Origin of the sequence: Natrinema pellirubrum DSM 15624 (assembly GCF_000230735.2) — an archaeon.
GTDB lineage: Archaea > Halobacteriota > Halobacteria > Halobacteriales > Natrialbaceae > Natrinema > Natrinema pellirubrum.
Genome location: NC_019962.1, coordinates 225477 through 336507, shown reverse-complemented (window position 1 = coordinate 336507; position 111031 = coordinate 225477). Strand labels below are relative to the sequence as shown.

The following is a 111031-nucleotide window of genomic DNA, read 5'->3' as shown; positions in this document are numbered from 1 at the left end:
GACGCGCTCGTTCATCCGCGACAGGAGGAGATCGTAGTAGACGCCGTACTGCCCCACGTACTGTTTCAGGGGCATATCGAGCATCTCGTGGAGCTTGCCGATCCGGGTCCGGTTCTCGAAGTACGACTGATCGTAGTCGCCGGTCGCCAGCGAGACGAGATACGCCTGCTGGGTCCGTTTGAGCGCGTCGATCCCCTTCGGCGAGCGGTCGACGATCGCCCGGGTCTGCTCGTACTCGAGGACGTTGTCGTAGAAGTCGTCGGCGATCGTCTCCGAATTGGCCCGCAAGAGCGGCTCGAGGTCGGCCAGCCGGCGCTCGTCGGCCTCGTCGAACCCGATAAACTCCTTGCGCCACGCGATTTCGTCTTCGTCGAGCCCGATCCGATCGATGAGGTCCTCGACGTCGAGAAAGCCGTTGAGTCCACCCTGGCCGAACGTCTCCTGCGGTTGCATGGGGGAAACGTGTTCGGTCGACTCATTAAGTTCCGTGAGTGTTCCCGCGGAATAGGAATTGACGCGAGTTCCGAAGACGGCATGGGGGACGGGACCGAACGGCACGGAGCCGCTGTGAACACCCTTATAGGCGTACGTCGACCAGTTTACGTATGAACGTCGTGCCGGATACGAGCGTGGTCATCGACGGCCGCGTCTCGGCGACAATCGAAGACGGGCAGTTCGAGGGAGCGACGATCTGCGTGCCCGAAGCAGTCGTCGCGGAACTCGAGGCGCAGGCAAACGACGGGATCGACAGCGGCTGGGACGGTCTCGAGGAACTCCAGCGGCTGGCCGAGTTGGCCGACGACGGCGTCGTCGACCTCGAGTACGTCGGCGAGCGGCCCAACGCCATCGAGCGGGGCCACGCCTCCGAGGGCGAGATCGACGCCCTCATCCGGGACCTCGCGGAGGAACTGGAGGCGACCTTCGTCACTAGCGACGTCGTCCAGGCCGAGGTCGCACAGGCCAAAGGGCTCGACGTCGAACACGTCTCCCCCGAGGTACGGGAGGTCGGAACGCTCGCCGTCGAGGAGTTCTTCGACGAGCAGACGATGAGCGTCCACCTCAAGACCGACACCGTCCCCAAAGCAAAGCGGGGCGAACTCGGCGCGATGGTCTACGAGCCGATCGCCGACGAACCCACCGACGAGGCGACGATGGACGAGTACGCCCGCGAGGTCGTCGACGGTGCCAAGGAGTCCCCGGACGGCTTCATCGAACTCTCCGAACCGGGCATGAAGATCGTCCAGTTCCGCGACTACCGGATCGCGATCGGCCGACCGCCGTTCTCGGACGGCATCGAGATCACCGCCGTCCGACCGATCGCCCAGACCGACATCGAGGACTACGAACACGCCGACGAACTCAAAGAACGACTGCTCGAGCGCCAGCGCGGCGTCCTGATCTCGGGGGCACCCGGGGCGGGCAAATCGACGTTCGCGCAGGCGGTCGCCCGCTACATCGCGGATCACGACTACTCCGTCAAGACGATGGAGAAACCCCGCGACCTGCAGGTCGGCCCCGACATCACCCAGTACACGGAACTGGGCGGCGAGATGGCAAAGACCGCCGACGCCCTGCTGATGGTCCGGCCCGATTACACGATCTACGACGAGGTCCGCAAGACCGACGACTTCGAGGTCTTTGCGGACATGCGCCTGGCCGGCGTCGGCATGCTCGGCGTCGTCCACGCGACGCGACCGATCGACGCCCTCCAGCGCCTGGTCGGCCGGGTCGAACTCGGGATGATTCCACAGGTCGTCGACACCGTCGTCTACATCGAAGCGGGCGAGGTCAACACCGTCTACGACGTGAAGACTGAAGTCAAGGTCCCCGCCGGCCTCACGGAAGAGGACCTCGCTCGCCCCGTGATTCAGGTCACGAACTTCCAGACGGGCGAGCCCGAGTACGAGATCTACACGTTCAACCGGCAGGTCGTCACCGTCCCGCTGAACGACGAGGACGGCGGCCCCGGCACCGAGTCCGGCGTCGACCGGATCGCCAAACAGGAGATCGAACGGGAGATCCGCTCGATCGCGCGGGGCTACGTCGACGTCGAACTCAAGAGCCAGGACAAGGCCGTCGTCTACGTCGAGGAAGACGACATCTCGAGCGTCATCGGCAAGGGCGGCGGTCGGATCACCGACGTCGAGAACCGACTGGGCATCGACATCGACGTCCGGACCCACGACGAGAACCCCAACTACGGCGCGGGCGGCGGGAGCGGCGGTGCCAGCGCCAACGGCGGCGGTGGCGGCTCCCAGGCCGGCCAGATGGTCCAGCCCGAGATCACCTCCCGGCACATCGTCATCCCGGTCGACGGCAACCACGGCGAGACCGTCGAGATTCAGGCCGGCGGCGAGTACCTCTTTACGGCGACGGTGAGCCGCGGCGGCGAGATTCAGGTCTCGAGAGGGAGCGGGATCGCCGAGGAACTCGAGCGAGCGATCGACCGGAAGGATCCGATTACGGTCGTGCCGTCGTAGGGAACCGACCGTGAACGAGCGGAGCGAGTGAGCGGCTTTTTGGTCCAGATTTTTCCTCGAGGGTGAGCAACGCGAACCCGAGTGGAAAAAGGTGGATTGTGAAGGATCCGATTACGGTCGTTCCCTCGTAAGCAGCTGTACCGCGAGCAGTGCGCGGTTCGGAGCGAACGCGGTGAGTGAGAACCGCGAGAACGCGAACGGGCATCAGCCCGTGAGCGGCGTTTTGGTCCAGATGTTTTCGCGAGCGACCGGCGTCTCGACTCAGGGCGACCAGATCCCCGCTTCCCGATCGAGCAGCGCGACCACGACGACGTGGGGAAGCGTCAGCACGGCGATCGCGACCAGATAGACCGCGAGGACGTCGGGGACGGTCGCGGGCGTCCGGGGGACGGCGAACCAGATACCGACGAGGACGCCCAGCGCGGCGACGGTCAGCGGCGCCGCGTCCCTGGCGAAGCGCCGGAAGGCGGTCCGGGTCGCTCCGCGCTCGAGGGCCGCGCTGGCGACGGGATCGACGAGCATCGTTCTGAGGACGTGCCGGAGCGAGTGCCAGACACAGAAATAGAGCCCGATAGCGAGGATCGGCGGGACGGTGGCGAAGAAGCCGACGAGGCCGATCGTCTCCGCGGCGTCGACGAGCCACGGCCGCCGCCCGCCGGGGCTCGTTCGGCCGAGTCCGAGGGCGAGCGAGAGTGCGATCAGAGATCCGAACCCGACCGCCACGGCCGCCCGAACCGGCGGTTCGAAGAGGGGCTCGAGCGCGGTCGCCGCGCCGGGGTCGAACAGCCCGACGATCGTCTCGGCGACGAACGCGTACTGTGCCGGAAAGGCGACCAGCGGGACGAGCATCGGCAGACCGCCCCTGACGAGGAGAGCGAGCAGTCGACTGGCCCGCGTCTCGAGGTAGTCGGCACCGAGGAACTCGAGAAGCACATAGACGTCACCCTGCCCCCAGTGGACGAGCGTGACGAGGAGAAACAGGACGAACGCGGCGACGGGCGCGAGAACCCAGACGAGGGCGTAGGCGGAGCCGAAGAGCAGGTAGAGGGCGCCGATGGACGCGAGCGATCGCGGCGTTACCGGGTTGTCTCGAGCCCGCGGTAACACGAGGTGGTCGACGGCACCGTGGGGGAGTCCGAGAACGAGGACGCTGAGTGCCAGCGGCACGTACTGATAGACGAGCGGTGGCGGCCCGAACGCGACCGTCGCGACGGCAGCGACGGCAAGCGACGAACCGAAACCGAGGGTCAGCCGAGCGGCTCGCGATCGGCTTTCGGCGCTCGCTCGCAGGTCGGTGCGCCGATCGGTCGCGTCACCGGTCATCGGAACCCGTCGGAAGCCGCGGTGATGCGCTCGGCCACGCCGAACCGGCGCCGATTCGATCGAGGAGCCAGACGTACATGGTGATCCCCTGGACGACGAAGAGGTTGGTCACGAGGAAGAACAGTGCCTCCTCGATGGGAAGTCCGAAGAGCGCATACCCGGTGGTGTACGCGTCGGAGATGACCCAGACGCCGAGTTCGATCGCGATCCGATCGACGAGCCAGAGGTACAGCGTCGGGACGGCGATCGCGACCAGCAGCGGCCGGCGGACGGTCCACAGGTACGTCGATCCGAACCCCCACTGAAGAGCGAGAACCGGCCCGACCCAGAGAAGCAGCCAGCCCAGGTAGTACGTCGCGGTGGTGTCGAGAAGTGCCCAGCCGATAACGGCGATCGCCAGCCCGCCAGCAACGCCGAGCAGCCGGTGTATGCGAGGAATCGCCAGCGACCGATCGGCGGTCGGTCCCACCTGAAACAGCCAGAGCGCGGTCAGTATCGGCTGGAGGACGAAGAAGATGTACTCCTCGATCGGCGTGTACCAGACGGTCGCGAGGACGGCACCGTCTCCGTACCACCAGACGCCGACGGGGATGAGGCGGTTGGTAAAGGGCGTCGTGTAGACGACCGCGAGGGCGATCATGATGCCGAGTCCCGAGAGGGGTCGAACCCCCCACCAGGCACGGTCGCGCCGGATCGCGAGCCACCCCAGAATCAGGATTGGGGGCAGCAGGAACGCGAGGTGGATTCCGAAGTACGTGAACTGGATAGCCATGGGTCAGTCGATGATCGTCGGCGCGACGGCGGGGCCCGGAACCGCCGTGCGGGGGTACGAAGGGGAACCCAATAGTGCCGTGTCCATACTGGTTAGGGACGGCAAAGATCGGCTCGATGCGGAGATTGACGAGCAGCGATCAAGAACGCCGAGGTAGCGCTATCGTATCGTTCCGGGTGCCATCGGTCGAGTACCCGCGTTCGAACCGGCAAGGGAACCGGTCGCGGGTCGGTTGCGAGACGAGCGTCACGAAGCCGACCGTCGGAAGTCGATGCTGCGTCCTCAAGCCGGTGCAGCCGTCGGCGTCGTGACCCGGTCCAGAACGGAGCGACTCCGGAGCAGGACCACCCCGAATCCGACCTTTGCCGAGAGGTCGAGTACCATGAACGCGGCGGTTTCCCAGTACAGCGGGAGGATGCCGAACGTCCCCTCCGTGCCGAGGATCCAGACCACCGGGTAGAGGAACCACAGCACGATGACCAGGTTACGGAGTCGCCCGAAGAGCGATGCGACTTCGGGGGACTGACTGCGCGCGTTCTCGGAGAGCGTCCCGACGAGGACGTACAGCAGGGCGAGCAGGGCGCCGGTGCTGATCGCCCACCAGGCGATCCGGGTGCCCGGGGTGGACGCGAACGCCGCGATCATGCCGGTTCCGATCATGAAGACGTCGAGTCCGATCAGCGTCGCGATCGTGTTTCGGTTCGCTCCGGCGAGCAGCGAGAGGTCAAGCAGCAACAGCGGCGTCGTAAACAGCCAGTCGGCATAGCGCGCCCAATAGATCGTGAGCGCCTCGTCGCCGACCATGACTTCGGTGACGCCGAAGCCGGTCGCCATCGCGAAGTACATCGCAGCGGCGATGGTCGTAATGAAGGTCGTAATGATGTAGAACTCCTGCATCTTCCGGTCGCGAACGCCACGTCCGCGCCCGATGAAGTACAGGGTTCCGAGGGTCATTCCGATCGTGCCGATCCACAGCCAAATGGATTCTGGGCCAACTGTTGCGGCCATGGTGGTTGCTATGAAGGGACAATACATACCGCTTGAGCCTAACGAAAATAACACCCATCGTAGCGTGTATGTCAAGAAATTCGACGTGGGGAGTGAAACCGCAGCGTATTTTGGGGTGTTCTGTGTCCGATCGAATACCCCGATCCCGAAACACCCGCCACAACTGATGACTTCGACTGATCCGAACGATCCGATCGCGGACGCACTCCTCGGTGAATCAACGTACGAACGACTCAGAGTCGAGCGATACGCGCTGATCAAGCGCCGAATTCCGCAAAAGCTCGTCTATCAGAGCGGCCTGCTGTTTGCGATCGCACTCGTCGTTCCGATCGTCGCCACCTATCCGTCGTCAGTGCAAGCGACGTTTCCGGGCGGCGACCCATTATGGTCGTCGCCGCTGGTCCTCTGGGTCGGTGTCTACGCCGGCGGCATCGAATTGGGGACTGCAGCCTGTCTCGTCGCGGTCGCGATCGCACGTCGGCGGTACGAACCCTCACTCTCGGAGTCGCAGGTACACGCGCTGCTAAACGTCGAGGACGTGGCCTCGATGTTCGGACTGGCAACTGGCGGCTTCGCGATCCTGATCACGGTTGGGTTCTTCCTGCTCGGCCACGCCGGCGTCGAGACCGTCAGCGCGGTCGTCGAATCCGCGCCGCGAAACCCCTACGAACAGACCGGCATCTCGGTCCCCGTGATCGTCGTCGGTGCCGCGGCGGCGATCAGTTCCTGTGTCGTCTACGCCGTCGGTCGATATCTCTCCTCGTAGGAAGCGACGACCCTCCCGACCGGTGACCATCGGTCCGGCCAAGTGGGAGACGACGATCGGACGAAACGGAGATGTCTGCGTGGAGAAAGTGGACACATGATCAGCCGATCCCCCAGACACCAGACCATGTGAATCGACGACACAGGAATTATAACTAGGTGTTTAAGGATCAGATTCATATAGAGGACAATCGTCTGCATTCAGTGTGAACAACGGAGTGATTCCAACGGATGAGTGCAGATAGGACAACGTTCGTCTATTCGGGAATCGAGCGATCGAACGGGCCGTTTCTGACGGATCACCGGTCCCTCGAGGCGATGCACGAGCTGATCGTCGCGGACATCGAGACGAGAGTCGACGACGCGGATGCAAGCGGCGTCGTCGTGGCGATGAGCGGCGGGATCGATTCGACGGTAACGACGGCACTAGCGGTCGAAGCCGTCGGGGCCGAGAACGTTCTCGGGCTGGGACTGCCCTGTCACAAGACCGAGGCGACACACGTCAGCGATGCCCGTACCCTCGCGGAGGGGATGGGCATCGAGTTCGAGGAGATCCAGTTACGGCCGCTGCTCGAGGCCTTCGAGGAAACGGTCGCGGGCGGGCTCGGGACCGCCAACGAGGCGGACGACGATCGGCCCCACGATATTGGCAACGCCGTCGCGCGGCTGCGGATGGTCACCGCCTACTACGCCGCGAACTGCCAGTCGCGGCTCGTAATCGGGACCGCGAACCGCTCGGAGCGGCTGCTGGGCTATTTCACCAAGTACGGCGACGGCGCCGCCGACAGCTATCCGCTCGGCGACTGCTACAAGACGGAGGTTCGCGCGCTCGCGAAACACCTCGGCCTTCCCCGCCGGATCGTCAGCAAGGAGCCGACGGCGGGCTTTTGGGCCACCCAGACCGACGCCGGCGAACTCGGAGCAGGCTACGACGTCATCGATCCCCTGCTCGTCCGGCTGGTCGACGAGGGTCGTCCGCTCGAGGAGGCAATGAAGGGATTACGGATCGACCGTGAGACCGCGGCCGACATCGCGTCGCTGTACGTCGCCACCGATCACAAGCGGGCGACGCCGCCGACACCGGGACTCGCCGGTCGCGGTGACGACCGCTCGGCCGGCTGATCGCGCTCGGCGAGGACACAGTCCGCTGCGGCTCAGCGCTCGTCGTCGCTGCTGTACAGTTCCGGATTCCGCCACCAGAACAGCCCCCACGAGAGCAGGAACCCGGCACCCATCGCGAGGACGTCGAGCAGGAACGGCGGCAGCCCCCGATCGACCAGCGCCACGAGGACGATCGCCGACCCGATCGCGGCCCCCGCGACGACGTAGAGGACATCGCCGACGATCCGCGCCCGCGAGTGTCGCCAGTAGCCTTGCCGATCCTCGTCGTACCAGACGCCGACGTAGATCAACACCGGCGACATGGTCGTGATGACCGTGATCGATCGGTACGCCTCGGGGAAGACGGTCGGCACTAACACGACGAGATTGAGTAGGTTGGCGACCAGCGCCGCGAGAAACAGGCCGATCAACAGCCAGCCCCAGCGTGGGAGCCGCTCTTTGTCCATATCGGGGACGGTCACGGCTGGAAAATAAGACTGCCGTTTGACCGATTACTCCGCGCAGCAGGCGTCCTTTTTCGGGGACTCCTCGACGCCGTTACCGTCGGCGGCGACCGGTTCCTCGAGCCGATAGAGGCTCTGACGGGCGTCAGCGAAGTAGATGTCCTCGTCGACGATCCCGATCTCCTCGAGGCGCTCGAGCGCGTACCGTACCGTCCGGGCCGAGAGCATCGATTCCTCGACGATCTGTTTCTGCGTCAGCGGCCCGTCGTACTCGAGAACCTTGAAGACGAGTTTCGCGCTCGGTGGCAAGTCTTCGATTTCCTCCCCGTCGGTCTCTGCCATATTACGATTCGAAAGGCCCCAGCAGTATAAAAGTTGAGCCTTACCCCGGATCGAACTACGATAGGATTCTATATATATCGTCGAGTAAAGTGCCCCGTGAGTCGCTACAGCGGCTGATATGCGTGTCGTCACCGATCGATCGAAACGCGTCAAAAAAGACGGGAATCAACGGGACGAGACGTTACCCCTCGCCGATCATTCGGTCTTCGTCGGCCCACTCCTGCTGGCGGAGTTCGTACTTTTGGGTCTTGCCGGTCGCAGTCTTGGGAAGTTCCTTGACGTACTCGACCCGGCGAACGACCTTGTAGCCCGCGAGTTGCTCGCGGGTGAAGTCAGTCAGTTCTTCAGCCGACACGGGCGGATCGGTCGGGTCGCCGTTCGACGGCACGACGAAGGCCTTCGGCGTCTCACCCCACTCGTCGCTGGGCGCCGGAATGACGGCCGCATCCGCGACCGCCTCGTGATCGAACAGCGTGTCCTCGAGTTCGATGCTCGAGATGTTCTCCCCGCCCGAGATGATGATGTCTTTCTTCCGATCGCGGAGCGCGATCATGCCGTTCTCGTCGATCGTCGCGAGGTCGCCGGTGTGGTAGTAGCCCTCGACGCGATCGTTGAAGGCTTCCTCTGTCGCCTCGGGCTTGTTCCAGTAGCGGTCCATGATCTGGTTGCCCCGGACGACGACTTCGCCCAGCGTCTGATCGTCGCGGGGGACGTCGTTGCCGTCCTCGTCGACGACGCGGACGTCGGTCCCGAGGACGCCCATGCCCTGCCGTTTCTTGATCTCGAAGCGGTTCCCATCGTCGATCAGCCGCTTCGCGTCGGAGATAGTGATCAGCGGTCCCGTCTCGGTCGCCCCGTAGAGGTGCTTGAGATACCAGCCGAAGCGGTCCTCGACGGCACGGATCGTCGCTTCCGGCGGCGCCGACCCCGCGGTCGTGACCCGGACCGGATTCGCCCCCGTCATCTCGGGTTCGCCCTCGGTCTCGTAGTAATCGATCAACTGATTGAGTACCGCCGGAGCCGCACAGAGCAGAGAGACGTCCTCATCACGGATCGACGACACGACGTCGTCGGCGTTGACCCCGCGCGTACAGACGTGGGTCGCGCCCATTCCGGTCACCGCGTAGATGTGGCCCCACCCGTTGACGTGGAACATCGGCAGCGTCCACAGGTAGGTATCGTCGTCGGTGATCTCGTGATAGATCGACATCAGGTAGGCGTGGATCGTCTCCGTCCGATGGGTGCGACAGACCCCCTTCGGATCCCCCGTCGTCCCCGAGGTGTAGTTGATCGTGATGACCTCGTCTTCGGCCATCTCGGGGCGGTCATACTCCGGATCCGTATCCTCGAGGACGGCATCGAAGCTCTCCCAGTCGCCCTCGACGGCATCGGCGTCGTTCGTAATGAACGTCTCGGTCGGCACGTCGTCGCGGATCGCCTCGATCTTCTCGGCGTACTCGTAGTCGGCATAAATGGCGTCGACGCCCGCGTCCGAGAGGATGTACTCGTAGTCGTCGGGCTCGAGCCGGTAGTTCAGCGGCGTATGCACGGCTCCGATCCCCATCGCGCCGTGGGCCGCCTCGAGGTGGTAGTGGGTATTCGGATCCAGCACGGCCACGCGATCGCCCTTCTCGATCCCCCGTGCCTGCAGCGCCGCCGCGAAGCGATCGACTCGGTCGCCGAACTCGGCGTAGGTAAACCGTTCGCCGTCCGCCCCGACGATCGCCTCCTCGTCCCCGTAATGGGAACGGGCCTGCTCGAGAAAGTCCGTGACAATGAGTGGCGTTTCCATACGGATCAAATTTTGCAGAACGGTCATATATGGATTTCGTTTATGATCAATCGGGAGGGATTCGGTTCAGATACAGAATCGGTGTCGGACCGAAACGTTCGGTCGTATGCAAACGGTAGCCGGCTCGATGTGACGGCCCGATAAGAACAGCGACACCGTCACGACGAAACCGCGGGATCCTCAGAGCTGTTCCCAGACCTCTTCGTCGTCCTCGAACCCGTCTGGGTCGTCGGGCGCGGCGAACTCGTTGCTCGTGTCGAGTTCCGACAGATCCTGCGTGGGAAGGTCGCCGTCGCCGTCGATGACGGCCGGACTCGCCTCCAGGTCCATCTCCGGCCACGCGGTCTCCTCCCAGAGCCCGCGGTCGCTGTAGTAGTAGACCACGCCGTCGTTGACCACCGCGAACAGTCCGCGCTGGGTGTCGTGAACGACGCGCTCGTTCGTGTCGATCGCGACGTCGACGACGTCCTCGAGCGTATCGAGCGAGACGTGGTAGTCGCCGATCCACATCGGGATCGATCCCCGCGAGATCCACTCGGCGTAGCGCCGTTCGTGAAGCGCCCGGCGGGCGGCCTCGATGTCGCCCGGCGAGCGGCGCACGACCAGTGCCGCGCCGGCGAGCGACAGGGTCCCCAGCAGCGACAGGCCGCCGATCATCGCCGGACTGCGGGACGTGGTCGTCCGCTCGGTCCCGCTGCGGTAGCGATGTGGCGTCGACTCCGACAGTTCGCCCTCGAGCCAGTAGGCTTCGTCGGTGATCGTCATCGGGGCGGTAGTCGTGAGCGTCCCCTGATGGGTTCCGGTATCGTACTCGGTGCGAAGCACTACGGCCAGTTCGACCGATCCGATCCCGCCGAGTTCGCGCTCGAGTTGGCGCTGTTGTCGGCGGTAGGATTCGACGTCGATCGTCGCGTTCGACGTAGCGACGCCGTTCTCGACCGACGGCGACTCGCGCAACACCGTCGTCGTCTCGTTCCAGAACGGCGAGCCGTCACGGGTCGCCTGGAAGCGCAGTCCCAGTTCGTGTGTCACGTCCCCCGACTCGACGGGGGCCCCGCCGGTCTCGTTTCGTAGTCGGGTTTCGGCCTCGATCGTCAGCTCCGGCGTCGCGTTCAGCAAGTAGACCGAGCTGTCCGAGAGTCGCTGCCCCTCCGTCCACAGCGTCCCGCTCTCGGTGACGACGGCGCTGGTACTCCCGTCGGTCGTCACGCGTTCCTCGGTGTACTGTGGGGCGGTCGTCGTTTCCGGATTGGCGACGGCCCACCCCGTCGCGGCGATCGACAGCACGCCGACCGCGATCAGTGCGATCACGATGGTCCGACCGTGCTTGGCCAACAGCAACTCGAGACGCGGGTTATCGGTCATCCCTGTGTCCCCCGGTGTCCCGGCCGGCCAGTCGACCACTCGGCTCCGTACGAGCCGATCGGGGCCGAACTGGTCGGCCTTCGGGACAATACATGACTAAGTGAAAGAAACAGACCACTATAAGGATAGTGGCCTTTCCGTGGTATTTGCAACAACGAAACGTTATTTCCAATCACGGAACCAGCGGCGAGCGCGACGCTTGAGACGGGTCGACAGCGGGACGTGACTCCCCGCAGACCGAACGCGGATATCGTCGCTGCCGAACAGCAGCAGTACGATCGCGACCGCGATCCCGACGATGACGACGTTGACCGCCGCGATGGCGGCGAGCGGATGGAGGCCGTGGAGCCAGAGCAGTACCGATGGTGGCAACACGGCAAGATACCGGTACTCGCCGAGATGACGCGTGTACTCGCCCGTCTGCTCGGGTGCCGACAGCGTTACCGTCGCCTCCCCGCTGTCACGGATCCCGATCGTCTGCGACCGCGGCTCGACGCCGATTCCGCCGCTTTCGGCCTCGTGAGCGACTACGATCGGCAGGTAGCCGGCGTTGTCAACCGTCCGGGTCAGTTCCGACGTTTCGCCGGGCGCGACGATCTGTGGATCGTCGGTGGGCGACTCGGAACTAATGAGACCGTACTCGGTAGTGCCCGACGGGACGACCATCGCCGCGGTCGCGAAGGTCACGAACACGAGCAAGACGAGGCCCAGCGCCGTCCAGAACGCGATCACGTTCTCCCGCGAGCGGGACCTGCTCGTCTCACGGCGGCCCGGCCCGAGCCGCTCGAGGAGGGTTCCGAACCCGAGCATCGCGACCCCGACGCCGACCAGCAAGGCACCGAGCCCGTTCGAGGAGCCGGTCGTCACGCCGAACACCGACGTGACCGTCTCGACGCCACCCTGGGCAGCGCTCTGGAACCCCATGATCGCGGTACCCAAATGCGGGATCGTCACGACCTTCCCGTTGACTTGCCAGGCTTCGGCGACGATCTGTCCCTCCGTGACGTGGGGTTCGCCGCCGTCCTGATCGGTAAAGGGGTTGGCGTCCCCTTTCGTGACGTACCCCTCTTCGGTCTCGTCGACGACGCGGTGGGTCGTCAGCCCGCCGCCGTTGAGATCCCGTGCCTGAAACACGACCACGTCCCCCTCCTCGACCGAGCCGGCGGCGACGCTTGGCACGGCGACGAAGCCGTCGCCAGCGTCGATTTCCGGCTCCATACTGCCGGTCGCGACGTAGCCGAGCAGAATCGGCTGGCCCAGCAGCTGGCCGACTATCAGGAGGATGACGACCAGCGCGAGGAGGGCACCGAGCCCCCGCGTGACGAGCGTCGAGTTTGTCATCGGTGAGTGACGGTCATCGGTAGCAGACGCCTCGATCCAAGTATATGTCCGGTGAAGTATAAAACTCGCGAGAGTCGTCGAGTCGCGCTCGCGGCGGCTCGAGGTCGCGACCTACCGGACGAACGACCAGCGCCGGTTCGCAGCGATCGCCAGGAACAGCAATCCGGCCGTCGCCGGCGGCGCGAGCGCCGCCGTCGTCATCGGCGACAGTTCGCGGTTCCGGATGTCGAACCCGGCCCGCTCCTCGACCGTCACCGTCCCCGCGTCGACGCCGCTGACCGCGATCGCGTAGGTTCCCGGCTCGTCGAACGCTCGCTGAAACGTGACCGTCCGCTCGCCGTTGGCCGGGATCGAAACGGTGCGGGTATCGACGACGATCCCGTCGACCGATAGCTCGAGCGTACGCTCGATCCGCCTGTCGGACGGGTTTCGGACCGTCGCCCGGACATCCGCGGTCTCGCCGGCGGTGATCGTGGCGTCGTCGATAGTAGCGCTCGAGACCTCGACCTGCGGGCCCGCGACGGTCACGGACTGGTACCCGACTCCCTCGATCCCGACCTCGTAGGTGCCGGGCCACTCCATCCGGCGCTCGAAGCTGACGGTCCGTTCCTCGCCCGACGAGAGGGCGACCGTTCGCCGGTCGACGACGGTCCCATCGACCGTCAGCCGGGCCGTCTCGGTCCCCCACCCGTCGCCGTCGTTGCGGTAGGTCGCGTTGACCGTCACCGTCTCGCCCGCCTCGACGGTCGTCGACGAGACGGATAGGCTCGAGCCGTAAATGAAGGAGTCGCTGCCACGGTCATCATCGACTTCGTCACCCTCGTACTCGACCACGACCGTGAACGTCTCGGTCGTCGATTTGGCGACGTGGGTATCGACGGTAACATCCACGGTCTGAGAGTCGCCCGAGGACAGTTCGAGTCGCGATTCCGGAGTGATCTCGCTCCCGTCCGCGTAGAAGGCCACGCCCTCGACATCGTGTTCGATCCAGACTGACTCGATATCGTCGGCATCCTCACCGACCGCGATCGTGAACACGTCTCGAGTCACGAACGCCGTGTTCCCGTTGAACCCGTCGAAGTCGAGGAACAGTTCGTTCGACTCGTCGAGTTCCGCGTAACTGCTCGTCGGCTCGAGGACGACCTCGTCCGACGTCTCGTCTTCCCCGACCGTCAGTGCCGCCGTCGGAATCGCGAGCGTAAACAGAAAGCAGACGGCGGCCATGACGAGTAGCATTCGTGACGATAGCATTGCGGTCCGTTATGAGTGTATACGTAGAGCGAACAACCCGTCCGAATCATCCGATGGTCGAATACCGGTACGGTGTCGGGTTTCGGAGGCCTACATTCGGGGTTTGATCAGGAGTCCTGCTGCTGAGCAGTGATGGTTATATCGGCGGTACTATCCTCATTCAGTGTACCATCGAATCGATCATCACTGTTAGTTGAATTCGTGTTGATAGCAATACCAGCGGAAACGCTTGAACCGTCTGTAGCTGAGCCGGAGTCACTAGCGGAGATTGTTCCGAGTTCGGCATCCGTCACGTCGCCACGAGATCCATCAGTGGGGAAGCTATCCCTGTAGACTGCGACACTACCAGAATCAGTGGAGATACTGATATCGAAGGTCCCACTGACTTCGTTGCCACTTTCATCTTGGAGGCCAATCGTTAGAACGTCATCGAAAGCGAACACGGATTCGTCGTTGATACCGACGAAATTGATCTGCGTGATGCTGACGCTCCCATTGTCGCTTTCTGTCGTGGTATTGCTGTCGACTCCTTCGTAGTCACCGTCGTTAACAGTGGGCCGGAGTAACCCGCTCGAGTCGCCCTCAAGGGAAACGCTAACCGACCGCTGTGCTTCTGCCTGACTGAACGCGCCCGAACCGAGCGCAGCGCCACCGCCGGCGACGATCGTTCCGAGTCCGAGCAACACATTTCGTCTGTTCATTGACATTGTATGATCACCATGTAGTCTCTGCCGGTACCCGAAGGCATGGAGTACCGACCGACCTTCTACCTACCTCTCATTACTGTACCCACTTTGTATTGATCGAGCAGAACGGTCGAATAGTCGGCGATACCACCTTCAGGCCGTCATTGAACCCGAATATCGCGTGAGGTCGTGTGAGAAATACCCGCCCCAAGGCGGCGAAACGTATCTCTCGTCACCGTCGAGAGAACTGCGACGAACGGCTCGATGAATACAAGGGTCGCGTTCGATTCCCGAGTTCGTCACGCCGTCGTCGCTTCGATCAGAATCGTCGGCTCGAAATTGGCGCTGTCGATATCGCCGTTATCGTATGCAGCCACGGTGTCGTTGATTTGATCCGCGCGAAGTTCGATTTCGAGGCCGAATGAGACCGTCTCACCGGGCGCTAACACGGACGCATCACCGTTATCGGGGAAATCACCATCACCGAAACTCGTCGGGTTCGGCGTCAGGAGTTCGCCCTCGCCGTTGTCCCCCTGGATCGTGAGCGTGACACTATCGACGTCGTTCGTTCCCTGATTCGTGACCGTGACGAGTGCGTCAAACGACGTGAGGGAATTCTGGTTGACACCAGTTGCACCTTCCGAGTTACCGCTGATATCGATTACGATGGTGTCTCCTGTGTCGTCGACGTAATCGCTCGCACCACTCGCGGGAGTGAGTGCGAGAAATGCGTTCGCATCGCCGGCAGTTTCGACGGTAACTGTCCGCTCGGCTTCCACGCTACTGAACGCGCCCGTTCCGAGCGCGGCACCCCCACCTGCAACGATCGTCCCGAGGCTGACCAAAACACTACGTCTTTTCATTAGTATGTTCCTCAGTTCGCCGCTGTTTCTGCTTTGATCGTGAGAGTAATACCTGCACCATCGTCAATATTATTGATATTAGAATTAAGTAGATCAATCTCAAGGCCGAACATGATAGAGGTAGATGATTCAAGGCTGTTAGACGTACTGCCTTGGCTCAGAAGATCATCGCCCTCCCCGTTAATCGTTGCGTCACCGCTGACAATTCCAAGTGTACTTTTGACATCCGAAGCAGATTGACTTATATCCGTATCATCAACACTAAATTCGAATGTAAGCGTGTTAACCGTCTGTGTCCCTTGATTCGTTACTTGGACGAGTTCGTCCAGCGTGGTTTTCGCGTTCTGGTTGACACCGTCACCATCCGCAGAACTGGTCCCATCAAGATTAATTTGGACAGTACCATCACTTTCATTAACAAAAGCAGCATCGCTACGTGCAGAGCTGAGCGCGAGAAACGCAGACGAGTCATCCGCAGTCTCAACACTTACTGTTCGCTCGGCTTCAACGCTACTGAAAGCGCCCGTTCCCAGTGCAGCGCCACCGCCAGCGACAATCGTACCCAATCCGACTAACACGTTGCGTCGATTCATTCTCATGGTATGGTCTCCGTTCCGCGCCCCAGCACCGCCCCGCGAGGGGTGCCGGAACGCAGTTCCTACTCATGCCCACGAACCGTATCCACTTTGTATTGAGTATCCAGAGCGGGCACAAGACCGGCCATACGATCGTTCAAGACGCCCCTGAACGCAGTTCGCAGACACTCGAGGCCCACAAGTATCGCCTGAACGATCGCAATCAGCCCTAAATGTGACGTGGCTCGTCATCGATATTGGGACCGTATATTTACGCCAAGCAGTGTCTACTTTGCTCGAGATTACTGAGAGAAGCGCCCAAGCCGATTCACATCGGACTTCAACAGTCGGTTGGTGCCGTTCGACATCGCTCAAGATGTACTTGTAACTCTCTCCCAGGTTACGATATTTCAACGACGATGCGTATTTTTATAGTGAGAAAGTAGTAACTGAGTAAGAGATTCAGTAATGGTGGGAGAAAGAAACCGGGACGGTTCCCAACGGGAGGACTCAAAGGACCGCGGCGCGAGTCCGCTCGTTGGAATCGTCTTGCTGTTCGCACTCGTGATAATGGGTGCGATGCTCGTCTTCGTCGCCGGTTCGGCGATGCTCGATGCAATCAAATCGGAAGCGAACAGTGAACAGACCCAGCAGTTCGCAATGGAAATCGATCACAGGCTAACGACCGTCGCGACGACGGGATCGGACCAGCCACTGCCGATCGATGAGATGCAGGGGAACGAACCGACGATCACCGATGACGGGAATATCTCCGTCAGGTGGTATAATGCGTCGAGCGGGAGTCGTACTTGTGCCCCCGTCGAGGGAGAACTCCGCGCACTCGAGTTCGAACTCGATGATCGGACGATCGCCCACCAGGGTGGCGGCATCTGGGAGAAAACCGATCGCGGCGTCAGCACTGTCTCGGAGCCCAATATCGGATACGACAATGATTCGTTGCAGCTCCAGATCATGGAACTCGAGGAGGACGACTTCGGATCGAGCGGCACGGTTGCGAGAGCGGACCACAGCCGATCGACGGAACTGACCGAGACGATCAACAGTCGCGCCAGGGCCTGTAGCGACGCGGCCTCGATCGAGTTCAGCATCGAAAACAGTACGTACCACGAGGGATGGGCGACGTATCTCGAGGACGCAGTTGGGGCAGACGAATACAGCGAGGTGTCCGTAACCCACAAGCCGGCCACCGAAGCCGTCGTCGTCCAAATCGAGAACGTCAGGACGCCAGTCGAAAGTGCATCGCTGCTGATCGAGTCCGACAACGGAATTGAAGACACGAACGGAAACACGGAACCGGTCGAATTCGGGGACAATCTACGCTTCCAGGCGACGCTGAACAACACCGGAAGCGACAGAGTCACCCCACCGACGATGCGCGTCGCAATCGATGGTGGGTCAGTCGTCTCGAACAACGGTGCTAGCGGCGGCAGTGGGGCTGTTCCCGGTAACCAGGAAAAAGATCGGTCAGTCAAAATCGACTCGGACAACTACGAGGACCACCTCTCGCCCGGCCAGACGTACGAGTATACGCTCCAAACACTCGATGAGAACGGTGACATCGACGATACGCTCGAGGACCCCGGGGAGTTCTACCTCGGAGAATCAGGGTCGTACTTTACCGTCGACAACATCGAAACGACGTCAGCTGACGGCGACAACGCGACTATTAGCGCCGAGATCACGAACATCGGTGTCGAGGAGGGCGACCGTACCGTGACCATCGATTTCGATGAGTTCGATGTCACTGCGAGCGAGGAGTTGACCCTCGACTACGGAGCGACCGGGACGGTCACCTGGACGGTCAACAAAACTGCACTGCCATACGAGCCAAACGAGTTCGAAGTTGGGACCGGTGACGACACTGCAACGGAGACCATTGTCGGAGGGGCCACCGGAGAGGTAGAAAATGCGTTCACGGTCGTCGAGGACAACGGCGTCGGCGACGATCAGATCGTCACCGATGACGAGTCGTTCACCGTCGAAGCCGTCGTCGAGAATACGTATGCCACCGAACAGTCGCGAGATGTCACGTTGACGGTTCCGGACGCTGAAATCACCATACCCGAACCAACGACGCTCGAGAGCGGCGAGCGAGAGACGGTCTCGTTTACCGTCGATCCCGACGAACACGATCTCGAGGCCGGGACGGTCTACGAGTACAACGTCACGGCCGGTGACGAGGGCTTGAGCGAACCTGGATCGTTCTACGTCGGCAAGCCGGGAACGAACTTCGAACTATCGAACGCGAACGTCTCCGGTGTGGAGAACATCACCGTCACGGCCGATCTGGAAAACACCGGCGTCGAGTCCGGTTCACAGACCGTAACGCTCGATATCGAATATCTCGATGAGATGCCGGCCGACCTCGAGGACGAAAATCCGTACGGACGGATCTTCGAAGGTACCATCCGTTCTAGTTTAGCAGAGTGTACCGTCGTCTGATTAGATATCGTTGTAACTACCAGTCAGAGAAATCCGGTGGATAGTGTGACTTACTCCCCACCGGATTCAGTGATTGTTGATCGGATTCAAAGAGCGTTTCCCTCCGATGAGTTGCGCGAGCGCGCTCGCGCAACGAATCTCGTCGAGCGTGAACGGAAATTCGACGCTGTTGCGCTGTTCTACACGCTTTCACTTGGCTTCGCTGCTGGGTCAGACCGATCTGTACAGGCTTTTCTCGAACGATTCGTCGAAATGTCCGACTGCGATGAACTCTCCTATGCAACCTTCCACGGGTGGTTCTCTCCACCGTTCGTTGCACTCCTTCGAGAGATTCTCGATGATGCCATCGAGAATCTCGATACCAGAAATGCCGACCTTAGCGGACGTCTCGAACGCTTTCGAGACGTCCTCATTGCCGATGGGAGCATTGTTTCTCTCTATCAAGACGCCGCGGATGTGTACGCTGCGACCGGTGACGATCAGGCCGGTCTGAAACTTCACCTAACAGAATCACTCTCAACTGGCCTTCCAACACGGTACCGAACAACTGACGCTAAAACCCAAGAACGGAGCCAGCTACCCACCGGCGAGTGGGTAGCTGGCGCACTTGTCTTGCTCGATCTCGGTTTCTACGACTTCTGGTTGTTCGACCGCATCGACCAGAATAACGGCTGGTTCGTCTCCCGTGTGAAAGACGACGCAAACTTCGAGATCGTCGAAGAGCTCCGGACGTGGCGGGGGAACAGTATCCCGCTCGAAGGAGAGTCGCTGCAGGACGTCCTTGACGACCTGCAGCGACAGGAAATCGATGTTCGCATCACCCTCTCGTTCGAGCGAAAGCGAGGGTCGTGCACCAGCACGACCCGAACGTTCCGACTGGTCGGTGTTTGGAACGAGGATACTGAAGAGTACCATCTCTATTTGACAAATCTCTCGAAAGACGACTATAGTGCGCCCGATATCGCACAGCTCTATCGGGCGCGCTGGGAAATAGAATTATTGTTCAAAGAACTGAAATCACGCTTCGGACTTGACGAAATCAACACGACCGATCCGTACATCATCGAAGCTCTGGTCATCATGGCCGCAATCTCACTGCTGATGAGCCGTGTTATCGTCGATGAACTCCGGAAACTGGACGTGAAACAACGGGAAAGCGCCGACGACGCCACAGCGTCGTCGCCGCAACTTCCTCGTCGACGATGTTCTCACGCTGTCGAACGCCATTCACACCTGATTCAGTTGTACGTGATGCTCGATTTAGGGTACGAACTTCCGGATTTAGATGAGTTGTTGCTGTGGGCTTCACGTGATCCAAATCCGCATCGACCGCGGTTACGTGAGCAGGTTGAGTCAGGCGAGTTCTGGTAACGAACTCGCCTGACGACCGGGGAAGCACCTGTGTCGATAGCGGCAGCGCTGGAACGGCGACGCACTCACGGCTGTGAGTGCGCCGCCTCGAAGGTATCACACAACAAATCAGCGACTGCCTGCTCCAGCGAACCCAGTCTCCTGAGCTAATCCGCCTCAATTCGGTATAGTCTCCGCTGAGATCCTGCTTCACTCCGTCACTAAACTAGAACAGATGTCGAAGGTACAGTCAACCGGTCATTCGGCGAGTCGGACACCATCGAGATGAGGTTCAATGGGACCAAGCTGCTCGATGGAGAGTACCAGGCAACGATTCAAACTGAGGACGGAGTTAAAACGAGGAACTTCACCGTTGATGCTGGAATCGATCCCGGCCGGGTCGGTCTGGGCGAGGTCGACGACGCGAACGTGAGCGTCGATGTCATGGGATCACAGGTCTCGACAAACGAGGTCATCCTCGAGGAACCGTTCTTTATTCATCAACTTTACCCAATGAGCTTAGACGTGGTTGCAAATGGTGAGACAAAACACACCTTCGAAAATCCGAGCGGCGACGATAACATCAATACCGGGCCGACGTGGCAGGACAAGACTAATAGTAGTTACACCTATAATTTCACGATTGAGAACGAAACGGAACTCACCTTAGGAAATCGCATATATAGATACAATACGTGTGGCCAAAGCACTGATCCCGACGAACTGCCACACTACTCTGATCCTGAAGACCGAACATTAGTGTGGTGTGATAATATTCCATCACATCCGGCATTCAAGACGATTAACGCATCACAAGGTCAAAATCTACAGAACGTTCGTGTTCGAAGCGCGGAAAACAATACGATTCCGGTGCTTCCTACGGCTGCAGACCAACAGATGACTGCGACCGAGACTCTCGAAGAGCGAGGGCTGATGAAAGACGAAGACGAGCTTGATCTCGGACCTGGCGAGTTCGTGTTTCTCTTCGAAAATACTGCCAACTGTGGGTATGGCTGTGACGACAATGATATTGATGCACTCTGGGACCAAGCGATCTCGGCCCCTGAAGACGAACCCAATGATCCGGACTTCAACGATCTGATCGTATACGTCCAGGTCGAACGCGCGGGTGTCGATCCCGGAACGCCCAGTATTACGATCATGCCCGGTGGCGGCGACTCGACCGATGTCGATACCGGTGACGGGAGCAAGACAGGCGACGGGCCCGTCGAAGTCGATCCGAGCCTCGAGGGAGACGCCGACGAAGGCGCAGGGCCCGACATCGGAACCGGGACGTCCGACAACGACGTGACGGGCGGCATGACGGGTGACACCGGCGTCGATGTCGACGCTGACCACATCGTTATCGGCTGACGGCAACGTTGTGACCGCTCCTCATCTTCGATCGAGACGGGCCTATCGCTGTGACTCTCTGTGGTCTGAACTCGATTGTCGAAGTCCACTGTCGATGAAACCAAACCCGAATCCAAACACGACACACCATGCGATCACTTACAGCCCTTAGCCTCGGATTGATACTCATTGGTGGCATCGTACTCGCCGCACCGAGCGGTGCGTTCGATCTGACAAGTGCTGATCGAGGAGTGGGCGTTGAAACCGCATCCGATGAAGACGCGCTCGTTGGGATTGAAAAAGAACCGATTAGTTTAGTTAAAGAAGACGGGAGTCGGAAATGTATCTGGAATGATTGGAGCGTGGAGTGCGTGTATGAATATACCGATGTCGAACTTATCAGAATAATAGATAACACCCCCTCCTCGAAACTCGAGGTGACGGATACAGGACTCGATATTTCGGCGGAGGCCGCCGGCTATCCATCACTCGAAGAGTATGATATCCAGATGAACAATGGAAAATATATTGTCAAGGTTACACTTCGGTGCGACGCGGGATTTAATCTCTGGGATGGGCGTTACCAGGAAAGTAGTAGCACGGATCTCACGATGGACCTCGAGACCAGCGATGGAACAATTACTGTTGAACTCGAGCGGGAGATTCCCGTCCAATGTGAGTGACTCTGCTGTGGAGACCTGATTCTCGTTTCGGAGGACTGGAGTAGTCGTTCCGGAGTCGAGTCAGCCACGTACCAGAATCGGACGCTGAGCATTGTGAAAAGTGTCCAAATGGAACTTGGTCAGCAACAAGCGTTATGTATCAACAACACCAAGATTCACATATAGAGGGGGATGGCGACAACCAGCGAGAGCAAACCAGCGACAGGTCAGGACGACCAGTCGCGGGAGGGCGAAATTTTCGACCTGTTGAGCAACCAGCGACGCCGGTACGCGATTCACTACTGCAAACGAGAGGACGGCCCCGTCACGCTGGGTGACCTCGCCGAACACGTCGCCGCCTGGGAACTCGAGAAAGAAGTCGAGGAGATCACCTCCGCCGAGCGAAAGCGGGTCTACACCTCCTTACAGCAGACCCACCTCCCCACGCTCGAGCGGGCCGACGTCATCGAGTTCGACGATCGAACGATCGAACTCACTGACGAGGCCGCCGAGTTGGACGTCTATCTGGATATCGTCCCCGGTGATTCGGTTCCGTGGGGGGTCTACTATCTGGGGCTGTCGGCGGTCGGTGCGGTCGTGATGGCTGGGTTGTGGCTCGAGGTCGTTCCGACGGAGCCGATTCCGAAACTGGGATGGGCGACGTTGGTCTTTGCGCTGTTTGCCGTGTCATCCATCGCACATGTGATGCAGAACAGACGAATGCGACTCGGTGAGTTAGAGCGGCCACCATAAGCCATGAGCAGAATAGCAAAACTCGGTCTCCTGCTGGTCGTCACAGGAGTGATGACGATGTACGGTCCTGTTTTCGGATTCACTACGATAGCAGCCGATAGAACCACCGACATCTCCACGGCAGACAGCGATGCACTCGTTGGGATTGAGGTAACCGGTGAGGTACCCGATAAAGATACTGACGCCGTCGTCGTCGAAATCACGAACAACGCAAACGAGGCATACGATCCACTCGAGGCTCAAGCGACCATCGTTGAGGACAGCGGTGGATCGCTGGCGATCAGCAGTGGATTCGACTCTTCTCTTCCCCCAGGAGAGACCACAGGTGTAGAGTTGACTTGTGACGGCAACAACGGGGGGGAAGCGACGGTAGTAGTCGATGCTGATGCCTACGGATCGACGCTAGAAGTTCGCGATGTCAGTCACAGCATGACGTTCCAATACAGTTGTGCTGGTGGAACGAAGGGAGACTTCGAGACTTCCAATCCCACTACTCTCGGCGATGATTTCGACGAACTCGAGTTCGATCTCAAAAATATCGGTCAGAAGAAGGCACAAATAAAGTATATCAGCATCGAAACGACGGCAGCAGATGCGGCCGAGATCGAGAACGTCGAAATCGACGGAACGGAAGCAAGTAACGTGGCACTCGGCGATATATCAGAGTTGCGAAAGAAGGTTCAAATGAATTCGGGCGAGAAGGTAACGGTCGGAGTATATGGGTTTCAGGATACTATCGGAACTCCAGTTTCCATTGAGGGTAAAGACGTCTCCCTCTCACTGTACGGTTCCAACGGGAAGTTTATCGAGCAGGTTACTGTCACGGCTCCGGCATACCCAGCTAGTGGTGAGGACGTTGTGACTAATGGTGACGTGGTCGTTGAAGATGGTGCAGGAGATATCGATGCAGGAGGTGATGTGACTGCGAATGATGGCAGTAAGATTGACGGATCAATTAACGCCGATGGCGAGATCGATCTCGGTGCAAAATCCGAGGTTTCGCAATCGATAACTGCTGGTGATGAGATAACGGTCGGCTCTGAGCGGCAGATAAAGGGAGATATTATCTCTGAAACGGGGAGCGTGACGATGGAACCGGAGAGCGTGGCAAAAGGAAGGATAACTGCCGGAGATTCGGTCACGATCAACGATCAGGCGAAAGTGGACGAGTATATCGACGCCGACGGTGACGTAACTATCCGAGATGGGGCGGCGGTTGATGGTAATGAAGACCTAGGTGATGGTGTCGTTCTCCGTGCTGGTGGAGACGTAACGATTGAATCCGGGGCGAAAGTCGGCGGCGAAATCGAGGCAGACGGTACAATAGTTGACAATCGCTGAGCAGTATTCTGAGTTCTTCGTAGCTTCGTCTTCGGGACAGCCTGCCTCGACCCCACGTAATCATTTGCTGGACCTGCAGTGACCGGCCCTGGTAGATCGATCGCGACTCCTCGAGAAGCCCAACCCGAACGCCTTTTCAGCCCCGCCCGCGGACATCCTTCTATGTCGACCGAATCGATCAGCGACCGACGCGAACACATTCGCTCGGTCAGCGTCACCGCGATGTCGGCGTTGCTGGGCGTCGGCGCGGCGCTTGCGTCTACTACCTGGGTCGGGACCACCACCGAGGCCGCCCAGAACACGCAGGCGCTCGCGTTCGTCCTCGGCGCAATTTTGCTCCAGTACGTCGTCATCAACGCTGCGGGGATCTACGGCGACGACGAGTTCGGGGCGAAACACTACCTCTTCGTCGCGTTCATGACCTTCTCGCTGTGGTTCGTGACGTGGGGAATCCTGCTGACGGCGGAGGTCACGGGCTAACATGGCCGACGACAGCATCGCCGTCGTAGACCTCGATCGGTGCCAGCCCGATCGCTGTGGCTACGAGTGCAAGAACTACTGCCCGCCCAACCGGACCGGGAAGGAGTGTATTACCCTCCGCGGTGAGGAGGCCGCCGAGGGCCAGCCCGAGCAGATCCACATCTCCGAGGAGATCTGCCTGGGTGAGAGCTGTGGGATCTGCGTCGAGAAGTGTCCGTTCGACGCCATCGAGATCATCAACCTGCCCCAGGAACTGCAGGACGAGCCCGTTCACCGCTACGGCGAGAACGCCTTCTCGCTGTACGGCCTGCCCGCTCCACAGGAGGGACAGGTCACCGGCATCCTCGGCCCGAACGGGATCGGGAAGACCACCGCCGTCCGCATTCTGGCCGGCGAACTCGAGCCCAACCTCGGCCGTCACGAGGAGGAACCGGGCTGGGACGAAGTGCTGGAAGCCTACCGAGGGACCGAACTGCAGGACTACATCGCGGACGTCCGGGACGGCGACGTGACGATCTCCCGAAAACCCCAGTACGTCGACCAGATCCCCGAGAGCTTCGACGGTAACACCCGCGAGCTGCTCGAGCGGACCGACGAGCGCGGTGCCCTCGACTCGCTGGTCGAACGCCTCGAGATCGGGCCGGTCATGGACCAGTCGATCGACGACCTCTCGGGCGGGGAACTCCAGCGGGTAGCCATCGCGGCCACGCTGGCCCGGGACACTGACTTCTACTTCCTCGACGAGATCACGCCGTATCTCGACATCGGCCAGCGCGTGACCGCGGCGCGACTGATCCGGGAACTCGCCGAGGAGGAGGACAAGTCGATGCTGGTCATCGAACACGACCTCGCGATCTTGGACCTGCTGGCCGACACGCTCCATGTCGCCTACGGTGAACCCGGCGCGTACGGGGTCATCACCTCGCCGAAGTCCGTCCGCAACGGGATCAACGAGTACCTCTCGGGCTATCTCGACAACGAGAACATGCGGATCCGACCGAACCCGATCGAGTTCGAGGAACACGCACCCCGGAGCGTGAGCCGTGCCGATACGCTCGTCGAGTATCCCGACCTCACCAAGAGCTACGGCGACGGTGAGTTCACCCTCGAGGTCGAGGGCGGCACGATCCGGGAGAACGAAGTCCTGGGCGTCGTCGGTCCCAACGGGATCGGGAAGTCGACCTTCGCGAAGCTGCTAACAGGGAACCTCGAGCCCGATGTGGGCGACGCCGACCTCGATCTGGACATCTCGTACAAGCCCCAGTACGTCACCATCGACCAGCACATGCGGGTCGATGCGTTCCTCTCGTCGATCACCGACCAGTTCGGCTCCTCGTACTGGAACACGGAGATCGCCCAGCCCTTGCAGTTAGAGCGGATCATGGAGCAGAACCTCTCGGACCTCTCGGGCGGGGAGCGCCAGCGGGTCGCCATCGCGGCCTGTCTCTCCGATTCGGCCGATCTCTACCTGCTCGACGAACCCTCGGCCCACCTCGACGTTGAACAGCGGGTCCAGGCCACGAAGGCGATCCGGCGCTACGCCGAACAGCAGGACGCCACCGTGCTGGTCATCGACCACGACATCTACATGATGGACCTGCTCGCCGACCGGCTGATGGTCTTCGACGGCGAGCCCGCCGTTCAGGGCCGTGCCGGCCAACCCCAGTCCATGCGCGACGGCATGAACGAGTTCCTCGCGAACCTCGAGGTCACGTTCCGCCGCGACGAGCGCACCTCCCGACCGCGGATCAACAAACCCGAGTCCCAGCTGGACCGCCAGCAGAAAGACGAGGGCGAGTACTACTACGCGCCCTGAACGAGAACAAATAGCGTCTTCTAGAGGATCAGACGAGGAGAGATTTGATCAAGGAAGGAGGAAAGTTGATTCTTCGAGTTTTTTAATCCTTATTGTTAAATTATTTAGTGTACACCATTATATTACAATTAATGTCGAAAATTACGCCATATAGTAGTAATTTTCCATATGGCCATTTTCTCATAACACATCCTGTTCCTCAGTAAGTTTTACTACTCATAGAATATAAATTGCCATTGGAATGAGTGGAGAAGATAGCGGAGAACAAAAGTTGAGCAGGCGGAGATTACTCAAAACCACTAGCGTGGCAACCGTAACCGGAATCGGTGCTGGAGCGGTCACGAGTAGCGTCAGCGCGGTGGACAAGGCAAGAGAAAATCAAGTGATTGAAGTAAACGGACGAAAAGCAAACAGATATATCGAGAAGGCTATATTTGACATCGCCGAGAGAAACAATTACGCACCGCTCAGAGAACGTCTTTCCAAGCGAGGATACAAAGTAACAGCAGAAGATGCAATGGTGACCAACGAGGTCACAAATGGAAGAGAAAAGCCGTGACTGTCTTCCTACCTCTCCTTCAGAAGGAAAATAATAACCCTCTTGGCAAATACCAAAGTCGAAAAGCCTCAGTTCAGAAACTAATATCATTGAATTCGGTCACGTGGTATGGAAGAGCACTGAACCATTGAATGGGTTCGCAATCGTGACCGGTAGTGCTGAAAAGGTCACCAAGGGAATCAATGTAATTCCCGAACAGGATAATACCGGATCCATTCTCGGGACAGAAGTAATCGAAACCGAAAGCCACGCTATTGAATTGTCGTCTCAAATCGGAGGAAAATCGGAGCAGAGAGCAACAGTGGAATCCCAGACTGATTCAACGCCATTCGTAATGACAGTAGATATGGACACAGAAACAGTAAAGCGAATTAGCGGTTCGAGCGTTAGGGGAACTGATACAACCGACGGAGGTGTGACCACCGCCGCGACATCTTGTCCCGACAGCATTCCGGTCATTCTCGGTACAATCGCTGGTTGTGGAGCCTCATGTTCCAATTGTGGTAGCCTTTCAATAGGTAATCCGACGGCAATCTTCGGTTGTATCGGCTGTGCCTCATGTGGCTGTGGACTCGGTTGTTGTCTCGGTGAACGATCGTCAACGCTCTGCGCAGCGGCAAAATCATATCTATCACTTCCGGACTACATCGCCGCATCTGGCACTACAGAGGGCGCTATTTGCGTCAATGAGGGGTGTAATGATAATACGTGCTTCTGAGGCCGCCCCTTCTTCAAATCTTCTGAAATATATCATATTAATATTATAGTGCCCAAAGCTATTTCAAGACCGGAATTAAAGTGTGGGTATGGATAAGAAAAACCTATTCCATGGTTCTGGATTGATAGGTGGTGGCGCTCTTGCAGTAATTTCTCTCTTGAGTATAGCCAACAATGATTCGAATATAGTCACTACACTCATGCTCATCGGAGGTGTTGGCATGTTTCTCAGTTCCGGGTATCGATTAGTCGGGAAGCGTTCTGCCAATTTTGATCCAAACCCCATTTTAGTATGGCTGTCAGTACTGTTCGCTGCAATTGGTCTTGTGGGAGTTGTTCTATTAGTTCTTCGCTGAGAAAAATCAATATGGATTAGATATAATTTATGAATGTAGCAAACATTATGTGAATGAACGTTTCTGACCGCCTGTGAGAGTGTTTATTAGCTTGAGAGGCCAATTTCCGGAATAGTATAGCAGCAACGATGATTTACTGGTTCGATCAACCGTAGAGCTTGCTTATACAAATGGATGGGCAAATGGTGTAATATAACAGTCAACCAATCAGCCGCTGACAACTCCCACAGAGGTTCTCCTCTTTGATGTCGACCTCACGGACGGTCGGCGAGAAGTTCATCACACAGCGGTTGTTGTCGCAGTGTTCGAGGCCGTAGGTATGGCCGATCTCGTGGACGATCTCCTTGCGGACGCGGTCCTCGAAGATATCGGCCGCGCTCTGATTCGAGAAGCCGCCGTCGCTCGAGGTCTGGAGCCGGTAGGTCGAAACGACGCTCCCGCTGCCGTCGAGATAGGCGAGACCGAAGACGTAGTTTCGCCGCCGATAGAAGAGGTCGTGGGGGGTAATCGCGATGTTTTTCTCGCCGCGACCGACCCGTTCGGCGAGTTGGATGAAGGTCTCGGCGGAGTACTGGTTCCGGTCGGAGTCGTAGGCACCGTTGGGGACCGACTGCGAGTCGTTGATCGAGACGTCGCAGTCGTAGACCGATCGCAACGCGGCGGAGGCCGCCCGCTTGACCTCGGCGGGGACGCTGCCGACCGGCACGATATCGACGAGCATAGCAAGGGCTATGGCCGCGGGTGGCATAAACGTCCCGCCGTGGCCCACTCTCGCCGGAATCCCCACGCGTTGCTCGAGGTCCTCGCGGACTACGATCGCGTCGTCGAGATCGGAATCGGCCGCCGGACCGATCTAGCGCGAGCGCTGGCCGACCACGGGGTCGCCGTCACCGCGACGGACGTCCACGAGCGCGACGTGCCGGCGGGCGTGGCGTTCGTCCGCGACGACATCGTCAATCCCGAGCCGGCGGTCTACGCGGACGCGGACGCGATCTACGCGCGGAACCTGCCGCCCGAACTGCATCGCCCGGCCCTCGAGGTCGCCCGGACCGCCGACGCCGAGTTCCTGTTTACGACGCTGGGCGGCGACCCGTCTGCAGTGCCGGTCGAACGGAAAACGATCGAGACGGGGACGCTGTACGTCGCTCGAGCGCGCGGAGAGTAGACGGTCGGATCGCGATCGGCGCGACGACGACGACAGTTCGGTTCGAATGAGTTATCACCCGATGGACCGTTCCGGGAAGCGATGGCTATCGGAGTCGACCACGTCTTCGCGCTCGCGGTCGTGGTCGTCGTACTCGCGTGGATCGCCGGCGCCGGTCACCTGGTGTCGCTCCCGTTTCGACTCGCAGCCGCGCCCGGGACCGTCGTTCACGAGTTCGCTCACAAGCGGGCCTGCGATCTCGTCGGCGTGCCAGTCGTCGAGGTCGAATACTTCCGGCTCGGGTCTCCGGCGGGATACGTCCGCCACGGCCAGCCCGACCGGTATCGGGAGACGTTCGTCATCAGCGTCGCCCCGTTTCTCGTCAACACCGCCCTCTCGTTCGTCGCCTTTCTCGCCCTCGCCGCGGTCGCGACGACGGCGGCCGACAGTCGGTCGTCGCTAGAGGCGTTGCTCGAACTGGTCGAGGTCCTCGGCGGCGCCTCGACGCCGACGCTCGCGCTGGCGATCGGCCTCGGCTGGATCGGCCTCGCCGTCGGCGCGAAGGCCTTCCCGAGTTTCGGCGACGCGAACACGCTGTGGACCCGTTCGCGGGCGGAGTGGCGGCGGTCACCGATCGTCCTGCTCGGGGTCCCGGTCGTCGTCGCTATCTACGTCGTCAACGTCCTGTCGTGGCTGTGGGCCGATCTGCTCTACGCCGTCGGCATCGCGATCGTCGCGTTCGCCGTCTTCGGCGCAGTCGGCCTCTGAAATCGGTCCCCTTTATTTCCGCGGGCCCGTCGGGACGGGTATGAACGCAGACGCCGTCGTGCTTGACGTCGACGGAGTACTCGTCGACGTCGCCGACTCCTACCGCCGGGCGATCGTCGAGTCCGTCGAGGCGGTCTACGACCGGACGATCCGCAAGGCAGGCATCCAGCGGTTCAAGGACGCGGGCGGGTTCAACAACGACTGGGAACTAACGTACGCCGCCGCGCTGTACATCCTCGCGACCGAGGAGGGGTACGACGAGTCGCTCGAGATCTTCACCGACGGGATCGCTGCGAACGGCGGCGGCCTCGAGGCGGCCGAAAGCGTCGTTCGCGACGGGATCGGCGCGCGGGCGACCCAGCGCGTGACCGGCCGCTGGGACCGCGAGCGGCTGCGGGACGTCTTCCAACAGTTGTATCTCGGCGACGAACTCTACCGCGGGCTCGAGGGCGGCGAGCCCGATCTGGAGCGCGAGACGCCGGGCTTTATTCACGACGAGCCGGTGTTGCTCGAGCCCGAGACGCGCGATCGGCTGCTCGCGTCGTGGGACGTTGGCGTGCTGACGGGGCGCCCGGCGGCCGAGGCCGAGATCGCCCTCGAGCGGGTTGGCCTCGACGACGCGGTGCCGCTCGAGCATCGCTTCACGATGGACGACTGGGAGGAGGGCAAGCCGCATCCGCGGGCGTTGACGACGCTTGCCGGGCGGTTCGACGCCGATTCGGTCGCGTTCGTCGGCGACACGCTGGACGACGTGCGGACGGCGGTCAACGCGAGCGACGCCGACCCGGACCGCGAGTACCACGGCATCGGCGTCCTCACTGGCGGGCTGACCGGCGACGAGGGCCGTCGGAAGTACGAAGACGACGGTGCGGCGGCGGTCCTCGAGTCGGTCAACGACGTGCCGGACCTGCTCGAGTCGTAGGCGGGAGACACGCAGGCCGTCAGGGCGCGTCGCCGGGAAACCGGACGAACGTCAGCCAGAAGTCCTCGAACGAGCGGCCGCGTTCGATGAACGCCTCGGGCTCGACGGGTTTCTGAACGGAGGCGTTGGCGTGCGGGTCGGACGAGCGAGCGAGATCCTCCGCCGAGGGCGAACTCGTCAGCACGATCACGGGGATCGACCGCAGTTCGGGTTCGGACATCAGTTCCGAGGGGATATCGGGGGCTGGACTACGCGCGTGGCTCGTCGAGCCGCCGGCAGGAATCGAACCGGTCGTCGGTCAGATAGACGTTGCCGTCGCGGACGGCGACCGCGATTTCCTCGAGGGCGTCACCCCGGCAGGGACCGGCCGTACAGACGCCGTCGTCACAGTCGAAGCGAGCGGCGTGTTCGTGACACACCAGTTGGTCGTCCCTGACGATCGCGCCAGGGCCGGGATCGAGTCGGACCTCGGGCTTGTGGGGACAGGAGTTGCGCCACGCGAGGACGTCGTCACCGCGTCGTCGGAGGATCAGTTCGGTCCCGCAACGGTCCCGGCGGGCCTCACAGCGAAGCGTGCCGTCGGTCGGGACGGCCGACAGCGGTGCGACGTAGCGTGGCTCGCGGTCGGGATCGGTCCCCGCCGGTTCCGCGCCGGCGTTGTCGCCGCCGCTTCCGTCCCCGTCGACGCTGAACCGGAACGTCGCGCCGTCGGTCGAAACGTCGCCCTCGTCGTCGTAAACTCGGACCGAGGTCGCGTCGTCGTCGTCCTCGAGCGTCACCCGGACGGGATCGGTCATATCCCTCTTTTTCGGCCGGCCTAAAAATAGGTTCCGGACGGGCGACAGCGGGCGTGTTCGACTCCCGAAAACGCGCGATACCACTTTAGGGGTGCCCGGCGAAGCGGGCGTATGGACGACGAAGTCACCGTCGACGTCGAGGTCGAAGTCGAAGTGGATTCGAACGAACTCGAGATCGAGGTCGGCGACGAACGCGAGTTCGAGGGCGAACTCGAGGCCGACGGACTCTCGATCGAGGTCGAAGCGGAGATCGAAGTCGAGGGCGAAGACGGGGAAACGACGGCCGACGAGGAAGAAGCGTCCGAAACGGACGGGGAACCCGAGGCGAGCAACGACGAAGAAGAATCCGAGGCGGACGGGGAAAGCGAAGAAGACTGATTCGGCCCCGTGGTCGCCGGCCCGTCGACCACTTCTCATTTTCGCGCGTGTCGAAAGAGGCTATGTGCTGGCCTCGGTATCACGAGCCATGAGCTGGACGGTCATGCCGGCGTTCGAGTCGTACGAGCGGGCCCGCGAATCGTTCTCGTGGGACCTCCCCGACGAGTACAACCCCGCCGTCGACTTCCTCCGGAAACACGAGGACACGAGTCAAACGGCGCTGCGGTACGAGACCCCCGAAGGCGGCCTCGAGACCTACTCCTTCGATGAACTCGACGACCGGTCGGATCGGCTCGCCGCCGCACTCGCCGACCTCGGCGTCGGGGCGGGCGATCGGGTCGGCGTCGTGATCCCGCAGAAACCGGGGAACCCGATCACGCACCTCGCGAACTGGAAACTCGGTGCGGTGTCCGTGCCGCTGACGGTCCTGTTCGGCCGCGACGCCTTACAGTACCGGCTCGCGGACAGCGAGGCGAAAGCGGTCGTCGTCGATCCGAGCGTCCGCGAGACCGTCGACGAGATCCGCGAGGAGTGTCCCGCCCTCGAGGCCGTGATCGAACTCGACGACGGCGACGCGGTACGGGGCGACGCCCACTCGTTCGAGGAGTTGATCGCAGCACATGAGCCCGGGATCGACGTCTACGACGCGACGCCCGAGACACCGACGGCGATCATGTATACGAGCGGATCGACGGGGCCGCCGAAAGGCGTTCGACACAGCCACGCGCTCTGGCTCGGGCGGGCCGCCGCGGCCTACAATTACTTCGACGGCGGACTGGCCGACGGCGAGGCCACGCTCTGGACACCCGCCGACTGGGCGTGGGGCGCGGCACTGGGCGGCACGCTCTTCGCGGCCTGGCACCACGGCTGCTCGGTCGTCGGCTGGCCCCGCGACGAGTTCGATCCCGACGATGTCTACGACCTGCTCGAGCGCCACGACGTGACCGAGGCGTTCATGCCCCCGACGGCACTCCGGTTGCTGATGGGCGTCGACGACCCCGAAGATCGGTACGATCTCTCGATCAGGACGTTCGCGTCGGCCGGCGAACCGCTCACCTCGGAGGTCGTCGACTGGGTCGGGTCGACGTTCGACGATGTCGCGATCAACGAGTTCTACGGCCAAACCGAACTCAACCTCGTCGTCGGGAACGCGGCGCGGTGGTTCGATACCCGCCCCGGCAGCATGGGCAAGCCCCTGCCCGGCTACGAGATCGCGGTGGTAGACCCCGAGACGGGCGAGCGCCTCGAGCGCGGCGAGGTCGGCGAACTGGCTGTCAAACCCGGCGACCGGCGGGTCTTCTTCGACGAGTACCACGGCCTGCCGGAGAAGACGGCGAACAAGCGGACCGAAGACGTCCCCGCGAGCGGAGCGAGCGGGGAGTCGGAAGAGCAACGGTCTTCCGGAAGGTGGTTCCTGACCGACGATCTGGTCGAGCGCGACGAGGACGGCTACGTCTGGTTCCACTCGCGAGCCGACGACGTGATCCTTACCAGTGGCTACCGCGTCGGACCGACGGAGGTCGAGGACGCGGTCCTCGCCCACGAGGCCGTCGAACAGGCCGGTGTCGTCGGCGTCCCCGACGAGACACGTGGCGAGGCGATCAAGGCCTTCGTCAAGCCGGCCGTCGACGACTACGACCCCGAGGGACTCCGTGCGGAGATCCGTGACCTGGTCCGGGACCGCCTCGCCGAGTACGAGTATCCGAAACACATCGAGTTCGTCGAGCGGCTGCCGACGACGACGACCGGCAAGATCCGCCGCCGGTCCCTGCGCGAGGGCGACGGAACCGACGAGTAACCCGTCGGGCGTGGGGATCGTCCGAACCGCTCGAGCGCGGTCGAACCCCTCCGGCGCGGTGACAGTCACGGCCGGTTTTATTGTTGCCGAATGCCAACCACTGCGCATGTACCGCGTGTTGATGCCCGTCGATGCCAACGAGGACCGCGCAGTCGAACAGGCCGAGTACGTCGCGTCGCTGCCCGACGCGGCGGAGTCGGTCGAAGCGTACATCCTCTTCGTCTTCACCGAAAACAGCGAGAAGCTCCCGAAGGAATTCGAGAAGTTCAAGTCCGCCTCCCGGATCGGCTCGGTCCGGCGCGCGAAGGAGCGCCTCGAGGAGGCCGGCGTCGATGTGACCCTGATCGAGGACAGTGGCGATACGGAAGACGACATCCTCGAGGAGGCCGAGGGCTACGACGTCGATTCGATCGTTCTCGGCGGCCGGAAGCGCTCGCCCGTCGGCAAGGCGATCTTCGGCAGCACCACGCAGGGCGTGATCCTCAGGTCCGATCGGCCGGTCATCGTCACCGGCGGCGGCGGGGAGTAATATGACAGACCGTTCCCGCTCGTAACGTCGGCTGTTTCTGCCGGCAGCCATCTTATCCGGATCGGCGTCGACTACCCAGTATGGAGATACGGGAGCCGGAACCGGACGAGAGCGAGCGGATCCGGGACGTGGTAGAGAGTTCGATGACGACCTCGTTCAGGCTCAGCCCGGGCCAGATCGACGGGATCACCGACGAGGAGTTCGCCGACGACGCCGTCAGCGACCGACTCGAGGACGACGAGACCGTCCTCTACGTCGTCGAGACCGGCGCGGAGATCGAGGACCGAACCATCGCCGGCGTCGTCGAGGGCCGACTCGAGGACGGGTGGGGCGAGATCGACTGGCTGTTCGTCGATCCGGAACACCGCGGCAAGGGGATCGGGACGGAACTCTACGAGACGGTGACCGAGCGCCTCCGCGAACGCGGGGCCGACCACGTCCGCGTGACCGTCCTCGAGGAGAACACCGAGGGCCACGGGTTCGTCGAACGGTTCGGCCTCGAACACGACGGCGATCGGGAGGTCGAGATCGCCGGCGAATCGCTCGTCAAGTACGTCTATACTCAGTACATCACAAAGCCGCTTAGTTAGAACGTCTGCTGAGCGTGTCATAGAATCGATCACAGGGTTTTGAGCTTCGTTCGTCCGGGATTGTGTCCTCTTTCGTAGTTGGTAACTGCGACGATCACGCGGAGACTCAGTGCAAGGAACACCTGTGTTCGTGCATGTACGCGGCCTCGGGCGCGGACGTGCCCGAGGCCGCAGTCCTTGCAGGCTTCGTTTGTTCGTTCCACTTGCGTCCGATGATCATACGTCTCGGCGAGTACTGATTGTTTGAGACTGATGTCTTCGGCGTGTTCGTCAATGCGGTCCTCGACCCTGTATTCGATGTCAAGCGGATCGTCCGTATTGCGTGGGTTGTACGGCGCAATCGGCACGACTCCCTGCGACAGCAGGAAGTCGTGCCACTCCAGCACGTCGTAAGCGCTGTCTCCGAGCATCCAGATCGGTGTATCGACGGCGAGCGCGTCCTTCGTGACGCGCATCGCCGTCTCAGCATCGATCTGCTTTCGCTGTGTGAACTCTGCAGCAATCGGAATCTTTGGCCCGGCCGACACAATCACACAGCCGAATCCGTAGTAGTGTTCCTCAGCCGTTGAGTCGTAGTTCCACGTCGCTTCATCGTTGTACTGGATTGCAGTGACGTGAGTCGAATCGATGCGGTATGTGGAGTCGAGCAGGCCCCGGCAGGCGGCCTGCTCGACGAGGCGGTCGAAGACATCATCCACCACCAATTCAAGATCGGTGAGAAACCGATCAACAGTGTCTCGTGAGGGCGGCTTCTCGAAACCGCAGGAGAGCCAAGTGAGTGTATTGTGGAGTTCTCGTGTGACTGGTCGTGGGCCGTAGATGCCTTTGTAGTAGCAGTGCAGGAAGCCTTTGAAGAGTTCTGGGGGCTTGTGGACTCGTGTTCGCCCCCTCGAAGCGGGGGCGAACACGTCGTACTCCAGCAGAAACTCGAACTCTAAGTACTCGAATAGCGGTGCTGTCTCCGTAGCCGCGACATTCAAGAAGTCGTCAACCGAAGCTACGCCTTGCAGGGTTGTGGCGCTGCTGGACATAGTTTCCACACCCTGCTGCCTTCGTTGAGAACGTTTCTATGACACGCTCCACCAGCCAGTTATAGTAACAACGAGCGTGTCATAGAATAGTTCTCAGGAGGCGTTGTTCACGGTTTCGCCCTTGAGCAAAACCCATGACTGACGAAATTCATAGGATTACACGCGAATTGGAAGCTGTATAATCGCCAAGTTGAGGGTATGAGACGTATTCTATGACACGCTAACGTCTGCTTGCTGAAGGTGTGTCTACGACCCAGCAAGCAGACAGTGAGATTCACGAGGACCAGCTCCTTAACTTCCTCGTCAACTGCCTTGACGAGGAAGTTTCTCTCAACCTCGCCAACAACGCTGAAATCGGTGCAGAGGACATCTACGAGGTCCTCGTCGGCGCGACCGCCGACGGGACCTCGATCTCGACGCTGTGCAACTCCAGTGAAGACTCCCCATCGGCGAACACGATTCTCTATCATCTACGGACGAAGTTCGAGCCGGAACGGCTCGAACGCGTCGCTAACACGCTTCTTCGCCGAGACATCGTCGAACTGCTCCCCGAGCAGGTGGAGGTCTGCGCAGACCTCCACCTGCGGCCCTACTACGGTGATGAAGACGACACGGAGAACCTCTATCACTCGGAAGCCAAGCGTGGAACCACCGCATTCCACGCCTACGCCACACTCTACGCGCGTGTGAAGAACAAACGCTACACGCTGGCGGTGCGCCGTCTCGAAGACGGCGACACCGCCAGCAGCGTCCTCGCTGAGTTCCTCGGTGTCCTCGACGGCCTTGACACCGACGTCAAGGCCGTCTATCTTGATCGCGGATTCTACGACAGCAAGTGTCTCACGCTGTTACAGACGCACAACTACGCCTACGTTGTCCCGATCATCCGGTGGGGTGAAGCGATTCAGCAGGAACTCTCGGAAGGGTGGAGTCGCGTCATCCAACACGATCTGACGGGGAAACTCGACGGTCACAGCTGGACCGTCGAGTTTCCCGTCTACATCGACTGTACGTACCTGAACGGACGGTACGACGAGCACGGCGTGGCGCGTCACGGCTACGCCGCTGACGCGCCGTTCATCGAGAATCCACGCGACGCTCGATACCACTACTCGAAACGGTTCGGTATCGAGTCGAGCTATCGGTTGTCTGAGCAAGCGATAGCGACGACAACGACGCGAGACTCCACGGTGAGACTGCTGTACGTCGTGGTGAGTCTGCTGTTGCAGAACACGTGGCGGTATCTGCACTACGAATACGTGGCGACGCCGCGCCGAGGCGGGCGTCGCCTCTGGTGGTGGCCGTACAAGGAGTTCGTGAATATGGTTCGACGGGCAGCGTGGACGGCCCTCGCGGTGCGTCGGGCCGTCCCCGCGAACCGGCCACCAGACGACCGGTTCCACCGGTAGTCACCCACCGAGTACGGCGTCTCCGCAAGTGGCAACGCTGTCGCGTCGGCGGCTGAGCGCCGCCGACAGCGACAGCTCCGCCTTCGATCAGCGTTGCTCAACCGTGATCGACGACTCACCACAACAGAACAGATGGCTCAAGTCGGATTAGCCGGCGATGCTTTGTGAGGTACTGATACTGGGCCGGAGACGGACGTCGATCTGCCGACGGACTCGCGCGCCGACGAGGCTGACACCGCCGACACCGCCGACGAGGACCTCCCCGGGACGGAGACGACCGACGGCGATCTGACCGCGACCGACGACGGGACGACGGTCTACATCGACCGCGACGAGGCCGAATCCGGCACCGCGGCGCCGTTTTTCCACACCTACGAGGACGAGGACCGAAAACAGCAGTACGGCTATTACTGTGCGAACTGCGGCTCGCTCGCGGTCTCGATGGACAACATGGAGCGGCTCGCCTGTCCCGACTGCGGGAACGACCACGCCGAGCGGTCCAAGGAGTCGTACGACGACTCGCGGCTCTAACCGTTCTTCGCGAAGATGCTGTCGGCCGTCGCCGCACCGACGACGCTGAACACCGAGCCGACGCTGATGGCCTTGAACGTCGTCTGTGCGACTTCGCGGGTCGTCTCGGCGTCCTCGAGGAACGTGTCGGGGGCATCCAGTAAGAGCGCGAGTACGGTCACCGCGCCGAAGGAGACGATCATCAGCGAGATGAAGCGCAACGGAATCCCGGCGACCTCCTGCTCGTCGTCGACGTCGCGGGTCGTGTCGGCGGTATACAGCGCGCCGTAGCCGATCCCGAACACCACGATCACGGTCCCGATCGCCTGGAAGAGGTTCATGCTCGCCGCGAGCGTCCAGACCTCCTCGGTGACCACGAACGGGCCGGCGAGCAGGAACCCGCCGACGATCTGCTGGGCCGAGTCCGCGAGCCGGAAGTCCCGCGGCCGGCGCGGCCGTCGAAGTTTCATAGCGGTCGATTATAGCGGAGCGGTAAAACGCCCCCGTTTGTCGAGTGCCGGCACCCGGCAGCGGAACCGTTCAGACGAACAGCAACAGCGCAGCGTACCCCGCCGCTCCGATGGCGAACGCCGGGAACCGACTCTCGCGGTCGGACGGCAGCTCCTCCTTGATCACGTTGAGGACGATCCCGCCGGCCAGAAAGGGCACGAACACCGAGACGAGGAGATCGGTGTCCTCGAGGGCGTATCCGACAACGACGCCGACGAGAACCGCGGCCGACAGCACCCACCGGCCACGGTGCCGATAGGTCGGACCGTGGTGGTTCCGAAGGCCGTCGTCGGTGACGAGGAAATGCAGCGCCATCGCGACGAAGAAGGGGAAGAGCCCGCCGAGTTCGCGGTCCAGAAGCAGGGCCCCGACGATCGCGTTGTAGACGGCGAAAGAGCCCACGTGAATCCAGAACACCGCGGTCCCGGACCGGTCGCCGTCCGCGCCGGGATCGAGGGTCGACCGCCGGGCGAACTGCTCGAGACCGTAGAAGGCGACGAAGCCGAGCAGGGCGATCAGGTAGCCAGCCGATTCGCCGGTCGCCGCCCCGCGGGCCCCGAGCGTCGTCGCGGCCGCGCCGATCTCGGGCAGGAGGTGGACGAACACGTACGCGACCGAGACGCCGCCGGCGAGGGAGAGCCACCGGCTCCGCGGGATCCGCCCGCCGACGCCCAGTCGGCCGGCGAACAGATGCACCAGTGCGAGGGCGACTGCGAGCGCGGGAGCGAGCGCCGCATCGGCGGGAAGCGGGCCGATCGAGGACACGCTACGAGGGCGTCACCACCTCCGGCTCCGTATGTCTATGGCCGGCCGGTTCAGTCGTCAGCGCTGTGGGGCCGTTCATCGCCGGTCGATATCGCGTCCCCGACGGTTCCCGCGGTTCGGCGAACGAGGCGCCCGAGCGCCCGCCGACGGCGGACGAACAGCGCCGTCCCGAGAACGAGGTAAAGCCCGCTGTAGAGCAACAGGAGGTCGGTACTCGAGACGGGCAACGCGACGAACGCCCGGATGATGGCGAACTCGAGCAGTACCTGCGAGAGAAACAGCATCAACAGCGTGACCGCTTCTTTCACGGAGATCTCGAAGCGGATCAGCAGGGAGATCGCGAAGAACGATTGGGCGGCGGTCAGCCAGATCTCTGCGGACTGTTTGAAGTCGAACGCGAGGACGCCATAGCTGCCAAGCGCCAGCGAGTGAACGACCACGAGGGTCCCGATCAGCAGCGTCCACTGGTTGAGCTTCGACGAGATCAGGGCGTTGAAGCCCGCCGTCGAGCGGGCCTTGTTGACGAGGTAGACGACGACGATCAGTTCCGGCGCTTCGGAGGCCAGCGGCGCGATCCACTGGATCATGAAAAACGAGGGGATCCCGACGCTCTCGCCGAGGGACTCGAGGCCGTGGGCGAAGGGTTCGACGGCGGTGAAGATCATCACGCCGGAGTAGGCAAACAGCAGGAGGACGGTCGCGATCCGGGCAGGCTTCGGGAACGACTGGAGGTACGCCGGAACGCCGACGTGGTCCATGTCGGGTTCGACCTCGCCCCGGAGGATGACCGCGATATAACAGACGTAGAGCCCGACCAGAAACAGCATGTCGAAAACATCGATCCCGCCGTTGAGCGGGACGAGAAAGGCCCACAGCGTCGCGAGCAACAGGAAGACGATCTCGAGGCCGATCTCCCGGTCGAGGACGACGACGTCCGAGAGGAACCCGTCGCGTCGCTCGACGGCGGGGTCCGCCGACGACCCGCTACGGTAGATCGTAAAGAGGGCGACGCCGGCCCAGCCGATGCCGATGAGGATGCGGTTCGCGCCAGTCATGTTGGCGACGGCCAAGTTGCCGGCTTCCATCCCGCGTTCGGTCCCGGCGAACACGCCAGCGTTCCAGGCATAGAGCGCGTCGACGGCGTACTCGGGTGCGACGGCTAACACGGCGAGGACGGCGATCGCGAACGCCTGTGGAACGTCTTTCTCGGCGGTTTCGGCGGCCCACGCGAGCAGGAACGCAGCACCGAGGACGGCAAGCCCCGTGAGGATCACCGTCGCGAGCGTCGAGAGCGTTCGGAGCGCAGCCGGCGCTTCGTACCCGACCCCGACCGTCGTCGCAACCCAGGGGAGGAAGTCGGTTGCCCCCACGACGGCGACCCAGGGGAGAGTGAGTGCGACCGCGACCGAAATCGCGCCGAGCGCTCGTCGTTTCATGGAAGTCGTCTAGGAACGCGTACCGGTCCACCGGTGATACGTGGGACGGTGTGATGCCGGTGATGCCTGCTATTGCTGTGGCGTCCGCTCCTCGTAGGGCTGGACGACGACGAACCCCTCCGACCCCGTGAACTCGAGCTGGTAGGTCTCGCCGGAGGACTGCCCGATCATATTCGAGAACGCCTTGTCGACGTGACTGCCCGGCGTCGTCCCGCTCCAGGCGACGGTCGCACTGGGGTCGGTCCTGACCGGCGGTCGCAAGACCAGGGGCTCCCCGTGGGTCGTGATCGCGACGGTCCCCGGTCCCTCGAGAAAGACGTTGGTCAATCCACCGGCCGAGAAGCCGGCGATGCTCTCGACGGTCCTGATCTCGTAGTCGACGCTCGGCTCGAACGCGAGGACGTCGTTGCCGTTGACCGAGATCGACTGGCCGGCATCGAGTTCCAGCAGTTGGATCTTCTTCTCCTGATCGGCGAGATAGAGGTGGCCGGTGCCGGTCGCCTCCATGACCGGGGTCCCCTCCCCGGTCGCCTTCTCCTTGAGGAAGCCGGTGATGCCGCCCTCGGCCGAGGAGATCCCCTCGAAGGAGAGGTCCCCGTCGTAGGCGATCATCGAACCCGCCTTGGCGATCACGGAGCCGTCGACGGCGACGTCGAGCAGCTTGTCGCTCTCGAGTTGGAAGGCCTCGCCGCCGGCTTTCGGTTCGTTCTCGGTGACGAATTCGTCGACGTCCATAGTCACTCGAGGGTTCGAAGGGGACGATGAAATAGTTACTCATCCATCAATTCCGTGCCGCGAGACGACGGCGGTGGCGCTCGAGCGCACCGATCAGTTGTCGGTTCGAACGAGGTCGGCCGCCTTCTCCGCGATCATCGTCGTCGGCGCGTCCGTGTTGCCGCTCGTGATCGTCGGCATCACCGAGGCGTCGACGACGCGCAGACCCTCGACCCCCCGTACCCGGAGCCGGTCGTCGACGACCGCCAGCTCGTCGTCGCCCATCTTGCAGGTGCCGACGGGGTGATACAGCGTCTCGGCGGTCTCGCGGATGTACTCGATCAGTGCCTCGTCGCTTTGGACGTCCGATCCCGGCACCACCTCTTCGCCGCGGTACTCGTCGAACGGCTCGGTCTGCAGGATCTCCCGGACCAGCTTGATCCCCTCGAGCAACACCTCGAGGTCGTCTCCCTCGGTCAGGTACTGTGGATCGATGGCCGGCTCGTCGAAGGGGTCAGCCGACTGGAGCGTGATTCGGCCGCGGCTGTCGGGACGCAGGCGGAGGGCACCGAGCGAGAAGCCGTGGCCGTCGGGGTTGTCGAAGCCGTGTTCGACGAAATACGACGGGCCGAAGTGAAACTGGATCTCGGGGCGGTCGGCGTCGTCGGTAACGGTCGCGAAGCCGCCGGCCTCCGCGACGTTCGAGGTCAGCGGCCCCCGCTTCAGGAGGAAGAACGTCGCGAGGTTCAGCAAGGAGTCCGCGTCGGCGAGGCTGATCGGCTCCTCGCACTCGTAGTTGACCCCGACCTGCAGGTGGTCCTGCAAGTTCCGGCCCACGCCCGGGCGGTCCGCAACGACGTCGATGTCGTGGCGCTCGAGGTGGTCGGCCGGACCGACACCCGAGAGCATGAGCAATTGCGGCGAGTTGATCGCGCCGGCCGCACAGATCACCTCCTTGCTCGCATCAACCGTCGCGGGGCTGCCGTCGCCGTCGTCGCGGGCGTACTCGACGCCGACGGCCGTTTGGCCGTCGAACCGGATCCGCGTGACCCGTGCCTCCGTCACCGCGGTCAGGTTCGGCCGATCGAGGACGGGTTTCAGATAGGCGTCGGCGGCGCTGTGGCGGCGACCGTCCTCCTGGGTCACCTGATAGAAGCCGACCCCCGCCTGCTCGCCGGCGTTGAAGTCCGCGTTGTGGGACAGTCCGACCGCCTGCCCCGCTTTCACGAAGGCCTCGCTGAGTTCGTTCGGCGACCGAATATCGTCGACGTGTCGCGGCCCGCCGATCCCGTGGTACGCCGACGGGCCGCGGGCGTTGTCCTCGGCCCGCTTGAAGTAGGGCAACACGTCCTCGTACCCCCAGCCCTCGTTGCCCAGTTCCGCCCAGCGGTCGTAGTCTTCGGGCTGGCCCCGCACGTAGATCATCGCGTTGATCGAACTCGAGCCGCCGAGCGTCTTCCCGCGGGGCCAGTAGAGTTCCCGATCGTCGAGTGCCGACTGGGGCTCGGTGTGGTAGTTCCAGTCGACGTCGGACTGAAAGAGGTCCGAAAACGCCACCGGAATCGAAATTTCGCGTTGCTCGTCGGGCTCGCCCGCCTCGAGCAGCAGTACCTCGTCGCCGTCGGCCGACAGCCGGTTCGCGAGGACACAGCCCGCGGGCCCCGCACCGACGATCACGTAGTCGTAGCCGCCCCCGCTTCCCGTCATGCTACCACACACCATATAACGGGGACCTAATAGTAGTATCCCCGACGGCAGACCACGACGTGGGGCGGCGGGCACAGTCTCTCGAGCCGTTCCTGGTGGCCCTCGAGGACGGCCCCGACGCACTCGAGTGATCGACCCGAGTCGAACAGCGGGGTCGAGCTTTTTCAGTCTGCTCTCCGAAGCGGTTCCGTATGACCGAGTTCCGCGGCGCGTGGGACGAAGACGACGTCGAAGCGTTCCTCCAGGAGGCGACCATCCCGATCCGGCTCGCGACCCACAGGCCCGACGGGTCGCTGTGGCCGGTCGCTCTGTGGTATCGCTACCGCGACGGTGCCCTCGAGTGTGCGACCGGTGCGAACGCCGCAGTCGTTCGGTTCCTCCGCCGCGAGCCGGCGGTCGGCTTCGACATCTCGACGAACGACGTGCCCTACCGCGGGATCAGGGGGACCGGCACCGCCGAGATCGCACCCGACGAGGACAAGGCCATCCTCCGGGCGCTGATCGAACGCTACCTCGGCGACACGGACTCACCGCTGGCAACACGGCTGCTCGACGACGACCGCGAGGAGGTCCGCGTTCGGATCGAGCCCCGGGAGATCTACAGCTGGGACTACAGCAAGCGGATGGGACGGGAAGCGGGCGAAAAAACGGTGTAGCGCGGGCTCGAGGCTGCAATCACGACTCGCGCCCGTTCGCGGAAACGGCGGTGGCGATGCGAGCCGGGCCGGCCGACCGCCGCCGAGGGGATCGCGAACCAGTCAGTACGGCTGTCAGTTCGGTCAGCGATGACACAGCTATATTTCGATTGGTACCGTATCCCAAGCGGGCCAATGAGTTCCGACACAGCCACGCGAAAACAGCGAACGACCTGCGAGGAGTGTGGCCTGCCGTACTACGGCAGCGAGACGGATACCTGCCCGTATTGTGACCGTGCGGCCGGCGGAGTACGAGCCGACTCGTCATCGGCGGCGACCGCTCGAGACGACGACCCGTCGTCGGTTTTCGAACGGCTATCGAACAGGATCCGAGCGGTACTCGGCTAGCGGGCCAGACGGACTGTCGAAAGTCGTTTCCAGCGCGAGCGCGACGTGTGCGGTTTCACCGGGAACCCGTTCCGACGGACCGTCTCAGTCGTCCGCGCCGGGCGCGGCGACTTTCTTGCCGGCCGAATCGTCGCCACGGGGGAAGTTGTCGATCGTCTCCTCGCGGAACGCTTCCTCGTCGAACTCGTAGTCGCCCTCGAGGAAGTCAAGCAGCGTGTGCGTGTCCCGCATGGCGTTCTTGAGACAGGTCGAGGCGCCCGGCGACGGCGTGATGTTGAAGATGACGTCGTCGCCGACGATCTTGGCCTCGCCCATGTCCAAGGACTTGTTCTTCGTGTCGACGATCTGCGGTCGGACGCCGCCATAGCCTTTCGCGCGTTCGATGTCCTCGAGTTCGACGCTCGGGACGACCTTCTGGACGTGGGGCAGGAACTGCTTCCGGCCGACGTTCGGGAGGTCGTAGACGAGGTTCTGGAGGACATAGGGCAGCAGGACCCGATCCGAGAGGATGTTGGCGTAGCTGAGGAAGGCGGCCGCGTTCAGCCCGAAGACGTCGAGGAAGTCCTTGACCGTCGAGATGCGACCGCGCTCGAGGGCGGGGACGAGCTTGGCGGTCGGGCCGAACCGGGTGATCGAGTCGTCGTGGACGTCGGCGTCGCCGTGGACGGCCGCGAAGGGCAGCTTCTTCATCTGGAGCGTGTAGACCTTCCCGTTCAGGAGGTCGTCGGCGAGGAAGAAACTCCCCGCGATGGGCAGCAGGACCTTGTCCTGACCGTAGCCCAGTTCCTTGGCCATCTGGAGGCTGTGGGAACCGGCGGCGACGACCGTCGCGTCACAGTCGAACCGGCCCGCGTCGGTCTCAATCGTGTAGCCGTCCAGCGTGGGCGTGATGTCCGTGACCTCGGTCCCGGTGAAGACGTCGACGTTGGCCTCCTCCTCGGCCTCCTCGACGAAGGATTTGGTCGTCTGACCGTAGTCGACGACGTAGCCGTCCGGCGTCTGCAGCGCGAGCATCTCCGTCGAGGGGTCCCGTCCCTCGACGACCTTGGGTTCGATCTCGCCGATCTCCTCGCGGTCGATCGGGCGGAGCTTCGGGAAGAGGTCGCCGAAGCCCTCGTCGTGGTATCGCTCCTCGAGTTCGGCGACTTCGTCCTCGCCGACGCCGAGTACCATCTTGCTGCGCTTGTCGTGCATCTCCCGGTCGGGGTCGTAGTTCTCGAGGTAGCCGGCGAGCAGTTCCGCGCCCTCCTTGACCTCCTCGGCTTTCTCGAGCGTGTAGTTGGTCTCGATGTCCCCGAAGTGCAGCGTCTGGGAGTTGTTCGTGTGATGCGAGTTGATCGCCGCGACCTCCGACTCCTTCTCGATCAGGGCGATCGAGTCGATGTCAGTGAACTTCGCGGTCGTGTAGAGCAGCGATGCGCCACTGATACCCCCACCGACGATGACGAGATCGTATTTACCAGACATTATTGGATCGTGTGAGTCCGTAGTGCATCCCCTCGACTCCAGACGTATAACTCATATTTTTTCGATCCGTACCTCGACAGTCGTCGATATGTGTATCGACGTGGCTGGCGTTCGGTTCCATCGCTCGGACGCATCAGCGCAATATTCGACAACAGGCCCGCCATATCGGGTGTTTTTACCGTCTCCATCACCTGGACACCGGGCTGCTATGCCGGTACAAACCGTTCGTTTCGGCCCGATTCGACCGTAGATACCCCGCGCGTTCTATCGACAGTCGACGTATCGGTTCGATCGTGATGCTCGGGTGATAGCTACATCGAGTCGGCCACGATGGGCAGCCGTCGGAACGGATCGTCGGACCGGACGGAAACGACACCGGCGTTTCATCGCGATCTGACAGGGCCGCTGGGTCACTCGCTCGAGTCGACCTCCTGATAGATGACGTGACCGCAGGCCTTGCAGTGGGTGGCGTCCCGATCGTGCGACGACAGCCCGCAGCTCGGACAGGTGACATCGATCTTCTCCCGGCGACTCCACTCCCGGACGATCTTGCTCGCCTGCCACGGGAGGACGATGATCCCGGCCAGGATCGACGCCACCGTGATCCACCGCCCCGCGGCCGTGATCGGGACGATGTCGCCGAACCCGACCGTCGACAGCGCCACCACGACGTAGTAGAACGCATCTCCGAACGTGGCGACGTCGGGGTTGGCTGCGTGTTCCGCGCTGTAGAACAGTCCAGCCGAAACGAACAGGAGAACCAGCACCGTCAACAGCAACTTCGACGCGCGCAGGGCGTTGTCCGAAATCGTCCCGAAGAAGAACTCCGCGTCCTGCGTGAACCGATAGAATCGGAGGGCCCGAACCACCCGAACGACCCGAAGGAACCCGATCCCGGCGACCGTCCCGGTCCCCGGCAGGAGGACCACGAGCAGCGTCGGGAGGATCGCGAGCAGGTCGACCACGGTGTAGGGGTTCATCGCCTCCGCGAGGCGGTCTCTGGCACCGTACAGCCGCAGGACGTACTCGACCAGGAAGACGCCCGCGATCGCGACCTCCACTCCCCAAAGTCGTGTCCGTAGCTCCGCGGGGAGCGAATACGTCTCGGCGACGAAGACGGCGACGAAGACGAGGTTCAACACGAGCAGCGCAATGTCGATCGCTTTCCCCAGCAGTGTCCGGTGATCCAGCAGGTAGAACCGGACGGTCTCGCGGCGATCGCGGCTCCCGGGCGCGGCGTCAGTAGGCATCCGACAGTCGCATTCCACGAGCGAGACACGTAGGCCCTCGGATCCACGAGGACCGTCAGTTGCGATCGGTGGACCGATATTCACTCGAGGGCGTGTCGCCTCGAAGCGGGCCGGTCGCTCTCGTATCGGCCCGGAACGGGACTGCTCGAGCCTGCGTTTGCGGGGCCCACTGACAAACGACCGGTCGGTGAACGTCGCGACGGAACTAATGAGGCGATCCCTTCTTACACGAAACGAGAGGCCGTGTCCGGGCAGATCGGTGGACCGACGGCCGGCGACGGGGCGACGCCGCCAGCGCCGACGAACCAACCAGCGGATCCGTCCGGAGGTGAGCGACTCGTGGCGGCCGATCGCCAGGACGTAACGATCGCGGAGCCGCGGCTCCCGGAGTCGGGCCCGTCGCGGCGGTCACTGGGCCGGGGCGGCCGACTCGCCGCAGCGACCGCCGGCGGCACCCTGCTGGTGCTTGGGCTCAGGCGACGATCGCTCGGCGGCGTCACGGCGGCGGTCGCCGGCGGCTGGCTGCTCTACCGGGGACTCGTCGGTGGCCGAGCAGACAGCGATGCGGAAGGGACGCGTTCTGCAGGCGAGGCCGATCGAGAGGACGCGACGACCGCGGTGGAAACGACCCGCTCCGTCACGGTCGGCGCGCCGACGGACGAGGTCTATGAGCGCTGGCGCGACCCCGAGACGATGTCGCGTCTCTACGGCGGCCTGCTCGAGGTCACTGCGCGAAGCGAGAATCGCTGGCACTGGACCGCGAGCGGCCCCCTCGGCGCGAGCGTCTCGTGGGACACGCGGGTCATCGAGGACCGCCCCGGCGAGCGCCTGCGCTGGGAGTCGCTCGGGAACGCGCCCGTCGACAGCGAGGGCTCGGTCCGCTTCCGCGAGGCCCCGGCCGGCCGCGGGACGGAAGTGACCTTCCACTTTCGGTTCGAGCCCCCGGGTGGCCCCGTCGGCACCGCGGTGACCGACCGCCTCGGGATCGTCCCGGAGTCGCTCGCGGCGGTCGTCCTCGACCGGTTCAAGAGCCTCGTCGAGACGGGCGAGATACCCACGCTCGAGTCGAACCCCTCCGCCCGCGGCGCGGGTGATGCCCTATGAGGGCGCTGTGCTGGCACGGCGAGGGGGACATCCGGGTCGACGAGGTGCCCGCCCCCGAGATCGCCAACCCCCACGACGCGATCGTCGAGATCACCGCCACGGCGATCTGTGGCTCCGATCTGCACCTGTACGACGGCTACGTCCCCTCGATGCGGGAGGGCGACATCGTCGGCCACGAACCGATGGGCGAGGTCGTCGCGGTCGGCGAGGACGTCGAGACCCTAGAAGAGGGCGACCGGGTCGTCGTTCCCTTCACGATCAGCTGCGGCTCCTGTTGGTTCTGCGAGCAGGACATGTACTCGCTGTGTGACAATTCGAACCCCAACGCCGAGCTGGCCCGGAAGACGATGGGCCAGTCGCCGGCCGGGCTGTTCGGCTACTCGCACATGCTGGGGGGCTACGCCGGTGGACAGGCGGAGTACCTGCGGGTCCCCTTCGCCGACGTCGGCCCGATCACGGTCGACTCGGACCTCCCCGACGAGCAGGTACTGTTGCTCTCGGACGTGTTCCCGACGGGATACATGGCCGCCGAGAACGCCGAGATCGAAGAAGACGACACCGTCGCGGTCTGGGGCTGTGGCCCGGTCGGCCAGTTCGCCATCCAGAGCGCCTGGCTGTTCGACGCCGGCCGCGTCATCGCGATCGACCGCGTCCCCGAACGGCTCGCGATGGCCCGCGAACACGGGGACGCCGAGACGATCCACTTCGAGGAGGAGGACGTCTACGACCGGCTGATGGCCATGACCGGCGGCCGCGGCCCGGACCGCTGTATCGACGCGGTCGGCACCGAGGCCCACGGGACCGGTCTCATGGGCCTCACGGACAAGGCCAAACAGCAGGTGAACCTCGAGGCCGATCGGCCCCACGTCCTCCGACAGGCGATCAAGTGCTGCCGGAAGGGCGGGACGCTCTCGGTCCCCGGCGTCTACGTCGGCCACGCGGACAACGTTCCCGTCGGCCCGCTGATGAACAAGGCCCTGACCGTCAATACGGGGCAAACGCACGTCCAGCGGTATCTCGAGCCGCTGCTCGCGAAGATCGAGGACGGCGAGATCGATCCCTCGTTCGTCGTCACCCATCGGGAACCGCTCGAGAAGGGGCCCGAGATGTACGAGACGTTCCGCGACAAGGAGGACGGCTGTATCAAGGTCGTACTGGATCCCTGACTGGAGACGGAGTCGGCGACCGCTCGGGACGTGCGACGAGGCGGTGGGGCTGTTTCTCACCGATCGCGTCGCGCTCGGGCTCCCCCGCCGGATCGGCTCGTTCCTCGACGATGTCCGCCGGAAGGGCCACGGCCTGTTCAGCAACTGCACGGATGAGGAGTCTCGTCAGCGGCATCGCCGGCCGCCGCCGGCCGGTGATACTCCAGCGGCCAAGACGTATCAGCTCGGACCGAACGCAACTTATGATCCTGCTTACGGTATGACAGTCCCATGTCCGGGCCGACGAGACACGACAGCGGAGAGACTGGAGGGGACCCGTAGATGTGTACGCGACTGGTGTATCTCGGCCCCGAAGACATCGTCCTCACCGGCCGGTCGATGGACTGGCACGGCGAAATCGGGACCAACATCTGGGTCTTCCCGCGCGGCATGGAGCGAACGGGTGAAGTCGGTCCGTCATCGATGGAGTGGACCGCCGAGTACGGCAGTGTCGTCGCCTCCGCATACGATATCGCGACGACCGATGGGATGAACGAAGCCGGGCTGGTCGCGAACGTCCTGTGGCTCACCGAGTCCGACTACCCCGAGTGGGACGGCGAGACACCCGGACTGTCGATCTCGCTGTGGGCACAGTACGTCCTCGATAACTTCGCAACGGTCGCGGAGGCGGTCGAGAACCACCGGAACGAGGAGTTCACCGTCGTATCCGACGAGATCCCGGACGAGGGTCGGTTCGCGACCCTGCATCTGTCCATCTCGGACGCGACGGGTGACAGCGCCATCCTCGAGTACGTCGACGGCGAGCTAACGATCCATCACGATCGAGAATATCAGGTGCTGACGAATTCCCCGCCGTTCGACCAGCAACTCGCACTCGACGCGTACTGGTCGGCGATCGGTGGCACGGCCATGTTACCGGGGACGAATCGCCCGGCCGACCGGTTCGCTCGTGCGAGTTTCTACGTGGACGCGATCCCACAGACAGAGGACCGTCGAACCGCAACGGCGAGCGTCTTCGGCGCGATCCGCAACGTCTCCGTCCCCTACGGAATCAGTACGCCGAACGAACCGCATATCTCCTCGACGCGCTGGCGCACGGTGGCCGATCATCGGGACCGACGCTACTACTTCGAGTCGGCGCTCTCACCGAACGTCTTCTGGCTGGACCTCGACGAGGTCGAGTTCGAGACCGATGCCGGCGTTCGATCGCTGTCGCTCGGTGAGAACCAGACGACCGTCTTCGCTGGCGACGTCGCCGACGACCTCGTCGAGACCGACCCGTTCGATTTTCTCGGCGTCCCCGCATCCTCGAGCTAAGCCCGATTTCCAGCGCGTTGGAGGCGGGGCCGTCGACAGTCAGTCTCGAAGACGATCGACCTTCGCCAGTGGGAGACCCACTCGAGGGGACAGCAGTACCACGACGGTCGCGAAGAAGTCACTCGTACTCGACTGACCCAACGTTTTGGGTCGTCACGTCCTACGTACCAGGAGATGGACGCCGAGCGCTGGTGGCCACCCTTCGTCGAGATCGTGGCCCTCGCGTGGATCGCCCTGTTCGTCGTCGACGTCGCGATCAGCGTCGACGTACTCGTCGTCTCCGACTCGTTCGCGGTGACGGTCCGCGCTGTCCTCCAGTGGCTCCTCGTCGTTTTCCTTCTCGATCTCGCGCTCCTCTACCGGTGGTCGGACGAGGACCCACGGGCGTTCGTCCGCTCGAACTGGTTCCTGATCCTCACCGTCGTCCCCTGGTTCCGCCCGTTTCGGTTGCTTCGCATCGGGCGGTCGGTCCGCGCGCTCCGACTCCTCTCCGGGTCACGCCGGGTCGGCTCGTTGCTCAACAAGGTCCGCGGGAAGTGCCGCAACCTGTGGCGCCGGCTGCGCGACTGAGGGACTCGTCGAGGTCGGCAGCCACTCGTCGATGGGCCACCATGCGCTCCGCTCGTCGTCGCTGCCGACCGCCGCCGCGCGCTGATACTCGACGAACCGAACGTCGACGCTGACGGCTCGGCTCGTCCGAGCATCGATTTCGGTCTGCAAGTCGTCCGCCAGCCCCTCGTGTTCGAGGGCGCTCGAGCGTCCGACGGTCACCGTCACCGAGACCTCGTCGCTGAACACGCTCCCGTCGTTGTACTCGGTCTCGACGCCGGCGAGTTCCAGCGAGCCGTACTCGGGCTCCTCGAGGACGTCCTGCACTTCGCCGTTGACCCGCTGTTCGAAGACGAGGTGCTGGTAGGTCCCGACGGCGGTCAGCGCGACGACGACGAGGAAGACGAGGACGATGACGGCGTACGCGCCCGTACGCAGCGAAACGGTCGCGTTCTCGCGGACGTTGCGGATCACCGACGAGCGGTAGCCGAGCGCGATGAGCGTCAGATACGCGGTGAGATTGATGAACACGATGTTCATCAGGAGCAAGACGAGTCCGCCAGCGACGATGATCGGTTCGCCCCAGGCCGTCCCGATGCCAGCCGCAGCAGCGGCGGGGACGATAGCCGCCGCGACGGCGACGCCGGCCAGCGAGACGGGGAGATCGGTCGCGAGCGCGAGCGCGCCGGCGAACCCGGCCGCGATGGCGATGACCAGCGTCAGGAGGTTCGGCGTGGCGAAGGCACCGACCTGCCCGACGCGACCGACATCCAGCGTCGGCTGGAGGAACCCCGACCGTTGCAGGAATACGCTCATCGCGACCGCGCCGAGGTAGGCGACGACCAGCCCCGTCACCTGCGACGTGGCGCTGTCGACGACCATCTCGCGGTCGCTGATGACCGCGCCGGCGCTCGCGGAGAGCGTCGACCCCGCGAAGGGCGCGATCACCATCGCGCCGACGATGACGATGGCGGAGTCCAGCAGGAGGCCGCCGACTGCGACGATCGCGCTCGCGATCGCGAACGCGAGGTAGGTGGCGGTGTCGGGGGTCAGGTCCGCCGCGCGCTCCCGGATCTCGGCGTGGGACGCGCCCCGCTCCCCTTTCGGCCCCTCCACGTAGCGGTCCGTCAACTCGTCGGCGTTCGGAACGGTCGCCCGGTCGACCTCCGTGACGACGGTGTAGGTGTCCTCGTCGAGCCCGGCGTCGTACAGCCGCTCGAGGACCGCGTCCACGGCCCCCGCCGGAACCGGGACGTTCGCCAGGCTCCCGTCCCGGTGATCGGCCGCGTCGCTGAAGACGAATTCCACCTCCATCTCGGCGAGCGTCTCCCGCACCGCGGCACGGTCCTCGCTGGGAACGAAGACCTGCACGAGTCGCATACCGCTCGGTCGACGGACGCGCCATTTACTAACGGCCGACTACTGGCCGTCCCAGGAGCGTATGGGACCAGTACATGTTCTGTCAGTGACAGCGCCGACCGCGTGACAAGTCCGTGGCGCGTCGGTTCAGCGTCGCTGACTGTCCGCTCCGGACGAAGAGGGTTTACACCCCCTGACGCGGTAGCTAGTCGCGATGGCCGAACTCCTCCAACGCACCGCGGCGGGAATCGACAGCCTCTCCAGATCGGTCTGGGACGACTCGAGTACGCTCGAGAAGGCGATCGTCGCCGTCGTCCTCATCGCGACGGGGTTGGTGATCCCGGTCCTGCCGATCGTCGTCCTCGCCCGGTATATCGCCGACTAACGCGTGTACCGGTAGGAGAGAATACGTCTACGGAGATGTGGCCTCGGCACTCGAACTAGTAACTATTACCGACTCGCGAGACTACTTATGAAGCGAAATTCGATTCTCGCTCAAATCGATAGGCGGCGCGGCTGTCTACTCAGCATCCGTTCTAGTTTAGCAGAGTGTACCGTCGTCTGATTAGATATCGTTGTAACTACCAGTCAGAGAAATCCGGTGGATAGTGTGACTTACTCCCCACCGGATTCAGTGATTGTTGATCGGATTCAAAGAGCGTTTCCCTCCGATGAGTTGCGCGAGCGCGCTCGCGCAACGAATCTCGTCGAGCGTGAACGGAAATTCGACGCTGTTGCGCTGTTCTACACGCTTTCACTTGGCTTCGCTGCTGGGTCAGACCGATCTGTACAGGCTTTTCTCGAACGATTCGTCGAAATGTCCGACTGCGATGAACTCTCCTATGCAACCTTCCACGGGTGGTTCTCTCCACCGTTCGTTGCACTCCTTCGAGAGATTCTCGATGATGCCATCGAGAATCTCGATACCAGAAATGCCGACCTTAGCGGACGTCTCGAACGCTTTCGAGACGTCCTCATTGCCGATGGGAGCATTGTTTCTCTCTATCAAGACGCCGCGGATGTGTACGCTGCGACCGGTGACGATCAGGCCGGTCTGAAACTTCACCTAACAGAATCACTCTCAACTGGCCTTCCAACACGGTACCGAACAACTGACGCTAAAACCCAAGAACGGAGCCAGCTACCCACCGGCGAGTGGGTAGCTGGCGCACTTGTCTTGCTCGATCTCGGTTTCTACGACTTCTGGTTGTTCGACCGCATCGACCAGAATAACGGCTGGTTCGTCTCCCGTGTGAAAGACGACGCAAACTTCGAGATCGTCGAAGAGCTCCGGACGTGGCGGGGGAACAGTATCCCGCTCGAAGGAGAGTCGCTGCAGGACGTCCTTGACGACCTGCAGCGACAGGAAATCGATGTTCGCATCACCCTCTCGTTCGAGCGAAAGCGAGGGTCGTGCACCAGCACGACCCGAACGTTCCGACTGGTCGGTGTTTGGAACGAGGATACTGAAGAGTACCATCTCTATTTGACAAATCTCTCGAAAGACGACTATAGTGCGCCCGATATCGCACAGCTCTATCGGGCGCGCTGGGAAATAGAATTATTGTTCAAAGAACTGAAATCACGCTTCGGACTTGACGAAATCAACACGACCGATCCGTACATCATCGAAGCTCTGGTCATCATGGCCGCAATCTCACTGCTGATGAGCCGTGTTATCGTCGATGAACTCCGGAAACTGGACGTGAAACAACGGGAAAGCGCCGACGACGCCACAGCGTCGTCGCCGCAACTTCCTCGTCGACGATGTTCTCACGCTGTCGAACGCCATTCACACCTGATTCAGTTGTACGTGATGCTCGATTTAGGGTACGAACTTCCGGATTTAGATGAGTTGTTGCTGTGGGCTTCACGTGATCCAAATCCGCATCGACCGCGGTTACGTGAGCAGGTTGAGTCAGGCGAGTTCTGGTAACGAACTCGCCTGACGACCGGGGAAGCACCTGTGTCGATAGCGGCAGCGCTGGAACGGCGACGCACTCACGGCTGTGAGTGCGCCGCCTCGAAGGTATCACACAACAAATCAGCGACTGCCTGCTCCAGCGAACCCAGTCTCCTGAGCTAATCCGCCTCAATTCGGTATAGTCTCCGCTGAGATCCTGCTTCACTCCGTCACTAAACTAGAACAGATGGTCTACTCAGGGGAATCTTCTGTAGCAGAAGTGTCGATGGCATCACTAATCCTAATAATTGCTTCAGAAAGCTGTTCCATGATGTTGCAGTAGGCCTCGCGGTAGTTCGCCGTATCAGGAGAGATGCCGAATGAGTCCATTCCTCGCTCCCATTTACTTGACGCACTCCGATGGTCTGCTACGACCCTCAGGTCATAGATTCCGTTTATTGGTTCAAACACTTCTACCGCCTCCTCATTACCCAGATGGTCAGCTGCAAGTTCAAACAAGGCTGATTTTGACCCCCCGACATCCTCCTCCCGTTCCTCGGGAAGGATTTCTCGAATACTCCCAGTGTCAATTCTCTCAAAAAACACCTTATTTAGTGCATCCATGCTATCTAAAAGGGCATCTTGCTCGTTCCGTGGAGGCATAATTACGAGATGAGCCGGATCGGACTCCTCTAAAGTTTCAAAAATCGATTTGCTATATTCATCTTCAACTATCTCATTTAGTGATGTAATCGCATTCAGTACCTGGCCGCTGTACGACTCTGTGTCGACAAATTCGCCCAATACAAAATTCGTAATTCCTTCCTCTGGAATACCACCTGACGGGGCGATATTATGAGTCTTCCAGTGAGGAATCTCTTGGTCAGGAATGTGCGCTAAGTCGTCAAGTAGTAACGCGACTTCGAACTCGTCGTTCCGATAAACTCGTTCAGAGAAGATATCCTTCCAAGCAACGTCCCCTCCTTGCCGAGACCACCAATTCACATGTCCGTCATCAGCCTGGATGTATTTTTCCAGCACACTCATATCGAAGAAGACCCAATCGTAGAAGCTCATTGCCTCTTCTAAGCTCTGTGCTCCATGTGCTGGACGTTTTAATCCGGCATCCTTGAATCCCCGCTGATTTTCCACGTCATCCGGTGAATAGGAATCCCCACGAATTGTTCTAAAGGGAATTTCTCGATTCTGGCTAGCTTCTTCCTCTGCACTCCGGTTTGCTGAAGAAGGCAAAATTGCATAGAAACAATGTAATTCTATATGCGGGTATCGCTCATCTAGCCCATCAACGTACCGTGAGAGTTTCTTTGCAGGAAATTCATCTATTTCTAACTCAGTCCAGCCGTCATCGTCAATATCAACTTCTATAGTTGATTCGCGGAGACTCCGTGATTGGAAATATGCTAGAACGAGCGCTGCATTTCGAGCATCAAGATAGTCTAATAGATATCCGGTTTGGATATCCATTGACAGTAGATTGTCTGTAATGAATCCAGATTGTTCCGCCCGTTCCTCCCAAGCATCCTCATCAAACCGGATGACATGGTCGTCAGTTTCATGGGAGCGAAAATTCCTCAGACCATCTTCTACGAGTGTGTGGAAGCTCAGAATTCCGTGTTCAACTCGAGGTGCATCATGCCGAAGTTTCGTGAGAAAACGGCTTGCTTCTACTCCGTTGACAGACTTCGTAGATTCGTCGTCCCAGTGGTCCCCCTCTTCAGAACTCCAAGCAGGAGTCCCTCCTGAGAATATCAAGCGGGGAGCTTGCGATTTAGGGTCTCCATCAAGGAATTCATCAATATCATCTAAGTCGACTAGCACAGGTTGAACATTGTATGCTTGCCGAAGACTGCCGTAATCTGCCTCAAATATCTTGTCCCCTGACTGATATACTCGCGTCCAATTCCCCAAGATAGGTGAAAACGAACTTGCATCTTCGAATTCTAACCATCGGGAAATAACATCACGAGGCACGGGAGACGAACGAGTGGAAAACATTGCTATAGAGGACTACTTCCGTACGAGCCTATTAGTATCTTTTCTGGGAAACTAGGCGGTGTTCAGATAAGGATGAAGGGTGAGGCGGAACGATTTTTGAGTGGTCTATGCTCGAAACCGCCCGCCTCAACAGAGGTAGCGACTGCTTCGAGTTAGATTTTCTGGAGCGAGAGGCGACACCCGAGCCCGCGATGAAGCTCGGTATCCGGCTCCATCTGGCTGGACTATCACTTTCGGATACCATCTCTATTCTCGAGAGGTTGGGTGTCGAACGCTGTCGATCGACCGTTCACAACTGGGTGCAGAAGGCAGATTTACAGCCGCTTGATGGCGCAAATCCGGATCACGTCGCGGTTGACGAGACCGTGATCCAACTGAATGACGAACGATTCTGGCTGTACGCCGCCGTTGATCCCGCAACAAACCGCTTGCTACACGTCAAGCTCTCACCGACGAGAAATCAAGCAATTACCGAGATGTTCCTCGCGGAACTCCGCGACAAACATCTCGTCGATGACGCGCTCTTTCTCGTCGATTCTGCACCGTGGCTGCAAGCGGCACTCCACCGACATGGCCTCGATTACAGATACGAAAAACACGGTAATCGGAACAGTGTCGAACGTGTATTTCGAGAACTAAAACGCCGAACTAACCAGTTCTCAAACTGTTTTAGCCATGCTGAAGCAGACACCGTCGAAAATTGGCTCCAAGCGTTCGCCTTCGCATGGAATCAGCTTATCTGAACACTACCGGAAACTATAGGGAAGGAGCCTTGCCGCTGGCTACCTGCAACCAATATTCTTCATGGGATACGAGAAATGAAGGGACGGTAATAGTTCGGCCTCGGCACTCATAGGGCTCGTCACCACCGGGTGCCGAGTCCGGCTCGGAGCGAGTGGATCGTCATCGGCCGTGCGACGCTACACGCGTCGCTCCAAAGACGGTTTGGATTAGGGTTCGCTCGAGCGATTACGCCGCTTCGTCGCCGCCGGCGTTGGCAAAGGCCGAGTTCCACTCGTCGATCAGGTTCTCGAGTCGCCCCCCGTCGCGGTGGGAGAACGTCCGTGGGGCGCGGTCGGTCGCGGTCCGGGGGTCCTCGAGCGTACTCGAGGGTGTGGGTCGGGTGCGGTTGGGCGTCGGTTCGGCGTCGGGTTGGGTGAGGTGTTGGGTACTCATGTCGGTCGGGTTGTGGATGTCGTCGAAAATCGGTACTCGTCGGCAGCGACTGATTCAGGCGCGTACGTGTACGACCGACATTGCTTACCCCACCATACCAACCCCATGATTATAAAAGTTCGTGATAGACCTGTTCTCCGGGAGCCGAGGGGTGAAATCAACTCTCGCGAGGCGTGTTCCCACGGCACTCGCCAGGCGGTCGGACTCCGATAGCTTGAGAAGTCGCCCCAGAGAGGGCTCGAGTAGCACGATGACGGGCGCTGGAGACGACACGGTCGATGTCAGTTTCGTGGTACCGGCGCGAAACGAGGGAGACTACCTTCGGGGGGCCCTCGCGAGTCTGGCCGCGCTGGACACCGCCTACGAGTACGAGGTGTTGGTCGTCGACGGCGACTCGAGCGACGACACCCGCGAGATCGCCCGGGAGTACGAGGCAGCGGTGATCCAGGAGGGCGGCCACAGCATCGCCGCGGCCCGGAACCTCGGGGCCGAGCGCGCCGCCGGCGAGTGGCTAGCCTTTATCGACGCCGACACGCGTGTCCGGGCGACGTATCTGACCGAACTATTGGGGTTCACCGAACGCGAGGGATTGGCGGCGGCCAGTTCCTACTGCCGAATCACCGGGCCGCGGCGGGCGAAGCTCATGGAAGCGACGATCAACCACGGCTTCTCGCGGCTCGAGCGACCGATCCTGCCCGGGTTCAGCTGTCTGGTCCACCGGCGGGCGTTCGAGGACGTCGGCGGGTTTCCCGACGTCCCAAACGAGGACACGGCGTTCAGCCGGCTGCTGGCCGCCCGCTATCCGATCGGCTACCGGCGGACCGTGCTGGTCGAGAACTCCGGCCGCCGGATCGCCGACCTGGGGCTGACCGGGACGCTGGGCCACTACCTGCGACTCGACCTCGAGCGGCTCCGGGCGGCCCAGTGAACGCGAACGGCGACGACGCCGGCGTCTCACCTCGAGCCGGCAGGACGCGGCGTATCGACGCCGGTGATCTCGAACCGCGCACCCCCCGCGTCGCCCTCGGTCACCGCGAGGCCCCAGTCGTGGGCGTCGGCGACCCGCTTGACGATTCCCAGCCCGAACCCGGTCCCCTCCTCGGCGGTCGTAAAGCCGATGTCGAAGACCGACTCACGCTCCTCGACGGGGATGCCGCGTCCGGTGTCGGCGACGTAGAACCCGCCTTCGCGGTCGCCGACGGTCACCGTTAGGTCGGCGCTGGTGCCCTCGGCGGGCACCCCGTGATCGAGCGCGTTCCGAAACAGGTTCTCGAGCAGTTGCTGGAGCCGCTCGGGGTCGGCCCGGATCCGACCCGCACCGTCGAACGCCAGCGTGGCGTCGCCAGTATCGACCATCGACCACGCCTTCGTCGCGAGGTCGCGCAGCGCGACCGGCTCGAGGTCGGCCGTCGTCGCACCCTGTTCGGCCAGCGAGAGCAGTTCGTCGATCAACTGCTCCATCCGCTCGAGGGCCTCCTCGCAGGCCTCGAGCGCGGTGTCGTCACCCTCGAGCGCGAGATCTAGTGAGCCTTGGGCGACGTTCAGCGGGTTCCGCAGATCGTGGGAGACGACGCTGGTGAACTCCTGCAGTCGCTCGTTCTGACGCGCCAAGGTCTCGTGGGACTGTTGGCGTTCGGTCTCGTAGCTGACCCACTTGGCCATCAGCTTGACCAGCGTCCGCTCGGCCTCGGAGAAGCCGTCGCCCTCGCGGGGCTCGCTCGAGGCGAAACAGAGGGTGCCCCAGATGGAGCCGTCGACGGTCACCTTCGCGCCGACGTAGCTGCCGAGTTCGAACAGTTCGTACGCGGGGTCGCCGAGCCAACCCTCATCGGGTGCGTTCGCGACGGTTACCAGTTCGTGGGTCTTGATCGTTTTGCGGCAGTACGCTTCCGCGAGCGGGCAGGACTCGCCGGCCTGAAGCAGGGCGTGATCACCTCGGGACTGGACGACGGTCTGGGTCCGCTCGTCGAGGTCGATCCGGGTGAGGAACCCGTAGGACAGGCCCAACGATTCACAGCCCAACTCCAGCAGTTCGGGCACCTTCTCGTCTAACGACGCGTCGGCCCTGGTCGAGATATCGTATAGGGCCTGCAGCGCCGTGATGCTGGCCTCGAGTTCCTCCTCGGCCCGAACTCGGTCGGTCACGTCGGTAAAGAAAACCGAAAGGCCGTCCGCGGAGGGGTAGGCCCGGACCTCGAACCAGCGCTCGAGGGCGGCAAAGTACTGGGTGAAACTGACCGTCGTCTGTTCGGCGAAGGCGTGGTCGAGTTCGCGCTCGAACTCGGTCCCCGCGACGGCCTCGAACGCCGTTCCGAGCGATTGCCCGAGCAGTTCCTCGCGAGGGCGGCCCAACAGTTCGACCGCCTGGTCGTTGACGTAGGTAAACGCCCAGTCGGGGTCGATCGAGACGAAGGCGTCGCCGATCCGCTCGAGCGTGGCCTCGCGCTCCCGCTCGAGTCGCCTGCGATCGGAGAGGTCCCGGATGACGGCGGTAAAGAGGTGTTCGCCGGAGACGGCGGCCTCGCCGAAGGAGACCCCGACGGGTACTTCGTGACCGTCGGCGTGGAGCGCATCGAGTTCGGCCCAGTTCCAGTCGAGCGTCTGCTCGCCGGTCCGCAGGTAGTGGGCGATCGTATCGCGGTGGCTGTTCCGATACTTCGCCGGAACGAGCGTCGAGATACGGTCGCCGACGAGGTCGTCGGCCGCGTACCCGAACAGCGACTCGACTGCGTCGTTCGCGTACCGGATCGTCCCGTCATCGCCCGCCGTGATTACCGCGAAGGAAGCGTTCTCGGTGAGGGCGCGAAACCGGGCGGCCGCTGCCTCGAGGTCGCGACGTTCGGTCGCCGCGTCGACCGCGCGTTCGATCCGTATCGCGAGTCGCGTCCCGTGTTCCGCGGTCAAGACGGAGACACAGCCGGTCGCACCGGCCTCGAGCGCGGCACTGGCGTCGGCCTCGTCGAACGCATCGACGACGAGAAAGATCGGCAGCGTTGGCCACTCCGCACGGGCGCTGGCGAGCAAGGTGTCGTCGCCGATATCGTCGCCGGCCGCTCGGCACACGAGACAGTCGACGGCGGCCGACTCGAGGCGGGCCAGCGCCGCGTCCTCGGACGCGACGGATTCGACGACGAGGCGGTCGCTCGCCCGCTCGAGGGCGGTCGGGACTTCGGTGGCCGTCGGCTCCGGGTCGACGTAGCAGACGGTGATCTCGGCGGTCGCTGGCTCCGCCTCGGCCGCAGCGGCGGTCGGTCGGGTCATGACAGAGGCTCCTGAATACGTACCGTCAAGGAACGATGAGCTAATAAGCGGTGTGGCAGTCGAGGGCACGACCGGACCGCGCCCGGCACCGCCATGCGGACCCCTTATGTCGCTCTCGGTAGGCACTCCGGGCGTGTCTACCGTTTCACCGGCGGCCGAGCGACTGCTCGAGAGCGAGCCGCTGATGGCCCATCTGGGCACCTGCGTCGAGGGGCGACCGCACGTCGCGCCGGTCTGGTACCGGTACGATCCCGACGACGAGATCGTCGAGATCGTCACGACAGGGCGTAAGCTGGCAAATGTCCGAGAGAACCCGCGGGTATCGCTGTCGATCCAGCAGGACGAGGCCGGCCACGCACGATGGATGGTGTCGCTGCTGGGGACGGCGACGGTCGTCGACGACGCGGACGAAACCGACGCAGCCCGGCGACGTATCAACGAGAAATACGACGCAGCGCACGACGCCTACGACGACAACACGCTCGTTCGGATCGACGTCGGCTCGGCGACCTACCGGACCTACGACGACGACCTCGAGTGAGACGGTGCAGTCGGCGTGCCGGATAGTACCCCCGGCGTCCTGCGCTCAGTTCTCGAGCCGTTCCCGCGCGGCCGCGACTACCAGTGGCAGCGTGATCGTCGCGTCGGCGTAGACCGAGACGTTGTCGGCGTCTTTCTCGAGTTTGCCCCACGAGCGGGCCTCGTCTAACGTCGCGCCGGAGAGGCCGCCGGTCTGTTTGGGGTCCATCGTGAGTTGGACGGCGTAGTCGTAGGCGTCGGGCGAGACCAGCATCGTCTGGAGGGTGAAGTTCTTCGGGACGCCGCCGCCGACGACGAACGCGCCGGCCTCCTCGGCCTCGAAGGCGATGTCAGTAAGCGGCGTCATGTCGGCCAGTGCGTCCAGCGTGAACGCGCCGGTCTGAGAGTACATCCACGCCTGCAGGCCCAGCACGGAGTCCTGGACGGCCGGACAGTAGATCGGCACGTCGTTCTCGTAGGCCGCGGCGGCGATGCCGGCGTCTTCGTCGACGTCCTCTCGCTCGTTGATCTCGGCGTTGGCCCGACCGAGTTCCTCTGTGAGCCGCTGGATCGAGACGGCCCCCTCCTCCTCGCACTCGGCCTCGAGGACGGGGAAGACCTCCTCGCGCAGATGGGACTCGAAGTCGGCGAAGAACTCCTGTGGGAGATAGACGTTGTAGATACGGTCGACGCCCTCGTCGCGTAAGGTCTCGTCGTGTTCGCGCTCGGTTTTGCCCTCAGCGTGGACCGCGCCGTGGTGGTGTTTGCCGCCGATGGCCTCGATGGAATCGTGGGTGAGGTTCGCGCCGGTCGTCACGAGGACGTCGATGTAACCGTCCCGGATCAGGTCGGCGACGATCGCTCGCATCCCCGTCGGAACCATCGCGCCCGCGAGGCCGAAGAAGACGGTCACGTCGTCGTCGAACATCGACTCAGTGACGTCGACGGCCTCGTGGAGGTCGGCCGCGCCGACGCCCGCCTCGCCGTACTCGTCGGCGAGTTCGCCGACGGTCATCCCCGCCCGGACCTCGGCGTGGCCGACCGGGTCGTGCGAGAACGTCTCCCGCTCGGGCTCGTGGTGACCGTCTGCCTCGCCGTCGTGATCGTGGTCGTCGCTCATGTCCATGCGTCCGCGAGCCAGCGGTTTCAACGTCGCGATTCCGTCGGTCCGTCCCTCGAGGCGTCCGTGTCTCCCGTAGTGGGGTCCCGCTGCAACGTGCCCTCCGACCGACCCCAGCTCGCACATTACGACAGCAGCGAGCGCAGCGCCGTCGCGATCAGCGCGACGAGCAGGACGATCGCCGTGACCCGGAGTACGATCGCGGATCGCCGTCGGTTCTTCGGCAACAGTTCCGCGATACCGGACAGCGCCGTCGCGCCGCCGAGAACTAGCAACGGGAGCGAACCGCTGTTGTACAGGAGTTCGAAGCTCGCGTATATCCCGAAGAAAGCGAGCGAACTACCGATGGATATTCGCGCCTCGTCCCAGCCGCCCGGTTCGGAAAAGAACTCCGAAATGTAAATGTCCATAGACATGAATGCTGGCTGCTCGAACGAAAAGGTATGGCCGCGCATCCGCGTTCGCCACTGCTGGGTTGGGCTCGGCTCGTCGACTCACGCACCGATTCCTGCAGGGACGACGACCGTTCCCTGCCGACGAACGACTGTCAGAGCCCCGTCGGGACCTCGAGATAGGTCGTCTCGAGCCCCCACCCCTCAATCAGGCCCTGCAACGATCGCACGCCGAACGTCTCCGTCGCATAGTGGCCCGCGAGGAAGACATGGATCCCTGCCTCTCGGGCCTCGTGGTAGACCGCCTGTTTCCCCTCGCCAGTAACGAGCGCGTCCGCGCCCGCTTCGACGGCTTCGTCGAGCCAGTCGGTGCCGCTGCCGGTGACGATCGCCACCTCCTCGATCTCGTCGGGGCCGAAGTCGAGATGCTGGACCGACTGACCGCCGGTCTCGAGATCCGTCTCGAGCCGATCGCACAAGTCGTCTGGCGCGTAGGGGTCAGCGGCCGTCCCGCGCTGGCCGATGTACTCGGGGCCGTGTTCGCCGAAGGGAGCGAAGTCCTCGAGGTCGAGCAGGTCGGCGACGCCGGCGGCGTTGCCCAGTTCCGGGTGGCCGTCCAGCGGGAGATGGGAGACGTACAGCGCGAGGTCGTTCTCGATCAGCGGCGCGATCCGGTCGTAGGTCCGGCCGGTCACGCGGTCGAAGCCGCCCCACGAGAGTCCGTGGTGGACGACCAGCAGGTCGGCGTCGGCGTCGATCGCCCGGTCGATCGTCTCGCGGACGCCGTCGACTGCGAACGCGACCCGTTCGATCTCGGCTTCCTCGGGGCCGATCTGGAGTCCGTTCGCGCTCGCGTCGATGTCGGCGTAGTCGTCGGTTCGCAGTTCCTCGTCGAGTCGATCGACGACGCTCGAGAGTTGCATACCAGTGGGTTAGGGGGAGATCACCTTGTATCCGGCTGATCGCGCGAGGGGTCGACCGCTTCGATCACGGACCCATCGGCCCGTACGTACGGCGGTACGCTCATTACGCCAGCACAAGAAGTACGCAACATGCCCGTGAGTATCGACGATTTCGAGTCCGGGAACGTACCCCAAGAGACGACCGTTCCGGAACAGGTCGTCGGGTTTCTGGCGGATAACCGCGACAAGGCCTTTACGCGATCGGAGATCGCAACGGCAATCAATGAGGACACGAATACCGTTGGAACCGCTCTCTCGAGGCTGAAAGATCGTGATCTGGTTCGTCACAAGGGACGGTACTGGGCTCTCACCGCAGATCGCGAACGCGTGGCCGCCGCGTACGATCTCCATGCGGCCACAGAGCGTCTCGACGAATCCGACGGTGGCATCGATCCCGACGAGTGGCAGGCAGCTGCCCCCGATACGTCCCATCCGAGTGAACGGTCCGCCGACGAGGACAACTGATCGATGCGACCGGAGCGAGGCGATATCGTCCGGAGCCAGGACCCCTTCAAACTCGGGACGGAGAAACAACGGCCGTGGTTGATCGTCAGCAACGAACGACACCCGTTCAGCGGGGAGCAGTACCTCGCTGTCGCCGTCTCGACCAACCGATACGAGCGATCGATCGCGCTCGATTCCGAGGTCTGGGAGATCGGCAGTGTGCCGCGCGAGTCGTTCGTCTCCCCGTGGGCAGTTCACTCACCCCGTCGCGAGGACATGATCGCGTGGCAAGGCCGGGTGACCGACTCGTTCACGGATCGGGTTATCGACGAGTTGCACCGATATCTAGAGTGACGGCCCGCTCGCCGGCGAGCAGCCGGACGGGAACAGCGCGAAAATAGACGCCGAGCGGCGCTACATCAGGTAGAAGATGGGGAACAGGAACACCCAGACGATGTCGACGAAGTGCCAGTAGAGACCGAAGTACTCCACCGGCCGATGATCCGTGAGATAGGCGTCGACCGAGAGGGTCCGATAGATCATGAACGCGGCGATGAGCAGCCCGAGGATGACGTGGAAGGCGTGGAGCCCGGTCGTTACGAAATACAGCGAGTACTCGAGGTCGGTAAACCAGTAGACCCCGTGGGAGAACTCGTAGTTCCACTCATAGCCCTTGATGCCGAGAAACAGGAGCCCGAGCGCGAGCGTGGCCCCCATCGATGCCAGCAGGCCGCGCTTGTTCTCGCGTTCGGCCATCACAAGCGCCAGCACGACCGTGAAACTCGAGGTCAGCAGGACGTAGGTGTTGACCAGGCCGACGGTCGCCGACGGCGGGACGGTCTCGAAGCTCCCCCAGCCGTTGTGGATCCGCATGAAAATATACGCCCCGATGACGGCACCGAAGACGACCACGTCCGAGGCGAGGAAGAACCAGACGCCGGTCTTGGTCGTCCCGACGCCCTCGAACGGCCAGCGTTCGGCGATCGCCATCCCGGGTGCGTTGAACCGCTCGCGGCCGTACTCGAAGAGCGAATAACCGAGGATCGCGACGCCGATCACCGAGATCACGGGGTAGAGACCGTCCGTCGAGCCGGCGGTCGAACCGGCCAGCTCCGCCCCGCGTTCGACCGCGAACGAGGCGACGTACGGCGTCAACCCGGACAGGCCAAGAAACGTGACGAACATCCCGACCCCGATTCCGAACGGCCAGATGCTCGCGTGGTCCTCGTGATCCCCCTCGAGCGAGTCGATCTGATCGGCCCGTTCGTGGGTAGCCGCCCCGCCATCGGCCGCCGTCGCGTCGTCGACGAACTCGAGCGTGCCGGAGGCGTAGCTGGGTCGGTCGGGCCAGTTCTCAAGCGGCGGCGGCGAGGTCGTCGCCCACTCGGCGGTCCGGGCGTACGCCCACGGGTTATCGGGCGCGTCGGGCCCCGAGATCAGACTCTTCCCGAGCGTGACGAGAACCAACAGGACCGACGTCCCGAGGACGAACGCGCCGACGGTCGCCAGCTGGTGGTAGAGCTGTGCGCCCTCGCCGTAGTGAAAGACCCGCCGGGGCGTCTCCCAGGCGATGAACATCGGGAAATACAGCAGGTTGAAGCCGAAGAAGTAGACGGCGAAGCTGAGCTTCCCGAGTCGCTCGGAGTACATCTTCCCGGTCATCTTCGGCCACCAGTAGTAGAGGCCGCCGATCAGTGCCGTGACCCCGGCGACCATCACGTAGTGGAAGTGAGCGACGACCCAGTAGGTGCCACGGAACTCGTAGTCTAACACGACCGCACCGAGGAACACGCCCGTGATGCCGCCGATGATGAACAACACGAGCGCCCCCATGGTGAAGAGAAACGGCGTGGTAAACCGCACGCGGCCCTTGACCATGGTGTAAATCAACGAAAACACCATCAGATCGAACGGCAGCGAAATGCCGATCGTCGTGGCCATAAACAGCGTCTTGATCGGGAGGTTGATCGTCGTCAGGAACATGTGATGCATCCAGACGAGAAAGGACTGGACCGCGACCAGCACCATCGCGATGATGACCCACTTGCGACCGACTAACCGCCGGCCCGTAAACGTCTGGACAGTCTCGAACATGATCCCCAGCGCGGGGAAAAAGACGATATACACCTCCGGATGGCCGAAGAACCAGAACACGTGGCCCCACAGCAGGCTCGAGCCCTGATCGGTGCCGAAGTACTGGGTCAGCAAGAGTCGGTCGGACAACAGCAGGATCAGCGCGGCCAAAAGCGCCGCGAAGGCAAAGAGCATCATCCAGACGGTCAGCAGCGTCCCCCACGTGAACAGCGGCATGTTCCAGAGCCCGAGCCCCTCGGCGCGACGGGTGTGGATCGTCGTCAGGAAGTTCACCGTGCTGAGGGTGGTCGACATGACGAACAGCGTCAGGGCCAGGATCGTCGTGTTCCCACCCATCGTCAGCGTGTAGGCGGGGTTGTAGATCGGGACGTTCAGCGGGGCGTACATATACCAGCCGTTGGCCCACGTCGTCCCCTGGAAGAACGAGACCAGGACGAGAAGTCCCGAGAACAGGTAAAACCAGTAGCTCAATGCGTTCAGCCGGGGAAACGCCAGATCGTTCGCGCCGATCTGTAAGGGGACGAGGTAGTTCGCGAACGCGAAGCCGAGCGGCGAGATGAACCAGAACACCATCAGGAGGCCGTGGATCGAGACCGACTGATTGTACTGGGTGTTCGTCAGGAGGCCGGTGCCGCCGGCTTTCCACAGGTGTGCGCGGAACAGCAACGCGAGGATCCCGCCAGCCAGAAGGAAGAAAATCGCCGTCGCCAGATAGAGGATGCCGACGTCCTTGTGATTGGTCGTAACCAGCCACCGCTTGACCGTCGTTCGCGGCGGGAAATCGCTCATCGGGTCACCTCCCGTTCGATCCGTCGTGCGGTATCACTGACGGCGACGTGATCGAAAACGGTCGCGACGTGCCGGAACCGACGAAACGGCGAGGGCGCGACGGAGACCATACCGCTACCTCAGTACGATTCGTCGTATCAAGGTGTCCGGTGCGCCTGCAGGCGATACTTGTACCGTTCGACGGCCGTTCGCGTGACGGCGGCGCTATCGGTCGCCGGCGGCCGCTCCCAGCCCCGGGTAGTCGGCGATGATCCCGTCGACGCCGGCGGCCGCGAGCCGGTCGAACTGGACCCAGTTTCGCACCGTCCAGACGTTGACCGCCCGCCCCGCCTCGTGGGCCCGCTCGAGGAGGTCGACCCCGGAGCCGTCGTTCGCGTCCCCGACCGTCGCCGGCTCGGCCGACTCGGGGTCGAGAATCGCGGTTCGGGGTGGATGAATCGCTTCGCAGTCGTATCGGCTCGCGATCTCGAGGCCGGCCGCGAGGTCCTCACCGACCAGCGGGGCGGCGGCGTAGTCGGCGACCTCGCGCAGCGCCGCGATCGCGCCCTCACAGAACGAGGAAAACAGCAGGTCGCCGCCGAAGGCCTCGCAGTCGGCGACGACGCGTTCGACGAACGGTCGCCACGTCCGGCGACGCCGGTCGCGATCGTCCGGGGGCAGTGCCTCGCCGGTTCGCAGATCGGCGGTGCCCGGACTCTTCAGTTCGACGTTGACCCCGACCGACTCGGGGACCGCCTCGAGCAGGGCGGCGAGAGAGGGGACCGTCGCGTCGGTTCCCAGTACTCGTGTCGCCTGCAGCTCCTCGAGCGGCGTCTCCCGGACGAGACCGGTCGCGTCGGTCAGCGGGCGGCCGTCGCGGGTCCCGTCGAGGCGCTCGTCGTGGACGACGACCGGAGTCCCACAGGCGGCCGGTCGGACGTCGATCTCGAGCATTACCGTCCCGTCGCGTGCGGCGGCGCGTTCGGCAGCAGCGATCGTGTTTTCGGGAGCGACGCCGGCGTAGCCGCGGTGGGCAATGACGGCAGGGCGGACCATACCGGATCGTTGACGTGACGGGTAATGTAAACTGCGCTACGGGACGACGTGGCAGTTCCCGGCCCGGCGTTGATGCGTGTGCCCCGCCAATCACCGGTATGACCGAACCCACGCTTGCGGACGTCGAACGCGCGCTGGACCGCGCCGCCGACCTCGAGACCGAGGACGCCGTGTCGGTCCTGCGGACCGCCCGGCAAGACGTCCGGGACCTGGCGAACAACCCCGATGTCGACGAGGACCGGCGGACGGCCCTCGAGCGCCGTCTCGCACAGCGGATCCGCGAGGTGCGAGAGCGCGACGCCTACGACGGCGGGCTGGGGTCGGCGATGAACCCGGCAGAAGACGACGCGCCGTAGCGATGCGATTGCGGCCGTCTACGGCGGTCTCGCCGGCGTCCGAGAACCCGGCGAGATCGGCCGCGCTCCGGCCCTTTTATTCGGGTGCCGTCCGGAGGCGTTGGTATGCGAATCGCACTACTTGGCGGCACGGGCGACATCGGCGAAGGACTCGCGTTGCGCTTTGCACGCGATACGAGCCACGAGATCCTCATCGGCTCGCGCGACCCCGAAAAGGCCCGCGACGCGGTCGCGGACTACGAGGCCGAACTCGAAGCCCGCGATGCCGACGCCGAGCTGAAGGGCTTCGACAACGAGATGGCGGCCGACCGCGCCGATATCGTCATCCTCAGCGTCCCGCCGTACTACGTCGGTGACACCGTCGAGGCGGTCGCGGACAGCCTCGATTCGGACTCGATCCTCGTAACCCCCGCGGTCGGGATGCAGGGCGACGAGGACGGCCTGCACTACCACCCGCCCGACGCCGGCAGCGTCACCGAACTCGTCGCGCAGCGAGCGCCCGACGAGGTGCCGGTCGTCGGTGCCTTCCACAACCTCGCGGCCGACGCCCTCTCGAACCTCGAGAACGAGCTGGACCTCGATACGCTCGTCGTCGCCGACGACGACGACGCCAAAGCGACCGTCCTGACGGTCGCCAACGAGATCGACGGCCTGCGCGCGCTCGAGGCCGGGCCGCTTGCCAACGCCGCGGAGGTCGAGAGCGTCACGCCGCTTGTCATCAACATCGCGAAGTACAACGAGGACATGCACGACGTCGGCGTCAAGTGGATCTAGGGACGGCGACTCGAGTTTTCGCACCCGCGATCACGTGATCGCGGCGTCGGACTACAGCGGGCCCGGACCGGCGGCGACGAGCCCATCGATCCCGGCCGCGAGCAGTGCGTCGAACATCTACGTCACTCAGCTTTGCACGCTAGCCTCGGTTGTTGAGTGAACGAAGAGATGATCGATCTCGGTCATAAGGTCATCAACACCGCGGTCATCATTGTCTCGAACCCACGAGAGAAGGTTGTAGACGGCTTCCTTCAGGGAGTGTTCGAGGTTCGCTCGAAGCGATGACGCCTTCGAGCGAACCGTTCCCAAGGCGCTCGAATCGGGATCAAGACGAACGAGACTGTAGGCAGCCATCAGGAGGTGCCAGTGGCGACTGGCACCTCCGTCAGTCTGCAGCTCGCAGTCTCCCAAGCCGAGATCCTGCTTCGAGTCCTCGAAGAACGTCTCGATGCGCCAGCGCATCCCGTAGGAGCGAATGATGTGGGCGGTTGGTGCGTCGGTCTTGTTCGTAGCGAGGTACTTGATCGGGTTATCTTCGTCTCCGTCGGTCTCTTTCTCTGCGATGACCAGCTTCACGTCTCCCAACTGGGAGACGGGAAGCTTCTTCGTCCAGATGTGATAGGTTTCGTCGTCAATATCGCGCTCAACCGTGTCGATGCGCTCTTCCAGCGCATCGACGCGGAGCTCTTTGCCGGCGTAAGTCACCTGTCGATTGCTCCGGAGCGGGCCGATCCAGTCCTTGCCGTAGGATTCGATGTGTTCAGGAAGGCCAGAATCGTGAGCGAACCACGAGTCGAAGAGGTAGGTGTTCGCAGGCACACCTACCTCTTCTTCGAGTTCGGTGATGATCTCGCGGGCGAGGTCGTACTTGGTGTCGTGGTCTTGGTCATCCTCGTCTTGCTTTTCGTAGAGGCGGAAGGTGAGCGGGTAAGCGGTTTTGTCGTCAGCGTAGAAGGCGTAGATGAGGTCTTGCCCCCAGACAGTGTCACCTTCGGCGTGATCGTAGAAGTGGCCGACGCCGGGGACTTCGTCCCCGGCTTTCTCGGTGATCGTGTCGTCGAGGATAATGTAGCCATCCGTTGACCAGCGTGTTTCACCGTGTTTCTGGAGTTCTTCAAGGCGTTCGTGGTTGAACTGCTGTTCGTCCCAGTCGTACTCGGTGAGGAACTTGTTGAGAGCGCGTTTGCTGTTGGCTGGAAGGACTTCGCGTGCGATGCCCGCCACGGTCTTGTTGCTGGCCGCAACAAGACCTGTGGCGTAGGTTTTGGCGTGATGACGTTGTGCTGGAGACAGCGACTCGAACTCGTCGAACGCACGCGTACACGACAAGAAGTCCGTAATCGGCATCATCCGTCTTTGCCACCGCCTACGTCACGCTCCTACTTCAACGTGCAAAGCTGAGTACGTCACTAGACCGCCTGACGTATAAATACCGACCGGGCGGGCGAGCCGGCGGCTACGGGATCGATCGGTCGAGAGAAAGCGGCCGCGTCGGCTACGCGCCGGCCGACTCGAGGGCGTCCTCGATGTCGTCGCGCTGGGTGACGCCGACGAAGCGCTCGACAATGCCGTCGTCGTTCTCGATGATCAGCGTCGGCAGCGAGCGAACCTGATACTCGTTTGCGACGTCCTGTTTTTCGTCGACGTTTACCTTCTCGACTTCGAATCGGCCCTCCCAGTCGTCCTCGAGCTCCTCGAGGATCGGGTCCTGGGTCTTGCAGGGGCCACACCAGTCCGCGTAGAAATCCTTCAGTGTGACAGTCATGCGGTCATCGCTAGTTGCCACGCGCCGCGCATAAGGGTTTCCCACCGACAACCGATTGCCGGAATCGGTGACGCGAGCGAGGACGACACCGGCTGGAAACGGAGCGAACGGCCGCCGAGAGACGGAATCCCTGGCTCGAGCGAACCCGCCCGAAAGCGCGGGCCGGAGTCGGTCGAAAGGTTTAGTTCCGGGGGGACATAGGAACGGGTATGGACAAAGGACAGAACACCGGCGGGCTGATGTCCAGTGCCGGATTGGTCCGGTACTTCGACTCCGAGGACTCGAACGCCATCCGAATCGACCCGAAGACGGTCATCGCCTTCGGCGTCATGCTGGGCGTCGTGGTCCAGCTGCTGACGCTCGTCTCGTAACGCGCTGCCCGCTTTCTTTCACCACCGCCTCGAGTAGCCGCAGCGTCGCCGGAACCCCTCGCGGATGGGACGCGATCGGCCACGCTGGGCTCGGCAGCCGAACGATCGCTACCGCTGGGAGTCGCGGAGGATCAGCGGTTCGATGGCGAGCGTTCGCTTGGCGACGGTCACGATTCGGATGACGTAGGCCGCGAACAGCAGAAACGGCACGAGCGTCACCGTAAACGCCGCACCGATCGCCCACGTGACGTTCGCCACGCCGAGCGTTCTCCCGGGGAACGTGCCCGCGTCGACGACGGTAAGCATGACGCCGGCGACGACCAGCGCCGGAACCGCCGCGTAGAGGATCATCTGTGAGAGCGTGACGAGTTCCCACTCGAAATACAGCGTCTTGACGTGTTCTCGCGCCGGCCCGAACAGGCTGAGCGACGTCTTCAGGTCCTCCAGATCGGACAGCGATTCGTCGCTCAGGCTGTCTTCGAACTCGTTTGCGATCCGTTCGACCTGAAAGATCTTCCAGCCGTAGTTGAAGTTCAACGCGGCGGAGAGGACGTCGAAGCCCCCGAACGTCGCGCCCTCGAGCTGATCGATGACCAGTTCGGCGTTGCCCACGAGGCTGTCGGTGAACTCGTCGACCTCCGCGCGGAGCCGGTCGTCGTCGGTGTCGGCGACACCGTCGCGAAGCGTCTTCGCCCGCAGTTCGGCCACGAAGACGAGCTGGCGGAGGAACTCCGACGGATCCGCCGGACTGGGCGACCCGATGAGTTCCTCGGTGTAATCGCGGAAGTCCATCGCGTTCTCCATCCGGTCGCGCTGGTCGCCGAGCGGACCGTTCTCCTGGGAGAGGACCAGCTGGCCGATGGTGACGACGAGCGTGGTACCGGTGATGATCGCCCCGATCATCGTCGAGAACATCGTCTCGATCGTGTCGCCGGTCTGTAGCTGTGGGTACAGAGGCGACGGCGTGAGGGTGACGAACACCACGAACGAGACGAACACGCCAAGTGCCAGGACGGCGGTCACCTGCAGCCGAGAGGCACTGAGCAGGAGCCAGAGTTTGAGCCGACTTTCGCCGGCGCGTTCGCGCATCGTGTTCGCCGTCGCGATGTCGGAGTCGCCGGCCGTCTCGACGTCGGCGTCGCCGGCCGTTCCGCTTTCGGCGTCATCGGTGCCGGTCACGGCGAGTCACCCGTCATCGGCACCGGTAGTCGTCTCGGCGGGGCGTTTGAATACCAGATACTTGGTCCCGCCACCCGTGTAGTCGATCGTCTCGACGAGTTCCCAGCCGTCAGCGCCATACTCGTTCAGCGCCGCTTGCGGGTCCTCGGCCTCCTTTTTCGTTTCGCCGCGGGACGGCCTGAGCGTCCTGTACTCCCATCGGCGCGCGTCGGATCGGCTCATCTCCGGTTCGTCACACGTGTCCGAGGGCAGTAAGGATGGGGCAGGCATGTCACGATCGGTCGAAGCGGACGCCGCGGCCGAGTCGGTGGCGCGACGTTTTTGACTTCCCCCTCCGTAGCCGCGGCCATGTCACTGACTGCGGGCGTCGTCGCGGTCCAGGGCGACGTCGAGGAACACGCGGCCGCCATCGAACGCACTGCGCGGGCCCACGACCGTGAGGTCACCGTCCACGAGATCCGCGAGTCGGGGCTCGTCCCCGACTGCGACCTGCTGGCGATGCCCGGCGGCGAATCGACCACGATATCGCGGCTGATCCGTGACGAGGGAATCGCCCCCGAAATTCGGGACCACGTCGCCGCCGGCAAACCGCTGCTGGCGACCTGTGCCGGCCTGATCGTCGCCTCGAGCGACCCGAACGACGACCGGGTCGATCAGCTCGGCCTGCTCGACGTGAGCGTCGAGCGCAACGCCTTCGGCCGCCAGAAGGACAGCTTCGAAGCGCCCCTCGAGGTCGCGGGACTCGCGGAGCCGTATCCGGCGGTATTCATCCGCGCGCCGGCCATCGATTCGGTCGGCGACGCCGAGGTCTTGGCCTCGTGGAACGACCGGCCGGTCGCCGTGCGACAGGGGCCGGTCGTCGGTACCGCGTTCCATCCGGAACTGACCCCCGACAGCCGGATTCACGGCCTCGCGTTCTTCGAGAACGAGGCCGCAAGGGTGCCGGGAATCGAGGAGGCACAGTAGCCGTCCGGGTCGCGGTGGCGCTCGCGTCCGGTGTCGCCCGTTTCGGCCGCCGTTGACGGTCCCGCGTGCATGCATTCGCGACCGGACCTGTTTTCTCCCTCCTACCCGAGGGTAGGGGTATGCAGGCATCCATCGACGCGGTTCGGGTCGCGGGGACCCCGGAGGGACCGGTCCCGGTCGTCGTCCTTACCGTCGAGGGCGAAGACGACGTCGTCCCGATCTTCATCGGGTTCAGCGAGGCGACCAGCATCGCCCGCGGGCTCGAGGCCGAGGATATCGGACGGCCCCTAACCCACGACCTCCTGCTCGATGTCATGGAGGAACTGGGTAGCCGAATCGACCGCGTCGTCGTCACCGAGATCGAACAACGCGAGAGCGGGCAGGGCGGAACCTACATCGCCGACCTCCACCTCGAGACGCCACGGGGAGAGACGGTCGTCGACGCCCGGCCGAGCGACTCGCTTGCGCTTGCCGCCCGGACCGACGCCGGCATCGAGATCACCGAGGACGTGTTCGCGGACAGCCGAGACGACAGGGAGAAGTTCGCCGACCTCGAAGACATCCGTAACGTGTCGGGTGAGATGTAGATGGAGGAGACGATCGAGGAGCTGTTCGCCGTGATCGAGGACCGGAAGGAAACGCTGCCCGAGGACTCCTACACCGCCTCGCTGTTCACCCACGAGAAAGGTGAGAACGCGGTCCTGGAGAAACTCGGCGAGGAGACGACCGAACTCGTCCTCGCGGCCAAGGACGACGACCGCGAGGAGATCGCCCACGAGAGCGCCGATATCGTCTATCATCTGCTGGTCCTGCTGGCGATGAACGACATGGAACTGGCGGACCTCGAGGCGGAACTCGAGGCGCGTCGCTGATCACGTGGCGTCGGAGCCGACGACCGACGCTAGTCGCAGCCGGCGGCCGACTTGCAGTCGCCGAACACAAATTCATCCATCCGCGTGGCGTCCGTCCCGGTGATGGCGCTTCAACAACTCCGAAACGCGCACTCGGACGATCAGATGCAGGAGTGTATCGACAACTGCCTCGAGGCCGCGCAGGTCTGTGAGTGGTGTGCCGACGCCTGTGCGGGCGAGGGTGAGGACATGGCCCGCTGTATCCGACTCTGTCGGGACGTGGCCGATATCGCCTCGCTGCACGCACGCTTTATGGCCCGCAACTCCGGCTACCACGGGGAACTGGGCGAGATCTGTGCGGACCTCTGCGAGGAGTGTGCCGAGGAGTGCAAGCAGCACGACCACGACCACTGTCAGGCCTGTGCGGAGATCTTGCCAAAATGTGCCGAGAGCTGCCGGGAGATGGCTGCCTGAGGGGGACTCGAGACAGCTTTTTTTATCAGTCGCTGACCGCCGCGCCGACGATCCCCGCGATCGCGCTCTCGATGGCCATTACGAGCGAGACGGCGACGGCGAGCGCGAAGATCCCGACCCCAGCGGCCCCCGAGATCGCGCCGCCGACGGGGCCAAGCGCCAGCCCGGCCAGACCGACGGCGACGCCGATCAACAGGCCGCCGATGATTCCGCCCAGCGAGCCGGCGAGCAGACCGTGCCAGAAGCCACGTCCCAGCCCGCCGCCGGCCATGTAGCCGGCGACGAACCCGCCGGCCAGCCCCGCGACGATCTGGCCGATCCCGGGGACCACGAGGCCGACGATTCCCACCACCGTCACGACGAGGAAGCCGACGAACACCGCGCGCCAATCTGTCATGGCTCCCCGTAGGCAGGCGGCAGGGATAAGCTGACGGCGGCCAACGGACGCCCTTTTATGGTCGCGGCTCCTACCGCTTCCCATGATTTTCGAAGACCTTCCGACGACGCCCACGTCGGAAGAGTTGATCGACAAGGCGTTCTCGCGGGCGGCACGGGCCGGCAAGGCCAAGGGCGGCCTCGAGGCCCAGCAGTCGATGCTCCAGACGGCGGCGAACATCATCTCGGACAACCTCGAGAACGTGGTGACGGCGTGGCCGGACTTCGAGTACGACGCCCACCCGTTCTACTACGAGCTGGCGGACGCGATCGTCGACGTCGACCGGCTCCGACAGGCGCTGTCGGAAGTAATGTGGGCCAGCCGGAAGGCCCGCGAGATCCACGAGGAGTACCAGCCGCGGCTGCGCAAGACCGACGTGGACACCGCGCGCAAGCACCGCAAGCAGGCCTTCGCCCGCTTGGCCGACATCGTCGAGCAGGTCGAGGACCACCTGCTCTACATCAACGAGTCGCGCAACGACCTGCGGGACCTGCCCGAGATCAACCCCGACGAGCCGACGATCGTCGTCGCCGGCTACCCCAACGTCGGCAAGTCCTCGTTCGTCAACGGCGTCACCAGCGCCCGGGGCGAGACCGCCTCCTACCCGTTCACGACGAAGGGGATCGGCGTCGGCCACTTCGAACGGGACCACATCCGCTACCAGATCGTCGACACGCCCGGGCTGCTCGACCGGCCGCCGGAGGAACGCAACGAGATCGAGTCCCAGGCGGTCAGCGCCATCGAACACCTCGCGGACTGCATGCTCGTCATGCTCGATCCCTCGGGGGAGTGTGGCTACCCGATCGGCTCGCAGCTCGAGTTACGGGACGCGATCGCGGCCCGGTTCGACGAGATCCCCGTCCTCACGGTCGCGAACAAGGTCGACCGGCAGGCGGTCTGGAACGAGTCGCTCGAGAACCTCGACGCCGACTACACCATGAGCGTCGAGACCGGCGACGACGTCGAGACGGTCCTCGATGCCGCCGTCGCGGCGATCGACTACGAGCCCGAACTGCCGTTCGACGGATAACGCGGGGACCGATCTTCGACTGCACGTCCCTCGACTCGGTGAGCCGTGAGCGAACGGCTCGCTCGAGAACGGACCCGTCGTGACGGCGGTCGCGGCGTCGCCGCGGACCCCGGTCACGAGCAGCCGGGTTCGTCGGGCGACCACTCGCAGGCGTCGCCCGCCGTCAGGTCGTTCTCCTCGATGTGTGCCGAGAGACAGGCGTAGTGACAGAAGTGAGTCGGCGAGCCGCAGTCGTCGGTGCAGTCGCGGACGCAGATCGGATCGTGATCGAAGATCCGCGAGCCACAGTAGGTACACTCCTCGTTCGCGTCCGGCGTCGCGGCGGTCGTGGGCATAGTCGCGCTACGAGGGCGAGTACCGAAAGGATTTCCAGCACTCGAACTCGCCAGCGGTTCCCGCCTCGCCGCCCGTCAGCCGGCTCCCCGTTCGGTGACTTCGACGTACCTGACTTCGACGGCGACCGAGCCGTCGGCGTGGTCGTTGATCCGCTCGTGGAGGGTATCGGCCAGTGCGGGCGCGGACTCGCCAGGTGGCCCGCCGATGGTGACGATCACCCGTTCTGGGTTCCGGAACGGGTAATTATCGTCCATCACGACTTCGAACTCGAGCAGCTGATAGTCCTCGTATTGCTCCTGGGAGAGGACTCTCTCGACCTCGTCGCGAGCGTCCTGTTCGAAGTTCCCTGACTCGTAGGAGGCGTAGGTGATACCGCCGAGAAAGACGGCGAAAACGAGGACGATGACGACGAGCCCGGCGATCCGCTTACGGAGGCGCTGTTCGGTCTCGCCGAGCGAGAACAGGCTCTCCGGACGGTAGCCGGCGTACCACAGCGTCACCAGCCCGGCGAGATTGACCGACAGCAGATTGACCAACACCAGCACCGTCGCGCCGATCGCCGACGTCGGCTGCCCCCACGCGATGGCGATACCCGCGACGCCGGCCGGCGGGATCAACGCCGCCGCGATCATGACGCCGACCAGCGCGACCGCAGTCCCCGTCGCGATGCTGACGACCCCCGCGACGCCGGCCCCGAGCGCGATCGCCAGCGACAGCAGGTCCGGCGCGAGCCGCTCGGAGATCTCCCCGACGCTCGAGAGGACGAGGTCCGGCGGGACGATGTTCAGCGACCGGACGACCAACGCGAAGATCGCCGCAGCCACGATCGCGACGACGACGCCGATGATCTGATAGGTGACGCTCTCGACGAACATGTCCTCGTCGTCGATTACCGTCCCGACGCTCGCGCCGAGTGCCGGCCCGATCAGGGGGGCGATCACCATCGAGCCGACGACGACCGCCGGCGAATCGAGCAAGAGCCCGGCGGTCGCGACGACGGCACTGATGACCGTCATCACCACGTAGACGGGAAAGCTCGGCGTCAGATCGTCGGCTTCGGCCTGCAGTTCCTGCCGGGAGATGCGGTCCGAACCGACATCGCCGTTCTCGTACTCGTCGCGGAGCGCCTGAAACCGCCGCGAGACGACCGTCTCGGCGTCGACGACGACGGTGTAGGCGTCCTCCTCGATCCCTGCGTCCTGAATCTCGTCCAACACCGGCTCGACGGCCGCATCCGGCAGCGGGAAGTACGTGACTCCCGTATACGACCGGCTGCTGGTCTCGTCGGTCACGACGTAGTCGATCCCCCGCTCGTCGAGGATCGAGAGGATCGTCTCCCGCTTGCCCGTCGGGATCGTCAACTGTACGAGCCGCACAGCAGGCCCTGACGAACCCCGGGCCCATAACTCCGGGGCATTCCGCCCCATCCCGTCGGTCGGATCGACTCGAGCGACGGCCAGCTCACCGCAAAAGGTTATTGTAGGACAGCCAACAATCCCCGGTATGAAGCGCCGGATGGCCCTCCCGCTGGGCATCGTCATGCTCGGGCTTGTCAGTGTATACGTTGCCGCGTTCGGTCCGCGCGTGTTCACCGGACCGCTCGCCGGGGCCCTCCTGGCCGGCTTCGTCCTCTCGGCGGTTCTCATGATCGTCGGCGGCCTCGTCGACTCAATACCGGTCGGCGACCGACCCGTCCCGTGGAACGTCGTCATCGGCGTCGGCGACGTCCTCCTGGCGGCCGTCGTCACGCTGTCGGCGGTCCGATCCGCCCTCGTCGACGGCGATACGGCGTCGTGGATCTTCGCCGCGGCGATGCTGGCCGGCGGCACGTCGATGGCCTGGTTCGGCGTCCAGACCGCCCGCGACAGTCGCCACGTCGACCTCAAGGCGACGCCCTCGAGTCGCCGACTCGTCGCGATCGCCGCCCTCGTCGCCGTCTCGTTCGGAATCGGGGCGTTCGTTGCGACGAGCGTGTAGTCTCGACCATTGCGCCTCGGATGGGTTCCGAGAGCGGCCGGGCCCAGTTACAACGCCTATAAACGTCACACCGGCCTACAGATGGCCATGATCGAGTTCGATACGCGACCGAACCGGGACGCCGAGGTGGCCCTCGTCGGTCGTTCGAACGTGGGCAAGTCCACGCTCATGCGCGAACTGACCGGCCACAGCTTCGACACCGGCGGCAAACCCGGCGTCACCCGCTCGCCCAACCACTACGACTGGGCCCCCGAGGACTTCGTCATCACCGACCTCCCCGGCTTCGGCTTCATGAGCGGCGTCGACGAGGACCTCCGCGAGGAGATCAAGACCGAGATCGTCCACTACTTAGAGGACTACGCCGACAACATCCTCGTTGCCGTCCTCGTCGTCGACGGCAAGAGCGTCATCGACATCATCGACCGCCACTCCGGCCCCGACGAGATCCCCTACGACGTCGAGATGTTTCACTTCCTGCGGGACCTCGATATCCCCACCGTCGTCGCCGTCAACAAGATGGACAAGGTCGACGACGAGGACGAGCGCCTCGATGCCCTCTGTGACCGGCTCGGCCTCTACCCGCCGTGGAAACAGTGGCAAGACACCATCGCCCCCATCAGTGCCAAGAAGGGCCAGCTCGAGCCGCTCAACGACGCCGTCCGGAGCCAGCTCCACGAGCAACAGCGGGACGACCTGTTCAAGTTTTTCTGACCAACCTTTTGCTCTGCGTGCGGTCGCTTCGCGACCGCACTCGGCAAAACGTTGATGAAAAGCACTCCTCCTTCCGTTCGTTCCTTTCAGTCACTCACATCAGTCGTCGGCCCGCTCGCTCACCCTTCGGGTTCGCTCACGGAGGGTATCGGGTAAGCGCCTGCCCTCCCCCGAGTTGCACGACTCTCGTGATACTCGAGTCGTGCGCCCGGCCACCGCACGGCACCTTCACTCACATGAGGATCACACCGCCTCGAGCCGGTCCCGCGATCAGACCACGCGGTTGTGGAATTCCTCGCCAGTCTCGAGCCGATCGACGTTCTCGCGGACGATGTCGCCGGTGTCCCGGAAATAGTCGCGGGTATAGGCCGCACAGTGGGGCGAGACGATCACCTCGTCCATCCCCCACAGCGGTGAGTCCTCGGGCAGGGGCTCCTCCTCGAAGACGTCCAGCGCTGCGCCGGCGAGGGCATCTGCCTCGAGCGCGTCGATCAAGGCCGGTTCGTCGACGACCGACCCGCGGGCCACGTTCACGAAATAGGCGTCGTCACGCATGGCCTCGAACGCCGCGGCGTCGAAGAGGTGGTGCGTTTCGTCGGTCAGCGGGACGGTGACGATCACGAACTCGACGTCCGCGATCGCCTCGAGCAGCCGGTCGTTGGCGTAGACCTCGCCGAAGCCGGGGACCGGATCGCCCGAGCGCCGGACCCCCCGCAGGTCCACGCCGAGGCCGCCCAGCGTCTCCGCGACGCCCGTCCCGAGGGTGCCGGTCCCGACGACGCAGGCCGTCGAACCCGGCAGGGTAAACGCCGCGTCCCACTCGGGGCGCTCCCACCGCCGTTCTTGCTGGTTGGCGACGTGGTCGTGGAGCCGTCGCGAAAACGAGAGCAGATAGCCCGCGACCGTCTCGCCGACGGTCCGATCGTGGATTCCCGTGCTGTTCGTCAGGACCACGCCCGCGTCCTCGAGCGCGTCGAACGGGAACCGATCGACCCCCGCCTGGATCGAGTGAACCCAGTCGACTTCGAGGACGGCCTCGCGATACTCGAGGGTGACGACCGCGTCGCAGGCGGTGATCCCGTCGTCGCCGATCACCGACACCGCGACCGGCAGGTCGGCGAGGTAGTCGGCCAACTCCGCCGGCGGGAAGACCTGCGCGACGGACTCGTGAATCCCGAGCCGCTCGAGTTCGAGTTCCATGGGGCGATCTACGAACGAATCCGAATTGAAGGTTTGTACCTCTCTTCAGTAAACGGGGCTCAGTTGGGTTGACTTCCACCTTACACGGTTGTGTAAGGATCCGCTGCGTGGTTCAGGCCGTTCCGGACTCACCAGCGGCAAATTTCCCGTTCCAGGTACTCCGGTTCACGGGATTCTCTTTGGTCGATCGATCCCGGCGTTGCCACCGGTGATCGTCCCACTCGAGACGAGGCACCTCTCGGTGTCCTTCCCCGGACCTGTTCTGATCCGGGGCCGCGGGCCGAGCCATCGACCCACAGTCAGTATGTTCGAAGAGGAGGTTCTCGCTTCCGACTACGTCGCTGTGCCCCTCGAAACCGCATTCACGGCACTGGAACGTATCCTTACACCGATTGATATTCTGTCCACCACACCGAGGGCACTGCGAGGACGAACCGCTTTCGTCCACCTCCCGAACGTCGATACCGTATTCTCCCTGTAACACCTCTCGGAGACGCCGTTGGAACCTGCCGTACGCCCAGAACAGATGCACTTTTTCATTCACCCGGGCACACCAGTGTGAGGAGAAGGCACCGAGATCACCCACGATTACGGAACTGACGTTACGATCTCGTAACCACTCTCGGAGATCTCGAATGAGTGCATCCTGCAAGTGATTGCGCCGATCACTACGTTGCTGATAATGCCGACGGATTCGTCGACTCGTCCACTTCTCTGGTCCAAGACGGGACTGAAGGGTCGCGATCCGCTCGGTCGTCCTGCGGAAGCGGTGAAACTGAGGGCGACCGTGGTAGAGCAGTTGGTCGCCTCGAGTCGTCGTGACGGCGACGAGGTTATTTGCACCGATGTCCAGGGCTGCGACCGCGTCGTCGTCGCTCGACACGGTAGCCAGTGATTCCCGTCGTCGGCGAGTAGCGTTTTCGACAGGTTGTCGCGCCCTGAACGAGTCAGTGTCTCTATCGTACACGAGTCCGAGACGACCTCCCTTGCCCGTCCATCGGGGGTCACCGCGTGCTTCCAGTCGTAGGCGTTCGTTGTAGCCGAGCCCGTATTTCTCCTTCAGATCGAGTCCGACCGGGATTTCTAACCGGCTGCGTTTTCCCCACTCGAGAGTGTACTGGTCGTTCCGAACGAGCGTCCGTAGTTTCCGCTGTTCGTCATCCTTCCAGTATCCGGGAGGATTCGCGTCCGATCCCTCTTCGAGGAGGCCGAAGAAGCCCCGCCACGCTTCGTCGTTCCGGCGGATGACTTGCTGAACGGCTGCAGCACCGATCGTTCCCTTGTACTTGCTTCGATACCGGCCGGTGTCACCTTGCCAGATGTCTTCGCCGGCGTAGAAGGCTTGTCGACGGCGATACGTGAGTTCGTTCCAGAGCGATGCGGACGCGTCGAGTATTTCGAAGAGCAGTATCTCGTCTCGCTCACTGAGCGGACGAATCTCGAAAGTATTGACACGCCGCATCATTTTGGAACACGTGCCCCAATAATAAATGTGTTATGGACAACCAGTTCCAGAACTTATGCCGGTCCGGACAAAACGAGACGGCATGACAGAGGGGGAGAACCCAGGCCGGCCGCGCGAGATCACTGTAGACGATGTTCTGGCAGCGTTCGGCGAGGTGAACGCTCCAGTCGCGACGGGAGCAGAACTAGCGACACAATTGAATACCTCCCGGCAAACCGTTCTCCGTCGACTCAATGAGCTACACGAAAACGAACGAGTCGAACGAAAAGAGGTCGGTGCGCGTGCCATCGTCTGGTGGCCAAGCGATAGGAAATGATACTCCGCGGAACGAGGTCTACAGATGTATCTATGGTGGTGGAACGAGGGTGGCTCAGTGAAAGATTTCATCACAAAGGGCTAAGCGGGGGTAACTTTCGTCATCGCCACCTAGCGGTCGTAGACCAGCCGTCCGCAAAAACCTCACGGACGAGGGTCCGACAACCGACCGTCACAGCGAGAACTGACTGACTACCACGCCTCGAGATCGCGTAGTTCGTCCGCGACGGCATCGATTTCGGCGGGCTCGAGTACCCCGCGCTCGGTGACGATCTCGGTCACGCAGTCGGCCGGCGTCACGTCGAAGGTCGGGTTCAGCGCGTCGATCGCGGCGTCGCCATCGTACACCGCCGACCGGTCGCCGGACTCGAGGTTGACGGCCTCGCTGGTCGAGACCTTGGCCGTGGCGGCGACGACCGACACCGGGACCCCCTCACGAGCGGCGGCGACCGCGAGCGTGCGGGTCCCGGTCTTGTTCACCACCGAGCCGTCGGGGAGGACGGTGTCGGCACCGACGACGACCCGGTCGACGTCGTCACGCGCGAGGACGGCCGCGACGGCCGCGTCGGTATGGACCGTCACGGTGCAATCGGTCGTCGCCGCCAGCCGTTCGGCGACGTCGATCCCCTCGCGGGCGGGGCGGGACTCCGCGACGAAGATCCGGGATGGCTCGCCCGTCTCGAGCGCCTCGAGGACGGTCCCCGACCGCGAGAGGGTCGCGACGCTGCCGCCGAGCCGATCGGCGGCGATCGCCGCGGTTTCGGTATCGGCTGCGAGGGTACGGTCGATGGTCGACAGCGCCGACTCGAGGACGGCCGATGCGTCCCGTCGATCGCCGTCAGCCCCGGCAGCGCCGGCCATCGCCCGGTTGACCCGGTTCCGGAGGACGGCCATCGACGGGCGGGCCTCGAGTAGTCGGCCCGCGAGTTCGGCGAGTTCGTCCCATTCGTCGGCGGGCTGGGGGCCGGATTCGCGGGTGTCCCGCTCGCCGTTCCGAGGCGACGATGTCGCCTCGCTCACGGGTTCCCCGTTCGCTCGAGGGCTCTCCGTTCCCTCGCTGCTCGCCGCCCGCTCCGCGACGAGCAGCCCCGCGCGATCGCGCAGCACCTCGAGCGCGCGCAGCGAGAGGGCAGCGGCCCCGTGTTCGTCGTCGGCCGCGATCGACCGGACCGTCGGTGCGACCCGCTCGTAGGCGGTCCACAGTTTCGGGACCGTCTCGCGGTCGTCCTCGAAGATTGCGGTCGGCGGGACCCACTCGGCGGCGTCGTGTTCCTCGCTCAACTCGACCTCGCGGGTGTTACAGTCGAACAGGTACGGGTGGACGACCCACTCGCGCTCGAGATCGGCATCCTCGAATTCGACTGGCCGTCCGGACCGAACGAACGAGATCGTCTCGCCGGGCTCGAGGCCGGTCTCCTCGCGGATCTCCGTGCGGACCTGGTCGTCGGGGTTACCCTCCGCGAACCCGGAGACGCCGCCCCACTGGCCCCGGTAGGTGCCGACGGCATCGCTGCGGCGCAAGCAAAGAACGTCACTCCGATGGCGGAGGAACGCGGTGACGACGTGAGCCGAATCGCCGCTCGTGGTGTCGGTGTCCGGGCACATACGATGGCCCACGGCGACCGGGAACGTGTCGCTTTCGAACGCGCCGTTGGGAACGCCGAGGCAGACGACCCGAAACCGGCCGTCAGCGAGCGAGACGGACGCCCCCTCGTCGTCCGCTGACGAACGCTTTTCCAGACTGCCGACGAACGCACGGCCATGACACGTATCGCGATCGTTTCCGACACCCACGTACCCACTCGAGAGCCGGAGCTTCCCGCGTGGGTCGTCACCGAGATAGCGGCCGCCGACCACACCATCCATGCCGGCGATTTCGAGTCGTTCGGGGCCTACGAGCGGATCGTCGACCGCACGGATGGCGAGCTGACTGCCGTGCTGGGGAACGTGGATCCGGCGACGCTCGACGTGCCGAAGACGGCCACGCTCGAGGTCGACGGCGTGCGGTTCGTCGTCACTCACGGCGACGGATCGTCGGGTAGCTGGCGGGAGCGAGTCGTCGAGACGGCCCGCGAGAACGCGGACGCGACGGCCGACACGAATCTCGTTGCCGTCGCCGGTCACACCCACGCGGTGGTCGACGAGACCGTCGCGTTCGACGAGTCCCGGCCGGCCGACGGGGGCCGGGCCGCCGGTCACATCCGGCTACTCAATCCGGGGAGCGCTACCGGCGCTGCACCCACGACTCACGAGACGATGTTCGTCGCGACCGTCGTTGATGGGGACGTGACCGTCGAGTTGCGAACCGGGGAGGGTGAGGGCAGCGCCACTCGAGCGTGAACTATACCCGTCTCGGGTCCCCCCGTGAGAGTATGACACGGCGCGTAACGGTATCGCTCGACGACGACTCGGCTGCGGCCCTCGAGACGCTGGTCGAGGAGACCGGCGGCGGCCAGAGTGAAGTGGTCCGCCGTGCGCTCGCCTTCTACGTGGCGAACTTCGAGGCGGCCAACGAACAGCCCAGCGAGAACCTCGAACAGTACTACCGGATGCTCGCCTCCGGGGAACACGTCCTGCTGGACATCGACTTCCTGCATGCCTTCCTCGAGCATTGTTATGCCGGCGGCGATCCCGATCCGGCGTTCGTCACGGCGGCCGATCGGGTCTCCGACTACCACGCCCGCGAGTACGCGGCCCGGTTCGATGCAGTCGGCGACCTCCTCGAGTGGCTCGCGTTCTGTGGCTTCCTCGACGTCCGCGAGGAGGGCGACGGCGTCTATCACCTCGTCTTCCCCTCCGAGGCCATCCGCTGGTTCATGACCCGGTTCATCGAACGCAGTACCGCCGAGTTACCCACCGAGATCGATCTCGAGGACGGGGTTTCGAAGGCGATCGTAACCGAGCGGCCGGCCGACTGAGGTGCCGAGAACAAGCGGTTGCCGACGTGGTCGGCAGTGCCGCCCGGGTACACATACTTTTTCATACGACTTCATACGGTGTCCGTATCGATGAACCACGCTGGAGAAAACGTATGTTCGGTTCTCAACAACCCTTTTGAGGGTGTCGTCGAGTGAGGAATGTGACTACACAGCATGGGAGTCATTGACCGCCTCAAGGCAATCGGACCGGGCGCGCTCGTCGCGGCGGCGTTCGTCGGTCCGGGAACGGTAACGACCGCGAGCGTGATCGGCGCGGAGTACGCCTATCTGCTCGTGTGGACGATCGCGTTCTCGATCATCGCGACGATCGTCCTCCAGGAGATGAGCGCACGGCTGGGACTGATCACGCAGGAAGGGCTGGGTGAAGCGTTCCGAGACGAGTTCGACAATCCGGTGCCGCGGACGATCTCGATCGCGCTCGTGGTGAGCGCGATCGGCATCGGAACGGCGGCGTTCCAGACGGGCAACATCGTCGGCGGCGCGGCCGGGCTGTCGACGATCACCGGTATCAGCGAGAACGTCTGGGGTCCCATCATGGGGATCGTCGCCGGCGCGCTACTGTGGACCGGCAGCTACAAACTGATCGAGCGGGTCTTCATCGGCCTCGTCGGTATCATGGGCGGGGCCTTCCTGCTCAATGCCGTCATGGTCAGGCCCGATTTCGGGTCGCTCGCGACCGGGCTCGTCCCCGCGGTGCCGGAGGGATCGGCCTACCTCATCGCCGGTCTCGTCGGGACGACCGTCGTCGGCTACAACCTGTTCTTGCACGCGAGTACCGTTCAGGAGCGATGGGACGGTCCCGAGGACCTCGCGGAGTGTCGGACCGACACGATCGGGATGGTCATCGTCGGCGGCCTGATCACGACGGCGATCGTCGTCACGGCCGCCGCCGTCTTCCCCGAGGGAACCCAGATCACCGGCGTCGGCGAGATGGCCGACCAGCTCGAGCCGGTCTTTGGCGGCTACGCGCTGACCTTCTTCGCGATCGGCCTGTTCGCGGCCGGCTTCACGAGCGCGATGAGCGCGCCGCTGGCCGGTGCCTACGCCACCGCCGGCGCGCTGGGCTGGGAGCGGGACCTGACCTCGATGCGGTTCCGGGCGATCTGGATGACCATCCTCGGCGTCGGGATCGTCTTCTCCGCACTGGACTACAACCCCGTGCAGGTGATCGTCTTCGCACAGGTCGCCAACGGGCTCCTGTTGCCGATCCTCGCCGTCTTCCTCATCTACGCGATGAACAACCGCGACCTGCTCGGCGAGTACACCAACACCACCCTCCAGAACGTCCTCGGGGGGCTCGTCACGCTCGTCGTGGTCGGTATCGGCCTCCGAACGCTCTACGACGTCCTCCTCGTCTGAATTCGAATGACAGGTTCAAACGCACGCGACGTGAACGCGGACGCAATGACGAACGAATCGACTCGAGACGGCGACGGGACTCGCATCGGCGTCGACGTCGGCGGCACCTTCACCGATGTGGCGCTCTCGCTCGACGACCGGCTCGTCACCGCCAAAGTGCCCTCGACCGACCCCCAGCACGTCGGCGTCCTCGAGGGGATCGAGAAGGCCTGCGACGACGCCGGCATCGAGCCCGGCGAGATCGACGGCTTCGCCCACGCGATGACCGTCTCGGTCAACGCCCTCCTCGAGCGCGGCGGCGCGGAGACGGCGCTGGTGACCACCGAGGGGTTCCGGGACGTCCTCGAGATCGGCCGGCAGGACCGGCCCGATCTGTACGATCTCGAGGCCGAGAAGCCGGAGCCGCTGGTGCCCCGCGACCGGCGGTTCGAGATCGACGAACGGACGACCGCCGATGGGCTCGAGCGACCGGTCGCCGAGAGCGAGGTCCGCGAGCTGGCGGCGACGCTGCGCGAGCGCAACGTCGAGGCGGTCGCAGTTTCACTGTTGCACGCCTACGCGGATCCCGAAAACGAGCGGGTGGTCGCCGAGACGCTGCGCGAGGAACTTGCCGTGCCGGTTTCGGCGTCCCATGAGGTACTCGCGGAGTTTCGCGAGTTCGAGCGGACGTCGACGACCGCGGTCGATGCCTACGTCCGCCCGGCGATCGATACCTACGTCGGCCAGCTGGTCGACGAGGCCGGCGACGCCGGCATCCCCGCACCGCGGATCATGCAGGCCAACGGTGGGATCGCCGATCCCGAAACCGTGTGCGAACATGCCGTCACGACGACGCTATCAGGCCCTGCCGCCGGCGTCGTCGGTGCCGCGGCGACCGTCGACGACGACGATGTCGAGGGGCTCGTGACCTTCGACATGGGCGGCACCTCGAGCGACGTGAGCCTCGTCCGGGACGGTCGGGCAGAACGGACGACCGATGCCGAAATCGACGGACTGCCGATCCGGACGCCCATGGTCGACGTCAACACCGTCGGCGCGGGCGGCGGCTCGATCGCGTGGGTCGATTCGGGCGGCGCGCTCCGTGTCGGCCCGGAATCGTCGGGCTCCCAGCCGGGCCCCGCCTGCTACGGCCGTGGCGGGACTGAACCGACCGTCACGGACGCCAACGTCGTCCTGGGTTACATCGGCCCCGAGACCGCACTGGGCGGCGAGATGACCCTCGACGTCGAGGCAGCCCGCGATGCGCTCGGCCGACTGGCCGACGAAGCGGGCCTCGAGGGGCCCCTCGAGGCGGCACAGGGCGTCTACCGGGTGGCGAACGCGACGATGACGCGGACGATTCGCTCGGTGACCGTCGAGCGCGGCCACGACCCTCGCGAGTTCGCGCTCGTGGCCTTCGGTGGTGCGGGACCGATGCACGCCGCGGCACTGGCCGATTCGCTGTCGGTCGATCGAGTCGTCGTTCCGCGACCGGGCGGGGTGCTGTCGGCCTTTGGCCTGCTCGCGGCCGACGAAAGTTACGACGCCGTGCGAACGGTCGGCGTCGACCTCGAGGGTGCGGACCCGACGACGCTCGAGGCCGTCTACGACGACCTCGTGGCCGACGTCCTCGCGGATGCGTCCGATCGGGACGCGGCACGAGTCGAGCGGGCCGCCGACTGCCGGTATGCGGGCCAGAGCTTCGAGTTGACGGTCCCCGTCAGCGAGACGTTCGACGCGGCGGCGGTCGCAGACCGCTTCCACGAGGCCCACGAGCGGACCTACGGCTACGCGATGGACGAATCGATCGAGGTCGTCAACCTCCGTACGACGGCGACGATTCCGGGGACCGAACCGGGGATCAGCCACGAGGGCAGCGGTGCTGCCGTCGTCGGCACCCGGGAGGCACACTTCCCCGAGGCCGGCGCACGCGAGACGACGGTGTACGACTGGGAGCGACTCGAGACCGGCGCGTCGGTCCCGGGGCCGGCAGTACTCGAGCAGGCGGAGAGTACGACGGTCGTCCCCCCGAACTGGGACGGCGAGATCCTCGCCGACGGAACGCTCGTCATGACAAGAGGAGGTGAGTCGCAATGACGGACGCGAGCGGGGGTATCGATCCGGTGACCCTCGAGGTCCTGCGGAACCAACTCGAGAGCGTCGCCGAGGAGATGGGCCAGACGTTGATCCGGGGCGCGTACTCGCCGAACATCAAGGAACGGCGGGACTGCTCGACGGCGCTGTTCGACGCCGACGGGCGGATGGTCGCACAGGCCGAACACATCCCGGTCCATCTGGGCGCGATACCGGCCGCCGTCGCGGCCGTTCACGAACACGACCCACAGCCCGGAGACGTGTTCGTCCTCAACGATCCCTTCACCGGCGGCACACACCTGCCGGACGTGACGATGGTCTCGCCGATCGCCCCCGATCGAGACGAAGCCGGTTCCGAGGGCGAGAACGGCGACGGGGATCGGGAGATCGTCGGCTACGCCGTCTCTCGAGCCCACCACGCCGACGTGGGCGGAATGACTCCCGGGAGCATGCCCGCGGGCGCGGAGGAGATCTACCAGGAGGGGCTCCGGCTCCCGCCGACCCGGCTCGTCGCGGGCGGCGAGCCCCAGACGGAAGTCCGCTCGCTCGTTCTCGCGAACGTCCGCAACCCCGACGAGCGCCGGGCGGACCTGCGCGCCCAGCAGGCCGCCAACGAACGCGCGGAGAAGCGACTCGCCGACCTCTTCGACGACCACGGCCGCGAAACGGTCCTCGCGGGGTTCGACGCCGTGATCGACTACTCCCGCGAGCGCCTCGCGGACGAGATCGCGGCCCTCCCCGACGGGACCTACGAGGCGACCGACGTCCTCGAGGGCGACGGCGTGACCGACGAGGACGTCGAGATCAGGGCCACGGTGACGATCGAGGACGAGTCGATCGACGTCGATTTCTCGGGAACGGCCGCGCAGGTCGCGGGCAACCTCAACGCGCCGCTTTCGGTCGCGACGAGCGCCGTCTACTTCGTCGTTCGCTGCCTCACCGACCCCGAGATCCCGCCGAATCACGGCTGTTACGAGCCGGTGAGCGTCAGCGCGCCCGAGGGGTCGCTACTGAATCCGACCGCGCCGGCCGCCGTGGTCGGCGGCAACGTCGAGACCAGCCAGCGGGTCACCGACGTGGTCTTCACCGCGCTGGCCGAGGCCGCCCCCGATCGCGTCCCCGCGCAGGGACAGGGCACGATGAACAACCTCACCATCGGCGCACGGGACGGCTCCTTCGCCTACTACGAGACGATCGGCGGCGGCTTCGGTGCGCGCGCCGAGCGCGACGGGATGGACGGCGTCCAGGTCGGCATGACCAACACGCTCAACACGCCCGTCGAGTCCCTCGAGACGGAGTACCCGCTGCGGGTCGAGCGCTACGCGCTCCGCGAGGGCAGCGGCGGTCGCGGCCGCCATCGGGGCGGCGAGGGCCTCGAGCGTTCGGTGACCGTCGAAACGCCGGCGACGGTGTCGCTGCTGACCGAGCGCCGCCGCCACGCGCCGAAGGGCGTCGCGGGCGGCGAGGACGGCGCGACCGGCGAGAACCTGATCGATGGCGAAGCGGTGCCCGCGAAGACGACGGTCGACGTCGACGCCGGGACGACTGTCACCGTACGGACGCCCGGCGGCGGCGGGCACGGCGATCCGGACGATCGCGGCGACGGAGAGGCCGATGACTGACGCCGATGCCGACCGCGGCGGCCGACTTGGGCTGATCGTCCCCTCGTCGAACACGACGGCCGAACCGGAGTTCCGGGCGTTCCTCCCTGACGGGATCACCGTCCACGGCGCGCGGATGGCCCTCGAGTCGGTCACCGTCGACGAACTCGACGCGATGAGCGACGACGCGGCGCGGGCCGCCGAACTCCTCGGCCACGCCGACGTCGACGCGGTCGCCTACGCCTGTACGACCGGGAGCCTCCTGCATGGCCCCGGGTTCGACATCGAACTCGAGGCCCGACTGCAGGAGGCGGCCGGCGTCCCCGCGGTCGCGACCGCTCGGTCGGTCGTCCGCGCGCTCGAGGCCCTCGAGGCCGAGCGGATCGCGGTCGCGACGCCGTACACCACGGAACTCGACGACCGGGAGCGGGCGTTCCTCGAGGACGCGGGCGTCGACGTCGCCTCGATCGACGGCCGCGGGCTCGCGGCGAATACGGACATCGGCGCGCTGACCCCAGACGACGCCGCCCGGCAGGTACTCGAGGCGGTCGACGGCGACGACGTCGACGCCGTCTTCGTCTCCTGTACGAACTACCGGTCGCTAGCCGTGGTCGACGACCTCGAGTCGCGACTCGGGATCCCGGTGATCACGAGCAACGGCGCGACGCTGTGGGACGCCTGCGGAGCGGCCGGGTTCAAGGACGCGTTCGACGGGCCGGGGACGCTGTTCGATCACGATCGAGAGCCGCTGTAATCGGACGCGGTCGGAGCCCGAACCCGATCGGACCGACCCACCGCCACTGGCCGAAGTCTCCGGTGACGGTGCCCTTTTGACGCCGCTTCCCCACCCACCGGTATGGAACTCAACGGCGTGGCGGACCTGCCCGAGGTCCGCCCCGGCGACGACATCGCCGCCCTCGTCGCGGATCGGGTCGACCTCGAGCCGGGCGACGTACTCACGGTCGCGAGTACGATCGTCTCGAAGGCCGAGGGACGGACGGCGGATCTCGAGGACTACCCCGTCAGCGGACGGGCCGAGGAGATCGCCGGCCGGATCGAATCGGTCGCGGGCGAGGAGAAGGACCCGCGGTTCGCACAGGCAGTCTTAGAGGAGAGTGCGGAGCTGCTGATCGACTGTCCGTTCCTGCTGGCTGAGACGCGCTTCGGCCATATCGCGCCGAACGCGGGGATCGACCGCTCGAACGTGCCCGATCACGACATCCTCCTGTTGCCGCGCAAACCAAGCGAGAGCGCCGAGCGGATCCGTTCGGGGCTCGCGGAGCGGGGCTACGATGACGTCGGCGTCGTGGTGACCGACACCTGCGGCCGACCGTTCCGGCACGGCCAGACCGGCGTCGCGATCGGCTGGGCCGGGCTGCCCGCCAGCCGTGACTGGCGCGGCGAGGCGGACCGAGACGGCCACGAACTCGGCGTCACCGTCCAGTCGGTGATCGACGAACTCGCCGCCGCCGCGAACCTCGTGACCGGCGAGGGCGCGGGCGGGACCCCGGCCGTCGTCGTCCGCGACTGGGAGTTCGGCGACCACGAGGGCAGCGACGAACTCTTCCGGTCGGTCGACGACGACCTGATTCGACAGGCGCTGCGGGAGTGGAGGGTCGACGCATGAGCGACGATACCGGATCGACCTGGGGCATCGAACTCACGCCCGAACACCCGCCCGAGCGGCTCGCCGACCTGGCCGAGCTCGCGGAGGACGAGGGGTTCGACGTCGCGTTCGCGAGCGGCCACTACTTCAACCGCGATCCGTTCGTCGTCCTCTCGCGGATGGCCGACGCCACCGACGACCTGCAGCTTGGCCCGGGCGTCGTCAACCCCTACGAGACCCATCCGGTGAAACTCGCCTCGCAGACGGCGACGATCGACGAGATCAGCGACGGGCGGGCGGTCTTCGGCGTCGGCGCCGGCGACCGCTCCTCGCTGTCGAACCTGGGCATCGAGCGCGACAGCCCGCTCCGGCGCGTCCTCGAGACGTTCGACCTCGCACGGGACCTCTGGGACGGCGAGACGGTCACCCACGAGGGGACCTTCACCGCGCGGGACGCCTCGCTGAACCTCGAGCCGGCCGGTGAGATCCCGGTCTACGTCGGCGCACAGGGCCCGCACATGCTCCGAATGAGCGCGAAACACGCCGACGGCGTGTTGATAAACGCCGCCCATCCGAAAGACCTCGAGTGGAGCGCGGCGCAGCTAGGGCAAGGACTCGCCGAACGCTCGGACGACCGCGGCGCGTTCGAGTCGCTTGCCTTCGCCAGCGTCAGCGTCGCCGCCGACGAGAGCGAGGCCCGCGAGGCGGCCCGGCCGCCCGTCGCCTTCATCGTCGGTGGGGCCGCCGAGCCGGTCCTCGAGCGCCACGACATCGACCGGGAGGCCGCGAGCGCGGTGAGCGAGTCCCTCGAGCGGGGTGACCTACCCGAGGCGTTCGGCCGCGTCACGCCGGCGATGATCGACGCCTTCTGCATCGCCGGGACGACCGAGACGGTCGCCGACCGGTTCGGGGCGGCACTCGAACACGTCGACGGGATCGTCGTCGGTTCGCCGCTGGGGCCGGACCTCGAGGACGCGGTCGAACGGGCGAGCGAGGCGCTGGCTCGGGCGAGTACCGACGGCTGAAAAGCGACTCGCAGTCAGTTCGCAGTAAAGAGGTCACCGACCGCGCCGAGGGTGAGCGCGCCGAAGACGGCCAGCGAGAAGGCGACGAGGAGGCCACCGATCAGGACCAGCAACGGCGCGAGCCCGTCCCCCGCGGCGACGTCACTGAAGAGTTCGGTCATCTCGGTGAGGTTGTCCACGACGATGTTCAACGGTGTGATGGTGTCCATATGCGGGGGTTGTTATCGGGGCTACTTGTCCGTGCCGGTCCCGCCCGGCCGGTCGACCACACAGCATCGTCGGAGCGATTAAACCGCTCCCGCTCTAACATTGGCCCGTGACTGAGGACGCGACGCTCTCGGCGTTCGACGACGAGGAGGCGGCCACCGAGTCGGGCGACGGGGCCGGAGCCGAGACGGAGTCAGGGAGCGACGACGCGAGCCCCGGCGATAGGGCACGCGTCCGCTCGACGTACGCGTGGGGAACGTACACGTGCAACCACTGTGAGACCGCGGTCGACCGGGTCTGGCGCGCGGACGGCGACCTCGTCTGTCCGGACTGCAAATCATGGTAATCGGCGACTGCTGGCGGTAACGACCGGCTTCTCGGGGGTGTCCTGCGGACGGGGTCCCGAAGTTTTATATCTTCGTCGCGGCTTTGTACACTTGCAATGGCGAAAGGTACGGTCGACTTCTTCAACGACACTGGCGGCTACGGCTTCATCGAAACTGACGACGCGGACGAGGACGTGTTCTTCCACATGGAGGACATCGGCGGTCCTGACCTCGAGGAGGGGCAGGAGCTGGAGTTCGACATCGAGGAGGCCGAGAAGGGGCCACGCGCGACTAACGTCGAGCGGCTCTAGGTCGTCCCGAACGGAGGTATCGTTTTCCGACTGCTAGCCGGATAGCTTCGGCACCGTCGATCAACGGGTTCGAGCGACGATCGGTCGACTGGCCGCCGATACGTCTCATACGAGTAGTAATTCCTGCGACACAAAACATATGTCTCGGAGCGCCGGATGTCGTAGTAACGGCCGAGTCGCCCGCCTCCCCGCGGCCAGTGACGAGAGTATGACCGATGCCAATCCGACGCCGGACGCGAGTACCGATCCGCCGACCGACGGCGAAACCCTCCGGATCGACACCGTCGAACGGCTCTGTGACGACATCGAGCGAAACGTCGCCGACGTCATCGTCGGGCACGACGACGCCGTCGAACACGTCGTCACCGCCTTGCTCGGCCGCGGCCACGTCCTGCTCGAGGACGTGCCGGGAGTCGGCAAGACCATGCTCGCGCGCTCGATCGCCAGATCCGTCGACTGTTCGTTCAGTCGGGTCCAGTTTACCCCCGATCTCCTCCCGACCGACGTGACCGGCGTCAACGTCTTCAACCAGAAGACCCGCGAGTTCGAGTTCCAGCCCGGCCCCGTCTTCGGCAACATCGTTCTCGGCGACGAGATCAACCGCGCGCCGCCGAAGACCCAAGCGGCCCTGCTCGAGGCGATGGAGGAAGAGCAGGTCACCACCGACGGCCGGACCCGCGAGCTGCCGACACCCTTTACCGTGATCGCGACCCAGAACGCCGTCGAGCCCAACCGGACCTACGAGTTGCCCTTCGCCGAGGTCGATCGCTTCATGAAGAAGCTCCGCCTGGGCTACCCCGACCCCGACGAGGAGGCCGAACTGCTCGGCCGGACCGTCGGCGATCACCCCATCGACTCCCTCGAGGCGGTGACCGACCGCGAGACCCTCGTCGCCGCCCGCGAGACCGTCTCGACGGTACAGGTTGCCGAGCCGGTCCGGGAGTACGTCACCCGGCTGGCGGCGTACACCCGCGAGAACGCCCACATCGGCGTCAGTCCCCGCGGGACGATCTCGCTGCTGCGAGCGGCCCAGGCCCGGGCGGTCACCAACGGTCGGGAGTACGTGATTCCCGACGACATCGAGACCGAGGCACGGGTCGTCCTGGGCCATCGGATCAAGACGAACGGTCGCGACCGCGACGGGATCGCGGTCATCGAGGACGCACTCGAGCGCGTCCCCGTCGAATGAGACTCACGCGCCGCGGCTGGGTCGCCGTCGCCGTCGTCCTCGCGGCCACCGCGATGAGCTGGCGGTTCGGACCACGTGCGTTGAACGCCGTCGTCGTCCCGCTGCTCGTCGTCCTCCTCGCCGGCGCCGTCGTGGTCGCCCGCGCCGAGCGGCCCCGCGTGACCCGCCGTCCGCTCGCCGAGGGGTTCATCGGCGAGGAACGAACGGTTTCGGTCGCGATCGAAACCGACGATACCGTCGCCGCGACGGTATCCGATACCGTCGGCGACGGCCTCTCTGCGATCACGGCCCCGTACGCGGAGACGACCCTCGACGGCGAGGAGGCGTTCGCCTACGACCTGCGACTCGAGGCGCGCGGCCGCCATCGGGTCGGACCGCTATCGATAGTCGTCAGCGACATCATCGGCCTGATCGAACGGCAGTTCGAATACGAGGAGACGGCGACGGTTCTGGTCTACCCCCGGGTTCGGGCCCTCGACGGCGGCCCCGCGGTCGATCGGCGGACGCTCGCCAGCGTCGCCGACCGACGGACCCGCGAGGAGTTCGACCATCTCCGGACGTACCAACGGGGCGATCCGATGGCCGACGTCCACTGGAAGAGCGCGGCCAAACGCCCCGACGAGGACCTCGTCGTCACGGAGTACGCCGACGACGACGCGGTCGGTGCCGTCACGATCGCCGCCGATTGCCCGACCGACCGCGAGGACGGGGCCGACGAGATGGCGTCGGCCGCCGCCAGCGTCGCGACCGCCCTCCTCGAGCAGGGGGCGACGGTCGGGCTCGTCACACCCGACGCGACACAGCCACCGGGAACGGGCCGTGCCCATCACCGGGACCTGCTCGGACTGCTCGCCGTCGCCGAACCGGGTGAACTCCCCGAGGAAGAGCGCCGAGACGCCGACGTCGTGGTCCGGACCGAGTCGACCGGGACGACGATCACGGTCGACGGCCGGGAGATTCCCTTCGGTCGGCTGTTCGGCACGGATCGTTCGGACCGGATGGGAGACGACGGGCCGGTCGATCCCGATCCCGGCAATCGATCGGGGGTGAGCGTATGAGTACGGAGGCCTCGAGCCACGCCGGCGAGCGGACGGTCGCGATCGATACCGACGGGACGGTCGATGTCGCCCGCTGGCTGGCACTCGGCTGTGTCTTGGTCCTGACGGCGTCGTACGTCTCGGTCCTGTACGGCGTGACACAGGTCGTCGGCGGTAGTCGATCGTTGCTGGCGATCGTCGGCCTGAGCCTCGCCGCGGCGACGATCCTCGCGGGGCTGATCCGCCCACGGACCGCGGCGATGGTCGCCGCGGTCGGGGCCGGGATCGGGTTCGCCTACTACTTCACGTCGGCCGGCGTCGAACTCGGTACCGTTCTCACGGCGACCGACCAGCTCGTTTCCGACACCGTCGCGCTCGCGACCGGGCTCCCGTTGCTTCGAATGGTACAGGCAGGGACCTGGACGCTCGGGTTCGCGCCCGCCCCCGTGTTCCTCTCGTGGTATCTCGCCGCCCGGGGCCGGTACGCCGCCAGCGTCGTCCCCGGCGGCGCGGCGCTGGGCTTTCTCGTTCTGACCGGGGACGCGGGGACACCGGCCGCGCTCGCCGGCACCCTCGCAGCCATCGGTGCCGTCGCCTTCGGCGACCTCCGGCACCGTGGCGGCTCGATCGCACAGGCGGACCTGCTCGCGGTCCTGTTCGCGGTGACCGTCGCGCTCTCGCTGTCGGTCTCGGTCGTCCCCGGCGAGCCGACGGGGCCGACACACCTGACACAGGGCGAACCCGGGACCCTCGAGGCGACGATCGACTCGGCACCCCAGCGATCGGGGATCTCCGGCCAGGTCGATCTCTCGCCGGAAGTGCGCTTTACCGTCGAATCGGACGACCCCGCCTACTGGCGGACGGGAGTCTACGACCGGTTCACCGGCGACGAGTGGGTCCGGACGGGACAGGACGAGCGGTACGACGGACGGCTGGCTTCGCCACCCGACAGCACCGAGACCGTCAAACAGACCGTCACCGCCGAAACGGAACTCGGGATCATGCCCGTCGCACCCCAGCCGGTCGAACTCGGCGGCGAGATCACGCGGCGGACGACCGTCTCCAGACACGGCCAGCCCCGGCCCGAGACACCGCTCCAGCCGGGCGAGAGCTACACGGTCGAGAGCGCTGTCGTCGACCAGCGTCCGGCGGCGCTTCGAGCCGCGGGGACCGACTACCCCGACCGGATCACCGACACGTATCTCCAGACGCCCGAAGATACCTCGAGTACCTTTGGCGACCGAACCGACGAGATCACTGCCGGCGCCGACACCCCCTACGACAAAGCGGTCGCGATCGAGGACGCCCTCGAGTCGACGAAGCGCTATTCGCTCGAGGTGTCCCAGCCCTCGGGCAACGTCGCCGAGAAGTTCCTGCTGGAGATGGATGCGGGCTACTGCGTCTACTTCGCGACGACGATGACCCAGATGCTCCGTGAGGAAGGGATTCCGGCCCGCTACGTCACCGGCTACACGACCGGCCAGCAGGTCGACGACGACACCTACGTCGTTCGCGGGCTCGACGCCCACTCCTGGGTCGAGGCCTACTTCCCCGATCACGGCTGGGTCCGGTTCGATCCGACGCCGAGCAGCACGCGGAGCGACGTCCACACCGACCGCCTGCAGGAGGCCCGCGCAAACGGGAACGACAACGCCGACACCGACGAGAGCGCCGACGTGCCAATCGACGGGAACGATCCCGGAACGGACGAGGACCCACGAGATGGGGACGGATCCGACTCCTTCGACGGGAACGGAACCGAACCGAACGACCCGTCCGACGTGCAGGAGCCCCAAAACGACACGGAACCCGAGGACAACGCGACGAACGACACCGACGACCCCGAGACGTCGTTCAACGGCACTACCGTCGACGGCGAGGACGAGCGATCCTGGCTCGAGCGCCTCTCGGCCGTCGCCCGCGAATCGGTCGCACTCGGGGTGGTGGCGCTCGTCGGCCTTGCCGCAGGGGCGCGTCGGACCGGCGCGCTGGCACGACTCCGGCGCGAGGTCGGCGTCTACTGGCACGGCCCCCGTCGCGATCCCAACCGGGACGCCGAACGCGCGTTCGAGCGCCTCGAGCGCCTGCTGGCTCGGCAGTACCGGCCCCGACGACGCTCGGAATCGGGCCGGGCGTATCTGACGGCCCTTGCCGCGGCCGCCGACGAAGGCGAGCCACCGACGGATCCGCGCCTCGAGCGCGTCCTCGAGGCCTACGAACGGGCGACCTACGGCGGGGGCGTCGACAGGGCGGAGGCCGACGCGGCGATCGCGGTCGTCGACGATCTCGCCCGGGACCGGCTCCCGGTGATCGGCCGTCGAGAGTGACAGCGACTCCGGGTGTCCACGGTCATATGATTCCGGAAGCGGGGAGAGCGACCACGATTTCCCCGCGTCTCCGGCTCGCCCCTTGAAAAAGAACCACGCGAAGGCATGCGGGTCCCGATAGTGTTTAATATGCCCGTTTCATACCAACGAACGTAATGTCGGAAGTCTGCTCGACGTGCGGGCTGCCCGAGGAACTCTGCGTCTGCGAGGACGTGGCCAAGGGCCAACAGCAACTCAACATCCGCATTGACGAGCGCAGATACGGGAAAGAGGTAACGATCGTCGAAGGATTCGATCCGAAGGACGTCGATCTGGACAGTCTCTCGTCGGATCTCAAATCAAAATTCGCCTGTGGTGGCACCGTCGAGGACGACCAGATCGAACTCCAAGGCAACCACACCGGCCGCATCGAGGAGTTCCTTCGGGACCGCGGCTTCAACGTCGCCTGATGCCCGCGATGCTCTGAGACGACTTCCGAACCCACGACCGCGTCGCCGCTTCAGTATCCGTTTTTCGCGTCGCTCCACTGGGAGCCACCGCTATCGGTCGAGTCGATACGATCGGGGCCGCGTTAGAAGGGCGATTCCCGCTCGGCCTCGTCGTCCTCGCCGTCGTCCTCGCGGACGAGCCCGAACTTCATTCCGTACTTGTCCAGCCCGCCCGCCATGCTCTCGACGCGCGCGTCGGCGGTCCCCTCGTAGGTGCCGATGAGCTGGGCCGCCTGGACGCTCGCCTTCCCGTGGGGACAGACCGTGACGATACGGTCCTCGCCCTCGAGTTCCTCGAGCCGGTCCATGAGCCGATCGAACGGAATGTTCTCGCTGTCGGGGATGTGGCTGTGTGCGAAGCTCCGCTCGTCGCGGATGTCGACGATCCGAACGTCCGCGTCGTCCTCTACGAGTTCCTTGACCTCATCCGGGGAGATTTCGCCGTCCATTACCGGAACGATAGGCGTCGACGCGAATAAGAACCGGGGTTTGGGCCCTCGACAGCCCGACAGATCCCCGGCAATCACCCGTCGTACCGATTTCGACGGTCCGTCTCAGAGGACGCCGTCTTCCTTCGCCAACAACAACCCCGAGAGGGTCGCGTCGTTCGTCGGTCCCTCGCGGACGCGCTCGAGCGCCTCGCTCACCGGTACCGTCCGGACCTCGAGGAACTCGTTGTTGTCCAGTTCCCGCTCACCCGGCTCGAGTCCCTCGGCGTAGACGATTCCGCGGTCGTGGCGCAACACGCCCGTCGCGACGGCGTACTCCTGTAGCAGGGCCGTACTCGAGGGCCGGAAGCCGGTCTCCTCCTCGAGTTCGCGGGCCGCCGCCGTCGTGTAGGACTCGCCGTCCTCGACGATCCCCGCCGGCAACTCGAGATGCGTCTCGCGGATCGTCGGCCGGTACTGCTCGACGAACAGGAGGTGATCGCCGTCGCCGTCCGCGTCGGCGAGAACGCTCCCGTCGACCCGCGCGACCACGACCACCGCGTCCGGCAGCTGGGCCCAGTAGTAGCGCTTTTCGGTTCCGTCGGGCTGTTCGAGCAAGTCGTAACCGCCGTCGTACCAACTCGTCTCATACTCGGTTCGCTCCTCGAGCAACGCCCACTCGTCGGGTACAGTCATCGGCTACTACTGCGGACTCGAGGCCGTAATAGATGGTCGTTCGTCGAGCCACGAACCGTTTCAGGACCGGTCGACTACGTCCCGGTATACCCGCCCGAACGCCTGCCGACGGAGCGTCGCGACCGCCGCCTCGGGCTCGTTCTGGAAGGTCGCGGCGACGGCCGTACCGTCCAGTCCCGCGTGCCAGACGACGCGGTCGACGTCCTCGTGGCCGACTTCAGTCACCTCGCCGTCGTACCCCTCGCACCACTCCTCGTACTCCTCGCGAGATCCGACGTGAACCTCGAGTAGATTGGCGAAGAGGGCGTCTCGAGCCGTTTCGACGACGTCGCCGGTGACCCGGTCGTCGTACTCCTCACGATCGAATTCCATGGCCTTCGCGACCTCGCGGACGACCGTCTGTGCCGCGGGTCCGACCGACTCGTATCGCTCCCGCGCTTCGGCAGGTGACTCGAAGCTGAACAGCCCCTCAGTGTGCATATTCGGACGGTCGGCCGACTGGCAGTTACGCGTTTTCGTTCCCGTCGCCGCCGTCCGTCGAGTCGGCCCCCTCGTCCCCGTCCGAGGGCTGCATCTCGCGGGTCAACTCGGCGGCCTCCTGCAGAACGTCCGCCGCTTCGGCCGTCAGGTCGCCGCGGCCGCGGCCCCGGCCGCGGCTCTGTCGGCTGACGGCACCCTCGAGCGAGTCCGGACGGCCCGGCTCGCGACCGTGGCCGTGATCGTGACCCTCGAACTCCGGCGTGTCGATCTCCTCGGCGTGTGGACTGACGCGCGCCCCGAGTTCCTCGGGGCTACAGTCGGCCCAGTCGGGCGCGTGTTCCTCGAGCCACTCGCGGTGTTCCTCGCGGCCCAGCGACGCAGTGATCGCGAGATGGTTCGCGAGATGGACCGCGTCGGCCTCCTCGGCGTCACAGACCGGACAGGCGTATCCCATACCCGAGGCTACGGCCGCGGACGGTAAAACGTCCCGCTACTCCACTTTGCGGATCATCACGATCGCGTCCTCGCCGTCGCCGTAGTACGCCGGCACCCGGCGGAGCGGCTCGAACCCGAACTCCCGATAGAGCCGTTTGGCCCCGTCGTTCGACCGGCGAACCTCGAGTTTGACCGTGCCCGCACCCTGAGCCGCGAGGACGCCGAGCGATCGGGACAGCAGTGCGGAACCGACGCCGGCACCGCGGTGGTCGGGATGGACGGCGATGTCCTTGACGTGACCCAGCGCGCGGCCGATCTGCTGGGTCACGTCGGCCACGATATAGCCAGCAATCTCGCCGTCGGTTTCGGCGACCAGAAACCCGGGATTACCGAGAAAGCGTTCGAAGGCGTCGTACGGCCAGGGCTGGGAAAACGAGTCGTTCTCGATGCGAACGACCGCGAGCAGGTCCGCCCGCTCGGCGGGCCGGATCGATACCCGTTCGCCGTCCTCCGGCACGAACGTCGTCACAACCAGAAGTTACACGCCGAACAGTAAAAGCCGTACGCGTCCCGGAAGCGAACGGGATCGACCGCCGGCCCCTCGGCGTCGACGGCCACCACGGGACTCACTCCGCCGGGATTGCGCCCATCTCGAACTCCTCGGTCAATTCTTTCAACTCCTCGAGGGCTTCCTGTTCCTCACGGAGGTTCTGTTCGAGGAGATCGGCCGCCTCGTCCATCCCGAGCTGGTCGGCCAGCGGGATCAGGTTCCCATAGGCCGCGATCTCGTAGTGTTCGGTCTTCTCGGCGGCCGCCATGTTGTGATAGTCCATCACCTCCTGGTCCGGCTCCATCGCCGTGAACTCCTCGTACTCCTCGAGCAGCCCTTCAACCCCTTCACACTCCTCTTTCTCCGGCGGCTCGCCGAAACTGTCGAAGACCTCCTCGAGTCGATCGATCTGTCCCCGTGTCTCCTCGCGGTGATCCGCAAACGCCTGTGCGATCTCGTCGCGATCGGTATTCGACTCCAGTTCCTCGAGCGCGTCGAGCAGCTGGTGTTCCGCGTGATAGATGTCCTCGAGGCCGTGTTCGAACAGGTCGTGGATCGTCTCCATACTCATCGTGAACCAGTCGCTCGTTCACCCGCCGGGCGAAAAAGCCGAGAGCCTGCGACGGCAGGCGCTCACGACTCCGTTTTCGTCGCCTCTTCGACCCGAGTCGCGTGTTTCTCGAGGTCCGCGGCCAGCGTCCGGGCCTGTTCGGCCGTCAACTCGAGATCCTCCATATGCTTCGGGACGTACTCCTCCGAGAGGTTGTCGAATTCGAGCCGGAGCCGGACGCGCTCGGGATCCTCCCGATCGGCCGTCGCGTCGACGACGGCGACCGACTCCCACTCGAACGTCTCGCCCACTGCCTTCCCCTCGACGTAATCGAGCGTCGTGCGCGCAGTGACCGACAGCAATCGATCGGACATGTCAGTCGGGTCAATTCGCCGAGTCGACTTATACTACTCGTCCATCGTATCGATCTCGGGGTTCGGCCACCGCCTCCGAAGGGCCGGAACCGAACCCGCTCACCGACCGTTCCATCCGGCCGCGTACCCACCGCGCGCGAGAGTTGCTGGGAGCCACCGCCCGGCGGATCGGCCGGGTCGTCGGCCTCGATCGAATGCCGAACGGTGCCAAAGCCACCAGCACGACCACGAACCATCGACCAGAGACGGCGTTCGTGCCTCACCTACCGGCCGTTTTTGCCCCAAACGGCTCGAGAGAACTCGACGCCGACTCGATCAGAAACGAGCGACACTGCGGCTGACGGTCCACGACGACCGCCGCTCGGCCGATGTCGAGATCCGGGAGTTCCCATCCGAGACGGCTATCCCTCCCGTTGTGACCGCCTAGACTCGCGTTCGTGGTCCCAGTGCGGAGCCGTTAGTTCCCCTTCCGCACTGGTGATGACTCGAGCCACGGGATAAGACGGGTACATCATCGCCCCGCAGCACCACATCGCTCGGCGACTCACAATCGGTTTCGATCGACCACCCGTCGGAGATAGCGGCATAATCACCCCATAAGACAGAGCGCGGGTATCGCTTGCAGCCGAAGCGATACTTATCCCGTCGTGGTCCAAAGGGAGTCCCATGACAGACGCAGCCGAATGCAAACCGGAGCCGCTCGAGCAAGAGACGAAAGAGCGCGACGACGCCCACCTCGACGACATCGAAGAAGGAGCCGGCTGTACGGAAATCTGGGAACACCTCGCCGAGAAGCGCGAAGAGTAGTGCGAGAATTTCGCCACGGCAACGACCTTTTTGACCGTCACTCCCGTATTCAGGTGCATGACTGACAACCGGTCCGGAGATCGTTCCTCCCGCCGCGGTGAAAACGGTCGTTCGATCCCGACGGACCGAGAATCACCCGTCGGCGCACCGGTCATCCGGGGCGACGAGTCGGTCGCGGGAACACACGCTCGCGAGGCCGTCCAGTTCGATCCCGACGATCCCGAGAGCCTCGCGGACGCCGCCGAGATCGTCCGCCAGTTTGCGGGCGGTGCAACCAACGACGACCACCTGTACATGCTCCGCGGGGCAGCCGCCTGCGCGGCACTCGTTCGCGGCGAGGGATCCTACAAGGCAGCCGCCGAACGTGCCGGCGGCGAAGCGACCGTCTCCTTTATTCGGAAGTGGGCTCGAGTCCACGATCTACCGCGCTCGGTACGCAAACAAGTCGCGATCGGACAGATCGCGCCGACAGCTGCCAAACACATTGCCCGCGTCGGCGGCGAAGCACGGCTGCTTCTGGCCTGGGCAACGCTTGATGGCGACCTTACAGTCCGCGACGTCCGAAGCGTCGCCAGTATGATCAACGACGGCGACTCCATCGAACATGCCCTCGCGGATCACGGTGTTACCCTCGGCGAACTCAGCCTTATCCTCTCGCCAACGACCTATCGCGATCTCCGCCGTCGTGCGTCGGTCGATGACGTCGATCCGGGCCGGATCGTCACCGAAGCACTCGAACAGTACTTCGAATAGCAGTCCCGGGCGACGAAGAAAGAAACGTTTAACCGCTCCTCACCGAAAGTAGGGAACACAGGGCCGGTAGCTCAGTTTGGCAGAGCGTCTGGCTTTTAACCAGACGGTCGCGTGTTCAAATCGCGCCCGGCCCGCTTCTGCGAGGAACAGTTCGTGACGAGCGGAGCGACGATCGTGATCTGAACGCAGGAAACACACGGCGCGAGCGGAGCGATCGTATTCGAATCGTCCCGGCCCAGACAGTGAAATGTTTTGTTACTAACAACTGGACCGACGGCGCTGTATGTAGAGTGATCGTAATCTTCTGCGTGAAGCGAGTACGAGAGACTCGACTGTTCGAAGGAAGTCACTCGTCATATGAACGGGTCAAACCGATAGCTGCCGTCATTGAAAACGGAAAATCCAAGGGCCCGAGTTACGGCAGCATTTTAGATAGCACGAGGGTTGAGACGAAGTTAATTTCGGATGATAGCCGTATCCTAAGCCCTGATACGGGTCAATCCGAGAGTGCGGCACTACTGGTACGGGGACGGCGATTGACGGTGGAGGCCAACACGACGAGGGAACAAAACGACCTCAGGTCCATAGTACTCCTCGACAGATGAACATCGACGAAAAGGCCATCCGAAATCTGTGTACTGATCCCGTGTTCGAGCGGGGGCAAAAGTACCGCAACGAGGGGCGCATCCAGCGAATCGAACGGTTCGACGATGTCGTCACCTCCGTCGTGCAGGGATCGTCTCAATACGACGTGACCGTCGAACGAGGAGAAAAGACCACCGACGCTCGGTGTACGTGTCCCTACGATGGCGCTGGCGAATGCAAACACGTTGTCGCGGTGTTGCTGGACATCGCCGCCGATACACCCCGAGACGAGAGCGAACGTGTGGAGTCAGTACTCCAAAACGTCTCGGCCGACGATCTCCGGACATTCCTACGCGACGTACTCGCCGAGCATCTGGATCTCCGTGATCGGTTCCTCGCGCGCTTTGGCGACACCGACAAATCTGTCGAAGAGTATCGCGCCGAAATCGAGCAACTGTTCGACCGACACACACAGGACTATCCGGTCGTCACCGACGCCATCGACTTCTCGCATTTCTTCGAGTTGGCTGAGCAGTACCGCGAGCGCGAGCGCTACCTGGAAGCCGCGACCGCCTATCGCGCGCTGTTCGAGGGAATCGACGATAACGAAGTCCGCATTGACGCCGCGTACGACCACTACGCTAACGCCTTGCAGTCCGCCCTCGACGAATACGTCGAGTGCGTACTCGCGGGCGATCCTGACCGAGGCGAGTTCGAGAAGTACATCGGTGTGCTAGAAGACCAAGCGACATCGGAGCATCCAGCTAACACCGAGCAGTTCTACCGAGCGATCGACGACCTCGAAGAGAGACGATGACGGTCGAGTCCCCCGCTCGGGAAAAGATTCGGTCACTCTGTACCGAACGATCCCTGGAGCAGAGAACCAACTACTGGAATCAAAGTCGGATTTGGGAGTTGACCACCGACTTCCGGCGAGTCTCGTCTCTTCGCTCGTTTCACTCGCTTCGATCAGCGAACTCGCCGTACATCGCAAACGCAAGCGTTTGCTCAGTCCCGACGATTTATGCGCCCACCTGCAAACGAACCTCTATGGGCGGTATCGAGCTACGGAATGGAACACTCGTCGTCGAACGTGAACCGAATCAGCTCGACGAGATGGCGATTGGGTTCTCCAAAATTCTCGGTCATTTTGACATCAAGCACGTCTACATCGCGGGGTACGTCTCCATACTCGCTGGTCGGGCGCGCTCTACCGAGGACGTCGACGTCCTCATCGAACAGATCGACGAGGAGACTGCAGACGAACTCGCCGCGATGCTGGACGAAGAGGGGTTCTGGGGACCGGCAATGCCACTCACGTCGATGTACGAGATGCTCGATAACGGGGATAACATCTGGGTCGCGCCAACGGATCAGGTCACGCCGCACCTCGAAGTCAAGTTCGCGGGCGATGAATTCGATCGCGCGTCCCTCGAAAACGCTATCACAGCCCGAATCGGTGGTAAGACGATTCCGATAGGCCCCTTAGAACTCCAGATCGCGTACAAACTCTACCTCAGTGCGCAAAAGGACGTCGAGGATGCAGTCCACCTCTACACGCTCTTCGAGGAAAGTCTTAGTGTGCCCCGCCTCGAAGAGTGGGCAACGCGACTCAACGTCGAAGCCGAATATGAGCGACTCAAACGCGCGTGAGCATCTGGATGCAAAACACGAACGCAACCGTGAGCAGCGCATCGAAGGTGTCAAGCGCTGGGTCGAATACATCAAGTCCGAATCCCCCGAGACGTGGGGACCGCAGCAGAACGCGGTCGTCAATGACCAGCTTGATGCGGCCCAAAGCGTCCAGACTTCGACTACTCACCAGCAGCACGTGAAAGACGTAGCGGCGGAGATCCTCGAAGTAAGCGACGAGTCTGACTCCGATTCGAAGTAGACGAACTCCTCGCGGGAGATTCATCTCAGGAATCATACATAGCGTCTCAAAGTAGGAGGTGTCGCCAAGACGTAGTCGTCTTGGGCTTTAGGGTAACGTGTGAGAGCCAAGGGCCGGATTTGAACCGGCGGTGGGCGGCTCTGCAGGCCGCTGCGTTCGGCCGGACTCTGCCACCTTGGCGCGTTTTAGCGTTGTTACTGCGTTCGTTTAAGCATAGCGGTACGGATCAGCACTTGTATCGGATCGAAGCGTTATAAATGCAGAAAACCCCGAGCAGCCACTGGCTGGCAGTGGCTGTTCGAGGTTGGATGAAAGTATGAATGGTGGCGGCGAATCAGATTTCCCAGAGGGTCGCCCACTCCAGTACTGACCGAAACGCAGGCGAGCTTATCTTCCGTGTTCGGGATGGGTACGGGAGGCACCTCGCCGCTATGGCCGCCGTAACGCCGATTCACGGAATCGAACCGCGATCATGCCAATATCGGTGGTCTCTCCAAGACCGAGTGTACGTGTAGTCCAGTTTGCGTCCGGACCCGTTCGCGCGTCACGGATCCAATGCGATGTAGTGTATGAGTGTGTGGCTTGGCCGATTAGTTCTCGCGGGCTCAACACCTCGTTGCCTTGGTGCGTACACCCCGAGTCTATCGATCTCGTCTTCTACGAGTGGCCTCGGTGGTATCTCTTTTTCAGGTGGGTTTCGAGCTTAGATGCGTTCAGCTCTTACCCCGTGGTGCGTCGCTGCCCGGCACGTGCCCTTTCGGACAGCCGGTACACGAGTGGCACCCATTCGTAGTTCCTCTCGTACTATACGAACGTTCCCGTCAGATACCGTAACACCCCCAATAGATAGCAGCCGACCTGTCTCACGACGGTCTAAACCCAGCTCACGACCTCCTTTAATAGGCGAACAACCTCACCCTTGCCCGCTTCTGCACGGGCAGGATGGAGGGAACCGACATCGAGGTAGCAAGCCACCCGGTCGATATGTGCTCTTGCGGGTGACGACTCTGTTATCCCTAAGGTAGCTTTTCTGTCAGCAATTGGCCGCATCAAGCAGCCTAATTGGTTCGCTAGACCACGCTTTCGCGTCAGCGTCCGTCGTTGTGCCGGACACTGTCAGACTTCCGTTTGCTCTTGCGCTCTTTTCCGCGTCTCCGACGCGGATGAGGAAATCTTGGGGCGCGCCCGATATCTTTTCAGGCGCGTACCGCCCCAGTCAAACTGCCCGGCTACCAGTGTCCTCCGCCAGGAGTGAGAGTCGCAGTCACCATCGGGTAGTATTTCAATGCTGCCTCGGTGGCCCGCTAGCGCGGGTACCTGTGTAGCGGCTCCTACCTATGCTGCACAATGGCGACCACGTCTCAGTGACAGCCTGCAGTAAAGCTCTATAGGGTCTTCGCTTCCCCTTGGGGGTCTCCAGACTCCGCACTGGAACGTACAGTTCACCGGGCCCAACGTTGGGACAGTGGCGCTCTCGTTGATCCATTCATGCAAGCCGCTACTGAAGCGGCAAGGTACTACGCTACCTTAAGAGGGTCATAGTTACCCCCGCCGTTAACAGGTCCTTCGTCCCCTTGTACGGGGTGTTCAGATACCTGCACTGGGCAGGATTCAGTGACCGTACGAGTCCTTACGGATTTGCGGTCACCTATGTTGTTACTAGACAGTCGGAGCGCCCGAGTCACTGCGACCTGCCCCATTGCAGGGCAGGCATCCCTTATTGCGAACGTACGGGACTAACTTGCCGAATTCCCTAACGTCGGTTGCTCCCGACAGACCTTGGCTTTCGCCGCCACGAGTACCTGTGTCGGATCTCGGTACGGACAGTGTGTTTGCCTTTTCACGGGCTCTAGGTTGACCTCTCTTGCGCTATCCTATCATTCGGTCGCTTCGTGCCATTACGGCTTCCACGAACTTCGATAGTTCGACCGGGCGAAAGCCCGGCAGAGGCGGCCCCAAAGCGTTGGCTTTGAGTACACACTGGCATAGGAATATTAACCTATTTCCCTGTTGTCAGCTTCGACTTACGGGCTGACTTAGGACCGGCTAACCCTCAGCTGATCAGCATTGCTGAGGAACCCTTACTCGTTCGGCCGTCGGGGTTCTAACCCGACTAACGCTGCTACTATGACCAGGATTTTCGTTACTGAACGGTCCACACGATCTCTCGACCGTGCTTCCACCCGAACAGAACGCCAACCTACGAGATCACCAGTATCAGTGGTGCTGCTAGGTCTCGGTGGTAGACTTGAGCCCCGATCATTTTGGGCGCCTCAAACCTCGGCCGGTAAGCTGTTACGCTTTTCTTAGAGGGTAGCTGCTTCTAAGCTCACCTCCCGGCTGTCTAGGGCTTGAGACCACCTTCGATCGCACTTAGTCTACACTTGGGGACCTTAACCCAGCTCTGGGTTGTCTCCCTCACGGTACACAGGCTTACCCCGTGCACCGGACTCCCTGCGTCAAACGACGTTCATAGGTTCGGAGTTGGACAGGGGGGCACACTCCTCTCGGAGTGCGATCCCCCAATCCGTCGCTCTACCCCATGAACTATCTCGGCAGAGGTCATGCTTCGACATGTTTCGGTTGGAACCAGCTGTTTCCGGACTCGATGGGCCTTTCACCCCTAGACGTAGGTCACGAGAGGGTATTGTAGGACACCAACTCTAACAGGCCTCCACGTGCCTTTCGGCACGCTTCGCCTTGCCCACGCCTAGATCGTCCGGTTTCGGGTCGTGCCCGTTTGACTCCCCGCGCTTGAACACGGCGGCCCTCGTGCAAAGCACTGCGGCCATGTCGGTTTCCCTTCGCCTTCCTCGATGATCGAGTTAGACTCGTCAAACAGGCACACTCCCTGGTTCGTTTTTCAAAACGTACGACAGAACACCGGCTTCCCAAACTTCTTACTACAGGTTCGCACCTGATTCATTTTGTCCGGGACCTTGTGTGCCCTGTCGCTCCATCGCCAACTGATTTCACGCCCTATTGCACCTCCCTTCGTGGGGTGCTTTTCAGCGTTCGCTCACGCTACTTGTTCGCTATCGGTCTTGAGGAGTGTTTAGTCTTCGCGGTCGATGCCCGCGATATTCACGAGGGATATCCAACCCCCGATACTCTGGAGCTGACTCGTTCCTTACTTGTCGACGGTACGGGACTGTCACCCTGTTTCGTACTCTATTCCAAGAGACTTCGCGTCGCCGTTCGGGAAGTGATCGTCAGTCCGAACACCACATTGCCCGTGAAGGCTTCGGTTTGGACTGTGTCGCGTTTATTCGCCATTACTAACGACATCGCGTTTGCTTTCTTTTCCTGTCGATACTAAGATGTTTCAATTCTCGACGTTCCCCATTGCGCGAAGCAATTGCGGTGGGGATTCCCATTCGGAGATCCCAAGTTCTTTGCCTCCGTGCGGCTCCCTTGGGCTTATCGCAGCTTGGCACGTCCTTCTTCAGCTCTCAAGCCGAGCGATCCACCAGCTGGCACAGTAGCCACGTTCATCGGATCGGCGTTGCGACAGAGTCGCAACATCGTGACCCGGGAACGGGTCCAGTGGACGCCTGGACTACACGTACACACGGTCTCATCTGCACGCCGGTAGACGGCCGGCCTGCATTAACCCTTCCCACCCGCACTTGCGCGGGGTGGTGCATCGGTTCGTTCGGATTCAATCCTCGGGTCGTCTCCCACTTAAGGGGCACGATCTGTGATTTCCTCCGAGACATGGACCCACAGGGATTCGAACCCTGGGCATCCTCCTTGCAAAGGAGGCACTCTACCACTGAGCTATGGGCCCACGTCCGCCACAAGGGCGGACAGAGCGTGAAGCGTTAGCCTTGGTAGTTCAAAGGTGCCCGATCGGCCACGACGTGGGTCGATCGAACGTGGACTACGTAGCACGAATGCTACGAGTCAAGGTAGGCTGGGGCGACGCCCCAGTCCCGGTCTGTGGAGGTGATCCAGCCGCAGATTCCCCTACGGCTACCTTGTTACGACTTAAGCCCCCTTGCGGAGCCCAGATTCGACCGACGTTGCGTCGGCCTCATCCGGACCCCACTCGGGTGCTTTGACGGGCGGTGTGTGCAAGGAGCAGGGACGTATTCACCGCGCCCTTCTGAGGCGCGATTACTACCGAATCCAGCTTCATGAGGGCGAGTTTCAGCCCTCAATCCGAACTACGACCGAGTTTCGGAGATTAGCGCCCCCTTTCGGGGTTGCATCCCACTGTCTCGGCCATTGTAGCCCGCGTGTCGCCCAGCACATTCGGGGCATACTGACCTACCGTTGCCCGTTCCTTCCTCCAGTTTGGCACTGGCAGTCCTCCTAATGTACCCAACCACCGCTAGGTGTTGCTGGCAATTAGGAGTGCGGGTCTCGCTCGTTGCCTGACTTAACAGGACGCCTCACGGTACGAGCTGACGGCGGCCATGCACCTCCTCTCAATGGCTCCAGTAAGGTCATCAACCTGACTTTCACTGCACATTGTCGATGCTGGTGAGATGTCCGGCGTTGAGTCCAATTAAACCGCAGGCTCCTCCGGTTGTAGTGCTCCCCCGCCAATTCCTTTAAGTTTCATCCTTGCGGACGTACTTCCCAGGCGGTCTGCTTCACGGCTTCCCTGCGGCACAGCACAGGCTCGTAGCCTGTGCCACACCTAGCAGACATCGTTTACAGCTCGGACTACCCGGGTATCTAATCCGGTTCGTGACCCGAGCTTTCGTCCCTCACCGTCGGATCCGTCTTCCAGAGGCGCTTTCGCCACCGGTGGTCCGTCCAGGATTACGGGATTTCACTCCTACCCCGGACGTACCCCTCTGGTCTTCCGGTCCCAAGCCATGC

The 111031-nt window shown here is 63.4% G+C and carries 116 protein-coding genes, 3 tRNA genes and 3 rRNA genes (2 of these 122 only partly in view); 66 read left to right on the top strand and 56 right to left on the bottom strand.

What is annotated here, in order from left to right; genetic code table 11:
- A protein-coding gene (locus NATPE_RS01670) for a globin-coupled sensor protein (protein ID WP_006180339.1) crosses the window boundary here: on the bottom strand, positions 1–453 show its 5' portion. 1194 nt of this gene lie to the left of the window's left edge; the window shows 453 of its 1647 coding nt (coding positions 1–453); its start codon is at positions 451–453; its stop codon lies beyond the left edge, outside the window.
- Between the two features lie 152 nt (positions 454–605).
- Between NATPE_RS01670 and NATPE_RS01665 the strand changes: the two genes are divergently transcribed.
- Positions 606–2480: a PINc/VapC family ATPase gene (locus tag NATPE_RS01665; RefSeq protein ID WP_006180340.1), complete on the top strand. Its 1875-nt coding sequence runs from the start codon at positions 606–608 to the stop codon at positions 2478–2480.
- Between the two features lie 261 nt (positions 2481–2741).
- Here the strand turns inward: NATPE_RS01665 and NATPE_RS01660 are convergent, their stop codons facing one another.
- The 3 genes from NATPE_RS01660 to NATPE_RS01650 form a co-directional block, all read right to left on the bottom strand.
- Positions 2742–3803 carry a Brp/Blh family beta-carotene 15,15'-dioxygenase gene (locus tag NATPE_RS01660; protein ID WP_006180341.1) on the bottom strand — a complete coding sequence of 354 codons (1062 nt, stop codon included), beginning with the start codon at positions 3801–3803 and terminating at the stop codon, positions 2742–2744.
- Positions 3793–4575 (bottom strand): lycopene cyclase domain-containing protein, encoded by a 783-nt coding sequence (locus NATPE_RS01655; protein ID WP_006180342.1) that lies wholly within the window; start codon positions 4573–4575, stop codon positions 3793–3795. Before NATPE_RS01655 ends, NATPE_RS01660 begins: the two co-directional genes overlap by 11 nt.
- 282 nt (positions 4576–4857) lie before the next feature.
- Complete coding sequence (locus tag NATPE_RS01650) at positions 4858–5583, bottom strand: bacteriorhodopsin (RefSeq protein WP_015298686.1); 726 nt, start codon at positions 5581–5583, stop codon at positions 4858–4860.
- 166 nt (positions 5584–5749) lie between these two features.
- On the opposite strand from NATPE_RS01650, the gene NATPE_RS01645 reads away from it, so the two are divergent.
- Both NATPE_RS01645 and NATPE_RS01640 read left to right on the top strand, forming a co-directional pair.
- Positions 5750–6349: a hypothetical protein gene (locus NATPE_RS01645; protein ID WP_006180344.1), complete on the top strand. Its 600-nt coding sequence runs from the start codon at positions 5750–5752 to the stop codon at positions 6347–6349.
- Positions 6350–6579: 230 nt separating this feature from the next.
- Positions 6580–7470, top strand: a complete 891-nt coding sequence (locus NATPE_RS01640; protein WP_006180345.1) for an NAD+ synthase — start codon at positions 6580–6582, stop codon at positions 7468–7470.
- A 32-nt stretch (positions 7471–7502) separates the two neighbouring features.
- Here NATPE_RS01640 and NATPE_RS01635 read toward each other — a convergent pair whose 3' ends face one another.
- From NATPE_RS01635 to NATPE_RS22065, 9 genes are all read right to left on the bottom strand, one after another.
- Positions 7503–7916: a hypothetical protein gene (locus NATPE_RS01635; protein WP_006180346.1), complete on the bottom strand. Its 414-nt coding sequence runs from the start codon at positions 7914–7916 to the stop codon at positions 7503–7505.
- A gap of 45 nt (positions 7917–7961) precedes the next feature.
- Positions 7962–8255 (bottom strand): MarR family transcriptional regulator, encoded by a 294-nt coding sequence (locus NATPE_RS01630; RefSeq protein WP_006180348.1) that lies wholly within the window; start codon positions 8253–8255, stop codon positions 7962–7964.
- 181 nt (positions 8256–8436) lie between these two features.
- Positions 8437–10047: a long-chain-fatty-acid--CoA ligase gene (locus tag NATPE_RS01625; RefSeq protein WP_006180349.1), complete on the bottom strand. Its 1611-nt coding sequence runs from the start codon at positions 10045–10047 to the stop codon at positions 8437–8439.
- 180 nt (positions 10048–10227) lie between these two features.
- Entirely contained in the window at positions 10228–11412 is a 1185-nt protein-coding gene (locus NATPE_RS01620) for a DUF5305 domain-containing protein (RefSeq protein ID WP_006180351.1), read from the bottom strand.
- 162 nt (positions 11413–11574) lie between these two features.
- Complete coding sequence (locus NATPE_RS01615) at positions 11575–12753, bottom strand: signal peptidase I (RefSeq protein WP_006180352.1); 1179 nt, start codon at positions 12751–12753, stop codon at positions 11575–11577.
- Positions 12754–12864: 111 nt separating this feature from the next.
- Entirely contained in the window at positions 12865–13989 is a 1125-nt protein-coding gene (locus NATPE_RS01610) for a CARDB domain-containing protein (RefSeq protein ID WP_006180353.1), read from the bottom strand.
- 122 nt (positions 13990–14111) lie between these two features.
- Entirely contained in the window at positions 14112–14711 is a 600-nt protein-coding gene (locus NATPE_RS01605) for a hypothetical protein (RefSeq protein WP_152422559.1), read from the bottom strand.
- A 278-nt stretch (positions 14712–14989) separates the two neighbouring features.
- Positions 14990–15553, bottom strand: coding sequence for a DUF1102 domain-containing protein (locus tag NATPE_RS01600; protein WP_015298683.1), 564 nt, complete (start codon positions 15551–15553; stop codon positions 14990–14992).
- An 11-nt stretch (positions 15554–15564) separates the two neighbouring features.
- On the bottom strand, positions 15565–16152 hold the full coding sequence (locus tag NATPE_RS22065) for a hypothetical protein (RefSeq protein WP_015298682.1): 588 nt from the start codon (positions 16150–16152) through the stop codon (positions 15565–15567).
- Positions 16153–16596: 444 nt separating this feature from the next.
- Here NATPE_RS22065 and NATPE_RS01595 point away from each other — a divergent pair, with 444 nt between their 5' ends.
- The 10 genes from NATPE_RS01595 (at position 16597) to NATPE_RS22050 (ending at position 27978) form a co-directional block, all read left to right on the top strand.
- A complete protein-coding gene (locus NATPE_RS01595) occupies positions 16597–18591 on the top strand; it encodes a DUF7289 family protein (RefSeq protein ID WP_015298681.1) in 1995 nt (664 codons plus the stop codon).
- Between the two features lie 36 nt (positions 18592–18627).
- Positions 18628–19962, top strand: a complete 1335-nt coding sequence (locus tag NATPE_RS01590) for an IS4-like element ISH32 family transposase (protein WP_012289608.1) — start codon at positions 18628–18630, stop codon at positions 19960–19962.
- A 264-nt stretch (positions 19963–20226) separates the two neighbouring features.
- Positions 20227–21315, top strand: coding sequence for a hypothetical protein (locus NATPE_RS22060; protein ID WP_015298680.1), 1089 nt, complete (start codon positions 20227–20229; stop codon positions 21313–21315).
- A gap of 128 nt (positions 21316–21443) precedes the next feature.
- Positions 21444–21977, top strand: coding sequence for a hypothetical protein (locus tag NATPE_RS01580; RefSeq protein ID WP_015298679.1), 534 nt, complete (start codon positions 21444–21446; stop codon positions 21975–21977).
- Positions 21978–22148: 171 nt separating this feature from the next.
- The gene (locus NATPE_RS01575) at positions 22149–22709 is read left to right on the top strand and encodes a DUF7344 domain-containing protein (RefSeq protein ID WP_006180361.1); all 561 of its coding nucleotides are present in this window, start codon (positions 22149–22151) and stop codon (positions 22707–22709) included.
- A gap of 3 nt (positions 22710–22712) precedes the next feature.
- Complete coding sequence (locus tag NATPE_RS01570; protein ID WP_006180362.1) at positions 22713–24050, top strand: hypothetical protein; 1338 nt, start codon at positions 22713–22715, stop codon at positions 24048–24050.
- A 162-nt stretch (positions 24051–24212) separates the two neighbouring features.
- The gene (locus tag NATPE_RS01565; RefSeq protein WP_006180363.1) at positions 24213–24530 is read left to right on the top strand and encodes an EMC6-like membrane protein; all 318 of its coding nucleotides are present in this window, start codon (positions 24213–24215) and stop codon (positions 24528–24530) included.
- A 1-nt stretch (position 24531) separates the two neighbouring features.
- Entirely contained in the window at positions 24532–26346 is a 1815-nt protein-coding gene (locus NATPE_RS01560; protein ID WP_006180364.1) for a ribosome biogenesis/translation initiation ATPase RLI, read from the top strand.
- A 241-nt stretch (positions 26347–26587) separates the two neighbouring features.
- A complete protein-coding gene (locus NATPE_RS22055) occupies positions 26588–26905 on the top strand; it encodes a twin-arginine translocation signal domain-containing protein (protein WP_152422562.1) in 318 nt (105 codons plus the stop codon).
- An 806-nt stretch (positions 26906–27711) separates the two neighbouring features.
- Complete coding sequence (locus NATPE_RS22050; protein ID WP_152422563.1) at positions 27712–27978, top strand: hypothetical protein; 267 nt, start codon at positions 27712–27714, stop codon at positions 27976–27978.
- Positions 27979–28177: 199 nt separating this feature from the next.
- Here the strand turns inward: NATPE_RS22050 and NATPE_RS01555 are convergent, their stop codons facing one another.
- Entirely contained in the window at positions 28178–28699 is a 522-nt protein-coding gene (locus NATPE_RS01555; RefSeq protein ID WP_006180365.1) for an archaemetzincin family Zn-dependent metalloprotease, read from the bottom strand.
- Between the two features lie 39 nt (positions 28700–28738).
- Between NATPE_RS01555 and NATPE_RS01550 the strand changes: the two genes are divergently transcribed.
- From NATPE_RS01550 to NATPE_RS01540, 3 genes are all read left to right on the top strand, one after another.
- Entirely contained in the window at positions 28739–29143 is a 405-nt protein-coding gene (locus NATPE_RS01550; protein WP_015298677.1) for a UPF0146 family protein, read from the top strand.
- 81 nt (positions 29144–29224) lie between these two features.
- A complete protein-coding gene (locus NATPE_RS01545) occupies positions 29225–29890 on the top strand; it encodes a metalloprotease family protein (RefSeq protein WP_006180367.1) in 666 nt (221 codons plus the stop codon).
- A gap of 40 nt (positions 29891–29930) precedes the next feature.
- Positions 29931–30812, top strand: a complete 882-nt coding sequence (locus NATPE_RS01540) for a TIGR01548 family HAD-type hydrolase (protein ID WP_006180368.1) — start codon at positions 29931–29933, stop codon at positions 30810–30812.
- A gap of 19 nt (positions 30813–30831) precedes the next feature.
- On the opposite strand, the gene NATPE_RS01535 is transcribed toward NATPE_RS01540, so the two are convergent.
- Both NATPE_RS01535 and NATPE_RS01530 read right to left on the bottom strand, forming a co-directional pair.
- Positions 30832–31032: a response regulator gene (locus tag NATPE_RS01535; RefSeq protein ID WP_006180370.1), complete on the bottom strand. Its 201-nt coding sequence runs from the start codon at positions 31030–31032 to the stop codon at positions 30832–30834.
- A gap of 28 nt (positions 31033–31060) precedes the next feature.
- Entirely contained in the window at positions 31061–31609 is a 549-nt protein-coding gene (locus NATPE_RS01530) for a Rieske (2Fe-2S) protein (protein ID WP_006180371.1), read from the bottom strand.
- Positions 31610–31720: 111 nt separating this feature from the next.
- On the opposite strand from NATPE_RS01530, the gene NATPE_RS01525 reads away from it, so the two are divergent.
- The 4 genes from NATPE_RS01525 (at position 31721) to NATPE_RS01510 (ending at position 34904) form a co-directional block, all read left to right on the top strand.
- Entirely contained in the window at positions 31721–31987 is a 267-nt protein-coding gene (locus tag NATPE_RS01525; protein ID WP_006180372.1) for a hypothetical protein, read from the top strand.
- Between the two features lie 88 nt (positions 31988–32075).
- Positions 32076–33785, top strand: coding sequence for an acyl-CoA synthetase (locus NATPE_RS01520; protein ID WP_006180373.1), 1710 nt, complete (start codon positions 32076–32078; stop codon positions 33783–33785).
- A gap of 106 nt (positions 33786–33891) precedes the next feature.
- Positions 33892–34314: a universal stress protein gene (locus NATPE_RS01515; protein ID WP_006180374.1), complete on the top strand. Its 423-nt coding sequence runs from the start codon at positions 33892–33894 to the stop codon at positions 34312–34314.
- Positions 34315–34394: 80 nt separating this feature from the next.
- Positions 34395–34904, top strand: coding sequence for a GNAT family N-acetyltransferase (locus tag NATPE_RS01510; protein WP_006180375.1), 510 nt, complete (start codon positions 34395–34397; stop codon positions 34902–34904).
- A gap of 29 nt (positions 34905–34933) precedes the next feature.
- Here NATPE_RS01510 and NATPE_RS01505 read toward each other — a convergent pair whose 3' ends face one another.
- A complete protein-coding gene (locus tag NATPE_RS01505) occupies positions 34934–35935 on the bottom strand; it encodes an IS5-like element ISNpe18 family transposase (protein WP_015298676.1) in 1002 nt (333 codons plus the stop codon).
- 242 nt (positions 35936–36177) lie between these two features.
- Here NATPE_RS01505 and NATPE_RS01500 point away from each other — a divergent pair, with 242 nt between their 5' ends.
- Both NATPE_RS01500 and NATPE_RS22925 read left to right on the top strand, forming a co-directional pair.
- Entirely contained in the window at positions 36178–37344 is a 1167-nt protein-coding gene (locus NATPE_RS01500; protein ID WP_012289254.1) for an ISH3-like element ISH27-2 family transposase, read from the top strand.
- 201 nt (positions 37345–37545) lie between these two features.
- Complete coding sequence (locus NATPE_RS22925) at positions 37546–37875, top strand: DUF5816 domain-containing protein (RefSeq protein ID WP_342342173.1); 330 nt, start codon at positions 37546–37548, stop codon at positions 37873–37875.
- On the opposite strand, the gene NATPE_RS01490 is transcribed toward NATPE_RS22925, so the two are convergent.
- From NATPE_RS01490 to NATPE_RS01470, 5 genes are all read right to left on the bottom strand, one after another.
- The gene (locus NATPE_RS01490; protein ID WP_006180379.1) at positions 37872–38324 is read right to left on the bottom strand and encodes a DUF2391 family protein; all 453 of its coding nucleotides are present in this window, start codon (positions 38322–38324) and stop codon (positions 37872–37874) included. The genes NATPE_RS22925 and NATPE_RS01490 overlap by 4 nt on opposite strands.
- Before the next feature lie 70 nt (positions 38325–38394).
- Positions 38395–39129, bottom strand: a complete 735-nt coding sequence (locus tag NATPE_RS01485; protein WP_006180380.1) for a hypothetical protein — start codon at positions 39127–39129, stop codon at positions 38395–38397.
- A 50-nt stretch (positions 39130–39179) separates the two neighbouring features.
- Positions 39180–40565 carry a sodium:calcium antiporter gene (locus NATPE_RS01480; RefSeq protein ID WP_006180381.1) on the bottom strand — a complete coding sequence of 462 codons (1386 nt, stop codon included), beginning with the start codon at positions 40563–40565 and terminating at the stop codon, positions 39180–39182.
- 69 nt (positions 40566–40634) lie between these two features.
- Complete coding sequence (locus NATPE_RS01475) at positions 40635–41300, bottom strand: AIM24 family protein (protein ID WP_006180382.1); 666 nt, start codon at positions 41298–41300, stop codon at positions 40635–40637.
- Positions 41301–41393: 93 nt separating this feature from the next.
- Entirely contained in the window at positions 41394–42986 is a 1593-nt protein-coding gene (locus NATPE_RS01470; RefSeq protein WP_006180383.1) for a GMC family oxidoreductase, read from the bottom strand.
- A 191-nt stretch (positions 42987–43177) separates the two neighbouring features.
- Between NATPE_RS01470 and NATPE_RS01465 the strand changes: the two genes are divergently transcribed.
- The gene (locus tag NATPE_RS01465; RefSeq protein ID WP_006180384.1) at positions 43178–43642 is read left to right on the top strand and encodes a pyridoxamine 5'-phosphate oxidase family protein; all 465 of its coding nucleotides are present in this window, start codon (positions 43178–43180) and stop codon (positions 43640–43642) included.
- Between the two features lie 174 nt (positions 43643–43816).
- Positions 43817–44029 carry a hypothetical protein gene (locus tag NATPE_RS01460; RefSeq protein WP_006180385.1) on the top strand — a complete coding sequence of 71 codons (213 nt, stop codon included), beginning with the start codon at positions 43817–43819 and terminating at the stop codon, positions 44027–44029.
- Positions 44030–44113: 84 nt separating this feature from the next.
- Here NATPE_RS01460 and NATPE_RS01455 read toward each other — a convergent pair whose 3' ends face one another.
- Both NATPE_RS01455 and NATPE_RS01450 read right to left on the bottom strand, forming a co-directional pair.
- Entirely contained in the window at positions 44114–45496 is a 1383-nt protein-coding gene (locus tag NATPE_RS01455) for an FAD-dependent oxidoreductase (RefSeq protein WP_006180386.1), read from the bottom strand.
- Between the two features lie 410 nt (positions 45497–45906).
- Positions 45907–46746: an ion transporter gene (locus NATPE_RS01450; RefSeq protein WP_006180387.1), complete on the bottom strand. Its 840-nt coding sequence runs from the start codon at positions 46744–46746 to the stop codon at positions 45907–45909.
- A gap of 243 nt (positions 46747–46989) precedes the next feature.
- Here NATPE_RS01450 and NATPE_RS01445 point away from each other — a divergent pair, with 243 nt between their 5' ends.
- The 4 genes from NATPE_RS01445 to NATPE_RS01430 all read left to right on the top strand — a co-directional run bounded on the left by NATPE_RS01445 (position 46990) and on the right by NATPE_RS01430 (position 50903).
- Positions 46990–47850: an SRPBCC family protein gene (locus tag NATPE_RS01445; RefSeq protein WP_006180388.1), complete on the top strand. Its 861-nt coding sequence runs from the start codon at positions 46990–46992 to the stop codon at positions 47848–47850.
- Positions 47847–49016, top strand: coding sequence for a zinc-dependent alcohol dehydrogenase (locus tag NATPE_RS01440; protein WP_006180389.1), 1170 nt, complete (start codon positions 47847–47849; stop codon positions 49014–49016). Before NATPE_RS01445 ends, NATPE_RS01440 begins: the two co-directional genes overlap by 4 nt.
- A gap of 321 nt (positions 49017–49337) precedes the next feature.
- On the top strand, positions 49338–50333 hold the full coding sequence (locus tag NATPE_RS01435) for a linear amide C-N hydrolase (protein WP_015298675.1): 996 nt from the start codon (positions 49338–49340) through the stop codon (positions 50331–50333).
- 174 nt (positions 50334–50507) lie between these two features.
- Positions 50508–50903, top strand: a complete 396-nt coding sequence (locus NATPE_RS01430; protein WP_006180391.1) for a hypothetical protein — start codon at positions 50508–50510, stop codon at positions 50901–50903.
- On the opposite strand, the gene NATPE_RS01425 is transcribed toward NATPE_RS01430, so the two are convergent.
- A complete protein-coding gene (locus tag NATPE_RS01425; RefSeq protein WP_006180392.1) occupies positions 50829–52262 on the bottom strand; it encodes a DUF389 domain-containing protein in 1434 nt (477 codons plus the stop codon). The two genes, NATPE_RS01430 and NATPE_RS01425, sit on opposite strands and share 75 nt — an antisense overlap.
- A 193-nt stretch (positions 52263–52455) precedes the next feature.
- Between NATPE_RS01425 and NATPE_RS22520 the strand changes: the two genes are divergently transcribed.
- Both NATPE_RS22520 and NATPE_RS01420 read left to right on the top strand, forming a co-directional pair.
- Positions 52456–52626: a hypothetical protein gene (locus tag NATPE_RS22520; protein WP_006180393.1), complete on the top strand. Its 171-nt coding sequence runs from the start codon at positions 52456–52458 to the stop codon at positions 52624–52626.
- 216 nt (positions 52627–52842) lie between these two features.
- Positions 52843–54177 (top strand): IS4-like element ISH32 family transposase, encoded by a 1335-nt coding sequence (locus tag NATPE_RS01420; RefSeq protein WP_012289608.1) that lies wholly within the window; start codon positions 52843–52845, stop codon positions 54175–54177.
- A gap of 219 nt (positions 54178–54396) precedes the next feature.
- Here the strand turns inward: NATPE_RS01420 and NATPE_RS22045 are convergent, their stop codons facing one another.
- Positions 54397–55983: a hypothetical protein gene (locus NATPE_RS22045; protein ID WP_152422565.1), complete on the bottom strand. Its 1587-nt coding sequence runs from the start codon at positions 55981–55983 to the stop codon at positions 54397–54399.
- Between the two features lie 284 nt (positions 55984–56267).
- Here NATPE_RS22045 and NATPE_RS01410 point away from each other — a divergent pair, with 284 nt between their 5' ends.
- Positions 56268–56903: an IS6 family transposase gene (locus NATPE_RS01410; RefSeq protein ID WP_015298673.1), complete on the top strand. Its 636-nt coding sequence runs from the start codon at positions 56268–56270 to the stop codon at positions 56901–56903.
- A gap of 226 nt (positions 56904–57129) precedes the next feature.
- Here NATPE_RS01410 and NATPE_RS01405 read toward each other — a convergent pair whose 3' ends face one another.
- The gene (locus NATPE_RS01405) at positions 57130–57336 is read right to left on the bottom strand and encodes a hypothetical protein (RefSeq protein WP_006180396.1); all 207 of its coding nucleotides are present in this window, start codon (positions 57334–57336) and stop codon (positions 57130–57132) included.
- A gap of 250 nt (positions 57337–57586) precedes the next feature.
- On the opposite strand from NATPE_RS01405, the gene NATPE_RS01400 reads away from it, so the two are divergent.
- Positions 57587–58264, top strand: a complete 678-nt coding sequence (locus NATPE_RS01400) for a glycosyltransferase (protein ID WP_006180397.1) — start codon at positions 57587–57589, stop codon at positions 58262–58264.
- A gap of 26 nt (positions 58265–58290) precedes the next feature.
- Here NATPE_RS01400 and NATPE_RS01395 read toward each other — a convergent pair whose 3' ends face one another.
- Positions 58291–60597: a PAS domain S-box protein gene (locus NATPE_RS01395; protein WP_006180400.1), complete on the bottom strand. Its 2307-nt coding sequence runs from the start codon at positions 60595–60597 to the stop codon at positions 58291–58293.
- A gap of 133 nt (positions 60598–60730) precedes the next feature.
- On the opposite strand from NATPE_RS01395, the gene NATPE_RS01390 reads away from it, so the two are divergent.
- Positions 60731–61138: a pyridoxamine 5'-phosphate oxidase family protein gene (locus tag NATPE_RS01390; protein ID WP_006180401.1), complete on the top strand. Its 408-nt coding sequence runs from the start codon at positions 60731–60733 to the stop codon at positions 61136–61138.
- A 45-nt stretch (positions 61139–61183) separates the two neighbouring features.
- Here the strand turns inward: NATPE_RS01390 and NATPE_RS01385 are convergent, their stop codons facing one another.
- The 3 genes from NATPE_RS01385 to NATPE_RS01375 all read right to left on the bottom strand — a co-directional run bounded on the left by NATPE_RS01385 (position 61184) and on the right by NATPE_RS01375 (position 63551).
- A complete protein-coding gene (locus tag NATPE_RS01385) occupies positions 61184–62236 on the bottom strand; it encodes a deoxyhypusine synthase (RefSeq protein ID WP_049804854.1) in 1053 nt (350 codons plus the stop codon).
- A gap of 125 nt (positions 62237–62361) precedes the next feature.
- Positions 62362–62646 (bottom strand): hypothetical protein, encoded by a 285-nt coding sequence (locus tag NATPE_RS01380; protein ID WP_006180403.1) that lies wholly within the window; start codon positions 62644–62646, stop codon positions 62362–62364.
- A gap of 137 nt (positions 62647–62783) precedes the next feature.
- The gene (locus tag NATPE_RS01375; protein ID WP_006180404.1) at positions 62784–63551 is read right to left on the bottom strand and encodes a Nif3-like dinuclear metal center hexameric protein; all 768 of its coding nucleotides are present in this window, start codon (positions 63549–63551) and stop codon (positions 62784–62786) included.
- A gap of 129 nt (positions 63552–63680) precedes the next feature.
- Between NATPE_RS01375 and NATPE_RS01370 the strand changes: the two genes are divergently transcribed.
- Together NATPE_RS01370 and NATPE_RS01365 are read left to right on the top strand one after the other, a co-directional pair.
- Positions 63681–64055 carry a hypothetical protein gene (locus NATPE_RS01370; protein ID WP_006180405.1) on the top strand — a complete coding sequence of 125 codons (375 nt, stop codon included), beginning with the start codon at positions 63681–63683 and terminating at the stop codon, positions 64053–64055.
- A 3-nt stretch (positions 64056–64058) separates the two neighbouring features.
- The gene (locus NATPE_RS01365) at positions 64059–64388 is read left to right on the top strand and encodes a hypothetical protein (RefSeq protein ID WP_006180406.1); all 330 of its coding nucleotides are present in this window, start codon (positions 64059–64061) and stop codon (positions 64386–64388) included.
- A gap of 60 nt (positions 64389–64448) precedes the next feature.
- Here NATPE_RS01365 and NATPE_RS01360 read toward each other — a convergent pair whose 3' ends face one another.
- The gene (locus tag NATPE_RS01360; protein WP_006180407.1) at positions 64449–66917 is read right to left on the bottom strand and encodes a cbb3-type cytochrome c oxidase subunit I; all 2469 of its coding nucleotides are present in this window, start codon (positions 66915–66917) and stop codon (positions 64449–64451) included.
- A gap of 204 nt (positions 66918–67121) precedes the next feature.
- Positions 67122–67952 carry a glycerophosphodiester phosphodiesterase gene (locus NATPE_RS01355; protein WP_006180408.1) on the bottom strand — a complete coding sequence of 277 codons (831 nt, stop codon included), beginning with the start codon at positions 67950–67952 and terminating at the stop codon, positions 67122–67124.
- 98 nt (positions 67953–68050) lie between these two features.
- On the opposite strand from NATPE_RS01355, the gene NATPE_RS01350 reads away from it, so the two are divergent.
- The gene (locus NATPE_RS01350) at positions 68051–68308 is read left to right on the top strand and encodes a hypothetical protein (protein WP_006180409.1); all 258 of its coding nucleotides are present in this window, start codon (positions 68051–68053) and stop codon (positions 68306–68308) included.
- A gap of 105 nt (positions 68309–68413) precedes the next feature.
- Positions 68414–69082: an NADPH-dependent F420 reductase gene (npdG, locus tag NATPE_RS01345; protein WP_006180410.1), complete on the top strand. Its 669-nt coding sequence runs from the start codon at positions 68414–68416 to the stop codon at positions 69080–69082.
- 126 nt (positions 69083–69208) lie between these two features.
- On the opposite strand, the gene NATPE_RS01340 is transcribed toward npdG, so the two are convergent.
- Together NATPE_RS01340 and NATPE_RS01335 are read right to left on the bottom strand one after the other, a co-directional pair.
- The gene (locus tag NATPE_RS01340; protein ID WP_015298669.1) at positions 69209–70432 is read right to left on the bottom strand and encodes an IS701-like element ISNpe1 family transposase; all 1224 of its coding nucleotides are present in this window, start codon (positions 70430–70432) and stop codon (positions 69209–69211) included.
- A gap of 145 nt (positions 70433–70577) precedes the next feature.
- Positions 70578–70847, bottom strand: coding sequence for a thioredoxin family protein (locus tag NATPE_RS01335; RefSeq protein ID WP_006180412.1), 270 nt, complete (start codon positions 70845–70847; stop codon positions 70578–70580).
- Positions 70848–71056: 209 nt separating this feature from the next.
- Between NATPE_RS01335 and NATPE_RS01330 the strand changes: the two genes are divergently transcribed.
- Complete coding sequence (locus NATPE_RS01330) at positions 71057–71218, top strand: preprotein translocase subunit Sec61beta (RefSeq protein ID WP_006180413.1); 162 nt, start codon at positions 71057–71059, stop codon at positions 71216–71218.
- Between the two features lie 108 nt (positions 71219–71326).
- Here the strand turns inward: NATPE_RS01330 and NATPE_RS01325 are convergent, their stop codons facing one another.
- The gene (locus NATPE_RS01325) at positions 71327–72397 is read right to left on the bottom strand and encodes a hypothetical protein (protein WP_006180414.1); all 1071 of its coding nucleotides are present in this window, start codon (positions 72395–72397) and stop codon (positions 71327–71329) included.
- 6 nt (positions 72398–72403) lie between these two features.
- Complete coding sequence (locus NATPE_RS01320; protein ID WP_006180416.1) at positions 72404–72619, bottom strand: DUF4177 domain-containing protein; 216 nt, start codon at positions 72617–72619, stop codon at positions 72404–72406.
- Positions 72620–72745: 126 nt separating this feature from the next.
- Between NATPE_RS01320 and pdxT the strand changes: the two genes are divergently transcribed.
- From pdxT to NATPE_RS01300, 4 genes are all read left to right on the top strand, one after another.
- Positions 72746–73363, top strand: coding sequence for a pyridoxal 5'-phosphate synthase glutaminase subunit PdxT (gene pdxT / locus NATPE_RS01315; RefSeq protein WP_006180417.1), 618 nt, complete (start codon positions 72746–72748; stop codon positions 73361–73363).
- A 119-nt stretch (positions 73364–73482) separates the two neighbouring features.
- Positions 73483–73950 carry a bifunctional nuclease family protein gene (locus NATPE_RS01310; protein ID WP_015298668.1) on the top strand — a complete coding sequence of 156 codons (468 nt, stop codon included), beginning with the start codon at positions 73483–73485 and terminating at the stop codon, positions 73948–73950.
- Complete coding sequence (hisE, locus tag NATPE_RS01305; RefSeq protein WP_006180421.1) at positions 73951–74235, top strand: phosphoribosyl-ATP diphosphatase; 285 nt, start codon at positions 73951–73953, stop codon at positions 74233–74235.
- A 102-nt stretch (positions 74236–74337) separates the two neighbouring features.
- Complete coding sequence (locus NATPE_RS01300; RefSeq protein ID WP_006180423.1) at positions 74338–74688, top strand: four-helix bundle copper-binding protein; 351 nt, start codon at positions 74338–74340, stop codon at positions 74686–74688.
- Between the two features lie 25 nt (positions 74689–74713).
- Here the strand turns inward: NATPE_RS01300 and NATPE_RS01295 are convergent, their stop codons facing one another.
- A complete protein-coding gene (locus NATPE_RS01295; protein WP_006180424.1) occupies positions 74714–75085 on the bottom strand; it encodes a DUF5518 domain-containing protein in 372 nt (123 codons plus the stop codon).
- A gap of 82 nt (positions 75086–75167) precedes the next feature.
- On the opposite strand from NATPE_RS01295, the gene NATPE_RS01290 reads away from it, so the two are divergent.
- The gene (locus tag NATPE_RS01290) at positions 75168–76154 is read left to right on the top strand and encodes an NOG1 family protein (RefSeq protein ID WP_006180425.1); all 987 of its coding nucleotides are present in this window, start codon (positions 75168–75170) and stop codon (positions 76152–76154) included.
- A 113-nt stretch (positions 76155–76267) separates the two neighbouring features.
- Here the strand turns inward: NATPE_RS01290 and NATPE_RS01285 are convergent, their stop codons facing one another.
- On the bottom strand, positions 76268–76489 hold the full coding sequence (locus NATPE_RS01285; protein ID WP_006180426.1) for a hypothetical protein: 222 nt from the start codon (positions 76487–76489) through the stop codon (positions 76268–76270).
- Between the two features lie 75 nt (positions 76490–76564).
- Positions 76565–77866 carry a TIGR00341 family protein gene (locus NATPE_RS01280; RefSeq protein WP_006180427.1) on the bottom strand — a complete coding sequence of 434 codons (1302 nt, stop codon included), beginning with the start codon at positions 77864–77866 and terminating at the stop codon, positions 76565–76567.
- 127 nt (positions 77867–77993) lie between these two features.
- Between NATPE_RS01280 and NATPE_RS01275 the strand changes: the two genes are divergently transcribed.
- Both NATPE_RS01275 and engB read left to right on the top strand, forming a co-directional pair.
- Positions 77994–78467 carry a hypothetical protein gene (locus NATPE_RS01275; protein WP_015298667.1) on the top strand — a complete coding sequence of 158 codons (474 nt, stop codon included), beginning with the start codon at positions 77994–77996 and terminating at the stop codon, positions 78465–78467.
- An 87-nt stretch (positions 78468–78554) separates the two neighbouring features.
- Positions 78555–79178: a GTP-binding protein EngB gene (engB, locus tag NATPE_RS01270; protein ID WP_015298666.1), complete on the top strand. Its 624-nt coding sequence runs from the start codon at positions 78555–78557 to the stop codon at positions 79176–79178.
- 270 nt (positions 79179–79448) lie between these two features.
- Here engB and ddh read toward each other — a convergent pair whose 3' ends face one another.
- Both ddh and NATPE_RS01260 read right to left on the bottom strand, forming a co-directional pair.
- The gene (gene ddh, locus NATPE_RS01265; RefSeq protein WP_006180431.1) at positions 79449–80378 is read right to left on the bottom strand and encodes a D-2-hydroxyacid dehydrogenase; all 930 of its coding nucleotides are present in this window, start codon (positions 80376–80378) and stop codon (positions 79449–79451) included.
- Positions 80379–80490: 112 nt separating this feature from the next.
- Complete coding sequence (locus NATPE_RS01260; protein ID WP_006180432.1) at positions 80491–81840, bottom strand: IS200/IS605 family transposon protein TnpB; 1350 nt, start codon at positions 81838–81840, stop codon at positions 80491–80493.
- An 85-nt stretch (positions 81841–81925) separates the two neighbouring features.
- On the opposite strand from NATPE_RS01260, the gene NATPE_RS20910 reads away from it, so the two are divergent.
- A complete protein-coding gene (locus NATPE_RS20910; protein ID WP_006180433.1) occupies positions 81926–82159 on the top strand; it encodes a winged helix-turn-helix transcriptional regulator in 234 nt (77 codons plus the stop codon).
- Positions 82160–82350: 191 nt separating this feature from the next.
- Here NATPE_RS20910 and NATPE_RS01255 read toward each other — a convergent pair whose 3' ends face one another.
- On the bottom strand, positions 82351–83763 hold the full coding sequence (locus NATPE_RS01255) for an NUDIX domain-containing protein (protein ID WP_006180434.1): 1413 nt from the start codon (positions 83761–83763) through the stop codon (positions 82351–82353).
- Between the two features lie 156 nt (positions 83764–83919).
- On the opposite strand from NATPE_RS01255, the gene NATPE_RS01250 reads away from it, so the two are divergent.
- The 8 genes from NATPE_RS01250 (at position 83920) to NATPE_RS01215 (ending at position 92761) form a co-directional block, all read left to right on the top strand.
- The gene (locus NATPE_RS01250) at positions 83920–84498 is read left to right on the top strand and encodes a metallophosphoesterase family protein (protein WP_006180435.1); all 579 of its coding nucleotides are present in this window, start codon (positions 83920–83922) and stop codon (positions 84496–84498) included.
- Positions 84499–84530: 32 nt separating this feature from the next.
- Entirely contained in the window at positions 84531–85076 is a 546-nt protein-coding gene (locus NATPE_RS01245) for a ribbon-helix-helix protein, CopG family (protein WP_006180437.1), read from the top strand.
- Positions 85077–85250: 174 nt separating this feature from the next.
- Positions 85251–86456, top strand: a complete 1206-nt coding sequence (locus NATPE_RS01240) for an Nramp family divalent metal transporter (protein ID WP_006180438.1) — start codon at positions 85251–85253, stop codon at positions 86454–86456.
- Positions 86457–86501: 45 nt separating this feature from the next.
- The gene (locus NATPE_RS01235) at positions 86502–88532 is read left to right on the top strand and encodes a hydantoinase/oxoprolinase family protein (protein WP_081597647.1); all 2031 of its coding nucleotides are present in this window, start codon (positions 86502–86504) and stop codon (positions 88530–88532) included.
- Positions 88529–90151, top strand: coding sequence for a hydantoinase B/oxoprolinase family protein (locus NATPE_RS01230; RefSeq protein ID WP_006180441.1), 1623 nt, complete (start codon positions 88529–88531; stop codon positions 90149–90151). The genes NATPE_RS01235 and NATPE_RS01230 overlap by 4 nt, the downstream gene beginning before the upstream one ends.
- Positions 90144–90884, top strand: a complete 741-nt coding sequence (locus tag NATPE_RS01225; RefSeq protein ID WP_006180442.1) for a maleate cis-trans isomerase family protein — start codon at positions 90144–90146, stop codon at positions 90882–90884. The genes NATPE_RS01230 and NATPE_RS01225 overlap by 8 nt, the downstream gene beginning before the upstream one ends.
- Before the next feature lie 102 nt (positions 90885–90986).
- Positions 90987–91757: a coenzyme F420-0:L-glutamate ligase gene (locus tag NATPE_RS01220; protein WP_006180443.1), complete on the top strand. Its 771-nt coding sequence runs from the start codon at positions 90987–90989 to the stop codon at positions 91755–91757.
- Positions 91754–92761 (top strand): 5,10-methylenetetrahydromethanopterin reductase, encoded by a 1008-nt coding sequence (locus tag NATPE_RS01215; protein ID WP_006180444.1) that lies wholly within the window; start codon positions 91754–91756, stop codon positions 92759–92761. The genes NATPE_RS01220 and NATPE_RS01215 overlap by 4 nt, the downstream gene beginning before the upstream one ends.
- A 14-nt stretch (positions 92762–92775) precedes the next feature.
- Here the strand turns inward: NATPE_RS01215 and NATPE_RS01210 are convergent, their stop codons facing one another.
- Positions 92776–92970: a hypothetical protein gene (locus NATPE_RS01210; RefSeq protein ID WP_006180445.1), complete on the bottom strand. Its 195-nt coding sequence runs from the start codon at positions 92968–92970 to the stop codon at positions 92776–92778.
- A gap of 107 nt (positions 92971–93077) precedes the next feature.
- Between NATPE_RS01210 and NATPE_RS01205 the strand changes: the two genes are divergently transcribed.
- The 6 genes from NATPE_RS01205 to yciH all read left to right on the top strand — a co-directional run bounded on the left by NATPE_RS01205 (position 93078) and on the right by yciH (position 98607).
- The gene (locus NATPE_RS01205) at positions 93078–93314 is read left to right on the top strand and encodes a DUF7573 domain-containing protein (RefSeq protein ID WP_006180448.1); all 237 of its coding nucleotides are present in this window, start codon (positions 93078–93080) and stop codon (positions 93312–93314) included.
- A gap of 96 nt (positions 93315–93410) precedes the next feature.
- Entirely contained in the window at positions 93411–93605 is a 195-nt protein-coding gene (locus NATPE_RS01200; RefSeq protein ID WP_006180449.1) for a cold-shock protein, read from the top strand.
- A 208-nt stretch (positions 93606–93813) separates the two neighbouring features.
- Positions 93814–94794: an AAA family ATPase gene (locus tag NATPE_RS01195; protein ID WP_006180450.1), complete on the top strand. Its 981-nt coding sequence runs from the start codon at positions 93814–93816 to the stop codon at positions 94792–94794.
- Positions 94791–95852, top strand: coding sequence for a DUF58 domain-containing protein (locus tag NATPE_RS01190; RefSeq protein WP_006180451.1), 1062 nt, complete (start codon positions 94791–94793; stop codon positions 95850–95852). Before NATPE_RS01195 ends, NATPE_RS01190 begins: the two co-directional genes overlap by 4 nt.
- On the top strand, positions 95849–98158 hold the full coding sequence (locus tag NATPE_RS01185) for a DUF3488 and transglutaminase-like domain-containing protein (protein ID WP_006180452.1): 2310 nt from the start codon (positions 95849–95851) through the stop codon (positions 98156–98158). The genes NATPE_RS01190 and NATPE_RS01185 overlap by 4 nt, the downstream gene beginning before the upstream one ends.
- Before the next feature lie 155 nt (positions 98159–98313).
- On the top strand, positions 98314–98607 hold the full coding sequence (gene yciH, locus NATPE_RS01180) for a stress response translation initiation inhibitor YciH (RefSeq protein ID WP_006180453.1): 294 nt from the start codon (positions 98314–98316) through the stop codon (positions 98605–98607).
- Positions 98608–98729: 122 nt separating this feature from the next.
- On the opposite strand, the gene NATPE_RS01175 is transcribed toward yciH, so the two are convergent.
- The 7 genes from NATPE_RS01175 to NATPE_RS01145 all read right to left on the bottom strand — a co-directional run bounded on the left by NATPE_RS01175 (position 98730) and on the right by NATPE_RS01145 (position 102159).
- A complete protein-coding gene (locus NATPE_RS01175) occupies positions 98730–99095 on the bottom strand; it encodes a rhodanese-like domain-containing protein (protein WP_006180454.1) in 366 nt (121 codons plus the stop codon).
- A gap of 105 nt (positions 99096–99200) precedes the next feature.
- Positions 99201–99770, bottom strand: coding sequence for an NUDIX hydrolase (locus NATPE_RS01170; RefSeq protein ID WP_006180455.1), 570 nt, complete (start codon positions 99768–99770; stop codon positions 99201–99203).
- Between the two features lie 60 nt (positions 99771–99830).
- Positions 99831–100250 carry a DUF5809 family protein gene (locus NATPE_RS01165; RefSeq protein ID WP_006180456.1) on the bottom strand — a complete coding sequence of 140 codons (420 nt, stop codon included), beginning with the start codon at positions 100248–100250 and terminating at the stop codon, positions 99831–99833.
- Positions 100251–100275: 25 nt separating this feature from the next.
- A complete protein-coding gene (locus NATPE_RS01160; protein ID WP_006180457.1) occupies positions 100276–100704 on the bottom strand; it encodes a DUF5810 domain-containing protein in 429 nt (142 codons plus the stop codon).
- 36 nt (positions 100705–100740) lie between these two features.
- On the bottom strand, positions 100741–101214 hold the full coding sequence (gene rimI, locus NATPE_RS01155; protein WP_006180458.1) for a ribosomal protein S18-alanine N-acetyltransferase: 474 nt from the start codon (positions 101212–101214) through the stop codon (positions 100741–100743).
- Between the two features lie 97 nt (positions 101215–101311).
- Positions 101312–101806 (bottom strand): DUF892 family protein, encoded by a 495-nt coding sequence (locus NATPE_RS01150; protein WP_049804856.1) that lies wholly within the window; start codon positions 101804–101806, stop codon positions 101312–101314.
- Positions 101807–101868: 62 nt separating this feature from the next.
- Positions 101869–102159 carry a DUF6360 family protein gene (locus NATPE_RS01145; protein ID WP_006180460.1) on the bottom strand — a complete coding sequence of 97 codons (291 nt, stop codon included), beginning with the start codon at positions 102157–102159 and terminating at the stop codon, positions 101869–101871.
- A 666-nt stretch (positions 102160–102825) separates the two neighbouring features.
- Here NATPE_RS01145 and NATPE_RS22515 point away from each other — a divergent pair.
- The 6 genes from NATPE_RS22515 (at position 102826) to NATPE_RS01115 (ending at position 106198) form a co-directional block, all read left to right on the top strand.
- Positions 102826–102966, top strand: coding sequence for a hypothetical protein (locus tag NATPE_RS22515; protein WP_006180461.1), 141 nt, complete (start codon positions 102826–102828; stop codon positions 102964–102966).
- Between the two features lie 57 nt (positions 102967–103023).
- Positions 103024–103719, top strand: a complete 696-nt coding sequence (locus tag NATPE_RS01135) for a DUF7119 family protein (protein ID WP_006180462.1) — start codon at positions 103024–103026, stop codon at positions 103717–103719.
- A 60-nt stretch (positions 103720–103779) separates the two neighbouring features.
- Positions 103780–103853: transfer RNA gene (locus tag NATPE_RS01130), tRNA-Lys, on the top strand.
- A gap of 467 nt (positions 103854–104320) precedes the next feature.
- Positions 104321–105121: an SWIM zinc finger family protein gene (locus NATPE_RS01125; RefSeq protein WP_006180463.1), complete on the top strand. Its 801-nt coding sequence runs from the start codon at positions 104321–104323 to the stop codon at positions 105119–105121.
- 233 nt (positions 105122–105354) lie between these two features.
- Entirely contained in the window at positions 105355–105957 is a 603-nt protein-coding gene (locus NATPE_RS01120) for a hypothetical protein (RefSeq protein ID WP_006180464.1), read from the top strand.
- Entirely contained in the window at positions 105935–106198 is a 264-nt protein-coding gene (locus NATPE_RS01115) for a hypothetical protein (RefSeq protein WP_006180465.1), read from the top strand. Before NATPE_RS01120 ends, NATPE_RS01115 begins: the two co-directional genes overlap by 23 nt.
- 104 nt (positions 106199–106302) lie before the next feature.
- Here the strand turns inward: NATPE_RS01115 and NATPE_RS01110 are convergent.
- The 5 genes from NATPE_RS01110 to NATPE_RS01090 all read right to left on the bottom strand — a co-directional run.
- A tRNA-Cys gene (locus tag NATPE_RS01110) sits at positions 106303–106378 on the bottom strand.
- 141 nt (positions 106379–106519) lie between these two features.
- A 5S ribosomal RNA gene (rrf, locus tag NATPE_RS01105) occupies positions 106520–106641 on the bottom strand.
- 129 nt (positions 106642–106770) lie between these two features.
- A 23S ribosomal RNA gene (locus NATPE_RS01100) occupies positions 106771–109692 on the bottom strand.
- 224 nt (positions 109693–109916) lie between these two features.
- A tRNA-Ala gene (locus NATPE_RS01095) sits at positions 109917–109988 on the bottom strand.
- Between the two features lie 153 nt (positions 109989–110141).
- Positions 110142–111031, bottom strand: a 16S ribosomal RNA gene (locus tag NATPE_RS01090); it runs 583 nt beyond the window's last position.
- Together the 16S, 23S and 5S rRNA genes with 2 tRNA genes alongside form the textbook arrangement of a ribosomal RNA operon.

What these genes read in the sequence shown, in the direction of transcription:
- NATPE_RS01490 (WP_006180379.1), bottom strand. Translation starts at nt 38,324, where the DNA reads ATGAAACTTCGACGGCCGCGCCGGCCGCGGGACTTCCGGCTCGCGGAC.
- NATPE_RS01435 (WP_015298675.1), top strand. Translation starts at nt 49,338, where the DNA reads ATGTGTACGCGACTGGTGTATCTCGGCCCCGAAGACATCGTCCTCACC.
- NATPE_RS01215 (WP_006180444.1), top strand. Translation starts at nt 91,754, where the DNA reads ATGAGCGACGATACCGGATCGACCTGGGGCATCGAACTCACGCCCGAA.
- NATPE_RS01610 (WP_006180353.1), bottom strand. Translation starts at nt 13,989, where the DNA reads ATGCTACTCGTCATGGCCGCCGTCTGCTTTCTGTTTACGCTCGCGATT.
- pdxT (WP_006180417.1), top strand. Translation starts at nt 72,746, where the DNA reads ATGTCACTGACTGCGGGCGTCGTCGCGGTCCAGGGCGACGTCGAGGAA.
- NATPE_RS01530 (WP_006180371.1), bottom strand. Translation starts at nt 31,609, where the DNA reads ATGACCGATCCCGTCCGGGTGACGCTCGAGGACGACGACGACGCGACC.
- NATPE_RS01600 (WP_015298683.1), bottom strand. Translation starts at nt 15,553, where the DNA reads ATGAAAAGACGTAGTGTTTTGGTCAGCCTCGGGACGATCGTTGCAGGT.
- NATPE_RS01460 (WP_006180385.1), top strand. Translation starts at nt 43,817, where the DNA reads ATGAGTTCCGACACAGCCACGCGAAAACAGCGAACGACCTGCGAGGAG.
- NATPE_RS01400 (WP_006180397.1), top strand. Translation starts at nt 57,587, where the DNA reads ATGACGGGCGCTGGAGACGACACGGTCGATGTCAGTTTCGTGGTACCG.
- yciH (WP_006180453.1), top strand. Translation starts at nt 98,314, where the DNA reads ATGTCGGAAGTCTGCTCGACGTGCGGGCTGCCCGAGGAACTCTGCGTC.
- NATPE_RS01255 (WP_006180434.1), bottom strand. Translation starts at nt 83,763, where the DNA reads ATGTGCCCGGACACCGACACCACGAGCGGCGATTCGGCTCACGTCGTC.
- NATPE_RS01475 (WP_006180382.1), bottom strand. Translation starts at nt 41,300, where the DNA reads ATGGACGTCGACGAATTCGTCACCGAGAACGAACCGAAAGCCGGCGGC.
- NATPE_RS01195 (WP_006180450.1), top strand. Translation starts at nt 93,814, where the DNA reads ATGACCGATGCCAATCCGACGCCGGACGCGAGTACCGATCCGCCGACC.
- NATPE_RS01260 (WP_006180432.1), bottom strand. Translation starts at nt 81,840, where the DNA reads ATGCGGCGTGTCAATACTTTCGAGATTCGTCCGCTCAGTGAGCGAGAC.
- NATPE_RS01375 (WP_006180404.1), bottom strand. Translation starts at nt 63,551, where the DNA reads ATGCAACTCTCGAGCGTCGTCGATCGACTCGACGAGGAACTGCGAACC.
- NATPE_RS22060 (WP_015298680.1), top strand. Translation starts at nt 20,227, where the DNA reads ATGAGGTTCAATGGGACCAAGCTGCTCGATGGAGAGTACCAGGCAACG.
- NATPE_RS01410 (WP_015298673.1), top strand. Translation starts at nt 56,268, where the DNA reads ATGCTCGAAACCGCCCGCCTCAACAGAGGTAGCGACTGCTTCGAGTTA.
- NATPE_RS01335 (WP_006180412.1), bottom strand. Translation starts at nt 70,847, where the DNA reads ATGACTGTCACACTGAAGGATTTCTACGCGGACTGGTGTGGCCCCTGC.
- NATPE_RS01225 (WP_006180442.1), top strand. Translation starts at nt 90,144, where the DNA reads ATGACTGACGCCGATGCCGACCGCGGCGGCCGACTTGGGCTGATCGTC.
- NATPE_RS01630 (WP_006180348.1), bottom strand. Translation starts at nt 8,255, where the DNA reads ATGGCAGAGACCGACGGGGAGGAAATCGAAGACTTGCCACCGAGCGCG.
- NATPE_RS01545 (WP_006180367.1), top strand. Translation starts at nt 29,225, where the DNA reads ATGGCTATCGGAGTCGACCACGTCTTCGCGCTCGCGGTCGTGGTCGTC.
- NATPE_RS01620 (WP_006180351.1), bottom strand. Translation starts at nt 11,412, where the DNA reads ATGACCGATAACCCGCGTCTCGAGTTGCTGTTGGCCAAGCACGGTCGG.
- NATPE_RS01660 (WP_006180341.1), bottom strand. Translation starts at nt 3,803, where the DNA reads ATGACCGGTGACGCGACCGATCGGCGCACCGACCTGCGAGCGAGCGCC.
- NATPE_RS01635 (WP_006180346.1), bottom strand. Translation starts at nt 7,916, where the DNA reads ATGGACAAAGAGCGGCTCCCACGCTGGGGCTGGCTGTTGATCGGCCTG.
- NATPE_RS01535 (WP_006180370.1), bottom strand. Translation starts at nt 31,032, where the DNA reads ATGTCCGAACCCGAACTGCGGTCGATCCCCGTGATCGTGCTGACGAGT.
- NATPE_RS20910 (WP_006180433.1), top strand. Translation starts at nt 81,926, where the DNA reads ATGACAGAGGGGGAGAACCCAGGCCGGCCGCGCGAGATCACTGTAGAC.
- NATPE_RS01640 (WP_006180345.1), top strand. Translation starts at nt 6,580, where the DNA reads ATGAGTGCAGATAGGACAACGTTCGTCTATTCGGGAATCGAGCGATCG.
- NATPE_RS01370 (WP_006180405.1), top strand. Translation starts at nt 63,681, where the DNA reads ATGCCCGTGAGTATCGACGATTTCGAGTCCGGGAACGTACCCCAAGAG.
- NATPE_RS01580 (WP_015298679.1), top strand. Translation starts at nt 21,444, where the DNA reads ATGCGATCACTTACAGCCCTTAGCCTCGGATTGATACTCATTGGTGGC.
- NATPE_RS01275 (WP_015298667.1), top strand. Translation starts at nt 77,994, where the DNA reads ATGAAGCGCCGGATGGCCCTCCCGCTGGGCATCGTCATGCTCGGGCTT.
- NATPE_RS01605 (WP_152422559.1), bottom strand. Translation starts at nt 14,711, where the DNA reads ATGTCAATGAACAGACGAAATGTGTTGCTCGGACTCGGAACGATCGTC.
- NATPE_RS01190 (WP_006180451.1), top strand. Translation starts at nt 94,791, where the DNA reads ATGAGACTCACGCGCCGCGGCTGGGTCGCCGTCGCCGTCGTCCTCGCG.
- NATPE_RS01285 (WP_006180426.1), bottom strand. Translation starts at nt 76,489, where the DNA reads ATGCCCACGACCGCCGCGACGCCGGACGCGAACGAGGAGTGTACCTAC.
- NATPE_RS01300 (WP_006180423.1), top strand. Translation starts at nt 74,338, where the DNA reads ATGGCGCTTCAACAACTCCGAAACGCGCACTCGGACGATCAGATGCAG.
- NATPE_RS01385 (WP_049804854.1), bottom strand. Translation starts at nt 62,236, where the DNA reads ATGAGCGACGACCACGATCACGACGGCGAGGCAGACGGTCACCACGAG.
- NATPE_RS01575 (WP_006180361.1), top strand. Translation starts at nt 22,149, where the DNA reads ATGGCGACAACCAGCGAGAGCAAACCAGCGACAGGTCAGGACGACCAG.
- NATPE_RS01170 (WP_006180455.1), bottom strand. Translation starts at nt 99,770, where the DNA reads ATGACTGTACCCGACGAGTGGGCGTTGCTCGAGGAGCGAACCGAGTAT.
- NATPE_RS01645 (WP_006180344.1), top strand. Translation starts at nt 5,750, where the DNA reads ATGACTTCGACTGATCCGAACGATCCGATCGCGGACGCACTCCTCGGT.
- NATPE_RS01245 (WP_006180437.1), top strand. Translation starts at nt 84,531, where the DNA reads ATGACACGGCGCGTAACGGTATCGCTCGACGACGACTCGGCTGCGGCC.
- NATPE_RS01430 (WP_006180391.1), top strand. Translation starts at nt 50,508, where the DNA reads ATGGACGCCGAGCGCTGGTGGCCACCCTTCGTCGAGATCGTGGCCCTC.
- NATPE_RS01515 (WP_006180374.1), top strand. Translation starts at nt 33,892, where the DNA reads ATGTACCGCGTGTTGATGCCCGTCGATGCCAACGAGGACCGCGCAGTC.
- NATPE_RS01230 (WP_006180441.1), top strand. Translation starts at nt 88,529, where the DNA reads ATGACGGACGCGAGCGGGGGTATCGATCCGGTGACCCTCGAGGTCCTG.
- NATPE_RS01470 (WP_006180383.1), bottom strand. Translation starts at nt 42,986, where the DNA reads ATGACGGGAAGCGGGGGCGGCTACGACTACGTGATCGTCGGTGCGGGG.
- NATPE_RS01450 (WP_006180387.1), bottom strand. Translation starts at nt 46,746, where the DNA reads ATGCCTACTGACGCCGCGCCCGGGAGCCGCGATCGCCGCGAGACCGTC.
- NATPE_RS01355 (WP_006180408.1), bottom strand. Translation starts at nt 67,952, where the DNA reads ATGGTCCGCCCTGCCGTCATTGCCCACCGCGGCTACGCCGGCGTCGCT.
- NATPE_RS01120 (WP_006180464.1), top strand. Translation starts at nt 105,355, where the DNA reads ATGGGCGGTATCGAGCTACGGAATGGAACACTCGTCGTCGAACGTGAA.
- NATPE_RS01505 (WP_015298676.1), bottom strand. Translation starts at nt 35,935, where the DNA reads ATGTCCAGCAGCGCCACAACCCTGCAAGGCGTAGCTTCGGTTGACGAC.
- hisE (WP_006180421.1), top strand. Translation starts at nt 73,951, where the DNA reads ATGGAGGAGACGATCGAGGAGCTGTTCGCCGTGATCGAGGACCGGAAG.
- NATPE_RS22065 (WP_015298682.1), bottom strand. Translation starts at nt 16,152, where the DNA reads ATGAGAATGAATCGACGCAACGTGTTAGTCGGATTGGGTACGATTGTC.
- NATPE_RS22055 (WP_152422562.1), top strand. Translation starts at nt 26,588, where the DNA reads ATGAGTGGAGAAGATAGCGGAGAACAAAAGTTGAGCAGGCGGAGATTA.
- NATPE_RS01465 (WP_006180384.1), top strand. Translation starts at nt 43,178, where the DNA reads ATGACCGAGTTCCGCGGCGCGTGGGACGAAGACGACGTCGAAGCGTTC.
- NATPE_RS01200 (WP_006180449.1), top strand. Translation starts at nt 93,411, where the DNA reads ATGGCGAAAGGTACGGTCGACTTCTTCAACGACACTGGCGGCTACGGC.
- engB (WP_015298666.1), top strand. Translation starts at nt 78,555, where the DNA reads ATGATCGAGTTCGATACGCGACCGAACCGGGACGCCGAGGTGGCCCTC.
- NATPE_RS01665 (WP_006180340.1), top strand. Translation starts at nt 606, where the DNA reads ATGAACGTCGTGCCGGATACGAGCGTGGTCATCGACGGCCGCGTCTCG.
- NATPE_RS01135 (WP_006180462.1), top strand. Translation starts at nt 103,024, where the DNA reads ATGACTGACAACCGGTCCGGAGATCGTTCCTCCCGCCGCGGTGAAAAC.
- NATPE_RS01425 (WP_006180392.1), bottom strand. Translation starts at nt 52,262, where the DNA reads ATGCGACTCGTGCAGGTCTTCGTTCCCAGCGAGGACCGTGCCGCGGTG.
- NATPE_RS01625 (WP_006180349.1), bottom strand. Translation starts at nt 10,047, where the DNA reads ATGGAAACGCCACTCATTGTCACGGACTTTCTCGAGCAGGCCCGTTCC.
- NATPE_RS01360 (WP_006180407.1), bottom strand. Translation starts at nt 66,917, where the DNA reads ATGAGCGATTTCCCGCCGCGAACGACGGTCAAGCGGTGGCTGGTTACG.
- NATPE_RS22515 (WP_006180461.1), top strand. Translation starts at nt 102,826, where the DNA reads ATGACAGACGCAGCCGAATGCAAACCGGAGCCGCTCGAGCAAGAGACG.
- NATPE_RS01480 (WP_006180381.1), bottom strand. Translation starts at nt 40,565, where the DNA reads ATGAAACGACGAGCGCTCGGCGCGATTTCGGTCGCGGTCGCACTCACT.
- NATPE_RS01150 (WP_049804856.1), bottom strand. Translation starts at nt 101,806, where the DNA reads ATGAGTATGGAGACGATCCACGACCTGTTCGAACACGGCCTCGAGGAC.
- NATPE_RS01240 (WP_006180438.1), top strand. Translation starts at nt 85,251, where the DNA reads ATGGGAGTCATTGACCGCCTCAAGGCAATCGGACCGGGCGCGCTCGTC.
- NATPE_RS01310 (WP_015298668.1), top strand. Translation starts at nt 73,483, where the DNA reads ATGCAGGCATCCATCGACGCGGTTCGGGTCGCGGGGACCCCGGAGGGA.
- NATPE_RS01340 (WP_015298669.1), bottom strand. Translation starts at nt 70,432, where the DNA reads ATGATGCCGATTACGGACTTCTTGTCGTGTACGCGTGCGTTCGACGAG.
- NATPE_RS01405 (WP_006180396.1), bottom strand. Translation starts at nt 57,336, where the DNA reads ATGAGTACCCAACACCTCACCCAACCCGACGCCGAACCGACGCCCAAC.
- NATPE_RS01395 (WP_006180400.1), bottom strand. Translation starts at nt 60,597, where the DNA reads ATGACCCGACCGACCGCCGCTGCGGCCGAGGCGGAGCCAGCGACCGCC.
- NATPE_RS01565 (WP_006180363.1), top strand. Translation starts at nt 24,213, where the DNA reads ATGTCGACCGAATCGATCAGCGACCGACGCGAACACATTCGCTCGGTC.
- NATPE_RS22520 (WP_006180393.1), top strand. Translation starts at nt 52,456, where the DNA reads ATGGCCGAACTCCTCCAACGCACCGCGGCGGGAATCGACAGCCTCTCC.
- NATPE_RS01160 (WP_006180457.1), bottom strand. Translation starts at nt 100,704, where the DNA reads ATGGGATACGCCTGTCCGGTCTGTGACGCCGAGGAGGCCGACGCGGTC.
- NATPE_RS01510 (WP_006180375.1), top strand. Translation starts at nt 34,395, where the DNA reads ATGGAGATACGGGAGCCGGAACCGGACGAGAGCGAGCGGATCCGGGAC.
- NATPE_RS01615 (WP_006180352.1), bottom strand. Translation starts at nt 12,753, where the DNA reads ATGACAAACTCGACGCTCGTCACGCGGGGGCTCGGTGCCCTCCTCGCG.
- NATPE_RS01655 (WP_006180342.1), bottom strand. Translation starts at nt 4,575, where the DNA reads ATGGCTATCCAGTTCACGTACTTCGGAATCCACCTCGCGTTCCTGCTG.
- NATPE_RS01455 (WP_006180386.1), bottom strand. Translation starts at nt 45,496, where the DNA reads ATGTCTGGTAAATACGATCTCGTCATCGTCGGTGGGGGTATCAGTGGC.
- NATPE_RS01520 (WP_006180373.1), top strand. Translation starts at nt 32,076, where the DNA reads ATGAGCTGGACGGTCATGCCGGCGTTCGAGTCGTACGAGCGGGCCCGC.
- NATPE_RS01595 (WP_015298681.1), top strand. Translation starts at nt 16,597, where the DNA reads ATGGTGGGAGAAAGAAACCGGGACGGTTCCCAACGGGAGGACTCAAAG.
- NATPE_RS01175 (WP_006180454.1), bottom strand. Translation starts at nt 99,095, where the DNA reads ATGGACGGCGAAATCTCCCCGGATGAGGTCAAGGAACTCGTAGAGGAC.
- NATPE_RS01350 (WP_006180409.1), top strand. Translation starts at nt 68,051, where the DNA reads ATGACCGAACCCACGCTTGCGGACGTCGAACGCGCGCTGGACCGCGCC.
- NATPE_RS01560 (WP_006180364.1), top strand. Translation starts at nt 24,532, where the DNA reads ATGGCCGACGACAGCATCGCCGTCGTAGACCTCGATCGGTGCCAGCCC.
- NATPE_RS01650 (WP_015298686.1), bottom strand. Translation starts at nt 5,583, where the DNA reads ATGGCCGCAACAGTTGGCCCAGAATCCATTTGGCTGTGGATCGGCACG.
- NATPE_RS01330 (WP_006180413.1), top strand. Translation starts at nt 71,057, where the DNA reads ATGGACAAAGGACAGAACACCGGCGGGCTGATGTCCAGTGCCGGATTG.
- NATPE_RS01570 (WP_006180362.1), top strand. Translation starts at nt 22,713, where the DNA reads ATGAGCAGAATAGCAAAACTCGGTCTCCTGCTGGTCGTCACAGGAGTG.
- NATPE_RS01295 (WP_006180424.1), bottom strand. Translation starts at nt 75,085, where the DNA reads ATGACAGATTGGCGCGCGGTGTTCGTCGGCTTCCTCGTCGTGACGGTG.
- NATPE_RS01440 (WP_006180389.1), top strand. Translation starts at nt 47,847, where the DNA reads ATGAGGGCGCTGTGCTGGCACGGCGAGGGGGACATCCGGGTCGACGAG.
- NATPE_RS01235 (WP_081597647.1), top strand. Translation starts at nt 86,502, where the DNA reads ATGACGAACGAATCGACTCGAGACGGCGACGGGACTCGCATCGGCGTC.
- NATPE_RS01365 (WP_006180406.1), top strand. Translation starts at nt 64,059, where the DNA reads ATGCGACCGGAGCGAGGCGATATCGTCCGGAGCCAGGACCCCTTCAAA.
- NATPE_RS01525 (WP_006180372.1), top strand. Translation starts at nt 31,721, where the DNA reads ATGGACGACGAAGTCACCGTCGACGTCGAGGTCGAAGTCGAAGTGGAT.
- NATPE_RS01540 (WP_006180368.1), top strand. Translation starts at nt 29,931, where the DNA reads ATGAACGCAGACGCCGTCGTGCTTGACGTCGACGGAGTACTCGTCGAC.
- ddh (WP_006180431.1), bottom strand. Translation starts at nt 80,378, where the DNA reads ATGGAACTCGAACTCGAGCGGCTCGGGATTCACGAGTCCGTCGCGCAG.
- NATPE_RS22050 (WP_152422563.1), top strand. Translation starts at nt 27,712, where the DNA reads ATGGATAAGAAAAACCTATTCCATGGTTCTGGATTGATAGGTGGTGGC.
- npdG (WP_006180410.1), top strand. Translation starts at nt 68,414, where the DNA reads ATGCGAATCGCACTACTTGGCGGCACGGGCGACATCGGCGAAGGACTC.
- NATPE_RS01185 (WP_006180452.1), top strand. Translation starts at nt 95,849, where the DNA reads ATGAGTACGGAGGCCTCGAGCCACGCCGGCGAGCGGACGGTCGCGATC.
- NATPE_RS01210 (WP_006180445.1), bottom strand. Translation starts at nt 92,970, where the DNA reads ATGGACACCATCACACCGTTGAACATCGTCGTGGACAACCTCACCGAG.
- NATPE_RS01125 (WP_006180463.1), top strand. Translation starts at nt 104,321, where the DNA reads ATGAACATCGACGAAAAGGCCATCCGAAATCTGTGTACTGATCCCGTG.
- NATPE_RS01145 (WP_006180460.1), bottom strand. Translation starts at nt 102,159, where the DNA reads ATGTCCGATCGATTGCTGTCGGTCACTGCGCGCACGACGCTCGATTAC.
- NATPE_RS01380 (WP_006180403.1), bottom strand. Translation starts at nt 62,646, where the DNA reads ATGGACATTTACATTTCGGAGTTCTTTTCCGAACCGGGCGGCTGGGAC.
- NATPE_RS01250 (WP_006180435.1), top strand. Translation starts at nt 83,920, where the DNA reads ATGACACGTATCGCGATCGTTTCCGACACCCACGTACCCACTCGAGAG.
- NATPE_RS01555 (WP_006180365.1), bottom strand. Translation starts at nt 28,699, where the DNA reads ATGCTCGTCGATATCGTGCCGGTCGGCAGCGTCCCCGCCGAGGTCAAG.
- NATPE_RS01220 (WP_006180443.1), top strand. Translation starts at nt 90,987, where the DNA reads ATGGAACTCAACGGCGTGGCGGACCTGCCCGAGGTCCGCCCCGGCGAC.
- NATPE_RS01290 (WP_006180425.1), top strand. Translation starts at nt 75,168, where the DNA reads ATGATTTTCGAAGACCTTCCGACGACGCCCACGTCGGAAGAGTTGATC.
- NATPE_RS01115 (WP_006180465.1), top strand. Translation starts at nt 105,935, where the DNA reads ATGAGCGACTCAAACGCGCGTGAGCATCTGGATGCAAAACACGAACGC.
- NATPE_RS01320 (WP_006180416.1), bottom strand. Translation starts at nt 72,619, where the DNA reads ATGAGCCGATCCGACGCGCGCCGATGGGAGTACAGGACGCTCAGGCCG.
- NATPE_RS01165 (WP_006180456.1), bottom strand. Translation starts at nt 100,250, where the DNA reads ATGCACACTGAGGGGCTGTTCAGCTTCGAGTCACCTGCCGAAGCGCGG.